Annotated in this window: 115 protein-coding genes, 4 tRNA genes, 1 pseudogene and 1 riboswitch (1 of these 121 cut by a window edge); of the genes and pseudogenes, 61 read left to right on the forward strand and 59 right to left on the reverse strand. The window is 53.5% G+C overall.

Annotated elements, in window-relative coordinates:
* Positions 1-114: 114 nt before the first annotated feature.
* Both HGO41_RS08440 and HGO41_RS08445 read right to left on the reverse strand, forming a co-directional pair.
* Positions 115-1149 carry an HlyD family secretion protein gene (locus HGO41_RS08440; protein WP_217244025.1) on the reverse strand — a complete coding sequence of 345 codons (1035 nt, stop codon included), beginning with the start codon at positions 1147-1149 and terminating at the stop codon, positions 115-117.
* Between the two features lie 58 nt (positions 1150-1207).
* Positions 1208-2809, reverse strand: a complete 1602-nt coding sequence (locus HGO41_RS08445) for an MFS transporter (RefSeq protein ID WP_013576280.1) — start codon at positions 2807-2809, stop codon at positions 1208-1210.
* A gap of 248 nt (positions 2810-3057) precedes the next feature.
* Between HGO41_RS08445 and HGO41_RS08450 the strand changes: the two genes are divergently transcribed.
* Both HGO41_RS08450 and HGO41_RS08455 read left to right on the forward strand, forming a co-directional pair.
* Complete coding sequence (locus tag HGO41_RS08450) at positions 3058-3852, forward strand: IclR family transcriptional regulator (protein WP_250980959.1); 795 nt, start codon at positions 3058-3060, stop codon at positions 3850-3852.
* 17 nt (positions 3853-3869) lie between these two features.
* A complete protein-coding gene (locus HGO41_RS08455) occupies positions 3870-4316 on the forward strand; it encodes a universal stress protein (RefSeq protein ID WP_013576282.1) in 447 nt (148 codons plus the stop codon).
* Positions 4317-4393: 77 nt separating this feature from the next.
* Here the strand turns inward: HGO41_RS08455 and HGO41_RS08460 are convergent, their stop codons facing one another.
* The 3 genes from HGO41_RS08460 to HGO41_RS25750 form a co-directional block, all read right to left on the reverse strand.
* Positions 4394-4678, reverse strand: coding sequence for a hypothetical protein (locus HGO41_RS08460; protein WP_015690197.1), 285 nt, complete (start codon positions 4676-4678; stop codon positions 4394-4396).
* A 375-nt stretch (positions 4679-5053) separates the two neighbouring features.
* Positions 5054-5416 carry a DUF2502 domain-containing protein gene (locus HGO41_RS08465; RefSeq protein ID WP_013576284.1) on the reverse strand — a complete coding sequence of 121 codons (363 nt, stop codon included), beginning with the start codon at positions 5414-5416 and terminating at the stop codon, positions 5054-5056.
* A 251-nt stretch (positions 5417-5667) separates the two neighbouring features.
* Positions 5668-5799, reverse strand: coding sequence for a hypothetical protein (locus HGO41_RS25750; protein WP_013576285.1), 132 nt, complete (start codon positions 5797-5799; stop codon positions 5668-5670).
* Positions 5800-5984: 185 nt separating this feature from the next.
* Between HGO41_RS25750 and HGO41_RS08470 the strand changes: the two genes are divergently transcribed.
* The gene (locus tag HGO41_RS08470) at positions 5985-6197 is read left to right on the forward strand and encodes a YccJ family protein (RefSeq protein ID WP_013576286.1); all 213 of its coding nucleotides are present in this window, start codon (positions 5985-5987) and stop codon (positions 6195-6197) included.
* A 76-nt stretch (positions 6198-6273) separates the two neighbouring features.
* On the opposite strand, the gene HGO41_RS08475 is transcribed toward HGO41_RS08470, so the two are convergent.
* From HGO41_RS08475 to HGO41_RS08485, 3 genes are all read right to left on the reverse strand, one after another.
* On the reverse strand, positions 6274-6537 hold the full coding sequence (locus HGO41_RS08475) for a hypothetical protein (RefSeq protein WP_015690199.1): 264 nt from the start codon (positions 6535-6537) through the stop codon (positions 6274-6276).
* 48 nt (positions 6538-6585) lie between these two features.
* Positions 6586-6861 carry a hypothetical protein gene (locus HGO41_RS08480; RefSeq protein WP_013576288.1) on the reverse strand — a complete coding sequence of 92 codons (276 nt, stop codon included), beginning with the start codon at positions 6859-6861 and terminating at the stop codon, positions 6586-6588.
* A gap of 124 nt (positions 6862-6985) precedes the next feature.
* Entirely contained in the window at positions 6986-7495 is a 510-nt protein-coding gene (locus tag HGO41_RS08485) for a YlaC family protein (RefSeq protein WP_013576289.1), read from the reverse strand.
* Positions 7496-7672: 177 nt separating this feature from the next.
* Here HGO41_RS08485 and HGO41_RS08490 point away from each other — a divergent pair, with 177 nt between their 5' ends.
* Complete coding sequence (locus tag HGO41_RS08490; RefSeq protein WP_112198567.1) at positions 7673-8149, forward strand: GyrI-like domain-containing protein; 477 nt, start codon at positions 7673-7675, stop codon at positions 8147-8149.
* 4 nt (positions 8150-8153) lie between these two features.
* On the opposite strand, the gene deoR is transcribed toward HGO41_RS08490, so the two are convergent.
* Both deoR and HGO41_RS08500 read right to left on the reverse strand, forming a co-directional pair.
* Positions 8154-8918, reverse strand: coding sequence for a DNA-binding transcriptional repressor DeoR (gene deoR / locus HGO41_RS08495; RefSeq protein WP_112198566.1), 765 nt, complete (start codon positions 8916-8918; stop codon positions 8154-8156).
* A gap of 84 nt (positions 8919-9002) precedes the next feature.
* Positions 9003-9662 (reverse strand): metallophosphoesterase, encoded by a 660-nt coding sequence (locus HGO41_RS08500; RefSeq protein WP_217216980.1) that lies wholly within the window; start codon positions 9660-9662, stop codon positions 9003-9005.
* A gap of 223 nt (positions 9663-9885) precedes the next feature.
* Between HGO41_RS08500 and HGO41_RS08505 the strand changes: the two genes are divergently transcribed.
* The gene (locus tag HGO41_RS08505) at positions 9886-10152 is read left to right on the forward strand and encodes a hypothetical protein (RefSeq protein WP_013576293.1); all 267 of its coding nucleotides are present in this window, start codon (positions 9886-9888) and stop codon (positions 10150-10152) included.
* A gap of 267 nt (positions 10153-10419) precedes the next feature.
* Here the strand turns inward: HGO41_RS08505 and HGO41_RS08510 are convergent.
* From HGO41_RS08510 to uvrY, 6 genes are all read right to left on the reverse strand, one after another.
* A tRNA-Leu gene (locus HGO41_RS08510) sits at positions 10420-10505 on the reverse strand.
* Between the two features lie 11 nt (positions 10506-10516).
* Positions 10517-10590: transfer RNA gene (locus tag HGO41_RS08515), tRNA-Cys, on the reverse strand.
* A 58-nt stretch (positions 10591-10648) separates the two neighbouring features.
* Positions 10649-10724, reverse strand: a tRNA-Gly gene (locus HGO41_RS08520).
* 148 nt (positions 10725-10872) lie between these two features.
* On the reverse strand, positions 10873-11421 hold the full coding sequence (gene pgsA / locus HGO41_RS08525) for a CDP-diacylglycerol--glycerol-3-phosphate 3-phosphatidyltransferase (RefSeq protein WP_013576294.1): 549 nt from the start codon (positions 11419-11421) through the stop codon (positions 10873-10875).
* 56 nt (positions 11422-11477) lie between these two features.
* Positions 11478-13313, reverse strand: coding sequence for an excinuclease ABC subunit UvrC (gene uvrC / locus HGO41_RS08530; RefSeq protein WP_013576295.1), 1836 nt, complete (start codon positions 13311-13313; stop codon positions 11478-11480).
* Positions 13306-13962: a UvrY/SirA/GacA family response regulator transcription factor gene (uvrY, locus tag HGO41_RS08535; protein ID WP_013576296.1), complete on the reverse strand. Its 657-nt coding sequence runs from the start codon at positions 13960-13962 to the stop codon at positions 13306-13308. Before uvrY ends, uvrC begins: the two co-directional genes overlap by 8 nt.
* A 739-nt stretch (positions 13963-14701) precedes the next feature.
* Between uvrY and HGO41_RS08540 the strand changes: the two genes are divergently transcribed.
* The 3 genes from HGO41_RS08540 (at position 14702) to HGO41_RS08550 (ending at position 15971) form a co-directional block, all read left to right on the forward strand.
* Entirely contained in the window at positions 14702-14926 is a 225-nt protein-coding gene (locus HGO41_RS08540; protein ID WP_013576297.1) for a DUF2594 family protein, read from the forward strand.
* A 109-nt stretch (positions 14927-15035) separates the two neighbouring features.
* Positions 15036-15209, forward strand: coding sequence for a hypothetical protein (locus tag HGO41_RS08545; RefSeq protein ID WP_162906065.1), 174 nt, complete (start codon positions 15036-15038; stop codon positions 15207-15209).
* A 3-nt stretch (positions 15210-15212) separates the two neighbouring features.
* On the forward strand, positions 15213-15971 hold the full coding sequence (locus tag HGO41_RS08550) for an AraC family transcriptional regulator (RefSeq protein ID WP_013576299.1): 759 nt from the start codon (positions 15213-15215) through the stop codon (positions 15969-15971).
* On the opposite strand, the gene leuA is transcribed toward HGO41_RS08550, so the two are convergent.
* Together leuA and HGO41_RS08560 are read right to left on the reverse strand one after the other, a co-directional pair.
* On the reverse strand, positions 15958-17628 hold the full coding sequence (leuA, locus tag HGO41_RS08555; RefSeq protein WP_131638066.1) for a 2-isopropylmalate synthase: 1671 nt from the start codon (positions 17626-17628) through the stop codon (positions 15958-15960). The two genes, HGO41_RS08550 and leuA, sit on opposite strands and share 14 nt — an antisense overlap.
* Positions 17629-17789: 161 nt before the next feature.
* Entirely contained in the window at positions 17790-18209 is a 420-nt protein-coding gene (locus HGO41_RS08560) for a hypothetical protein (protein ID WP_013576301.1), read from the reverse strand.
* Positions 18210-18436: 227 nt separating this feature from the next.
* Between HGO41_RS08560 and HGO41_RS08565 the strand changes: the two genes are divergently transcribed.
* Complete coding sequence (locus HGO41_RS08565) at positions 18437-18685, forward strand: hypothetical protein (protein WP_166860509.1); 249 nt, start codon at positions 18437-18439, stop codon at positions 18683-18685.
* Between the two features lie 255 nt (positions 18686-18940).
* Here HGO41_RS08565 and HGO41_RS08570 read toward each other — a convergent pair.
* Positions 18941-19016: transfer RNA gene (locus tag HGO41_RS08570), tRNA-Lys, on the reverse strand.
* Between the two features lie 371 nt (positions 19017-19387).
* On the opposite strand from HGO41_RS08570, the gene cycA reads away from it, so the two are divergent.
* Both cycA and HGO41_RS08580 read left to right on the forward strand, forming a co-directional pair.
* On the forward strand, positions 19388-20782 hold the full coding sequence (gene cycA, locus HGO41_RS08575; RefSeq protein ID WP_015690203.1) for a D-serine/D-alanine/glycine transporter: 1395 nt from the start codon (positions 19388-19390) through the stop codon (positions 20780-20782).
* Positions 20783-21186: 404 nt separating this feature from the next.
* Complete coding sequence (locus HGO41_RS08580) at positions 21187-25917, forward strand: glucoamylase family protein (RefSeq protein ID WP_250980960.1); 4731 nt, start codon at positions 21187-21189, stop codon at positions 25915-25917.
* Between the two features lie 130 nt (positions 25918-26047).
* On the opposite strand, the gene HGO41_RS08585 is transcribed toward HGO41_RS08580, so the two are convergent.
* Complete coding sequence (locus tag HGO41_RS08585; protein WP_013576305.1) at positions 26048-27037, reverse strand: metal-dependent hydrolase; 990 nt, start codon at positions 27035-27037, stop codon at positions 26048-26050.
* Positions 27038-27046: 9 nt separating this feature from the next.
* Positions 27047-27736, reverse strand: a complete 690-nt coding sequence (rutR, locus tag HGO41_RS08590) for an HTH-type transcriptional regulator RutR (protein ID WP_013576306.1) — start codon at positions 27734-27736, stop codon at positions 27047-27049.
* Between the two features lie 411 nt (positions 27737-28147).
* Between rutR and rutA the strand changes: the two genes are divergently transcribed.
* The 16 genes from rutA to HGO41_RS08670 all read left to right on the forward strand — a co-directional run bounded on the left by rutA (position 28148) and on the right by HGO41_RS08670 (position 45061).
* Positions 28148-29239 (forward strand): pyrimidine utilization protein A, encoded by a 1092-nt coding sequence (rutA, locus tag HGO41_RS08595; protein WP_015690205.1) that lies wholly within the window; start codon positions 28148-28150, stop codon positions 29237-29239.
* A complete protein-coding gene (gene rutB / locus HGO41_RS08600) occupies positions 29236-29988 on the forward strand; it encodes a pyrimidine utilization protein B (RefSeq protein WP_015690206.1) in 753 nt (250 codons plus the stop codon). Before rutA ends, rutB begins: the two co-directional genes overlap by 4 nt.
* A gap of 26 nt (positions 29989-30014) precedes the next feature.
* Positions 30015-30401: a pyrimidine utilization protein C gene (gene rutC / locus HGO41_RS08605; protein ID WP_013576309.1), complete on the forward strand. Its 387-nt coding sequence runs from the start codon at positions 30015-30017 to the stop codon at positions 30399-30401.
* 42 nt (positions 30402-30443) lie between these two features.
* On the forward strand, positions 30444-31283 hold the full coding sequence (gene rutD, locus HGO41_RS08610; RefSeq protein ID WP_013576310.1) for a pyrimidine utilization protein D: 840 nt from the start codon (positions 30444-30446) through the stop codon (positions 31281-31283).
* On the forward strand, positions 31268-31858 hold the full coding sequence (locus tag HGO41_RS08615) for a malonic semialdehyde reductase (protein ID WP_119261824.1): 591 nt from the start codon (positions 31268-31270) through the stop codon (positions 31856-31858). The genes rutD and HGO41_RS08615 overlap by 16 nt, the downstream gene beginning before the upstream one ends.
* A gap of 30 nt (positions 31859-31888) precedes the next feature.
* The gene (gene rutF, locus HGO41_RS08620) at positions 31889-32476 is read left to right on the forward strand and encodes an NADH-dependent FMN reductase RutF (protein ID WP_250980961.1); all 588 of its coding nucleotides are present in this window, start codon (positions 31889-31891) and stop codon (positions 32474-32476) included.
* A gap of 32 nt (positions 32477-32508) precedes the next feature.
* Positions 32509-33855: a pyrimidine utilization transport protein G gene (gene rutG / locus HGO41_RS08625; RefSeq protein WP_250980962.1), complete on the forward strand. Its 1347-nt coding sequence runs from the start codon at positions 32509-32511 to the stop codon at positions 33853-33855.
* A 254-nt stretch (positions 33856-34109) separates the two neighbouring features.
* On the forward strand, positions 34110-35750 hold the full coding sequence (locus HGO41_RS08630; RefSeq protein WP_250980963.1) for a TIGR04028 family ABC transporter substrate-binding protein: 1641 nt from the start codon (positions 34110-34112) through the stop codon (positions 35748-35750).
* 16 nt (positions 35751-35766) lie between these two features.
* Positions 35767-36726, forward strand: coding sequence for an ABC transporter permease (locus HGO41_RS08635; RefSeq protein WP_119261827.1), 960 nt, complete (start codon positions 35767-35769; stop codon positions 36724-36726).
* Complete coding sequence (locus tag HGO41_RS08640) at positions 36723-37586, forward strand: ABC transporter permease (protein ID WP_013576316.1); 864 nt, start codon at positions 36723-36725, stop codon at positions 37584-37586. The genes HGO41_RS08635 and HGO41_RS08640 overlap by 4 nt, the downstream gene beginning before the upstream one ends.
* Positions 37583-39202, forward strand: coding sequence for a dipeptide ABC transporter ATP-binding protein (locus HGO41_RS08645; protein ID WP_250980964.1), 1620 nt, complete (start codon positions 37583-37585; stop codon positions 39200-39202). Before HGO41_RS08640 ends, HGO41_RS08645 begins: the two co-directional genes overlap by 4 nt.
* Positions 39203-39229: 27 nt before the next feature.
* Positions 39230-40291 carry a putative FMN-dependent luciferase-like monooxygenase gene (locus HGO41_RS08650; protein ID WP_250980965.1) on the forward strand — a complete coding sequence of 354 codons (1062 nt, stop codon included), beginning with the start codon at positions 39230-39232 and terminating at the stop codon, positions 40289-40291.
* Complete coding sequence (locus tag HGO41_RS08655; protein ID WP_250980966.1) at positions 40288-41397, forward strand: alkylhydroperoxidase domain protein; 1110 nt, start codon at positions 40288-40290, stop codon at positions 41395-41397. The genes HGO41_RS08650 and HGO41_RS08655 overlap by 4 nt, the downstream gene beginning before the upstream one ends.
* Positions 41390-42250, forward strand: coding sequence for a VOC family protein (locus HGO41_RS08660; RefSeq protein ID WP_131638082.1), 861 nt, complete (start codon positions 41390-41392; stop codon positions 42248-42250). The genes HGO41_RS08655 and HGO41_RS08660 overlap by 8 nt, the downstream gene beginning before the upstream one ends.
* Positions 42251-42572: 322 nt before the next feature.
* Positions 42573-44054, forward strand: coding sequence for a sugar ABC transporter ATP-binding protein (locus HGO41_RS08665; protein WP_112198698.1), 1482 nt, complete (start codon positions 42573-42575; stop codon positions 44052-44054).
* A gap of 11 nt (positions 44055-44065) precedes the next feature.
* Complete coding sequence (locus HGO41_RS08670) at positions 44066-45061, forward strand: ABC transporter permease (RefSeq protein WP_015690214.1); 996 nt, start codon at positions 44066-44068, stop codon at positions 45059-45061.
* 603 nt (positions 45062-45664) lie between these two features.
* On the opposite strand, the gene HGO41_RS08675 is transcribed toward HGO41_RS08670, so the two are convergent.
* Both HGO41_RS08675 and HGO41_RS08680 read right to left on the reverse strand, forming a co-directional pair.
* A complete protein-coding gene (locus HGO41_RS08675) occupies positions 45665-46201 on the reverse strand; it encodes a GNAT family N-acetyltransferase (protein WP_112198505.1) in 537 nt (178 codons plus the stop codon).
* 27 nt (positions 46202-46228) lie between these two features.
* A complete protein-coding gene (locus HGO41_RS08680) occupies positions 46229-46798 on the reverse strand; it encodes a helix-turn-helix domain-containing protein (protein ID WP_250980967.1) in 570 nt (189 codons plus the stop codon).
* A 179-nt stretch (positions 46799-46977) separates the two neighbouring features.
* Here HGO41_RS08680 and HGO41_RS08685 point away from each other — a divergent pair, with 179 nt between their 5' ends.
* From HGO41_RS08685 to HGO41_RS08725, 9 genes are read left to right on the forward strand one after another with little or no spacing between them, the layout of a single operon-like run.
* Positions 46978-47838, forward strand: a complete 861-nt coding sequence (locus tag HGO41_RS08685) for a MerR family transcriptional regulator (RefSeq protein WP_153374671.1) — start codon at positions 46978-46980, stop codon at positions 47836-47838.
* Positions 47828-48283, forward strand: coding sequence for a nuclear transport factor 2 family protein (locus HGO41_RS08690; RefSeq protein ID WP_225444895.1), 456 nt, complete (start codon positions 47828-47830; stop codon positions 48281-48283). The genes HGO41_RS08685 and HGO41_RS08690 overlap by 11 nt, the downstream gene beginning before the upstream one ends.
* Entirely contained in the window at positions 48283-48999 is a 717-nt protein-coding gene (locus tag HGO41_RS08695; RefSeq protein WP_131638084.1) for an SDR family NAD(P)-dependent oxidoreductase, read from the forward strand. Before HGO41_RS08690 ends, HGO41_RS08695 begins: the two co-directional genes overlap by 1 nt.
* A gap of 1 nt (position 49000) precedes the next feature.
* Entirely contained in the window at positions 49001-50359 is a 1359-nt protein-coding gene (locus HGO41_RS08700) for an NAD(P)/FAD-dependent oxidoreductase (RefSeq protein WP_223509284.1), read from the forward strand.
* Entirely contained in the window at positions 50356-51072 is a 717-nt protein-coding gene (locus tag HGO41_RS08705; RefSeq protein WP_121020052.1) for a DUF1365 domain-containing protein, read from the forward strand. Before HGO41_RS08700 ends, HGO41_RS08705 begins: the two co-directional genes overlap by 4 nt.
* A 2-nt stretch (positions 51073-51074) precedes the next feature.
* Positions 51075-52307, forward strand: a complete 1233-nt coding sequence (locus tag HGO41_RS08710) for an SAM-dependent methyltransferase (protein ID WP_013576330.1) — start codon at positions 51075-51077, stop codon at positions 52305-52307.
* Complete coding sequence (locus tag HGO41_RS08715) at positions 52304-52804, forward strand: DUF2878 domain-containing protein (protein ID WP_013576331.1); 501 nt, start codon at positions 52304-52306, stop codon at positions 52802-52804. The genes HGO41_RS08710 and HGO41_RS08715 overlap by 4 nt, the downstream gene beginning before the upstream one ends.
* On the forward strand, positions 52804-53331 hold the full coding sequence (locus HGO41_RS08720) for a hypothetical protein (RefSeq protein WP_250980968.1): 528 nt from the start codon (positions 52804-52806) through the stop codon (positions 53329-53331). The genes HGO41_RS08715 and HGO41_RS08720 overlap by 1 nt, the downstream gene beginning before the upstream one ends.
* Positions 53332-53351: 20 nt before the next feature.
* Complete coding sequence (locus HGO41_RS08725; protein ID WP_223509283.1) at positions 53352-53888, forward strand: DUF3833 domain-containing protein; 537 nt, start codon at positions 53352-53354, stop codon at positions 53886-53888.
* 81 nt (positions 53889-53969) lie between these two features.
* On the opposite strand, the gene yedA is transcribed toward HGO41_RS08725, so the two are convergent.
* The gene (gene yedA, locus HGO41_RS08730) at positions 53970-54887 is read right to left on the reverse strand and encodes a drug/metabolite exporter YedA (RefSeq protein WP_013576334.1); all 918 of its coding nucleotides are present in this window, start codon (positions 54885-54887) and stop codon (positions 53970-53972) included.
* A gap of 225 nt (positions 54888-55112) precedes the next feature.
* On the opposite strand from yedA, the pseudogene HGO41_RS25820 reads away from it, so the two are divergent.
* Positions 55113-55214, forward strand: a pseudogene (locus HGO41_RS25820) (YohO family small membrane protein); the annotation flags it as partial.
* A gap of 63 nt (positions 55215-55277) precedes the next feature.
* Here the strand turns inward: HGO41_RS25820 and HGO41_RS08740 are convergent.
* From HGO41_RS08740 to osmF, 4 genes are all read right to left on the reverse strand, one after another.
* Positions 55278-56036, reverse strand: a complete 759-nt coding sequence (locus tag HGO41_RS08740; RefSeq protein ID WP_037037199.1) for an ABC transporter permease — start codon at positions 56034-56036, stop codon at positions 55278-55280.
* Complete coding sequence (locus tag HGO41_RS08745; RefSeq protein ID WP_126125046.1) at positions 56033-56977, reverse strand: ABC transporter ATP-binding protein; 945 nt, start codon at positions 56975-56977, stop codon at positions 56033-56035. The genes HGO41_RS08740 and HGO41_RS08745 overlap by 4 nt, the downstream gene beginning before the upstream one ends.
* Positions 56974-58143, reverse strand: coding sequence for an ABC transporter permease (locus HGO41_RS08750; protein ID WP_112151643.1), 1170 nt, complete (start codon positions 58141-58143; stop codon positions 56974-56976). The genes HGO41_RS08745 and HGO41_RS08750 overlap by 4 nt, the downstream gene beginning before the upstream one ends.
* 61 nt (positions 58144-58204) lie before the next feature.
* Positions 58205-59143: a glycine betaine ABC transporter substrate-binding protein OsmF gene (osmF, locus tag HGO41_RS08755; RefSeq protein WP_250980969.1), complete on the reverse strand. Its 939-nt coding sequence runs from the start codon at positions 59141-59143 to the stop codon at positions 58205-58207.
* A 362-nt stretch (positions 59144-59505) separates the two neighbouring features.
* Between osmF and HGO41_RS08760 the strand changes: the two genes are divergently transcribed.
* Entirely contained in the window at positions 59506-61002 is a 1497-nt protein-coding gene (locus HGO41_RS08760; protein ID WP_223509282.1) for an MFS transporter, read from the forward strand.
* 187 nt (positions 61003-61189) lie between these two features.
* Here the strand turns inward: HGO41_RS08760 and HGO41_RS08765 are convergent, their stop codons facing one another.
* A complete protein-coding gene (locus HGO41_RS08765; RefSeq protein ID WP_013576341.1) occupies positions 61190-62296 on the reverse strand; it encodes a suppressor of fused domain protein in 1107 nt (368 codons plus the stop codon).
* Positions 62297-62437: 141 nt separating this feature from the next.
* Positions 62438-63334, reverse strand: coding sequence for a LysR family transcriptional regulator (locus HGO41_RS08770; protein ID WP_013576342.1), 897 nt, complete (start codon positions 63332-63334; stop codon positions 62438-62440).
* Positions 63335-63535: 201 nt separating this feature from the next.
* Between HGO41_RS08770 and HGO41_RS08775 the strand changes: the two genes are divergently transcribed.
* The 3 genes from HGO41_RS08775 (at position 63536) to abgT (ending at position 67947) form a co-directional block, all read left to right on the forward strand.
* Complete coding sequence (locus tag HGO41_RS08775) at positions 63536-64852, forward strand: M20 family metallo-hydrolase (RefSeq protein ID WP_013576343.1); 1317 nt, start codon at positions 63536-63538, stop codon at positions 64850-64852.
* The gene (locus HGO41_RS08780) at positions 64852-66318 is read left to right on the forward strand and encodes a M20 family metallopeptidase (RefSeq protein WP_013576344.1); all 1467 of its coding nucleotides are present in this window, start codon (positions 64852-64854) and stop codon (positions 66316-66318) included. Before HGO41_RS08775 ends, HGO41_RS08780 begins: the two co-directional genes overlap by 1 nt.
* Positions 66319-66423: 105 nt before the next feature.
* Entirely contained in the window at positions 66424-67947 is a 1524-nt protein-coding gene (gene abgT / locus HGO41_RS08785; RefSeq protein WP_013576345.1) for a p-aminobenzoyl-glutamate transporter, read from the forward strand.
* A 3-nt stretch (positions 67948-67950) separates the two neighbouring features.
* Here abgT and HGO41_RS08790 read toward each other — a convergent pair whose 3' ends face one another.
* Both HGO41_RS08790 and HGO41_RS08795 read right to left on the reverse strand, forming a co-directional pair.
* Positions 67951-68817: an oxygenase MpaB family protein gene (locus HGO41_RS08790; protein ID WP_250980970.1), complete on the reverse strand. Its 867-nt coding sequence runs from the start codon at positions 68815-68817 to the stop codon at positions 67951-67953.
* Positions 68818-68834: 17 nt separating this feature from the next.
* Positions 68835-69494 carry a TetR/AcrR family transcriptional regulator gene (locus HGO41_RS08795; protein WP_013576347.1) on the reverse strand — a complete coding sequence of 220 codons (660 nt, stop codon included), beginning with the start codon at positions 69492-69494 and terminating at the stop codon, positions 68835-68837.
* Positions 69495-69704: 210 nt separating this feature from the next.
* Between HGO41_RS08795 and HGO41_RS08800 the strand changes: the two genes are divergently transcribed.
* From HGO41_RS08800 to HGO41_RS08830, 7 genes are all read left to right on the forward strand, one after another.
* Positions 69705-69962, forward strand: a complete 258-nt coding sequence (locus HGO41_RS08800; RefSeq protein ID WP_013576348.1) for a hypothetical protein — start codon at positions 69705-69707, stop codon at positions 69960-69962.
* A 416-nt stretch (positions 69963-70378) separates the two neighbouring features.
* Positions 70379-70636, forward strand: coding sequence for a multiple stress resistance protein BhsA (gene bhsA, locus HGO41_RS08805; protein WP_037037181.1), 258 nt, complete (start codon positions 70379-70381; stop codon positions 70634-70636).
* A gap of 169 nt (positions 70637-70805) precedes the next feature.
* Positions 70806-71063, forward strand: coding sequence for a multiple stress resistance protein BhsA (gene bhsA, locus HGO41_RS08810; RefSeq protein WP_013576350.1), 258 nt, complete (start codon positions 70806-70808; stop codon positions 71061-71063).
* A gap of 151 nt (positions 71064-71214) precedes the next feature.
* A complete protein-coding gene (gene bhsA / locus HGO41_RS08815; RefSeq protein WP_013576351.1) occupies positions 71215-71472 on the forward strand; it encodes a multiple stress resistance protein BhsA in 258 nt (85 codons plus the stop codon).
* A 247-nt stretch (positions 71473-71719) separates the two neighbouring features.
* Complete coding sequence (locus HGO41_RS08820; protein WP_153374656.1) at positions 71720-72934, forward strand: MFS transporter; 1215 nt, start codon at positions 71720-71722, stop codon at positions 72932-72934.
* 173 nt (positions 72935-73107) lie between these two features.
* Positions 73108-73467, forward strand: a complete 360-nt coding sequence (locus tag HGO41_RS08825) for a type II toxin-antitoxin system RelE/ParE family toxin (protein WP_013576353.1) — start codon at positions 73108-73110, stop codon at positions 73465-73467.
* Complete coding sequence (locus tag HGO41_RS08830) at positions 73448-73789, forward strand: helix-turn-helix domain-containing protein (protein WP_013576354.1); 342 nt, start codon at positions 73448-73450, stop codon at positions 73787-73789. Before HGO41_RS08825 ends, HGO41_RS08830 begins: the two co-directional genes overlap by 20 nt.
* A 68-nt stretch (positions 73790-73857) precedes the next feature.
* On the opposite strand, the gene ddlA is transcribed toward HGO41_RS08830, so the two are convergent.
* Positions 73858-74955, reverse strand: coding sequence for a D-alanine--D-alanine ligase (gene ddlA / locus HGO41_RS08835; protein ID WP_013576355.1), 1098 nt, complete (start codon positions 74953-74955; stop codon positions 73858-73860).
* Positions 74956-75013: 58 nt separating this feature from the next.
* On the reverse strand, positions 75014-75343 hold the full coding sequence (locus HGO41_RS08840) for a DHCW motif cupin fold protein (protein WP_013576356.1): 330 nt from the start codon (positions 75341-75343) through the stop codon (positions 75014-75016).
* A 335-nt stretch (positions 75344-75678) separates the two neighbouring features.
* On the opposite strand from HGO41_RS08840, the gene HGO41_RS08845 reads away from it, so the two are divergent.
* Together HGO41_RS08845 and HGO41_RS08850 are read left to right on the forward strand one after the other, a co-directional pair.
* On the forward strand, positions 75679-77058 hold the full coding sequence (locus tag HGO41_RS08845) for an NAD-dependent succinate-semialdehyde dehydrogenase (RefSeq protein WP_013576357.1): 1380 nt from the start codon (positions 75679-75681) through the stop codon (positions 77056-77058).
* A gap of 283 nt (positions 77059-77341) precedes the next feature.
* Positions 77342-78463: a ribosomal protein uL16 3-hydroxylase gene (locus HGO41_RS08850; protein WP_250980971.1), complete on the forward strand. Its 1122-nt coding sequence runs from the start codon at positions 77342-77344 to the stop codon at positions 78461-78463.
* An 80-nt stretch (positions 78464-78543) separates the two neighbouring features.
* On the opposite strand, the gene phnE (HGO41_RS08855) is transcribed toward HGO41_RS08850, so the two are convergent.
* The 4 genes from phnE (HGO41_RS08855) to phnC all read right to left on the reverse strand — a co-directional run bounded on the left by phnE (HGO41_RS08855) (position 78544) and on the right by phnC (position 82327).
* The gene (gene phnE / locus HGO41_RS08855) at positions 78544-79467 is read right to left on the reverse strand and encodes a phosphonate ABC transporter, permease protein PhnE (protein ID WP_013576359.1); all 924 of its coding nucleotides are present in this window, start codon (positions 79465-79467) and stop codon (positions 78544-78546) included.
* Entirely contained in the window at positions 79467-80330 is an 864-nt protein-coding gene (phnE, locus tag HGO41_RS08860; RefSeq protein ID WP_013576360.1) for a phosphonate ABC transporter, permease protein PhnE, read from the reverse strand. Before phnE (HGO41_RS08860) ends, phnE (HGO41_RS08855) begins: the two co-directional genes overlap by 1 nt.
* A 159-nt stretch (positions 80331-80489) precedes the next feature.
* Positions 80490-81422, reverse strand: coding sequence for a phosphonate ABC transporter substrate-binding protein (gene phnD / locus HGO41_RS08865; RefSeq protein WP_013576361.1), 933 nt, complete (start codon positions 81420-81422; stop codon positions 80490-80492).
* A 68-nt stretch (positions 81423-81490) separates the two neighbouring features.
* On the reverse strand, positions 81491-82327 hold the full coding sequence (phnC, locus tag HGO41_RS08870) for a phosphonate ABC transporter ATP-binding protein (RefSeq protein ID WP_015690220.1): 837 nt from the start codon (positions 82325-82327) through the stop codon (positions 81491-81493).
* Positions 82328-82533: 206 nt separating this feature from the next.
* On the opposite strand from phnC, the gene dld reads away from it, so the two are divergent.
* A complete protein-coding gene (gene dld, locus HGO41_RS08875; protein ID WP_015690221.1) occupies positions 82534-84225 on the forward strand; it encodes a D-lactate dehydrogenase in 1692 nt (563 codons plus the stop codon).
* 139 nt (positions 84226-84364) lie between these two features.
* Here the strand turns inward: dld and HGO41_RS08880 are convergent, their stop codons facing one another.
* Both HGO41_RS08880 and HGO41_RS08885 read right to left on the reverse strand, forming a co-directional pair.
* Positions 84365-84955 carry a Yip1 family protein gene (locus tag HGO41_RS08880; protein ID WP_013576364.1) on the reverse strand — a complete coding sequence of 197 codons (591 nt, stop codon included), beginning with the start codon at positions 84953-84955 and terminating at the stop codon, positions 84365-84367.
* A 177-nt stretch (positions 84956-85132) separates the two neighbouring features.
* Entirely contained in the window at positions 85133-85792 is a 660-nt protein-coding gene (locus tag HGO41_RS08885; RefSeq protein ID WP_013576365.1) for a hypothetical protein, read from the reverse strand.
* A gap of 369 nt (positions 85793-86161) precedes the next feature.
* Between HGO41_RS08885 and HGO41_RS08890 the strand changes: the two genes are divergently transcribed.
* The gene (locus HGO41_RS08890) at positions 86162-86791 is read left to right on the forward strand and encodes a hypothetical protein (RefSeq protein WP_013576366.1); all 630 of its coding nucleotides are present in this window, start codon (positions 86162-86164) and stop codon (positions 86789-86791) included.
* Between the two features lie 108 nt (positions 86792-86899).
* The gene (locus HGO41_RS25910) at positions 86900-86983 is read left to right on the forward strand and encodes a small membrane protein YohP (protein WP_019105993.1); all 84 of its coding nucleotides are present in this window, start codon (positions 86900-86902) and stop codon (positions 86981-86983) included.
* Between the two features lie 69 nt (positions 86984-87052).
* On the opposite strand, the gene pbpG is transcribed toward HGO41_RS25910, so the two are convergent.
* From pbpG to HGO41_RS08905, 3 genes are all read right to left on the reverse strand, one after another.
* Positions 87053-87991 carry a D-alanyl-D-alanine endopeptidase gene (pbpG, locus tag HGO41_RS08895; RefSeq protein WP_015690223.1) on the reverse strand — a complete coding sequence of 313 codons (939 nt, stop codon included), beginning with the start codon at positions 87989-87991 and terminating at the stop codon, positions 87053-87055.
* Between the two features lie 227 nt (positions 87992-88218).
* Entirely contained in the window at positions 88219-89151 is a 933-nt protein-coding gene (dusC, locus tag HGO41_RS08900) for a tRNA dihydrouridine(16) synthase DusC (RefSeq protein WP_015690224.1), read from the reverse strand.
* Between the two features lie 58 nt (positions 89152-89209).
* Positions 89210-90655, reverse strand: a complete 1446-nt coding sequence (locus tag HGO41_RS08905; RefSeq protein ID WP_250980972.1) for an MFS transporter — start codon at positions 90653-90655, stop codon at positions 89210-89212.
* A gap of 121 nt (positions 90656-90776) precedes the next feature.
* On the opposite strand from HGO41_RS08905, the gene HGO41_RS08910 reads away from it, so the two are divergent.
* A complete protein-coding gene (locus tag HGO41_RS08910; RefSeq protein WP_013576370.1) occupies positions 90777-91424 on the forward strand; it encodes a helix-turn-helix transcriptional regulator in 648 nt (215 codons plus the stop codon).
* A gap of 66 nt (positions 91425-91490) precedes the next feature.
* On the opposite strand, the gene rhlE is transcribed toward HGO41_RS08910, so the two are convergent.
* Positions 91491-92903, reverse strand: a complete 1413-nt coding sequence (rhlE, locus tag HGO41_RS08915) for an ATP-dependent RNA helicase RhlE (RefSeq protein ID WP_250980973.1) — start codon at positions 92901-92903, stop codon at positions 91491-91493.
* 377 nt (positions 92904-93280) lie between these two features.
* Here rhlE and HGO41_RS08920 point away from each other — a divergent pair, with 377 nt between their 5' ends.
* A complete protein-coding gene (locus HGO41_RS08920) occupies positions 93281-94483 on the forward strand; it encodes a multidrug efflux MFS transporter (RefSeq protein WP_013576372.1) in 1203 nt (400 codons plus the stop codon).
* A gap of 210 nt (positions 94484-94693) precedes the next feature.
* On the opposite strand, the gene HGO41_RS08925 is transcribed toward HGO41_RS08920, so the two are convergent.
* The 6 genes from HGO41_RS08925 to moaA all read right to left on the reverse strand — a co-directional run bounded on the left by HGO41_RS08925 (position 94694) and on the right by moaA (position 98243).
* Positions 94694-95404, reverse strand: a complete 711-nt coding sequence (locus HGO41_RS08925; RefSeq protein WP_013576373.1) for a Bax inhibitor-1/YccA family protein — start codon at positions 95402-95404, stop codon at positions 94694-94696.
* A 118-nt stretch (positions 95405-95522) separates the two neighbouring features.
* Complete coding sequence (gene moaE / locus HGO41_RS08930; RefSeq protein WP_112151652.1) at positions 95523-95975, reverse strand: molybdopterin synthase catalytic subunit MoaE; 453 nt, start codon at positions 95973-95975, stop codon at positions 95523-95525.
* A gap of 1 nt (position 95976) precedes the next feature.
* Complete coding sequence (gene moaD, locus HGO41_RS08935) at positions 95977-96222, reverse strand: molybdopterin synthase sulfur carrier subunit (RefSeq protein WP_013576375.1); 246 nt, start codon at positions 96220-96222, stop codon at positions 95977-95979.
* Positions 96219-96710 (reverse strand): cyclic pyranopterin monophosphate synthase MoaC, encoded by a 492-nt coding sequence (moaC, locus tag HGO41_RS08940; protein ID WP_013576376.1) that lies wholly within the window; start codon positions 96708-96710, stop codon positions 96219-96221. Before moaC ends, moaD begins: the two co-directional genes overlap by 4 nt.
* A 2-nt stretch (positions 96711-96712) precedes the next feature.
* Positions 96713-97225 (reverse strand): molybdenum cofactor biosynthesis protein B, encoded by a 513-nt coding sequence (moaB, locus tag HGO41_RS08945; protein WP_013576377.1) that lies wholly within the window; start codon positions 97223-97225, stop codon positions 96713-96715.
* Positions 97226-97256: 31 nt separating this feature from the next.
* Positions 97257-98243 carry a GTP 3',8-cyclase MoaA gene (gene moaA, locus HGO41_RS08950; RefSeq protein ID WP_015690228.1) on the reverse strand — a complete coding sequence of 329 codons (987 nt, stop codon included), beginning with the start codon at positions 98241-98243 and terminating at the stop codon, positions 97257-97259.
* Positions 98233-98389: riboswitch (molybdenum cofactor riboswitch) on the reverse strand. It overlaps the preceding gene by 11 nt.
* Positions 98390-98652: 263 nt before the next feature.
* Here moaA and HGO41_RS08955 point away from each other — a divergent pair.
* Positions 98653-99561 carry a gluconeogenesis factor YvcK family protein gene (locus HGO41_RS08955; protein ID WP_250980974.1) on the forward strand — a complete coding sequence of 303 codons (909 nt, stop codon included), beginning with the start codon at positions 98653-98655 and terminating at the stop codon, positions 99559-99561.
* Positions 99562-99625: 64 nt separating this feature from the next.
* Here HGO41_RS08955 and HGO41_RS08960 read toward each other — a convergent pair whose 3' ends face one another.
* The 3 genes from HGO41_RS08960 to uvrB form a co-directional block, all read right to left on the reverse strand.
* Positions 99626-100150, reverse strand: coding sequence for an isochorismatase family protein (locus HGO41_RS08960; RefSeq protein WP_015690230.1), 525 nt, complete (start codon positions 100148-100150; stop codon positions 99626-99628).
* A 40-nt stretch (positions 100151-100190) separates the two neighbouring features.
* The gene (locus tag HGO41_RS08965) at positions 100191-100559 is read right to left on the reverse strand and encodes a VF530 family protein (protein ID WP_013576381.1); all 369 of its coding nucleotides are present in this window, start codon (positions 100557-100559) and stop codon (positions 100191-100193) included.
* Positions 100560-100625: 66 nt separating this feature from the next.
* Positions 100626-102632, reverse strand: a complete 2007-nt coding sequence (gene uvrB / locus HGO41_RS08970; protein WP_013576382.1) for an excinuclease ABC subunit UvrB — start codon at positions 102630-102632, stop codon at positions 100626-100628.
* 1156 nt (positions 102633-103788) lie between these two features.
* On the opposite strand from uvrB, the gene HGO41_RS08975 reads away from it, so the two are divergent.
* On the forward strand, positions 103789-104499 hold the full coding sequence (locus HGO41_RS08975) for an ABC transporter ATP-binding protein (protein WP_013576383.1): 711 nt from the start codon (positions 103789-103791) through the stop codon (positions 104497-104499).
* Between the two features lie 4 nt (positions 104500-104503).
* Here the strand turns inward: HGO41_RS08975 and bioD are convergent, their stop codons facing one another.
* The 4 genes from bioD to bioB all read right to left on the reverse strand — a co-directional run bounded on the left by bioD (position 104504) and on the right by bioB (position 108293).
* Complete coding sequence (gene bioD, locus HGO41_RS08980; protein ID WP_013576384.1) at positions 104504-105184, reverse strand: dethiobiotin synthase; 681 nt, start codon at positions 105182-105184, stop codon at positions 104504-104506.
* A 141-nt stretch (positions 105185-105325) separates the two neighbouring features.
* Positions 105326-106117: a malonyl-ACP O-methyltransferase BioC gene (gene bioC, locus HGO41_RS08985; protein ID WP_015690232.1), complete on the reverse strand. Its 792-nt coding sequence runs from the start codon at positions 106115-106117 to the stop codon at positions 105326-105328.
* Entirely contained in the window at positions 106101-107252 is a 1152-nt protein-coding gene (gene bioF / locus HGO41_RS08990) for an 8-amino-7-oxononanoate synthase (RefSeq protein WP_126125052.1), read from the reverse strand. Before bioF ends, bioC begins: the two co-directional genes overlap by 17 nt.
* A gap of 3 nt (positions 107253-107255) precedes the next feature.
* Positions 107256-108293 carry a biotin synthase BioB gene (bioB, locus tag HGO41_RS08995; protein WP_223509266.1) on the reverse strand — a complete coding sequence of 346 codons (1038 nt, stop codon included), beginning with the start codon at positions 108291-108293 and terminating at the stop codon, positions 107256-107258.
* Positions 108294-108424: 131 nt separating this feature from the next.
* Here bioB and bioA point away from each other — a divergent pair, with 131 nt between their 5' ends.
* On the forward strand, positions 108425-109702 hold the full coding sequence (gene bioA / locus HGO41_RS09000) for an adenosylmethionine--8-amino-7-oxononanoate transaminase (RefSeq protein ID WP_250980975.1): 1278 nt from the start codon (positions 108425-108427) through the stop codon (positions 109700-109702).
* Here the strand turns inward: bioA and HGO41_RS09005 are convergent, their stop codons facing one another.
* Complete coding sequence (locus HGO41_RS09005; protein WP_013576389.1) at positions 109703-110656, reverse strand: LysR substrate-binding domain-containing protein; 954 nt, start codon at positions 110654-110656, stop codon at positions 109703-109705.
* A 154-nt stretch (positions 110657-110810) separates the two neighbouring features.
* On the opposite strand from HGO41_RS09005, the gene HGO41_RS09010 reads away from it, so the two are divergent.
* Positions 110811-111965: a methionine aminotransferase gene (locus tag HGO41_RS09010; RefSeq protein WP_013576390.1), complete on the forward strand. Its 1155-nt coding sequence runs from the start codon at positions 110811-110813 to the stop codon at positions 111963-111965.
* Between the two features lie 41 nt (positions 111966-112006).
* Positions 112007-112786 (forward strand): ABC transporter substrate-binding protein, encoded by a 780-nt coding sequence (locus HGO41_RS09015; protein ID WP_037037147.1) that lies wholly within the window; start codon positions 112007-112009, stop codon positions 112784-112786.
* Positions 112787-112946: 160 nt separating this feature from the next.
* Here HGO41_RS09015 and aphA read toward each other — a convergent pair whose 3' ends face one another.
* Positions 112947-113660: an acid phosphatase AphA gene (gene aphA, locus HGO41_RS09020; RefSeq protein ID WP_112151654.1), complete on the reverse strand. Its 714-nt coding sequence runs from the start codon at positions 113658-113660 to the stop codon at positions 112947-112949.
* Between the two features lie 271 nt (positions 113661-113931).
* On the opposite strand from aphA, the gene curA reads away from it, so the two are divergent.
* A protein-coding gene (gene curA, locus HGO41_RS09025; protein ID WP_013576393.1) for an NADPH-dependent curcumin/dihydrocurcumin reductase crosses the window boundary here: on the forward strand, positions 113932-114835 show its 5' portion. The gene runs 134 nt beyond the window's last position; only the first 904 of its 1038 coding nucleotides appear in the window; the start codon lies at positions 113932-113934; the stop codon falls past the right edge of the window.

The raw sequence follows: 114835 nt of genomic DNA on the forward strand, positions 1-114835 counted from the left end.
AAGGGTCCATGATGAGCATGAACCCTTTTTACACGAGCCACCGGATCGGTCAACTGATCCTTAAACGATCGGCATTAACCTCCGGAGTCGCCTTTTTGTTTCAAAATTTGTTATTCAGCGCGATGTGATATCAATTGTCGGGATCACAGACATCCCGACTTTCAGACGCTTCGCATCGGGCTGATTACTGTCGAGCACAATTTTAACCGCCAGACGCTGTACAACTTTAGTGTAATTGCCGGTCGCATTGTCCGGCGAAATAGGCGAAAACGTCACGCCGGTGGCAGGCGAAATGCTGTCCACCTTCCCTTTGAGGGTCACACCCGGCAACGCATCCACCTTAATCTCAACCGGTTGATGCGGCTGCACATCACCCAGTTGTGTCTCAAGGTAGTTCGCCACAATGTAAGCGTTTTTCAGCGGCACCACGGCCAGAACGCGTGCTCCTGCAGCCACATATCCGCCGATACGCAACGAGCGCTGCCCGACCACGCCATCCACCGGCGCCGTAATTTCGGTATAAGAAAGATTCAGCTTCGCCTGTGCCAGCGCCGTTGCGGCTGAATCGATTGCAGCTTTCGCTTCTGCCTGTTCCGCTTTCAGTACATCAACCTGCTTTTCAGCGCCCAGAGCTGCGGCCATATCACTCTGCTGCGCAGCCAGTTTTGAACGTAAATTGGCATCAGACTCATCACGTGCATCGGCCGTGCCGGAGCCATTTTGCAGCAGGCGTTTATAACGGTCAGCACTCTGACGCGCATAAGCAATACTGGCCGCATCAGCATTAACCAGTGCCCGGGCCTGCAAGATAGTCTGTTGTTGTTTCGCCAGTTGCGCGGTCAGGCTGAGTATCTGCGCATTAGCGGTTTCCAGATTTGCTTCTGCCGTCAGTACCGCATTGCGGTAATCACGATCGTCGATTCGGGCAAGTACATCACCGGCTTTCACCATCTGGTTATCCTGCACGTAAACATCCGCAATCGTGCCGGAAATCCGCGGCGCGACCAGCGTGGAATCTGCAGAAACAAAGGCATCGTCAGTAACGGGTAGAGTGCTCTTGCCGAGTATCCACAAGGCGATGACAACCAGAAATATCACTACCACAGCGGCACACAGCCAGCTCAGGCGGACAGGTGAGGTTTTTATCATGATGTTGTTCTCTCGTACTTTTCAGAGTGGAATACTACGGTTAATAGTGATGCGATACTCAGGGACGTTTAACCAGAGACTGAGGCGGATATGTGCGTTTAGGTAAAATGGCGACCAGCAATATCAGGGAGAGTGCCAGCCCGATGATCACCATGTAAGCGTCCGATATTCCCAGCACCAGCGCCTGCTGTCTCACCCCTTGAGAAAACCGGGTGAGTATTTCTGTCGAAATCGCTGCGCCGCCGCTGTTCAGCGGGGCCAGAAAGCTGCTGTCGCCACCATATGGCTGTGAGAGCAGATAGCTCACGCTACCGGCGTGATTGAGCAAAACATTGGAATGGAATTGCTCGCGGTGGCTGACAAAAACAGCCAGCAAAGAACCGCCCATCACGCTGCCCAAACCGCGGGTGGTGTTAAACATCGCGGAGGCAAAAGGCCCTTCCAGTGGCTGTACAACACTGGTTGCACTCATCAGGATCGGCAGGACCGCCATCGGTTGTCCGAAAGCCTGCATAATCTGGATCAGATAGAAATTATCGCGCGCCCAGGCACCGGTAAGATGTGTTCCCCAGTAACAGGAAAAGCCCACCAACCCTAATCCGCAGACAAGCACCCAGCGGCTGTCTATCCAGCGCATGGTCAGCACAAAAGCGATCAACGGGGCGAGTAATAGCTGCGGTAAACCGATAGTCAGCGCCAGCGGTCCGACCTGTATGGCACGAAATCCGCCAACCTGCTCCATATAACTGGCGGGTAACGCGGAGCCCGATAAGAAGAGAAACATCAGAGCGAACAACGTGATTAAGCCGTGCGTCAGATTATGTCTTCTCAGCATTTGTAATTTGAACAATGGCAACGGGTGATACCATTCGTTGACCAGGAAAACCGTCAGCAAGCCAAGCGCCGTGAAAAACATCAGCGTAATCAGCGGCGAACTGAACCAGTCGAGGCGTTCTCCCTGCTGCAAGGCCAGCACCAGCAGCGTTACTCCGCCCGTGCCAGTCAGCATGCCGACGACATCCATTTGCCGGAAACGCTCAAAACGCGGCGGATCCTGCGGCAGCCCATGGGCGATCATCGCTACCGCCAGCAGACACGGTGGGATCACCTGCCAGAACACCCACTCCCAGCCGACATAATCGGTCCAGATGGCCGCCAGTGAAGTCGCCATATTGGGCCCGAAAGTCGCCGTCAGCGCATAAGCACTCAGACCGTATAACTTGTATTGCGGCGGCATAAAACGCAGGGCGGACGTCATCAGTAACGGCGGCAAAGCACCACCGAAAACGCCCTGAACTGCGCGCAGTGCAATGAATACCGGCAGATTTGGGGTGTACGGCAAAACAGCGGCAATAAGAACAAAACCCAGCGTGACAAACACGGTGAAACGACGCAGTGAAAAGGTCATGGCAAACCACGGCGCCAGCATCATTGCGGAGACTTCCGCCGCCTGATAGGCACCAATCAGCCATGAGCCCTCATCTGTGCTGATGCTGAGTGCACCTCGAACATCGGCAAGCGCAATGTCAGTAACACGGTCGTTAAGGCCAGAACACAATGAGGCGATTAAAACCCCCAGTAACCCGATAACCAGCCTTAACGTAAAAGGGGGCGGCACGGGCAGTGCAGCAACAGGCGCCATTGTGATTGTCTGATTCATCGTTAACTCCACCGCTTTATCATGGCGGCGATAGGAAGAAGGCAGGTTTTGTGTCGCAGAAGTGCAAAATAAGCGACCTGCATCACAAATATTTCGATGCATTGCACCACATTGTGATACACGCAGAAATACTATAATACGGTGCACTGTATTGCAATGTGATTAAAAATTGTTTTTCACCCGTTGAGCCATTACATTGACCACTCAGGTTTATGGACAGGATCACGCACGGAGATAAAGGAGAAATCATGGCTCAGGACAATCCGGCAGACGAAGAACGCAGCGGTGGGATTCAGGTGATCTCGCGGGCGGCCACCATACTCAATTCGCTGGGAAAACATCCGCAGGGAATGAGTCTCGGTGCCATTGCCAATGAAGTGGATTTACCACGTTCGACTGTGCAGCGCATCGTCGCCGCACTGGCCGAAGAAGGGCTGGTTCGCTCAGAAGGTAGCGGAGGCGTACGGCTTGGCCCGACGCTTCTGAAACTCGTTTCAACGGTCCATACCGATGTCATCGCCATCGCCTCCCCATTTCTGCGTCTGCTTTGCGACAACACACAGGAAACGGTGTCGCTCGGGCGGGCAAGTGGTCGGCAGATCGCCAATATTCACAGCATTGTGGCCGAACGGGAACTGCGCGTGGTGCCGCGCGTCGGCCTGAATCTGCCCATTTACAGCACATCGAGCGGCCGTGCCCTGCTGTCGCTAAAAACCGATGAAGAGATCCGCATTATTGTCGGGGATGTGCTGGAGCCCGCCACGGAAAATACCGTGCGTACCCTTGACTCACTGCTGGAAAAAATCGCCAGTGTGCGGGAAAGCGGAATTGCGATGGAAGAGGGAGAAACGGTAAACGGCGTTACCACGCTGGCTATCGCAATAGATACAATTTTAGGCCGTTACTCGGTATCGGTACTTTTCCCTACCGCCCGGCGGGCGGCCAAAGAGTCGCAAATCCGTGAAGCGTTGCTGGAATGCAAACATGCCCTGATTGGCGAAATTGGTAAATTGGATGAAACCCAGGTATCCGGTGGAAAATAATAAAGAAAGGAATTGCCGTGTTTGATGTCATTTTGTTAGCCGTAGACGGCTCAAAGCAATCCCTTCTCGTGATTGATCTCGCCCGCCAGCTGGCAAAGGGACGAGCTTCAACGGTTTTCGTCACCTGCTGCATTGACGAGTCTTACGCACTGGAAAATAACGGCGATGTTCCCGGTGAAATTGTCAGCTACCCGCCGGCAGAAGAAGAGCAAAACACCGCACGCGCCGTGGTCGGGCATGCGCTGGAAATTTTGTCGCAAGCAGGGATCAATGCGAAAGGCAATCTGATCGTCGGTCCGGCCGGAGAAGCGCTGGTGGCTGAAGCTGAAAGAATCAATGCCTCGGTGATTGTCATCGGCCACCGTCAGCTTTCAGCGTTTGGACGGATGATGAAAGGCTCGGTCAGTGCGGAAGTGATCGCGGCCGCCCCCTGCCCGGTTATGGTTGAAGTTCGCGGTAATTAATATTACTGATGCCAGACGACAAAAAGCGCCCTCAGGCGCTTTTTCAGACGGGTAAAGAACAGTAATAACGAAGCGGATTATTTAATGTTTATCAGCCCCATGGATTTTGCCCAATCTGAGATGTGATCCCGATAAAAGAAAGTGATGTCCAGTTCCAGTGAACATTCCTTTGATGGCGTCACACTGCCTAAACACGGATATTCCAGCGGACGATATTCAAAAAGGAAATCATCCATTTCCTCATCAGTCATCAACTTATCGCCTTCTATTTTATCCTGATAGAAATAGGCATCCAGCATCCAGGCGCGGTATTCAAAATCATTTTTAATCAATTGCATAGGAATAATCTCGCTAAATGACATGTTACATATCTGACAGGGCTTTCCCCTGTATGACGGCCTGTTTCATCAGATATGTGTCGTATTCGAGCCATCCATTGCCGATTTCATAACAAGAAATTAACATATTAATGACCGTTAGCAAGCTGCAATTACTCTTAAAAAAGTTTTTTCCAAACTCACCTGCGCTCAATAGAATGAAAAAACATCTTTATATAATTCAAATAAATGAATCACATTATTTGCATTCATAAAGTAATTAATTAGGAGAGAATTATTAATAGCGGGGGGAGAGAATGTGGAAGGAACAGAACTGACATTGGGGATGCTTTTGCATCGCCACTGCCAACCCTGTTCCCAAAATCTTTAACGTCTGCCCTTCAACTCATCAAACTTTCGTTACCAGCGGCCCGGAGGCGGACCTTCGCGCCAGTGTCCAGGAGGGCCATCACGCCAGTGCCCAGGAGGGCCATCGCGCCAGTAGCCGGGTGGCGGGCCTTCATGCCAGTGCTCATGATGCCAGTAGCGTGGCGGCGGCGGGGCCGGTTCGTAATAAACCCAGTGCCCGCGGCCTTCATCACGATAATGCTGGTCCCACCAACCCGGTGGACGCCAGTCACCACCATCCCAATAGTATCCGCGGTCGTCACGGTCTCCGATATGCAGTGACAACCCTGGCATATTAACGCCAAGCTCGACGTTCGCCTGTGCGACAGCTGGCAAAGTTAGCAAAACGGCGAGAACTAAAATTAGTTTTTTCATTGTGAACCTCACGACCTGCTTATCAGGTGGTGACAAAGTACCCCCAGCTATCTTCCTGTTCTATAGGAATTTATCCCAAAAAAAAGCCCTTAACGTAACCCTTACATTTGCGTCAATCCACCACCTCGTCCAACCAGGCGCAACGCTATGGCTGCAAAGGAAATTCAGTTCAACATTGCAAAGCCGTTATAAATGACAGATACAAAAAAACCGCCGAAGCGGTTTTCTGTTTGCTGCTTTGTTGTGCAAAATCAGATTTTGCAGCCTTCGCAGTCACTTTCGTCCTGAACGGCTTCAGGCACTTCTGCTGCTTTTTCAGCTGCTTTCACTTCGGCAGTTTCCAGTGCAGCATCAATGTCAAAATCAAAAATATCGTCGCTCATTATCATCACCTTAAATGTTCAAAATCGCGTTCAGTATAAACGACAGCCCCTGCCAGGCGCCGGTTTTTTTGTGCCCTGCTGCTGCCGCATTTGCATAAAGCGCATCGGGAAACCATAGTTATAGTGAATGCAACGATGTAACAGAGACACCTTTATGAATATGAAATAAACACGAGGAGAACCGGATGACGACGTCAAACATCAAAGCGTGGGCAAATACCCGTGAAACCTCTCACGAAATCGCCGAGGCCATTTTCGAACTGGCGAATAACGACGAGACGCTGGCACAGAAAATCTGGGAAGAAGGTAACGACGAAGTATTGCCTATCGCGTTCGCCAAGACCAAAGAAGACCATTTGTTCTGGGGCGAAGAGAAAATTGATCGGCAAAATGTCTGATAGCCACAGCGTGAACGGCTGACGCTCAGCCCTGAGTCAGACTTAGGGCTGAATCTGCATTAAACCGGCCTGGCAGTTAGCTGTCGAAGCCAAATCCCATTTTATGCGCCCACTCAAAGATTTGCTCTTTGTAGAAAAAACGCGGCTCACACACCCCCGGTTCGCCTGGTGTCTGGATCATCACAGCCACGCACGGATAAGCCACCGGACGGGCATCAAAGATAAAGTCATCCACTTCCTGATCGGCAAACTCAGAGGTTTCGCCTACCGCACTCGCCTGGAATATTTCATCCATTATCCACTGACGGTATTCAAATTCGTTGCTGATAAATTTCATCATTTACCTCTGCCTGGCTTTTACTCTGCTTGCGGTCATTGCCGGGTTAAATCAATGGTGTAAGGCGTCGCCGCCACAGCAAGGGCACACTTCGGCGCGCGTTACGGACATTTGCGCACTGCCGTCGCAGTCCCATTCTACTCTCAACGGTTTGCCGTTATCGTGTACGACTTTGATGAAACGATCAAAATGTGCAGCCTGCCCGGTCATCGTTTCGGTGACTAACAGTTCATCGCCAGCATAAATACGTGCAGTAGCTTGCGTGTCCTGCTTTTCGCCCGAAATGATTTTGTGCAGATGGTGAATGGTAAGTTTGATTCGTTCCACTGTCGCTCCTGTCACGGCTCAACATCATTTTCTCGTTTAAACACATTCACGAAAATGATGCCCAGCCGCTATTTTATCAGAGCATGCAGGGTAACGTCATGGCCTGATGCCATGTTTAGAGGGGTTAAGAGTGAGCTAACTGTGCTGTTCCGGTGCTATCTGGCAAATGGCGTTCCAGCCGGGCCAGATCGTAAACATCATAGAAATCCACAAAACCTTTATGTCGGACAATGGATTCAATGCGGTTTTTGATGTGCTCGCTGACATCAGGGGCGCTGAGTATTTGCTTCACGGCATCAGCAGAAAGCTCGCGGCTGAAATACCATTCGCCGTTATAACAAACGCGTAAATCAAGCACCCCGATATCTTCGTAGCGATAAACTGGCTTAATTTCCAGCAACAGCATCGCGGACATAAAGATCAGGAAAGCCGTAAATCCGATAAACCAGCCGAGCCCCATATAAGGTGAAACGTACATGACGATGCCCACGGCGATATACCCGACCAGCATAGCCAGACATAACCAGGGATGGTTTATAAAGAACTCAGCATTGATCCGCGCTTTACCATCGCGCCCTTCCTGACGATTGATGCGATCAATTTCACTGTTTAATACGTTTTTGATTACGTCCATCTCATACCTCATTGCGTCACGACTATAATGCAATCTGATTACATAATTTTATCACGACAACTGTTATAGCGCGTAGAGCAGTTCACCGGTGTTAATGGGTAAACTGTTATAGTTTGGCATTTGCACCTTACTCAACATGGAACCCGTTCAATGCATGTCAGATAAAAGGAGATCATCGTGGCATTATTAATTGTAGAGAGACCGGCCAAAAAGCTGGTGAGCTACCGGGTGGTTGGCCCCTATCAGGAGTCAATCCATAGTGGTTTTCAGCAACTGATGAAATGGGCTGTACGGCATCATCAGCCGCAAAACGAATGGCTGACGTGGTTTCATGATAATCCTGACACCACACCGGCAGAAGCTTTACGTGCTGATCCGTCGGTGTGTGTAGCCGATAATTTTATTCTCGATGATGCAGAAGGACTGGCGTTGCAAACGCTGCCGGGAGGCACGTATGCGGCGTATCACACCACGATCACAGACGGCAATTTTGAAAAGGCCTGGCGGGAATTCTACAGCCAGCTGCTGGCCAGTACGAGCTATCGCCCGGACGGAAAAGCGTGCTTTGAGCACTATCTCAGCGACGGCTCCAAAAATGGCATCTGGGAAGTGGTTTTTTATCAGTCGGTCGAAAAAATCCCGGCAATCCGCTGAAGTGTTAAACCAGCAGCGGAATGTCGGAGAGCTCGCAGAAATCGACATAAGCCTGTGGTGGTTCAGCGTCGCTGACCACCACATTAAAACGCGCAAGCGGCGCGATGGCTGCGGGCCTGACCTGATCAAATTTGCTGCTGTCAGCGACGAGAATGCTCTGCGCTGAGCGTTCTATGGCCTGATGTTTCATCAGTAATTCATCAAAATTAAAGCAGGTCACACCGTGTTCAATACTGACGCCCGCAGCGGAAATAAAGGCTTTCGCCGGGCGGATAAAGTCGAGTTCACTGCTGCGCCCGATAGGCGTAAAAATACTGTTACTGGATTTAAACGCACCGCCGCACAAGATGACTTCACAGTGAGGTTTATCCTGCAGCGCCAGAAACGTATTGAGCGAGTAACAAATGGCCGTAAATACCCGGTTATCGGCAATGCTTTCAATCACATAAGGCATTGTCGTGCCACAGTCAAAAAATACCGTATCGTTATCCTGAATAAGACTGGCTGCGCGGGCAGCGAGACGTTGTTTCTCTGCAACATGGCGGGTTTTCTGTTCACTGATAAAGTAGTGCGTCGCCGGATTATTCTTCGGATCAATCACAATATAACCGCCGAGTAAAATTACCGGTGCGGGTGCTGCGCTGAGATCACGGCGGACAGTCATTTCCGAAACATTGAGCAGTAAAGACGCTTCTTTAAGGTGAATTTTGTCGGTCTTTTTTAATGCCAGCAACAGACGCTGAATCCTGTCTTCACGCTTATTTTCCATGATGTTATCCCGTGCCTTCCCGGTTCGCAGCCGCTCACTATACCGTTGCCCGTCAGTCACCGCAAACCCCGGTAACGCCTGACATTACTGCAGCTGAATAAGCGTCAGATAACCGCCAAATACAGCGCCCGTATCAATATAAAACTGATTGGCAAACTGCATTGCATGTTCAACCGGCGTGTGACCGAAATAAAATTCATCAGCGCCAGCTATCGGTTGAAAGCGACCCGCCAGCGCAGAATTCACACGATCACGATCCCAGATAACCTCATCACCATCCAGTAGCTTATCGAACACATATTCATTGGAAAGGTAATCAGCATGGGCCACCACGATACGCCTGCCCTCACGGTTCGTCAGTTCGAGAATATGTGGCAGCGTGTCAGCCTGTAAAATCAGCGCTTTCGCCTCTTCTTGTTTGTCGTGTTCAAGAGCATAAAACCAGTCGCCGCCATTACGTAACCAGCGCGGGATATTCTCTTCGTTTATGGCATCAATCGCCATCTGCTCGTGATTTCCGCGTACACAAGCAAACCAGGATTCATTGAGCAGTTGCAAACAACCGACACTGTCAGGCCCGCGATCGGCAAGATCCCCCACAGATAACAGCAGATCGCGGTGGGGATCGAAAGACACTTTCGCCAGCTTTTCCCCAAGCAAACTCAGGCAACCATGCAAATCGCCAACAATATAAATGTGTCTGTATATTGAACAATCAATACGCTGGTACAGAGCAGGAGTCATACTTCGCCAAAATCCATAATCAGGATGAATACCTTAAGTGTAATGCAAGATGATAATGAGGAAAGCGGAGAAAATCGGGAGAAGACTTTACTCTCTCATCAGCGGCTTATGCGCTCTCTACACTGAGTTGACGCTGAAATCCACTGATAATTAAATTATCGTTAAGTAACTGACGCCTTTTTGTGCTAGACTACTGCCCGCTCTAAGTAAAACCGGAGGTTTTATGAGTTCCACAGTTTTAAGCGCTCAAGACGAGTGTCCGTTATGTCAAAGCAGGAATAAGACGTCGGTTAATATGTCGGCGAAAATTGTTACTGTGACCTGCACTTCGTGTGGCCGCTACAGTATCTTCCGCAAAACCATGGAAGAGATTTCAATCGACAGGAAGAAACGCGTTGCCCTGCAGGCGTTTTTCACCAGCCAGCCTAACTACCATTTGCCGCTATCAATCAGGGCATTGAGCAACACTGATTCATCGGGTGAATTCTGACCCTAAAAACGCCCCTCGGGGCTGTTTTAATTCCTGATTTTCTTCATCCCTTTTACTCAACAACCGACATTGTGTTCAGAGCACCTCATTCTGGCTGAGGTCGCGTGCGCGAAGGATGTTATTGAAGAAACACTTAAGGCCCCTGTTGCAGGTGGCCTTTTTTATCGCATCTGGATTACGCGAATTTCAGGCATAAAAAAACCACCCGAAGGTGGCTATAACGACATTACTACTTTATTGCTTTTGATTATTCAGCTAATTTTCCCATGGTACCCGGGACGAGACTTGAACTCGTACAGCCATAAGCCGAGGGATTTTAAATCCCTTGTGTCTACCGATTCCACCACCCGGGCTCCGGGAAAATTGGAGGCGCGTTCCGGAGTCGAACCGGACTAGGCGGATTTGCAATCCGCTACATAACCGCTTTGTTAACGCGCCTTAAATCTTACTACTTGTCTTGCACTTAAACCAATTCACGAACCAGTTTAAGAAAATTTGGAGCGGGAAACGAGACTCGAACTCGCGACCCCGACCTTGGCAAGGTCGTGCTCTACCAACTGAGCTATTCCCGCTTTAATCAGAACGTACTGATTTTTTTAACTAATCTTCTGGCACAAGACTGGCTGCCTTCCGATGCGTTGCATTCTACTGACCTGACGGATTGAGTCAATAAAATTATCTGCTTCATGCGTTCGTTTGACGTTTTTTACGGCAGTTTGATCAGGGTTCCAGCAAATCATGGCGCGCAGCGTTGAGATATTGGAACATTGACCAGAAAGTCAGCACTGCAGCAATATAAAGTGCAACCACGCCAACCCAGACCACAATAGCATCAGGACGCCACAACAGCGCGACCAGCGACAGCATCTGCGCCGTGGTTTTCACTTTCCCGATCCATGAAACCGCCACACTGCTGCGTTTTCCAATCTCAGCCATCCACTCACGTAGCGCGGAAATAATGATCTCGCGGGCAATCATGGTCGCAGCCGGTAACGTAATCCACCAGGAGTGAAAATATTCAGCCACCAGCACCAGCGCGATCGCCACCATCACTTTATCGGCTACCGGATCAAGGAATGCACCGAAACGCGTCGTCTGCTTCCAGCGGCGTGCCAGATAGCCATCAAACCAGTCGGTCACGGCAGCAAAAACGAAAATCAACGCACAGACCATTGATGCCCATGGATAAGGCAGATAAAAGGCCAGCACGAAGAACGGTATCAGTACAACGCGGAACAGGGTGAGGCACGTAGGTATATTAAATTGCATAGCGAAGGTAACTGTTTGTCCGGTGTGGATATTATGAGTATGTTGCTACATTGCCCTTAGTGTTTCAACGCATTATGAATCTTTTCTGCCAATGCGATAGAAATACCCGGTACCTGTGCAATTTCCTCTACGCTGGCATTCAGTAATGGCTGAATGCCTCCCATGTATTTCAGTAAAACCTGACGCCGCTTCGGCCCGACGCCTTCAATTTCTTCCAGCGCACTGGTCGTACGGACTTTCGCACGTCTCTGCCGGTGGCCGGTAATCGCATGGTTATGCGAGTCATCACGAATATGCTGGATGACATGCAACGCTGGCGAATCAGCGGGTAACGCAATCCCCTCACCTTCCGGCACAAAGAACAGCGTTTCGAGCCCGGCCTTACGATCCGCACCTTTCGCGATACCAATCAGTAAAGGTTTGGATTTGTCCCACTCCACATTCAGCGAATGAAACACATCCAGCGCCATGCCGAGTTGCCCTTTGCCGCCATCAATAAAGATAACGTCAGGAATTTTATTGTCATCGAGCGTCTTACCATAGCGACGCTGCAATACCTGCGCCATCGCCGCGTAATCATCGCCGGGCGTAATGCCGGTAATGTTGTAGCGTCGGTATTCAGAACGCACCGGGCCATTGCCGTCAAAAACCACGCACGAAGCGACTGTCTGCTCGCCCATAGTATGGCTGATGTCGAAGCATTCCATACGGTTAATTTCCGCAAGATTCAGTGTTTTTGCCAGTTCAGACAGCCGCTGATGGATTGTCGACTGCTGAGCCAGTTTGGTCGTCAGTGCAGCAGAGGCATTGGTGCGCGCCAGTTTCAGATAACGGGCACGGTCGCCCCGCGGCTTACTCTGGATTTGCACTTTGCGCCCGGCCAGTTCGCTGAGCGAATCGGCCAGCAGATCTTTTTCCGCCAGACTGAAATCCAGCAAAATTTCGCCGGGCAGTGTCCGTTGCTGACTGCCCTGCAAATAGAATTGTCCAACGAAGGTCTGCACCACTTCGCCCAGATCGGTGCCGCCTGGTACTTTCGGGAAATAACTGCGGCTGCCCAGCACTTTGCCCTGACGGATAAACAGAACGTGCAGACATGCCATACCTGACTCGAAGCCCACGCCGATCACATCCAGATCTTCGCTGTTACCCGACACGAACTGACGCTCTGTCACGCGGCGTACAGCCTGAATTTGATCTCTTATCCGCCCGGCATCTTCGAAGCGCAGCGCTTTACTGGCTTCTTCCATGCGGTTTACGAGCTGTGTGACGACCTGCTGGTCTTTACCGGACAGGAAAAGGCGAACGTATTCCACCTGATCTTTATAATCTTCCTCACTCACCAGCCCTTTGACACACGGCCCCAGACAGCGACCAATCTGATATTGCAGACAAGGGCGCGAACGGTTGCTGTATACGCTGTTTTCACACTGACGGATCGGGAAAAGTTTTTGCAGCAGCGCCAGTGTTTCGCGCACGGCATAGGAATTAGGAAAAGGCCCGAAATACTCGCCTTTGGCGTGCTTAGCACCGCGGTGAACTGAAAGTCTTGGATGATTATCCGCGCTGAGGAAGATCAGCGGATACGACTTATCATCGCGTAACAATACGTTATAACGCGGCTGATAAAGTTTGATGTAATTATGTTCGAGGAGCAGCGCTTCGGTTTCCGTGTGGGTCACCGTCACATCGATTTGCGCGATGTTTTTGACCAGCGTTTCGGTTTTGCGGCTGGAAACCTGGACACGAAAATAACTCGAAAGACGTTTTTTGAGGTCTTTGGCTTTACCTACGTAGATTACGGTGCCGCTGGCGTCATACATTCTGTAGACGCCAGGCTGGCTGGTGACCGTTTTCAAAAAGGCTTTTGGGTCGAAACGCTCATCACTCACTGCCGGATAAAGTCTCCGTATTGAACAAACCGTGCCGGATTGCCAGATGTGTTAACTCAACATCACCGCTGATATTTAATTTACTAAACATCCGATAACGATAACTGTTAACTGTCTTCGGGCTCAAGTTCAGCTGTTCAGAAATTTCATTGACCTTTTGTCCCTTAGTGATCATCAGCATGATCTGCAGTTCACGCTCGGATAAGGAATCAAAAGGCGTTTCAGATTGTGGTTCAATCTGGCTCAGTGCCATTTGCTGAGCAATGTCGGAGGCAATATAACGCTGACCCGAATCAACCAGACGGATAGCATTGACCACTTCCTGTGGAGCTGCGCCTTTGCTCAGGTAACCGGAAGCCCCCGCCTGCATCACTTTGGCCGGTAGCGGGTTTTCAGTATAGATCGTTAACATGATGATCTTGATATCTGGCGAAAAGCGGACAATTTTCTTGGTCGCTTCAAGCCCGCCAATACCTGGCATGTTCATATCCATCAGGACAATATCAACGTCATTGGTCCGACACCATTTGACGGCATCTTCACCGCATTGCGCCTCACCAACAACTTTGATGCCTTTGATATCTTCAAGAATGCGTCGGATCCCTGCGCGCACCAGTTCGTGGTCATCAACAAGAAGAACGCTTATCAAAGAGAATTCTCCAAAAAATAAGGGCAACACACCGTCAGGGACTTCACGCTTGTCTTACGTAAACCTACGTATCGAACATTAAAAATTTGCTCTCAGACAGCTTATAAATGAAGAGAAGGTGGCAAATAAGAGGCCAATATCAACTAACTCGCCCCACTACCGCTCATCGGTAGTATTTTTAAAGCAGAAAGACACAGTTATTTATTATAGCCCGCGTATTTTACTCTATCAGACGTTCCTGACCAAGGAATGTCTGCAAAAAACTACTTTGCTGAATGTAAATGAGAAGTACCACCAACTGTATTAATAAATTATTAAAAATACGTGTCTAATCAAAGATCAAGCAGAAAAATCTGCGGTCTCTTTTAAGCGGTAAGTAAATAACTCCAGGCCCTTACTCATATCTGAAACTCTCTTTACGCCATGCTGGCTATTTAAGCGTCAGCACTGTCACTTCATATATCTATGATATATCCAATTATTATTTGCGATCGCACGAATTGATGATGGCTTATATGAATAAGTCTGCACATAAAGATGAAAAATTCTCAATCCCCCATTATGTTTAGTATTCTTTACTCATTGTCCGGAAACACTATATGCAGACGCTTAACCTCCCGTTTTAAGCGGCCATTCTGGCCCTGCCCTAAAACGTGCCAACTATGCTAAAATGCGGCCACTTTTCACCTGTTCAGAATTCGGTGCGCTGCCTGACAGCTTGCCTGAGGGGATACAAATAATGAGTAATTGCGATTTTACGACTGAAGCAAACGTTGAAACACTGGCAGCAGAAGTTGCCTGCCTGAAAGCCACCCTGACCCTGATCCTCAAAGCGATTGGCCAGGCTGATGCAGGTAAAGTGATGCTGAACATGGAGCGTTTTGTCGCGCAGATGGAAGACGAACAACAGGCTGCCGTGTTCAAAAATTCCCTGCAGCAAATCAAGTTTGCTTACCGTCAGTAATGCTATTTCAGAGTCTGTCACCCTGACAGGCTCTGCCTCTCTCCGCCCGGTTATTCCCCGCAATGTCTGCTATAATCATGCCCTGCATTCATTCAATGAGAACATAAGCATGAGCGACGAAAAGAATAAAGAAAACAAAAGCAAAGCCGACGAAGTCCATGTCAGTGACGGGCTGGGAGAACTGTTTGAAGTTTCTGAACAACTGACGGAAGAAGAAATTGAAAAAGCGGCAGAAGAAGCCAAACAAGCCGTAGAAGATGCCAAAAAACAGAAAAATCATTGATCAATGCATCACAACTTCCTTGCTCCGCATCAGGTGCTTGCGCCTCTGGCTATTGATTATCAACATGGTGACAGCGAGCCAGCCCACAGTCACAACTGCTCACAACTGATTCATACGCTATCCGGTATTGTAGAAGTGCATACGTCGCTCGGCACCTGGATGGTGCCGCCCGGGCGCGGGGTCTGGCTGCCTGCAGAGGTTGAACACAGTCTGCGTTTTATCGGCGGTGTAAAGGCCCGCACGCTGTTTGTCGATCCCCTCGCCCGTGCTGACTTACCTGCGCAATGTCAGGTAGTGCAGATTTCTCCGCTGCTGCGTGAACTGATTTTGGCCTCGCTGACTATTCCGGCCGATTATCTGCCCGGCGGGCGCGATGAACGCATCATGGAATTATTGCTTGATGAACTGCGTCTGTTGCCGACACTGCCTCTTTATCTGCCGGAACCCAGTGAGCCGGAGCTGAGCGGGCTTTGCCAGCAAATTCGTGCAGATCTTTGTTCAACGTGGGAACTGGAAGATGTCGCGCAACGTCTGAATATCAGCAGCCGAACGCTCTCACGCCGTTTCCAGCGTGAAACGGGATTACGTTTCAGTGACTGGGTTCGCCAGGCAAAATTGCTCGAAGCACTGAACCAGCTTGCCGTTGGCGTTTCAGTTATTGATGTGGCGCTGGCACTCGGCTACGACAGCCCGAGTGCCTTCAGTGCGATGTTTCGCCGGTCGCTTGGCGTCTCACCCAGCGAATATTTTAATCAGTCATAATGGCGCTGGCTGCATTGAACAGTGCCTGCAATGAAGCACTGGACACATCGCTGTCAATCCCCACGCCATAACACGTTTCGCCCAACCGCCCCCGACAGCTCAGATACGCCACCGCGCGACTGTGGCTCTGATGTCCCAGCGTATGTTCATGATAATCGCCGATTTCCAGGAGCACATCGTAACTGCGACGCAATGCATCCGCTGCACCGGACAGCAAACCGTTACCGCTACCCGTAATATGTTGTTCTTCATTACGATAGCGGATCCGCGCACTGAAATGGCAGACGTTTTGCTCATCGCTGCGGATGTCATAACTGAGCAATTTCACCACGGGCAGATCGGTTAACCCGTAACGCTGCCGGAACAGTCGCCAGATATCGCTGGTGCTCATTTCCTTGCCATGCGTATCGGTTTCACGCTGCACCGCTTTACTGAAATCAATTTGCAAACCGCGCGGCAATTTCAGCCCGTGATTCTGTTCCAGCAACCAGGCCGCCCCGCTTTTCCCGGACTGGCTGTTCACGCGGATCACCGCTTCATAACTGCAACCGACATCCGCAGGATCTAACGGCAGATACGGCACGCGCCAGACCGTGCTCTCTGATGTTTTCTGTGCAGCAAACCCTTTTTTGATGGCGTCCTGATGCGAGCCCGAAAATGCCGTAAACACCAGTTCACCGGCATACGGATGGCGCGGATGCACCGGTAACTGGTTACATTCCTCCACCGCCTCGACAATCGTCTGCAAATTGCTGAAATCCAGCTGCGGCGAGATGCCCTGCGTGTAAAGGTTCAGCGCCAGCGTCACAATATCCACGTTGCCGGTGCGTTCACCGTTACCAAAAAGACATCCTTCCACACGGTCGGCACCGGCCAGCATCGCCAGCTCAGCACAGGCCACACCGGTTCCGCGGTCATTGTGCGGATGAACGCTGATGGAAACCTGTTCGCGGTGGCTGAAATGACGGCAGAACCATTCAATCTGGTCGGCATAAACATTCGGTGTGCTGACTTCTACTGTTGCCGGTAAATTAATGATCATCGGCCTTTCATTGCCCGGTTTCCAGACATCCGCCACGGCTTCACACACTTCCAGCGCAAACTCCAGTTCAGTGAAGCAGAAGGTTTCCGGTGAATACTCAAATGTCCATTCAGTTTGCGAATATTGCCCGCACAACTGACGAATTTGCTGAGCGCCGCGAACCGCCAGCTCGCGCGTTGCGGCCTGATCCTGATTAAATACCACTTCACGGAACACAGGCGCAGTGGCGTTATATAAATGCACAATGGCACGCGGCACATCTTTGAGTGCCTCAAAGGTTCGGGCAATCAGATCCGGCCGCGAAGGCGTCAGCACCTGAATCACCACATCATCCGGGATGAGCCTCTCTTCAATCAGGCTGCGGACAAAATCGAAATCGGTTTGTGAAGCCGAGGGAAACGCCACCTCAATCTGCTTAAAACCACACTTCACCAGCAAATCAAAAAACTGACGCTTACGGGCATTATCCATGGGTTCTGCAAGCGCCTGATTGCCGTCACGCAAATCACTTGAACACCATTGCGGCGCTTTACAGAGCACATTTCCTGGCCACTGGCGATCGGGTAAATTCACCTGCGGGAAGGGGCGATATTTTTGCGACGGGTCGTTTAACATACGATTCTCCTTTTATCATTGGGCAGCGGTTATGTTCCGTTAAATCCATAGTACGCAAACGATAACTTCCTGCGCCTGACTAACTGACAGTCACCCTCGCAAAACGGACAAAAAGAAAATGATCATAAAAAAACCCGCATTCTGCGGGTTTATTCATTTTGTTATTTATTGCCGCTGCCTTCCGGCCGGATATTGTAGGTTCCGAAGAAGCTGCGATCCGTTTCCAGACTGATACTTTTACCATTCGCATCAACGGTAATCGAACCTGATGTCTTAGTCAGCGCGCAGGCAATGCGAACATCAATAGTGCGCATCCCGTTCGGCACATTCAAATCCACGTACTGATTAAAATGCAGGGAAGCCACGGTTTGTCCGTCTAAAAACACTATCAGCGGACAGGTTTTCTCAAACGGCACGACTGACCACTGATCTAAACGGTGTAAACGGATGTGGGTCTGCCCTGCCGGCGCTGCCGAGCTGGCGTTAGCGAAAGATGACTTGACCTGCAGCGTCGGTTCATAAGGATTGGCCGCACACCCGGCTAAAAATAAAGCAGCCAAGGCCACCAGTGTTTTTTTCATCGTTATCTCCCTGAGTTTATGCACGAATGATAGCAGTGTGCGCGCAGCGGGCAACAAAAAACCGGTGGGAGCGGGTACGGAGTGTCCGCAAGCGTAAAAAAGTCATCTAAATCTGTGACGTTAGTACAAAAAAACATCACCCGAATTGCTAATAGTCCTCCACTGGTATTTGATATTCTTGTTAGGATTTATCCGATCAGTCGTTCAACTCAGTTTCAGGAATCACTATGTACAGCTACACATTAATCGCCCCCGCAGGGATCGTTAAAGCCTACGAAGACGAATTCCGCGACAAAGGGATTGAGTTACTGGTTGCCAAACAGAATCGTTCGGAGACGGTCGTCTTGCGCAGTGACCGGTTCACCGAAGAAAGCACATTTATCACGCACGTTCATCTGCTGATCTTCAGCCTGTGCATGCGTGTACAAAAACAACTCAAAAATGGCAATACACCCAATACCACCATTATGTATTGATGCATTCCTGCACTTAACACTGTTTTGGCCTCAAACCGGGGCCTGACAGCTATTCCCTGTATTTCTTCCTTCTGCTCATCTTTATATGCCATAAAAATATTCCTGCCAGATTGCGTAAATAAACGACAAACCGTTGAGGTTTATTTCCCGACAGGCGATGACTTTATTAGCAGTGCATAAAACAGAGGAACTGACGGATTAAAGAAGAAGGGAAATAAAAGCAGAAGGAGCTTAATGCATTGATTAATCATTTGTTGGTGGGTCGTGGCGGGTTCGAACCGCCGACCAATTGATTAAGAGTCAACTGCTCTACCGACTGAGCTAACGACCCAACGGGACGGATTATTCTCCTCTGCAAGGATGATGTCAAACGCTTACCCTCACTTTTTTGCCGTTATTTTCATTAATATTTGTGAAGCTCATCACTCTTAAAAACGCTATTATTCCCACCGTCTCTGAAGAGACTTGATTAATTAACACTCAGTTATCCGCGATGTAAAAATTACGATACATTTTTTCCGTTGGCATTTTTCATGCCAGTTATAATAAATGCGCACTTAACATTACTATTACAACGTTCACGCACGCTGTCGTTCCGGTCGTGGTGACCAAAGGGCCACTCAGAGCTCAAAAAATTGACGTAAATGAATGCGATATGGCGGAGTTCATACGCAAAAAGCAAAAAACAGGAATCAATACAACATGCAAGAAGAGTCAAAAATCCTCGTCCAGCCTGGGGAAGAGAACGCTGAAGGTTTGCGGCGAAATCTTTCCAACCGTCATATCCAGCTCATTGCCATTGGCGGCGCGATCGGTACCGGCCTGTTTATGGGCTCAGGCAAAACCATCAGCCTCGCCGGTCCGTCCATCATCTTCGTCTACATGATCATCGGCTTTATGCTGTTTTTCGTCATGCGCGCGATGGGCGAACTGTTACTGTCCAACCTCGAATACAAATCTTTCAGTGACTTTGCCGCCGACCTGCTGGGCCCGTGGGCCGGGTATTTCACCGGCTGGACCTACTGGTTCTGCTGGGTGGTCACCGGCATCGCCGACGTCGTCGCTATCACCGCTTACGCACAGTTCTGGTTCCCCGGACTGTCGCAATGGGTCGCATCCCTGCTCTGCGTGCTGGTGCTGCTGAGCCTCAATCTCGCTACTGTGAAAATGTTCGGTGAGATGGAATTCTGGTTCGCGATGATCAAAATCGTCGCCATCGTCGGGCTGATTATCGCCGGGCTGGTGATGGTGCTGACGCACTTCCAGACGCCGACCGGCACCGTCGCGTCCTTCAGCAATCTGTGGAATGACGGCGGGTTCTTCCCGAAAGGCGTGAGCGGTTTCTTTGCCGGTTTCCAGATAGCGGTGTTCGCGTTTGTCGGTATCGAACTGGTGGGCACCACCGCCGCCGAAACTAAAGATCCGCAGAAATCCCTGCCGCGCGCCATCAACGCCATTCCGCTGCGCATCATCATGTTTTATGTGTTCTCACTGATCATGATTATGTCGGTGACACCCTGGAGCCATGTGGTGGCGGATAAAAGCCCGTTCGTTGAACTGTTCGTACTTGCCGGTCTTCCGGCTGCGGCGAGCATTATCAACTTTGTAGTGCTGACTTCGGCGGCGTCTTCCGCCAACAGTGGCGTATTCTCCACCAGTCGCATGTTGTTCGGTCTGGCACAGGAAGGCAATGCGCCGAAAGCGTTCGGCAAGCTCTCTTCCCGCGCTGTACCGTCGAACGGCCTGACATTTTCCTGCATCTGCCTGCTCGGCGGTGTGGTGCTGATTTACCTGATCCCGAATGTGGTGACGGTCTTCACGCTGGTCACGACCGTTTCGGCGATTCTGTTTATGTTCGTCTGGACCATCATCCTCTGCTCTTATCTGGTCTACCGCCGTCAACGTCCGCAACTGCACGAAGCTTCAATCTACAAAATGCCGCTCGGCAAACTGATGTGCTGGGTCTGTATGGCATTCTTTGCTTTTGTTCTGGTACTGCTGACCTTGCAGGATGATACCCGTCAGGCGTTACTCGTCACGCCGCTGTGGTTTGTGATTCTGGCGATTGGCTACGGGTTGCGCAGACGCCAGTCCTGATTGCACGAATATACTGCCAAAGGTATTTGGTAATCACAGTGTCCTGAATTACTGAGGAGCATAAAAATCCTCCTCAGTAATTCTCTCTCATTAATTATTAATCTCTTTTTTATTATAAAGGCGCTGCAAATCCTTGGCGGTACTTTCATTTAAATATTTAAATCATAAACATTCACTAAAAAATATAATTTCCTCTGCGTGATTATTTATGATACACGCCCGCCTCATACCTTAGTTAGCATTAAATTGAATTTAATGTCGATTAGCGTGAGGTCTATATTATGTGTTCTGCAAAGCAAGATGTACAACCAGAAATTATCATTCAGGATAATGACCCCTCTATTATTTATACCGGAAACTGGACCCGATATACCGGACGAGCATACAGCGATGATGGTGCAAGTATGGCGCTGTATGATAACGGTAAGTATTTTGAATACACATTTACCGGTTCAGGCATTGGGTATTACAGCGAAGGAAATACCGATCAGGGCGAAATAGATTTTTATCTTGATGGCGTGTTACACGGTACGGCAACAACCAAAACTTCAACGCGCCAGTACAGCGATCTTATTTATTATATTACCGACATATCGCCCGGAGAACATACTTTTAAAGGGGTGAAAAAAAACGGATCCTGGATGCTGCTTGATCAGCTTAAAGTGTATAACGATGCCGCGCTTACCGCTGAAGTAGAGCAATTTTTAGGCGCAGGCAGTGAAGGGACAGCACGGCTTCAGTTCAATCAATCGCTGGATAGCCAAAGCGGAACTGAACCGGGAAATTATCAGTTGAACAACGGAGCAAGCGTTATCTCCGTCACTTTAAGCAATGACCGAAAGACTGCTGACCTCACCATTACCGGGCTGACCACGCAAACGGATTACACACTCACGTTGAGCCAAATCAGCAACCAGATTCTGACCACTACCGTTCAAAATCAGACCTTTACGCTAAACTACACTGCACTTCCTGCGGAACAGGTTTATGACGACCCGGTCGCCGACATTGTATATGCCGGTAAGTGGACGCACAGCACGAACCGTACACAAAGTATCTTTTATCACACCACCTCGTATACCCAGAGTAATAACTCTGCGACCTTTACACTAAACTTTATTGGTACCGGTATTTCTTATATTGCCGAAAGCAGTAGCGATCAGGGTGATGTTGAAATTTATATTGATGGTGTGTCTCAGGGCAGAATAAGCACCTGGTCTTCCACCCATCTGGACAGCCATATTCTGTATCAAAAGGTGGATTTACCGTTTGGTTCACACACGATTCAGGGAATTAAACGTTCGGGGTCTTATGCACATCTGGATGCATTAAAAGTCTACAATGCCGGTGATCTTGAAATTGTTGAAACCACTACCGACAGTAATAACAATATTCTGGTGACGTTTAACCAGGCTCTGGATTCAACGAGTGCGTTAACTCTCACTAACTCTGTGCTGGATAATAGTGGCGTTATTCAAAGTGTCGCGCTGAATGATTTAAAAACCACACTGACACTTAATGTGCCTGACTTACAAACTGGAATTCCCTATACCCTGACTTTCCACGGATTTAAAAATGAGATCCTGACGAAAGATTTTGCCGATATTCAGGCCACGTTTACTTACAACCAGGGCATGAAGTATTACTACACCTTTGATGATGAAACTGACGGGGCTTTCTTAGAGACCATTAATAACCAACGTAGTGCAATAAGCCAGGGGCAAGCCCCCTCGCTGGTGACGGCAAAGCTCAACAATGGTATCGATTTTGCCAGCGGGCAGCCGGGTTATATTGATTTAGGCGTGCTGGATTGTTTGCAATATTCCGCCTTTACCGTGGAAGCCTGGATTTATCCGCGGTCGACGGCGATGAGTATGATCGTCAGCCAGGATACGCGCAATAACAACAACCAGCGCTGGCAGCTTTATACCCAGGACAATCAGCTGGTTTGCACGATGTCGAATGATACCAACAGCACCTCATTTACTTTAAAAACCAAGTCTTTTATTCCGCTGAATGCCTGGACCCACGTCGCCATTTTGCGCCAGGGTGATGAATATGCCCTGGCCGTTAACGGCAATATGGCGATGACAGGCGGCAGTAACGTGGTGCAAACGAACGTCACCACTTCGGTGAAAGTGGGCGGACGGCTGGATACCAACGGCGCGGTGACGGATGCTTTCGACGGTATCATTGATGAAGTTAAATTCTTTGATTCACAGATAAGCCCGCAAACGTTGAGCGGGCATTATCGTCAACTGGCCGACACGAACTTCAACCTTCAGGCGAGTAACGGCACGCTGAAAGCTGCGTTTGTTCACCCGCAATCTGTCGAGCCTGTGCTGAGTGATTTCCGGACACACCTCAAAGTGAACAGTGAAATGCGCGTGGGTTTGCCAATAACTGGTTTTGTGTGGGATGCGGCAAGCAATACGGCAACACTCTCTTTCACGCCACTCGAACTTGCGGCGGTTGAACAAAATATCATCTTCACCGTGCGTTATCGGGAGTTGCCTGTCGATGCGGATTTCTCGCTGGAACCGACCACGATAGCCGCGCCTTCCCTCTCGTCACTGGTATTAAACGGTTCGTTACTGACGCGCGAAATTTTACGCCCGGATTATCTTTTTACTGACCCCGGCGGTTTTGCAGAAAATGGCAGTGAATACCTGTGGGAAGTGGCGGGCAGTACGACTGGCCCATTCAGTACCATCAACGGGTTGCATACCCGCACAATGATGCTGTTGCCTGAGCACAACGGGAAATACATTCGTGTCACGGTTACACCGCGCAATGAACGCCTGTGCTTTGGTGAGTCACAATCTGTGATTGTCGGGCCTGTCGTTGCGCGAAGTGGCAACCCGCGAACCGACTGGTTCCGCAATGCGCACTACGGCGTATCGCACCATTTCCTGCCTAACTATCTCAATCTCTCATCGGATATTCCGCAAGATGAGAAATGGCAGCCGGGCGAAAGCTGGGACGATTTCCTCAGTACTTTTGACGTGCAGGCTTATGCCAAAGCCGTCAGCGAAACGGGGGCGGGATTTGTTCTGCTGACGATGGATCAACATGCCGGATATAACCTTGGCCCGAATAAAACTCATGACGCCATTCTGGATATTGAACCTGGCGTGCGCAGCGCCATTCGTGATTTGCCGCTGGAAATGGCTCAGGAACTGGCGAAATACGATATCAAACTGATGTTGTACATGATGGGTTACGCGCCTGCTAAAGCCAGCCTGGTCTATTACGATGATGACGCGAATCAGCACTCGCCGGATCGCTGGGGTGACATGCTGGTCCCGCATCTGTACGAATGCTCCCCGTTTGACAACGTTATCACGTCAGAAACCACGCGCATGAATTACGCGGTGGTAAGAGAGTTTGGTGAACGCTACGGTGATTTGTTAGCAGGCTGGTGGTTCGATGGCATGTGGAATAACTACACCGACATGAGCCAGCCCTACAATATCAATGACGTGGTGGACGGCTCGCGGGCGGGGAATCCGGACCGAATTGTCACCGGGATTGGTGTTCATACCCTGACTTACACGGATTACTCAGCGGGTGAATCCTACGGCTCGAAAAATGCCGAAGGCAACTATGTGATGACTGACCTGCCGGACACACGCTGGGACAGCAACGACGGCTATCATCAGTGGTTCCGCTGGATAGCACTCGGTAACCAGGCGGTGAATGCGGGCTGGGGCGCGATGGGTTCAAGCGATACCGGTAAACATTACGACACCGACGCGCTCGCCCAATGGGTGAAAGACGTAGCTGCCCGTGATGGCGTGGCCTGTATGGATATTCGCATCAACCGTTTCGGAGAACTGGACCCGATTGTTTCTCAACAACTTGCGGCCGTCAACGCGGCAGTTTATCCGTCCCTCGATGACGAGCAGTTGCTTGATAAAGTACAGCAAACCACGCTGCGCTATTTCTGGGACTACGCACACCCGACCAGCGGTCTGGCTTTTGAGCGGTTATATCGCAACAGCGATGCCGGGCCTGATGAACCCATTGCGATTGGGGGGAGCGGCTTTGGCATCATGGGGATTTTAGTGGCGATTGAGCGCGGTTTCGTCAGTCGTGAGGATGGGTACGACCGCATTAACAAAATGGTCGATTTCCTTGGCGGGCCGACCACGCGCTACAAAGGGGCCTGGCCGCACTGGATTAACGGCAGCACGGGCGCGACCATTCCGTTTGGTTCCGATGATAACGGTGCCGATCTGGTGGAAACGTCGTATATGGTGCAGGGCTTGTTAACAGCGCGTCAGTATTTTAACGACACTGCGCTGACGGACAAAATCAACGCCCTCTGGCATGACATTGACTGGAACTACTTCACCAATAACAGCAACAGCCTGTACTGGCATATCGATAAAGATTTGCAGTTCACCATGGGGATGAAAATCACCGGCTGGAATGAGGCGATGATAACCTATCTTTTGGCTATCGCTTCTCCGACGCATGCCATCGACCCGGCACTCTGGAAAAGTGGCTGGTCACAGGGAAGTTATAACAACAAAAACAAAGTCTATTACGACATCACGTTGCCGATCGGCCCGACGATGGGCGGCCCGATGTTCTTTATGCACTACTCGTTCCTCGGTTTTGACCCGCGTAACCTGCGGGACAGTGCCAATAACGTGAATTATTTCCAGCAGGGTGAAGCGCAAAGCCAGATCCAGCAGGCTTACAGTATCGATAATCCTGGCGGATTTAACGGCTATGCAGAAAATTACTGGGGACTGACATCGGGTTACGGGCCTGCAGGTTATGCAAGTCATGATCCAACGTCTGATGACGGCACGATTACTCTTACCGCTGCACTATGTGACTTACCTTATTTACCTGAAGCGTCGATGGCAGCGCTGCGCCATTTTTATGACGACCTGGGAAATGCGCTGTGGACAGAGAAATGCGGGTTTATTGATGGTGTTAATCTTTCCAAAAACTGGTATTCCGATGGATATCTGGCCATCGACCAGGGGCCAATCATTGGCATGATTGAAAACCATCGTAGTGGATTGTTATGGCGCTATTTTATGACCTGCCCTGAAATTCAGCAGGCCTTATCTCTTATCGGTTTTGTCGATGATGACATTCCGCCACGTGAGAGTTAATTAACGGTCGGATCTCCGGTGTTTGTCTGCGAGAGTCAATGCAGGCAAACACTTCCCACCGTTATGACAACACTTTGATGCTAACACCTCAGTCCGGGGAGCCCACGGGCTCCTTTTGCTTTATTGCAGATTACTCCACTTCCAGCGCCTGTCTGAACTGATCCCACATTTTCACCGCCGACGGTCTGGCGGATGCCACTTTCACCGGCAGTTCTGGCGGTGCACCGGCTTTCATCTCGCCGAGATCGAACACAAAGGTGTAATCCGGTTCCTGCCCCATACGTAAATCGCTGACCAGAATATGTCCGCCCTGCTCTTTTACGCTGAAAAAGCCGTGGCTGAACCAGGCGACACGCGCCAGAAAGGCATTATCTTTGTGTGCTTCATACAACGCTTCACCACGCGGATAGAAGCGGAAACGGATCGGCGAATCCGGATGCAGCAGCGAGGTAAACCCTTCGCCGTAACTGTCTTTACTCATCACCACCACACGCCACACCAGCGAATTGAGCGGGGTCGGCGTGACCAGAATCTGTGTGCTTTCGATGTTCTGGCGTTGTAATTCCTCGCCCACATGCCGCGTCACCTGATGTTGCTCGAAGGCGGTACAGGCCAGATATAAACAACTCACGCCCAGCAGCACGTTATTCCACATGATCCCACGCTGTTGCTCGCGGTACAGCGCCAGCCCGACGCCGATGATCAGCGGTAAGGTATAAAGCGGATCGACGATGAAAATGCTGCCGACCGCAAACGGATAGTTTGTGAATGGCAATCCAAGCTGCGTGCCGTACACCGTCATCAGATCCAGCAACGGATGAGTGATCAGTGCCAGCCAGACCGCGCCCCACCAGCGTTTGAAATGCTGCCCGCCGCTGAGCAATTTTGCCATCAGCCAGGCAATCAGCGGCGAAACCAGCGTCAGATAAAACAGCGCATGGCTTTCGGTGCGATGCAGGGTCATATTGCTGATGGCGTCACCGTGATCGTAAAACACATCCAGATCGGGCAAGGTTCCGCATACCGCGCCAGCCAGTGCAGATTTCCACACCGGCACCCGTTTGCCCATCACCGCAATGCCGACCGCAGCGCCAAGAACTAATTGTGAAACCGAATCCATTCTGCCCTCTCAGACCCGAAGCTGAATGCCTTCGGTAATAATGCGCTGCACGTTACTCACCGTTTGTTCAAAGAACTCAGGATCACTGAGCGTTTTGCCGGTGATGGCTTCGACCTGCACGCCGAAATCGGCGTAATGCTGCGTGGTCGCCCACAGCATAAATATCAGTTGCATCGGATCAACAGGTGCGATCAGTTCTGCTTTAATCCAGCCGCGTATCACATCCGATTTATCTTCCACCAGCGTTTTCAGGCTACCGCCCAGTTCCTGTTTCAGCAGCGGCGCGCCCTGCACCATCTCCAGACAAAACAGCTTTGATGCCTGCGGGTGATCGCGCGAAACGCACAGCTTCAGGCGGATATATTCCCGGATAGCTTCCAGCGGATGTTGATCCGACTGCAACGCTTTCAGCGGCGCCAGCCAGATATCCAGCAACCCTTTGAGCACCGCGATATACAAATCTTCTTTCGACGGGAAGTAATACAGCAGATTGGTTTTGGACACGTCGGCGCGCTCGGCAACCTGATCCAGACTGGTGCCATGCATGCCGTACAACGAAAAGAACTCCAGCGCCGCCGCCATGATATTGCTGCGTTTGGCGGCGACGGCCCGCGAGCGTCGCGTCGGCGCTTTCGCCGCCGTCTGGCGGGATTTTTTCTCTCCGGCGTGAGGCAACGGAGGTTCAACCAATGGCTTCACAATGTCTCCCTGAGACAAACAGCAAGACGGAAATCATAACAAATGGAGGTACAAGCGACTATCGCTAAGCCTGTCGATGATGAAAGTAACACCAAAGACAATAAACATTAACCACAAAGAGTTATCCGTTTAACAAATTTGCACCATTTTTGTTCAATCCTGCCTGATAGATGTGCAGTTATTTTTGACCAGATGGTCTGAAACAGACCATTTGCTCCACCTGAAAACGAAAAACATTTTTAACTCATTGATAACACTGCGCATTCTAAAAGTGGCATCACGTTTGCAATAGCTTTCCCGTCAGGAGATTTCAGCACGGTGCAATTCGGAACCCGCAGGACGCACTCAAGCCGCGCAGAGATTTTCGCAAGCCCTTGTTTTGGTAATTTTTATTTTCAACCGAGGTGAGCTATGAAAATCGGTGTATTCATTCCTATCGGCAACAACGGCTGGTTAATTTCAGAAACTGCGCCGCAGTACAAACCGACCTTCGAACTGAACAAAACCATCGTGCAGAAAGCGGAGCATTATCATTTTGATTTCGCGCTGTCGATGATCAAACTGCGCGGCTTCGGTGGCAAAACCGAATTCTGGGAACACAATATGGAGTCGTTCACGCTGATGGCCGGTCTGGCCGCCGTGACCTCCCGCATCCAGCTTTATGCCACCGCCGCCACGCTGGTGATGCCTCCGGCGATTGTGGCGCGCATGGCCGCCACCATTGATTCCATTTCCAACGGCCGTTTCGGCGTGAACGTCGTCACCGGCTGGCAGAAACCGGAATACGAGCAAATGGGTATGTGGCCGGGCGATGACTATTTCAGCCGCCGCTATGATTACCTGACCGAATACGTCAGCGTGCTGCGCGACCTGTGGGGCACCGGTCACTGCACACTCGACGGCGAATTCTTCAAAATGGACGACTGCCGCGTCAGTCCGCGCCCGCAGAGCGAAATGAAAGTGATCTGCGCCGGACAAAGCGATGCGGGTATGGCGTTCTCCGCCAAACATGCCGATTTCAACTTCTGCTTCGGCAAAGGCGTTAACACACCGACCGCCTTTGCACCGACCGCCGCACGCATGAAAACGGCGGCCGAAGCCGAAGGGCGCGACGTTTCTTCTTATGTCCTGTTTATGGTGATTGCCGACGAAACCGACGCTGCTGCCCGCGCCAAATGGGATTTGTATAAATCCGGTGCTGACGCCGAGGCGCTCGCGTGGCTCACCGACCAGAGCAGCAAAGACACCAAATCCGGCGCTGATACCAACGTCCGCCAGATGGCTGACCCGACTTCGGCGGTCAATATCAACATGGGCACGCTGGTCGGTTCTTACGCCAGCGTTGCCAGAATGCTTGACGAAATCGACACCGTGCCCGGCGCAGGCGGCGTACTGCTGACCTTTGACGATTTTGTCGAAGGCATCGAAAACTTTGGCCGTTATATCCAGCCACTCATGAAAACCCGCCAGCACATCGGCACTGAGCAGAAAGAGGTCGCATGATGAACGTTGTTGAGAATCAAACTGTGGTCCGCCGCGAGCCCCACAACACCGGCGAGGAAACGATCCTCACAGCACGTCCTGAAGCCATTGCGTTTACGCCGCAGCAAACGGCGCTGATTGTGGTGGATATGCAAAACGCCTACGCCTCACAGGGCGGTTATCTGGATCTCGCGGGGTTTGATGTCTCCGCCACCGCGCCGGTGATTGCCAATATCAAAGTGGCGATTGCCGCTGCCCGCGCCGCCGGAATCAAAGTGATTTTCTTCCAGAACGGCTGGGACAACCAGTACGTCGAAGCTGGCGGTGCCGGTTCGCCTAACTTTCATAAATCCAATGCGCTGAAAACCATGCGTAAACGCCCGGAACTGATGGGCAAACTGCTGGCGAAAGGTGACTGGGATTATGACCTGGTGGATGAACTGCAGCCGCAGCCGGGCGACATTGTCCTGCCCAAACCACGCTACAGCGGCTTCTTCAATACTCAGCTCGACAGCCTGCTGCGCAGCTACGGTATTCACCATCTGGTGTTCACCGGTATCGCCACTAACGTCTGCGTGGAATCTACGCTGCGTGACGGCTTCTTCCTCGAATATTTCGGTGTGGTACTGGAAGACGCCACCCATCAGGCCGGGCCGGAATTCGCGCAAAAAGCGGCGATTTATAATATCGAAACCTTCTTTGGCTGGGTCTCCAGCGTACGTAATTTCTGCGACGCCGTGGGTTACAAAACTGAACAAAACGCGGCCTGACCGCTTTCTGAAAAGGACAATTAACCATGCCTAAAAGCGCCATTATTCCGGCTGGCAGCGGCGTTCCGCTGGCACCTTTTGTTCCGGGCACCCTCGCCGATGGCGTGGTGTATGTTTCCGGCACGTTGCCGTTTGATAAAGACAACAATGTCGTGCATGTCGGCGATGCCGCGGCGCAAACCCGCCACGTACTGGAGATCATCAAAAAGGTGATCGAAACCGCGGGCGGCACAATGGATGACGTCACCATGAATTCAATTTTCATCACCGACTGGGCGAACTACGGTGCGGTAAATCAGGTTTACGCCGAATACTTCCCGGGCGAAAAACCGGCACGGTTCTGCATTCAGTGCGGGCTGGTGAAACCGGATGCGCTGATTGAAATCGCCTCGATTGCCCATATCGGCAAATAATCCGTGCGATGGAACCTGTCCTGAACTCCCTGAGGTAACAGCATGTATTACAAGGTACTGGGTAAGAAAAATGCTGATGCAGAAACCGTCGTGCTTTCCTCCGGCCTCGGCGGTTCCGGTGGTTTCTGGCAGCCGCAACTGACCATGCTCGCGGAGCATTTCCGCGTGGTGGTCTATGACCAGCACGGTACCGGCGTCAGTCAGGGCACGGTGCCCGCCGGTTACCGGATGGAAGACATGGCCGATGAACTGGCGGGCATGCTCAACGGGCTGGATATCAGCCGCTGTCATCTGGTCGGTCACGCGCTCGGCGGCATTATCGGCCTGCATCTTGCCCTGCGTTATCCGGCGTTGTTGCAAAGTCTGGTGGTGATTAACGGCTGGACGAAGCTCGACAGCCAGACGCGGCGCTGCTTTGAAGTGCGGCAGAATTTACTGCTCAACAGCGGGGTCGATGCCTACGTGCAGGCGCAGCCGCTGTTTCTGTATCCGGGTGACTGGCTTTCTGAACATGACGCGTTATTGCAGGAAGAGCGCCAGCATCAGGTGGCGCATTTTCAGGGGATGGAAAACCTGCTGCACCGTTTGCAGGCGCTGATGAATTCAGACCTGACGGCGTCGCTTGGACAAGTGATCACCCCGACGCTGGCTTTCAGTTGTAAAGACGATTTGCTGGTGCCGTGGTCGCGTTCGGTCGATCTCGCTTCCCGTCTGCCTAACGGCGAACACACGCAAATGCTGTACGGCGGCCACGCCATGAGCGTAACCGACCCGGAAACCTTTAACCCGATTTTACTGGACTGGCTGCTGCGGCACTCATCGCAAGCGTCCGCTACGCCGTCCGGTCACCTGCCCACGGAGACATCATGGCCGAAGCATTAACCGCCACCGCGCTGGCAACCTTATTCACCGAAGCCCGCACGCACAACGGCTGGCTGGATAAACCGGTCACCAGCGAACAACTGAAAACGATTTACCAACTGGCGCGCATGGGGCCGACCTCGGCCAACTGCAGCCCGCTGCGCATCGTGTTTATTCAGAGTCCGGAGGCGAAAGAAAAACTGGCTCCGGCGCTTTCGGGCGGCAATCTGAAAAAAACCATGACTGCGCCGGTGACGGCGATCATTGCCTGGGATCCGGAATTTTACGAACTGCTGCCGGAACTGTATCCCTCCGGCGATGCCCGTTCGTGGTTCACCTCCAGCCCGCAACTGGCGCACGACACGGCATTTCGCAACAGCAGCTTGCAGGCCGCGTACCTGATCATGGCCTGCCGCTCCCTCGGGCTGGATACCGGGCCGATGTCCGGTTTTGACAACGCCAGAGTCGATGAAACATTTCTGGCGCAGGAAGGCTGGAAATCTAATTTCCTGATCAACATCGGTTACGGCGATCACAGCAAAGTGTATCCGCGTGCACCGCGCCTTGATTTCGACCGCGCCTGCCGCGTGCTGTAAGCATCAATGAAAAAATTTGAGGACACGACCATGCCATCAATCCTGAACGCCACACTGCCTGTTCCCGATATGCCAGTCGTCGAGAAACACGCTGCCGTTGAGAAACACGCTGCCGTTGAGAAACAAGCCGCCGTTGAAAAACAAGAGTATCGCGATGCGATGGCGCGCCTCGGCTCAGCCGTCAACATCATCACCACCGACGGCCCCGGCGGACGTGCAGGTTTCACCGCCTCCGCCGTATGCAGCGTCACCGATTCGCCGCCGACATTGCTGGTCTGCCTGAACCGCTCAGCGTCGGTGTATCCGGTTTTCAAAGAGAATCAGGTGCTGTGCGTTAACACGCTGGCTGATTGCCATGAGTCACTGTCCAATTTATTCGGTGGAAAAACGCCGACGGAGCAACGCTTTGAAGCCGCTGAGTGGGAACGCCTCGCCACCGGCTCGCCGATCCTCACCGACGCGCTGGTGTCGTTTGACTGCAAAGTCACGCAAATCACCAGCGTCGGCACCCACGACATTTTGTTTTGTGAAGCCGTTGCGTTACGACGCAACGACGACAGCCACGGACTGGTGTATTTCGACCGGCGCTATCACCCGCTGATGCGTCAGATAGCCTGATAACTCAATCCTCAACTTAGTAAGGGTCGTGCATGGCAAATACCTGGTTTCCACAATGGCGTAAAAGAGAAGGCAATCTGGATGGCGCAGTGATCGCGCCGGATGAACGGCTGCCGTTCGGATCGACAGTAATCATGGGGCTGCAACATACGGTGGCGATGTTTGGTGCCACCGTGTTAATGCCATTGCTGATGGGTTTTGATGCCAACATGGCGATTTTGATGTCGGGCATCGGCACCCTGCTGTTCTTCCTGGTGGTCGGCGGACGCGTACCCAGTTATCTCGGTTCCAGCGCCGCGTTTGTCGGGCTGGTGATCGCTGTGACCGGCTACAGCGGCCACGGCGCGAACCCGAATATCGGCGTGGCGCTGGGGGGCATTATTGCCTGCGGCGTGATTTATACATTGATCGGTTTTGTGGTGATGGCAGCCGGTACGCGCTGGATTGAACGTCTGATGCCGCCGGTCGTCACCGGTGCGGTGGTGATGGCAATTGGTCTGAACCTCGCGCCGATTGCCATTAACAGCGTGTCGGCCTCGTCATTTGACAGCTGGATGGCGGTAATGACCGTGCTGTGTATCGGCTCGGTGGCGGTGTTCACCCGCGGCCTGGTGCAGCGCCTGTTATTGTTGCTCGGTCTGGTGGCGGCGTACCTGATTTACATGGTCATTACCAACGGCCTCGGGCTGGGCGCACCGGTAGATTTCAGCGCCGTGGCACAGGCGCCGTGGTTTGGCATCCCGGCCATCACCACGCCGGTGTTCAGTTCTCACGCCATGCTGATGATTGCGCCAGTGGCGGTGATTCTGGTGGCGGAAAACCTGGGCCACATTAAAGCCGTGGCCGGTATGACCGGCAAAAATCTCGACCCGTACATGGGCCGCGCGTTTGTCGGTGACGGTCTGGCAACCTTACTTTCCGCCTCGGCGGGCGGCACCGGTGTCACGACTTATGCCGAAAACATCGGCGTGATGGCGGTCACCAAGATTTACTCCACGCTGATTTTTGTTGCTGCGGCGATTGTTGCCATTGTGTTGGGCTTCTCGCCCAAGTTTGGTGCACTGATCCACACCATTCCGGGGCCGGTGCTCGGCGGCGCATCGATTGTGGTGTTCGGACTGATTGCTGTGGCAGGTGCCCGCATCTGGGTACAAAACCAGGTGGATCTGGGACTTAACGGAAATTTGATCATGGTGGCGGTCACGCTGGTACTGGGCGCAGGCAACTTTACCCTGAGCCTGGGCGGCTTCAGCATGGGCGGCATCGGCACAGCCACGTTTGGTGCCATTTTACTCAATGCCTTCCTGAGTCGCAGCAAACAGGCAAAAATTCAGCCTGAAATAAAAGCTGGCACAGAAGATGCATTAAAAGATCACTGACGACCTCAGTTTCTCCTTAGCTCATCATTTTTGATGATCGCCAGCGGTTAGCCGGTCCACCCGTCCGGATTAGCCGCTGGTTTTTTTCTTTCTGCCTCCCGCACATTTTCCCTAATGCCGTTTCCAGCTAACGATTGCAAAATTCCTTCGTTCACCTCCCCCTTAAATTGGTTTGTTATGGGTTCAGCACTTTGGTTCTAAGCACGCCAAAGTCATCACCTGTCACCATGACCAATAAGAAAAAGGGTTTAACGATGAAGAACATTCGCCGGATTAACGCGGTGACCCGCGCACTGGCTTTAGGGGCACTTCTCACCAGCACGTTTTCTGCCATCGCCGCCGACGGCACACCGGTTCAGGGCGGCACGCTGATTTATCTTGAACAGCAGGCGCACACCAACCTGTATCCGCCCGCAGGTGGCTTCTACCCGAACGGCGGCATACTCAATCAGATCACCGACAAACTGACTTACCAGAATCCGAAGACGCTGGAGATTGAACCCTGGATTGCTGAATCCTGGTCATTCAACGCAGATAAAACCGAATACACCTTTAAACTGCGTCCGGGCGTGACCTTCTCCGACGGCACGCCGCTCGATGCCAACGCGGTCGCCAAAAACTTTGATACTTACGGTCTGGGCAACAAAGAGCATCACCTGCCGGTTTCCGAAGTCATCAACAATTATGACCACAGCGAAGTGGTTGATCCGCTGACCGTGAAGTTCTATTTCAAAAAATCCTCGCCGGGATTCCTGCAGGGCACGGCAACCATTGGCTCCGGTCTGGTGTCGCTGAGCACGCTGGATCGTAATTTTGATGCGCTGGGCGACGCCACGCACATCATCGGTTCCGGCCCGTTTGTGGTCAGCAAAGAAACGCTGGGGCGTGAAGTCGATCTGACTGCCCGCAAGGATTACAACTGGGGGCCGAAAAACCTTAAACAGCAGGGTCGCGCGAATCTTGACGGCATCAAAGTGATCGTGACCGGTGAAGACAGCGTGCGTATCGGCGCACTGCTGGCGGGTCAGGCTGATTTCATCCGTCAGGTTCAGGCGTATGACGAGAAACAGGCCAAAGACCAGAACTTCCCGCTTTATGCCGCGCCGACCAAAGGCGTTAACGACAGCATTTCGTTCCGTCCGGACAACGCGCTGGTGTCGGATCTGAAAGTGCGTCAGGCGCTGCTGCACGCCACCAACAGCAAACAGGTGGTCGATACGCTGTTCTCACCAAACTATCCGCAGGCCACTTCGGTGATTGCCAAAACGGCGGCCGGTTATGTCGATCTGAGCCACAAACTGACCTACGACCCGACGCTGTCCAAAAAGCTGCTCGATGAGGCGGGCTGGAAACCAGGCCCGGACGGCATCCGCCAGAAAGACGGCAAAACGCTGTCACTGACTATTTATGAATCGCTGCCACAGCCGCAGAACAAAGAGGTGTTGCAGCTGGTTTCCCAGCAATGGAGCCAGGTCGGCGCGAAGCTGAATATTCTGGCGGGCGACGCGGGCAGCCGTGTGGCGGATAACCTCGATCCGGAGAAAACCCCGGCTAACGTGGTGGAAGTCGGACGCGCCGATCCGGACGTCATCAAAAGCTCCTTCTACCCGACCAACCGCGATGCGCTGCTGCAAAAAGGCGGCCTGAGCAGCAAGGTGAAAAGCTTCCGTGACGACAAACTTAACGATCTGCTGACCGCGATTTCTGCCGAAGTCGATCCGAAAAAACGGCTTGAACTGACCGGTGACGTGCAGAACTACCTGCTCGATCAGGCGTATGTCATTCCGATTTTCGAAGAGCCGCAGGTGTTTGCCGGTGCGCCGTATTTCAAAGGCGTAAGCTTTGAAGCGGTCGGGCGTCCGGGCTTCTACGGCGCATGGCTGGAAAAGCATTAACAGACGGGAGTCAATCATGAGCCGATACGTTAGCGGTCGATTCGGGCAGGCTTTGCTGGTGTTGTGGGCGGCGTTTACCGTCTCCTTCATCCTGTTGCAGGTGCTGCCCGGCGACGCGATTCTGATTAAATTCCAGAACCCGGACATGGGATTAAGCCCGGCACAAATCGCCGATATGCGTGCCGCTTACGGCGCGGATGTGCCGGTCTGGCAACAATATCTGCATACGCTGGGCAATTTCCTGCGCGGGGATCTGGGTTACTCGATTCAGGCTGGCGTACCGGTCACCGAATTACTCAGCAGCAACTTTCCGCCGACACTGCGTCTGGCACTGATGGGTTTTGCTCTGGCCGCCGTGGTGGCTTTTGCGCTGGCATTTCTCTCCAGCCTGCTGCATTTCGGCTGGCTGAAAAATGCTTTGCAGGCGCTGCCGTCGCTGTTTATTTCCATCCCGACCTTCTGGCTGGGCATCGCGCTGATTCAGTTTTTCTCGTTCCATCTGCGCTGGATCCCGGTGATTAATCCGGGTGAATGGGTCGGGCTGATTCTGCCGGTTATCACCCTGGCGGTACCGATTTCCGCGCCGCTGGCGCAGATCCTCATCCGCAGTATTGATCAGGTGCAAACCCAGCCGTTTGTCGCCGTCGCCCGCGCCAAAGGTGCCAGCCGCAGCGGCGTGTTGTGGCGTCATGTGGCGCGCAACGCCCTGCTTCCGGCGCTGACCATTGCCGGTTTGCTGTTTGGCGAACTGATTGCCGGAGCGCTGATCACCGAAACCGTCTTCGGTCTTAACGGCCTCGGGCAACTGACCCAGCAGGCAGTGAATAATCAGGATGTCGCGGTATTGCAGGCGATTGTGGTGATTTCCGCCGCCGCCTTTGTTGGCATCAATTTACTGGTCGATTTGCTGTATCCGCTGCTCGACCCGCGCCTTAAAACCTCTGCCTCTAAACATTCAGGAGGAGCCACCGCATGAGCAGTTTACCGCTTGGCAAAAGCATTCTGTCGTTGCCGGTGACACAGCGCCGCCGCTGGAAACCCGCCCGCCTGCAGCCGGGCTTAATTCTCGCCTGGCTGGTGATGGCGACCGTCATTTTGTGGGCGATTGCCCCCGGCTTATTTACGGATTACAGCGGTACCGAAGGGATTGCCGGGGCGCAGCGTCTGGCGCCGCAGGCCGGACACTGGCTGGGCACGGATCAGCTCGGCCGCGATGTGTACGCACGCATTGTGTATGGCGCATCGCATTCCCTTTCCGGTGCACTGGTCGCGGTGGCGCTCGGGCTGGTGTTCGGCACCGCGCTAGGGCTGGCGGCGGGTGCCAGCGGCGGTCTGGTGGATGCCATTGTCATGCGCATCAATGACGTATTGCTGTCAATTCCCGGCCTGCTGTTGTCACTGAGCGTGATTATTCTGCTCGGCTTCGGCACGGTTCATGCGGCGATTGCCGTCGGTGTGACGTCGGTTGCCAACTTCGCCCGCCTGGCACGCGCCGAAGTGGTGCTGGTACGTCACAGCGATTACGTCGAAGCCGCGTACGGCAGCGGCGGATCCTTCTTCGCTGTTTTGTGGCGACACATTTTGCCCAACTCGCTGACCTCAGTGATCGCCTTCTCGGCGTTGCAGTTTGGCAGCGCGATTCTGGCGATTTCCACCCTGAGTTTTCTCGGTTATGGCACGCCACCGCCGACACCGGAATGGGGGTTACTGATTGCCGAAGGCCGCAATTACATTTCCACCGCCTGGTGGCTGACCACCTTCCCCGGCGTGGTGGTGGTTTTAGTGGTGCTTTCCGCCAACCGCATCAGCCAGTCATTACGCAGGAGAACGCGATGAACGCACAGGCCACTTTTACGCATGACGCTCCGCCGGTTCTCGAACTGGAAAACGTATCGATTGCCTACGACGGCAAACCGGTGGTGCATAACGTATCGTTTTCCATTAACGCCGGGGAGGTGCTGGCGCTGGTCGGCGAATCCGGCTCAGGGAAAACCACCACCGCACAGGCGATTATTGGCCTGCTGGCAGAGAACGGCCATATCGAACAGGGCGAAATCCGTCTGAACGGTTCCGACATCAGCCAGTGGTCGCAGCGCCGTCTTGATGCCCTGCGCGGTGCGCGCATCAGCCTCATTCCGCAGGATCCGACCAGTTCGCTGGATCCGGTGAAAACCATCGGTTCGCAGGTGGCGGAAATTCTCGATATCCATCAGCGCCTGCCGCGTGTGCAGCGCGACGCCCGCGTGGTGGAACTGCTGTCACGCGTCGGTCTTTCGCATCCTGAGCAACGGGCGAAACAGTATCCGCACGAGCTTTCCGGCGGCATGAAACAGCGCGTTTTAATCGCCATTGCCATTGCGCTGCAACCGGCGCTGATCATCGCCGATGAGCCGACCAGCGCGCTGGACGTCACAGTGCAAAAACGCATTCTGGATTTGATCGACGAACTGCGCCGCGAATCCGGCACCGCCGTGTTACTGGTGACACATGACCTGGCGATCGCTGCCGAACGCGCCGACCGGTTGCTGGTGTTCCGTCACGGCAAAGTGCAGGAACAGGGCATCACACGCGAGGTGCTGGATGCACCGAAAAGTGATTACACCCGCCAGCTTTTCGCCGATGCCCCGGCCCTTTCCGGCCGTCACCGTGCACAACTTCGCGCGGCGGAAGATCCGGTGCTGGTGGTCGAAAACATCACCCATGATTTCACGCTGGGTGGCAAACATCAGGCGGCGTTCCGCGCGGTGGATCACGTGTCATTCAGCATTCCGCGCGGCACCACCCATTCGCTGGTCGGCGAATCCGGCTCCGGCAAAACCACGCTGGCGCGCATTCTGCTCGGTTTTCAGAAACCGGACAGCGGACGCGTACTGATCGACGGCGAAGACATCACACGGCTAAAAGGTGAAGCCCTGCGGCAGTTACGCAAGAAAATCCAGCTGGTATATCAGAACCCGTTCGCCTCGCTGGATCCGTCGCAAACGCTGTTTCGCGTGATCGAAGAACCGCTGCTGAATTTCGAAAAAATCCCGGCTGCCGTGCGCCGTGAACGGGTGCTGGATATCGCCCGCCGCGTGGCGCTGCCGGAAGAATTACTCAGCCGTAAACCTCGCGAACTGTCCGGCGGTCAGCGCCAGCGTGTGGCGATTGCGCGCGCACTGATTTTAGAGCCGAAAGTGCTGATCCTTGATGAAGCCACGTCGGCGCTCGACGTCACCGTGCAGGTGCAAATCCTGACGTTACTTCAGCAGTTACAGGACTCACTCGGCCTGACCTATTTGTTTATTTCGCACGATCTGGCCACCGTCCGGCAAATCTCACACAGCGTCTCGGTGTTAAACCGCGGGCAGCAGGTGGATTCCGGCAAGGTGGAAGACGTTTTCGCCCTGCCTTCCAGCGATTACACCCGCCAGCTAATCGATGCTATTCCCGGTCGCCACCGCGCCGCATAAACCAGACCATGAAACAAGAGGGACATTATGAGCAGTAAACGTCTTGGATTTTTCACCCGCCTGCTGGACAACACCAGTGCGCAGGAACGTTACCGGCTGGCGACCGAGCAAATCATTCATGCCGAACAGTTAGGTTTTGATTCCGCGTGGGTCGCGCAGCACCATTTTCATGAAGCCGAGGGCGGCCTGCCTGCGCCACTGGTTTTTCTTGCGCAGGTCGCGGCGCATACCCGCTTTATCCGTCTCGGCACCGGCGTAATCACGCTGCCGATGGAAAACGCATTGCGCGTTGCCGAAGACACCGCCGTGCTGGATTTACTCTCCGGCGGACGGCTTGAGGTCGGTTTAGGCTCAGGCGGCACACCGTCATCCTTCCCGCCGTTCGGGCTGGAAAGTCACGAACGCGGTACGGCATTTGGCAATAATCTGCAAACCCTGCTCACCGCCTGGCGTGGCGAACCGCTGGCGGGCACCGATAACCGCTTATATCCGGCGGCGCCGCAACTGGCGAACCGCGTCTGGCAGGCGACTTTCTCGGTGGACGGCGGCGCACGTGCCGGTAAATCCGGCGACGGGCTGATGCTCTCGCGCACCCAGCCACGTCCGGCGGACGCGCCGGATTTGCGTCTCGATGAGCTGCAAAACCCGATCATTGATGCCTATCTGGATACGCTGCCCGACGGCGTAGCGCCGCGCATCATGGGTTCGCGTACCGCATTCGTGACCGAAAACGGCGACGAAGCGCGTGAGCTGGCGCAAAAAGGCTTACGCCGTCAGGCCGAAAATCACCGTGCCAACGGACAGACGGTGCAAGGCGACACGCTGGATGATTACATCCGCGCCTTCGACGTGCATCTCGGCACGCCAGCGCAGGTGACCGCAACGTTGCAGGCCGATACCGCGCTGGCCCGCGTCACCGATCTGGCGTTTCAGGTGCATTCCATCGATCCGCCGCATCCGTATATTTTACGCTCCATCGAACTGATTGCCCGTCACGTTGCGCCCGCGCTCGGCTGGGTTCGCCGCACGCCGCAGCGCAGTGTTTCCACCTCTTCTGCCGATTCCTCATTCTCAAGGGAAGCCCTATGACTACCTGTTCGACCGACCTGCTGGAAAAACTGGCCGATATTGCCCCGGATTCCGCATTGAAACAGGCTCGCGATACCCGCGACGCCGCCACCCGTCACGCACAGGGCAGCTATGACGCGCTGTTTACCGAACAGGATGGCGTGGATTTCTCACTGGCTGAGCGCCTGCGGCTGGCGCAAAACGTCGCGCGCTGGCACGGCGATTCGCAGCTGACCAATCACTATTCCGAGCGTTTGCAGGATTTGCCGGATATCGACGAAACCGCGCGCCTCGACGCGGCACTGACCCACGGCGAACGCCTGAGCTTCAAACCTGCCAGCGCGACGCCGGCGCATTTGCAGGCACTGAAAAAAGCCGGCTGGTCGGTGGATGCCATTGTGACGCTGTCGCAACTGATCGCCTTCGTCAGTTTCCAGAGCCGCGTGCTGCGCAGCTACCGTCTGATCGGTGGCAAGCCGGTGGAGAACGGCAGCAATAAGCCGGTCGGTGCCGCGTTCTGGCGCACCGAACCCAATACCCACAGCGGCCGCGATGCACCACAGGCCTTTACCCAGGAAGAACTGGGCTGGGAGCCGTGGATCCCGGCGAAAAAACTGGAAGAATTTGATGAAGCCCAGCAGGCTATTCTGGCGAAATTCGGCCATACCGATTCTGACTATTTCCGCCTGTTAGGCCGCAATTTACCGGTACTCGAACAGCGCACGCTGACCGACAAAGGAATTTTCTACACCGCAGGCGGGTTGCCGCGCAAAGAGCGCGAACTGGCGGCGACGGTTGCCAGCAAAATTAACGGCTGTATTTACTGCGCCTCGGTGCATTCACGCAAAGCCAGCCAGCTTTCCAAACAGACGGAAGATGTCCAGCGTCTGATCGACACCCCGCCGGGAGGCATTCTCAGCAAAGAACAATCTCCGCGCTGGCAGGCTGAAATTGATTTCGCCGCCGCGCTTTCCGCTACCCCACCGGTCGCCACTGAGCAGCACATTGCGGCGCTGCGCGAGCAAGGTTTAAGTGAGCTGGAGATTGTCGATCTGGCGCAGTCTGCGGCGTTCTTCGCCTGGGCAAACCGTCTGATGTTAACGCTGGGAGAACCGTTTAATGACTGAAGCACAACATTCGCAGCCCCTTCGCCCGCAGCTTGATCACGTGGTGATCAACGTCGCCGAACAACTGGATCAGGCCGGGCAGCAGTTCCGCCGTCTGGGGTTTCATCTCACGCCGCGCGGGCATCACTCGCTGGGATCCAGCAATCATCTGGCGATTTTCGGCGAAAACTATCTTGAACTGCTCGGCTATGAGCCGGGCAACGCTCACACCCGCAAAGACCTGTGGCAGGCACCGCTTGGCCTGACCGGTCTGGTGTGGAAAACGCAGAATTCATCGGCGGTATACGAACATCTGCAACAGCAAGATATTGCCGGTTCCGCACCGGCGGAGTTCTTCCGCCCCGTCGGGCTCAACGACGGCACTTCACCGAATGCGCGATTCCGCACCGTACCGCTGGCCGCCAGCCGCGTACCGAATGGCCGCAGTTTCTTTTGTCATCATCTGACGCCGGAACTGGTGTGGCGCAACGAATGGCAACACCACCCGAACGGTGTTGCCGATATCACCGGTTTCGTGATTTCTGCGGCAAATCCGCAGGAAGCCGCTCAGGTGTATGGCGAATTGTTTGGTGTCAGTGCGCTGGAGTTCAAACCGCAGGAAGTCGTGCTGCGCGCAGGCCGCGCCACCGTCCGGTTTATCACACCGGAGCAAGCCACCGCCGAATTCGGCATTGTGCCGGAAGGCGAGAACGGCAGCGCCCGCATGGTCGGACTGGAATTCGCCACGCGGTCGCTGGAGGCAGTACGGAATAGTTTGCGGGTCGGGGAAATACCTTTCAGGGATGACGTTAACCGTGTGTCTGTCCGGGCAGCGGACGGGCTTGGGGTGGCGCTTGGATTCAGCGAGGAATGATCTGCTTTTAGCTCCTCCCCTTGCGAAGGGGGAGGCCGGGAGGGGGTTTTAAGTATTAACGCAAATGCCTGCGCAGTGACTTAACCCGCTGATTTGTCTTTAATACCCCACCCCAACCCTCCCCTTCGCAGGGGAGGGAGTCGATCGAGTTTCCGCTGAAGACTTTAGATCTTTTCGCTCTTAGTTATCACTTTTATTTTGTTGCTTAAATTCCCTGATATGTTAAAACTCTGCTACTGCGAGTCTTAGACGGCTAAACGTCTAAATCCCCAACCGTCTATTTAATAAGGCCCAACGCCCAGTGACTTCCTCCCTCCTTGAGATGCGTAATATCTCGATTTCATTTGCCGGTTTTCCTGCCCTGCGCCAGGTGGATTTCACGCTGGAAGGCGGATCCGTCCATGCATTAGTCGGCGCAAACGGCGCGGGGAAATCGACGCTGATGGCGGTGCTTTCCGGCACGCATGACCATTACACCGGGCAGATCACTATCGACGGCGAAGCGGTAAATATCCGCCTGCCGCATCATGCCCGCGAGCACGGTATTCATCTGGTGCAGCAGGAAGTGGACGTCGCGCTGGTGCCGACGCTGAACGTTGCGGAAAACATCATGCTCGACCGCCTTTCCGAACCGGGCCATCTGCATAACTGGCCGCAACTTTATCGTCAGGCGCAACTGCTGACTGAGCAACTCGGGCTGAACATCAGCCTGCGGGCGCGGATCGAAAGCTGCACGCTGGCCGAGAAACAACTGATTTTGCTGGCGCGGGCGTTATCGCATAAATGCCGTTTTCTGATCCTTGATGAACCGACCGCCCCGCTGGATCAGGCGGAAAGTGCACGCCTGTTCGCGCTGGTCCGCAAGCTGAAAGCCGCCGGAATGGCGATCGTATTTATCTCGCATCGCATTCATGAACTGCGCGATATCTGCGACCGTATGACGGTGCTGCGTGACGGGCGTCTGGTCAGCGATGACAGCATGGACGGTCTGAGCAATGAACACATTATCGAGAAAATGATCGGCCATCAGCTCGACGATATCTATCCGCCGCGCCGTCCGCCGCACAGCGGTGAAACGCTGCTAAGCATTCACGGGATGCACGATAAAGACAAACTGCGCGATATCTCGCTGCGACTGCATCGTGGCGAAATTCTCGGCATTGCCGGGCTGGCGGGAGCCGGAAAAACGGAACTGTGCAAAGCGTTGTTTGGCGCAACGCCGAGTCAGGTAGAAAGCGGTGAGCTGAATGGCAAACCGTGGAAGCCGAAGGAGCCGCACCTTTCTGTCGAACAGGGGCTGGCGTTAGTACCGGAAGAACGGCGCAAGGAAGGGATTTTCATTGACGAAAATATCCCGATGAACCTGAGTGTGACCGCTGATGACACCTTTTCGCGCTGGAGTATTTTCAACGCGCGCCAGTCGCTGTCATGGGCAAAAGACATTATCAGCCGCTTAGGCATTCGCGCTTCCGGGCCGATGCAGAAGCTGGCCCGGCTTTCCGGCGGCAACCAGCAAAAGGTCGCCATCGGGAAATGGCTGCGCAGTGAGAGTCAGGTGTTGATCTTCGACGAACCGACCAAAGGCGTGGACATCAAGGCCAAAACGGACGTGTTCAGGCTGATCGACGGCCTGGCGCAACAGGGAAAAGGCATTATTTATGCTTCCGGTGAGTTCGCCGAACTGGTCGGTTTATGCGACCGCATTCTGGTGTTATGGGACGGCCGTATCGTCGCCGAACTGAACGCCGCAGACGTCGACGAAGAAACCTTATTAGTCTATTCAACCGGAGGAATACCCGCGTGAACAAAGCCGTGGTGAGTAAAGAAAACGTGCCCGATGCCCGCCAGCCGTGGCGTCATCAGCTGTTCGAATTTTTATATAAATGGGGCATGTTGCTGACCGTGGTGTTGCTGATCGCCGCTTTTGGTCTGGCGTCAGATAACTTCCTCGAACCGTCGAACATCATCAATATCTTGCGTTCGATTGCCATCGTGACGGTGATTGCCATCGGCGTGTCGATTTCCCTGGCGGTCGGCGGCTTCGATTTATCGGTCGGCTCCACGGCATCGCTTGCCAATGCGCTGGTGATTTCGATGTTCGTCTGGCACGGTTTCGGCACGACCGAAGCGATACTTATCACGCTGGCGTTGTGCACGCTGGTCGGCCTGTTCAACGCCTTTCTGATCGTCATCCTGAAAATTCCTGACATGCTGGCAACGCTCGCCAGTCTGTTTGTGATTCAGGGCGCAGCGATGACTTACAGCTACGGCGGTTCCATCACTGAAAACATGTTATTGCCGAGCGGCGACATGGCCGAAGGCACGGTACCTGCGGTGTTCAGCCTGCTCGGTCAGGTGCCGGTGATTGTGATCGTGATGGCCGTCGTGACCATTGCGGTGCAACTGTTTATGTCGCTGACCAAACATGGCCGCCGCATGTACGCCATCGGCGGAAATCCGCTGGCCGCACGTCTGGCGGGGATCCGTACCGCGCGCTACCGCGTGATTGCGTATGTGATGTCATCTGTTCTGGCCGGTGCAGGCGGGATTTTGCTGGCTTCACGCATCGGGTCTTCACAGGTGAATGCCGGTGGCGGCTATCTGATGGATGCCGTTGCCGCCGCTTATATCGGTTTCTCGCTGGCCGGTTCCGGTAAGCCTAATGCGCTCGGCACACTGCTTGGCGCGGTGATTTTAGGCGTGCTGTCGAACGGCCTGGTGATGTTGTCGGTGCCGTATTATGCGATGGATATCATCAAAGGGTTAGTGCTGGCAGTGGCGTTAGCGCTGACGTATATCCAGAAGAGATAGCGGAGGCCGCTGCTATATTTCGGCCTCTTTAAGGTCAACACCGTGGGCTCGCCGCCCACACTGGCCCAAAGGGTTTTAAACGAAACCCTTTGGAATCCTGCGTTTTTTTAACTGCGCGCTTCGCTCGCTGGCTATGTTTCAGAAACCACAGCGACAGGCTGGAAATCTTGCCGCTGCGCGGTACCTTCTCTCGGTCTTCGAGCCATAGGTCTCGAAGCCGCTCCGTTCAGCAAGATTTCTGAATCGCCCGCGGGATCTTAAATTCAAGGGCAGACAGTTTAAGATTTCAAAATCAGTCAGGTTGTGAATTAAGAGCCTGAGGCCGGTTCCAAAATACCGCCGGACGAGAGGTGGAAAACCGCGCATGTTTTTGCGCGGGTTGTAACCCGATGGGAGGGAACCGCGCAGCGGCGGGATTTTGCGGCTATCACTGCGGCTGATGAAACATAGTCAGCGAGCGGAGCTCGCAGTGAAAGAGCCCGGGGGGTCTTGGGGGGCGGCGGCGATAAGCCGTCCCCCAAGTCGGTGTGGGCCGACGCCCACGACCTTGAATTTGAAGTTGAAGTTGAAGTTAAAACCGCCCCTGATTCGGTCAAAATCAGATCACACCAGCACCTTATACATCACACTCGTCGACTCCAGCATTCCCCCCGTCGACATCGCATAATGCGGAATCGTCCCGCTCAGGGTGAAACCCTGATTTTCATACAATGTCTGTGCCGGACTGCCGGTGACGGTATCCAGCACCAGCAAGGTTTTGCCCTCTTCCCGCGCCAGCGCTTCAACCGCCGTCATCAGTTTACGCGCGATACCCTTGCGGCGGCCATCGGGGTGAACCATCAGTTTAACCACGTCACCGCGGTGCGCACCGTTGGCGGGCTGATCGACCACCAGTTGCACCGTGCCGATGATTTTGCCTGCCATGCGCGCCACCAGCAGGCGTTTTTCGCCACGCTCAAAAGCCGGTAACAGCTTTTGCCAGAACGCCTGCGCCTGCACAAAACCGAAAGGCAAAATAAAACCGATGCTGGCACCCAACGCCACGGACTGCATCAGGGTTTCGGCCAGCGCATCCAGATCGATTTGCGACAATACGCCGCCCTGCACTTCACTGATCACCACTTCATTGCTGTTTTGCATCATGTTAAACCTTACTCAGTCAGACATTTAAGGACGTGAAATGACGATGGCGTAGCGGGCATCTGCCGGGCCGGGTACGTAGAAAGAAGTCCTGCCGTGAAGATGAAAACGCAGGCAGTCGCCCGGTTCCAGCCGGTAACTGCGGCCATCGAGCACAAATTCCAGTACACCTTCAAGCATCCAGATATGCTGTTCGAGTCCCTCTACCGGCGGTGCGTCGTAAGTAATGCAGGCGCCAGCTTTCAGCACACCTGAAATCAACTCAGCACGAAAACCCGGTGCCGGTGCAGAAACGGAACGACGCTCGAAGCCGGTTTCCCGGTCATGCCACACCGGTTGTTGCGATGCGCGGATAAGCTCCGGGGGGTTATCTTCCAGCGCCATCAGCAAACGGGAAGTGGTCAGCCCGTAAGCCGCACTCAGTTTGCCCAGCAACGAGGCCGTCGGGCTGGTCTCTGCCCGCTCCACGCGTGAAAGTGTCGCGCGGCTTATGCCGGTCATCTGCGCCAGTTGTTCAAGTGACCAGCCCTGGCTGACGCGTAATTCAGCCAGCCGTTCCGCCAGACGGAGATCGTGATTGTCCTGCCCTTCTCCCATTTTCTTACCCTGTCGTAAAATCTCAATACAGGGAAAATATCTCTTATATGAGAATTTCGCAAGTTAAAAAAGTGTAACCAAAAGGATTTTCCAAGTTGTACAGAAATAATAAAGTTGTACAACTTTACGATGTGGCGCTAGAGTTAGCTTATAAGTGGTATGAATATTTGGATGGAAATATGTCTCTGTACAGCATCGGTGAAGTCGCCCGAATTTGTGGTATCAACCCGGTCACGTTGCGTGCCTGGCAGCGGCGTTATGGCCTGCTGAAGCCACAGCGCACAGAGGGTGGCCATCGTCTGTTTAATGATGATGATCTCGACACCATCCGCACCATTCTGGGCTGGATCAATCGCGGTATTCCGGTTGGTCAGGTGAAATCTTTGCTGGAAGGTAAAGTGGACGTGCTACCCGGTGGCTGGTCGCAGTCAGAACATCAGCTGCTGACCGCCTTACAGGATGGCCGCCCGCAAAAAGTTCGTCAGTTGATGCTGGAGTTCGGTCGTGAATACCCGGCGGTAACATTTGTGAATAACGTGCTTCGCCCCCTGCGTGAGCGCCTGAGTTCCGGCGATTCACGACTGCTGATGCTGCGCAGCCAGCTTGACGGTCTGATCATTGAACACGCGGTGATGTGCATGAACGCCGCCCGGAAGCGTCCCGGACCGGCTGCCACGCTGATCGGCTGGGGGAACACAGACAGCACCGAGTTGTGGCTTGAGGCCATTGTACGGTGCGAAGAAGGTTTGCAGGTCGAAATATTGCCGGTTCCTCTCAGCGAGCCGTATCTGGAAAACCTGAGCGGCTCGCAAATTCTGTTGTGGTCCGAAGGCAAGCTGACGCAGGTTCAGCGCCAGCGGCTGCAGCACTGGATGGCGCAGGGTTTGTCGATCATCCTGCTGGGCAGCTCTGCTATCCTGCTCGGCGCAGAAGAAACAGACGCTAAGGAAGATGAGCTCAGCGCCTCCCCCGATGACGATGATCATCGCGCCAGTCTTCGTATTGAGCCTGCTCGTCGGGAGGGGAAAAATGATGCTTAAACATGCTTCTGAACACGCAACCCCGGCCGACGTTCTGACACGGCTGTGCGAATTTTACCGTCACCTTGATATCAGCCGCCTGCCGCAGCTTTCCCTTATTTATCATCCGAATGTGGTGTTTATCGATCCGGTTTCACATTACGACGGCGTGGATGCGCTGGAACACTATTTTGCGCAGCTGCTTGAGAAAACGAATTACTGCCGCTTTGAGATCCAGCCTCCACTTATTCAGGGTGACGAAGTGTCGCTGTTCTGGCGGATGGAATTCTCACACCCGGCGTTGAAAAAAGGTCAGGCAATGTTTCTTGATGGCACAAGCCATCTGCGCCTGAATGAAAACCTTATTATCTATCAGCGCGATTATTACGATCTCGGTGCCATGTTGTACGAGCACATTCCGGTGCTCGGCGGTGTCGTGCGCGCCGTCAAAGCCAGGTTGAAATAATGGGGCGCGTACTGATTACCGGTGCCAGTTCTGGCATTGGCAAACAACTGGCACTGGATTATGCCAGCGGAGGCTGGGAGGTCATTGCCTGCGGGCGAGATGGCGCAAAGCTGACGGCCGTCGCCGCCACCAGCCCGCTGATCATCCCGCTGTGTTTTGATATCACCGATTTACAGGCTACCCGTGAAGCATTGCAGGGCAGGCAGGCCGATTTAGTGATTCTTTGCGCGGGCACCTGCGAATATCTCGACAACGGCGTCGTCGATGCCGAAAAAGTCATGCGGGTGATGCACACCAATTTTTCCGGTCCGGTCAATTGCCTCGACGCCCTGCTCCCCGGCTTAGCGCCCGGCAGCCGGATAGCGCTGGTGGGTTCCGTCGCCTGGCTGCTGCCGTTTTCACGCAGTGAAGCCTATGGGGCATCCAAAGCCGCGCTGGCATTTTTTGCCCGCTCTCTGGCGGTTGATCTGGCGAAACGTCAGATTCACATTTCGCTGATTCAGCCGGGTTTTGTCGAAACACCACTGACATCGCGCAATGACTTCCCGATGCCGATGATGGTGAGCGTCGCCCAGGCGTCGAAGCACATCCGAAAAAAACTGGCGCGCGGTGCGAGTGAAATCGCCTTCCCTCCGCTTTTTGCCCGTTTACTCAAGGTGCTCTCCTTGCTGCCCGTCAGTTTGCAACAATGGTTATGCCGGAAAATGGTGAAATAAAATGACAACAAAAGTGGCGATTGTAGGCAGCGGAATTTCAGGGCTGAGCTGTGCCTGGCTGCTGACAAAAAGTCAGCCCGGCTGTGAGATTACCGTCTTTGAAGCGTCTGAAACCTTAGGCGGACATACTGCCACGCAGGATGTAATTTCCGACGGAAAAGAATACGCCATCGATACCGGTTTTATTGTCTATAACTCCCGGACATACCCGCATTTTATTGCCCTGCTCAAAGAACTGGGCATTGAAGGACAGCCGACGGAAATGAGTTTTTCCGTACGCAATCCGGTTAATAAACTCGAATACAACGGCCACTCGCTGAACAGCCTGTTTGCCCAGCGCCGCAACCTGCTCAAACCGCAATTCTGGCGCTTTATTCTCGAGATCCTGCGGTTTAACAAACTGTGCAAGGCGCGCCTGCTGAATCCGCACAATGACGAAGATACGCTGGCTGACTTGCTCGATCAAAACGGTTTCACCCCGTTTTTCGCCCTGCATTATGTGCTGCCGATGGGGGCGGCCATCTGGTCTTCTTCGCTGAGCGATATGGCGAATTTCCCCCTGTCGATGTTCCTGCGCTTTTTCGATAATCACGGATTACTGGACGTCAGCAACCGCCCGCAATGGATGGTGGTCCCCGGCGGTTCACGGGAATATATCCGCCGGATGCAGGAAAAACTGCCGGCCCGCGTCAGGCTGCTGACCAGCGCACCGGTCAGTAAAGTCGTCCGCACACCCTGCGGTGTGACGCTGCATTCCCCGCATGGCGAGGCGCATTTTGATCAGATTATTTTCGCCTGCCATTCCGATCAGGTGCTGACCATTCTGGGTGACAACGCCACTGCTGATGAGCAAAGCATTCTCACTGCCCTGCCTTATCAGAGCAACGACGTCATTTTGCATACCGATACCCACCTGCTGCCTCGCGAAAAACGCGCCTGGGCGAGCTGGAATTATCAGTTGCCGAACGCGCTGAATCTGGCGGACCACGCGGATATACGCGACAGCAATCCTTCGCAACGCCGCCGCGCCAGCGTGACCTATAACATGAATATTTTGCAGGGGCTGAATACGCCGCAGACATTTTGCGTGTCACTCAATCCGCTGACGCCGATTGATGAAAACAAAGTCCTGTTCCGCACCACGTATATGCACCCGGTTCTCAATCTGGCCAGCCGCCACGCACAGCAGGAACGCCACCGGATCAACGGCCACAACCGCACCTGGTTCTGCGGTGCGTACTGGTACAACGGCTTTCACGAAGACGGTGTCAACAGTGCGCGTGACGTGGTGGAACAACTCAATCTGCAACTTTTCAGTGCGCAGCAACAGAATGAGCAGGAAAAACGGGAGGCGTCATGAACAGCCAGTTGTATGTCGGCACGGTGCGCCATCGGCGGTTTACGCCGGTTGAACACCGATTCGACTACGATATTTTCATGCCGCTGATTGACCTTGATGAACTGGACCAGTTACCTGCACAAGGTATCCAGCTCGACCGGTTTTCCGCCGCCAGTTTTCGCCGCAAAGATTATCTCGGCGGCGGTGATATCAAAACCAAAGCGCAGGCGAGAATCGAAGCGCTGACCGGCGAACGCCCGGACGGGCGGGTGATGTTGTTATGTCAGTTGTGTTATTTCGGCTGTTATTTCAATCCGGTGAATTTTTACTATCTTTATGATCAGCATGGTGTTTTGCGCTGGATGCTGGCCGAGGTGCGCAATACCCCCTGGAACGAACGTCACACCTACGCCGTTCTGCCTGACGGTTCACAACCGGTGCCGAAAGCCTTTCATGTGTCGCCCTTTAATCCGATGGACATGGTCTATCACTGGCGGCTGACACCCCCTGGAAAGCAGTTACACATCACTATCGAAAATTACCGTAAAGAACGGGAATTCGATGCCGCCCTTTCACTGACAGCCCGTCCGCTGACCCGCGCGGCGCTGCGTCAGCAATTGTGGCGGCTGCCTGTCATGACCGCTAAAACCGCACTGACTATCTACTGGCAGGCACTGAAACTGTGGCTGAAACGGGCGCCCATTTATTCTCATCCTCCCGTTGATAAGGACTGACCATGAGCCAACCTGAAATGCAACTCGCCCGTGAAGGGACGAATAACAGGCGCAGCAAAGCGGCGCGCGCGCTCATCCTTAGCGTCCTGAAGCAGCTCAAAGGCGCGGGCCTGACGCTGCGTGAACCCGGTGAGCAGGCGATATTTTTTGGCGATCCGACGGCTATCTTGCAGGGTGAAATTGACATTCTGCATCAGCGCGCTTACCGGCGTGTCTTACTGGGCGGCAGCGTCGCAGCGGGTGAGAGTTTTATTGATGGCGACTGGACCACGCCTAATCTGACCGTCGTGCTGCAACTGCTGGCCGAGAACCTGAAGCTGGTCGATAAAATCGAGGCACGCCTCAGCTGGCTCAGCACACCGGCCAAAAAAGTCATTCATTTTTTCCGCCGCAACAGTCCGTCGCAGGCGCGTAAAAATATCTCGGCGCATTACGATCTGGGCAACGATTTTTATCAGGGTTTTCTCGATGAGAAGATGCTGTATTCCTCGGCCTGGTATCAGGAGCCGCAGATGACGCTGGAACAGGCGCAGGAAGCCAAAATGCGCCGCCTGTGTGAACAGCTGCAATTAAAAGCGGGCGATCATCTGCTGGAAATCGGCACCGGCTGGGGCGCGATGGCCGAATTTGCCGCGCGCGAATACGGCTGTCAGGTCACCACCACCACCATTTCCCGCGAGCAATATCGCTTTGCCTGTGAGCGGATTGAAAAAGCCGGGCTGAGTGACCGCGTGACGGTGCTGTTCGAAGACTATCGTTCGCTGCAGGGGCAGTTCGACAAACTGGTGTCGATAGAGATGATCGAAGCAGTCGGCAAACGCTATCTCTCCACCTTTTTCAAACGCTGCAATGCGCTGCTCAAACCGCACGGGCGTATGGCAATTCAGGCAATCACCATCGCCGACCAGCGTTATGCCGCCTACAGCCGTAACGTCGATTTTATTCAGTGCTACGTTTTTCCCGGCGGTTTTCTGCCCTCAATTACCGCCATGAATGACACCATGACCCGCTGCACCAGTCTGGTGGTGCGTGATCTGTTCGATATCGGTTCCGATTACGCCCGCACCCTTCATGAATGGCGTGAGCGGGTGCAGCGCTACTGGAATGCACAGACTGACGGCGTGCAGGACGAATATTTCCGCCGTCTGTGGCTGTTTTATCTGTGCTACTGCGAGGCAGGTTTTCGTGCACGCACCATCAGCACCGTGCAGTTGGTCGCCGAGCGACGCGGATGAAAACCTTGCGCTTCTGGCTGCTGACACTGGGTTTTGATGCCTGGTGGACGCTGGCCGTCTGGGGGCGCGGACGGTTTATCCTCTTCCTGCTTTTAAGCAGTTTTCTGATGCTGGCGTTTACACCATCAAAACGCCGGTTGTGGGTCGCCACTGCCTGTACGCTGGGCATCATGATGGACTCGCTGTGGTGCATTTTGGGTCTGTTTGAATTTAGCGATTCTTCCGCCGTACCGCCGTGGATGATGGCGTTATGGCTGGGCTTCAGCGCCTGGTGGCTGTGGTTACTCGGCTATTTACGGCTGACATGGTACTGGCTGATGCCTGTCGGCGCGGTCAGCGGCCCGCTGGCCTATTACCTCGGCATGCAGCTCGGTGCCATGCAACTTCTCGCCGCACCGGTTTATGTCTGGCTTCTGCTGGCGGCGGGCTGGGCGATATTCTTACCACTGATCAGCCTGCCGGTGCTGCTCAGCCATGACACAGAGCGGAAAACCTGATGATACGCGCATTTCTGGCCGTACTTTCGCTGATGATTTCTTTCTCTGCCTTTGCCGCCACGCCGTGGAACCAATGGCAACAGGTCGGGCGTGCCACGCTGAGCTGGGGGCCTTTTGAGGTTTATCATTCGCAACTGCTGACGCCCGACGGTAAGTATCAGGCCGGAAAATGGCCGCAGGCGCTGAAGATTGAGTATCTGCGCAGTATTGATCATCAGGAGCTGACCAGAGCAACAGAAGAACAATGGCAGGCACTGGGATTGCTGGCACAGGCACAGAAAAATGGCTGGCTGGAGGCGGTACAAAACACCTGGCCGGATGTCAGCAACGGCAGCGAAATCATGTTTGTCGCCACTGAAAATGGCGGCCAGTTTTACAGCCAGCCCGCAAACAGCGTGCTGAGCACACCGGTCGGTCAGCCTTTCAGCCCGGCATTCCGCGATGCCTTTCTGGCGATCTGGCTCTCGCCCGCCACGCAATATCCTGATTTACGCAGCAAGCTGACCGGCGCATCCGCGTCCGATTAATGGCATCTTATGGAGGTTTTATGACTGTTCTGCGCAAGATTTTTGTCACGCTGATCGTCGGCGGAATGCTGTTACTCACCGGCTGTAAAGCCAATATTCAGGATTACGCACAAGCGCAACCGAAGCTGGATATTTTCACCTGGTTTGCCGGTGACAGCGTGGCCTACGGCATGGTGCAGGATTACAGCAACAAACAGACCCGGCGCTTCACCGTGAAAATCCGCGGTGATGTGGCGGGCGATACGCTGACGTTGCATGAAGACTTTGTGTATGACGACGGCGAGAAACAGACCCGCGTCTGGCGGATCCGCAAACTGGCAGACGGCAGCTATACCGGCACGGCGGGCGACATTATCGGCACCGCCACCGGGCAATCCGCAGGCAATGCCTTTAACTGGAAATACGTGATGGACGTAAAATCAGGCGGCAGCACCTACCGGCTGACGTTCGATGACTGGATTTATCAGCAGGACGCACAGCACTTGTTTAACGTCACCGCGCTGAAAAAATTCGGCGTGGAAGTGGCGCGGGTGACGATTTTCTTTGAGAAAAAATAGGCTTAACCCGGTCTGATCCCTCCCCTGCGAAGGGGAGGAGCAAAACAAAATCAGCTGTCACATTTGCGAAAAGGAAGCGGTTTAAACCTTCACTTCTTTAATCACCGTCTTCTTACGCCCGAACACCAATTTCCCCAGCGTCACCAGCAGCACCGCGCAGAGGATCACGCCCAACGCCACCCATTCGACCGGAGACAAGGATTCACCGGCGAAGCCGATGCCGAGCAACACCGCCACAATCGGGTTCACATAGGCATAACTGGTGGCCACGGCGGGACGCACAGTTTTCAGCAGAAACATATAGGCGCTGATGGCAATCATCGAGCCAAATACCACCAGATAACCGAGCGCCAGAAAACCGCTCAGCGAAGGCGTCGCGGTCATGTGTTCCCCGGTGACACGACTTGCCACCAGCAACACCACACCGGCGATAATCATTTCCGCCGCACCCGCCATCAGGCCGGTTGGCAGCGGCAAGCGAGAACTCCACACCGAACCGAATGCCCAGCTTAGTGAGGCGAGCAGGATCAGCGCCGCGCCCCACGGGTTCCCTTCCAGATTACTGCCGGTATTAAGCAGCACAATCCCGAACAGGCCGATGGCGACACCGGTCCATTCCAGGCGGCTGTTGGGCATTCCCCACAGGCGGCTGAAACACAGGGTAAACAGCGGCACGGTGGCGACCATTACGGCGGCAATGCCCGACGGCACCTGCATATGTTCCGCCACCGTCACCAGCCCGTTACCGACAGAGAGCAGCAAAATACCTACGGCACCGGCGGCCATCCACTGCTTCAACGTCGGGACTTTATGCCCGCGCAGCAATAAAAACGTGAACAAAATACATCCGGCGACGAAGAAACGCAGCCCGGCCATCATCAGCGGCGGCCAGCTTTCCACGCCCACGCGGATCACGAAATAGGTCGAACCCCAGATAAAATACAGCGCAAACAGTGCAGCAATTAATGGCAGCAGGGAACGGGTGGCGGAACCAGTCATAGGAATAACTTATTAGCGTGATAATGAAGGCAAACAGTTAACGCTATTGCCCTGATTTCCGGCAAGGGAATCCGTGCGATCGCGTCAAAACGTTGCTAAAAAGTTTCTGTATATGACAAAAAATGCGCTGGCATCACCGTTAAAAGTAATCACAGCATGAATAGTCTGTTGCAGGGGTGAGGAAACGATTTATAATTCGCCGTTCAAAATCCTGAGGTACTGCACATGAATTCGCTAGGCAAAAAATTATTTATCGCGCTGTTTGGTCTGATGGCGATTGGCGCAATTGGTGGCGTGATGGTTGCCGGTTATGCGGTGGTGATTCAGGACGACGCGAAACCGGTCAGCGATAACGACGCCCCTTCCGTGGTGCCTGCGCCGCCGTCTGCGTCAACGAACTGATTCGTCCACTGACCGCTGCTGCCAGCGTTGTAACCCGTGGCTCCAGCGTTCAAACAGCATATCTACGCAAATCGCCAGCAACGCGACAATCACCGCACCCTGCAATACGTAGGCGGTATTAAAACCGCTCAGGCCGATGATAATCGGCGAGCCGAGGCTTAACGTGCCGACCGACGAGGCAATCGCCGCCGTCCCGATATTGATAATCACTGACGTGCGGATGCCGGAAATAATCACCGGTGCGGCCAGCGGAATTTCCACTTTCCGCAGCATCTGCCAGCGGCTCATCCCCACGCCCTGCGCAATCTCCCGCGCCGACGCCGGTACCGATTCAATCCCGGCAATCGTCCCCTGCAGGATCGGCAACAACCCGTAAAGCACCAGCGCAATAATCGCCGGTTTTTCACTGAATCCCATCACCGGCACCGCGACTGCCAGTACCGCAACCGGCGGAAACGTCTGTCCCATCGCCACCAGCGTTTCCACCAGTGAACGGAATTCTTTGCCCGCCGGACGTGTTACGCCCACCCCCGCCGCTACGCCGATAATCACCGCAATCAGGCTGGAAATGCCGACCAGCAACAGATGGGCTTCCACCAGCGCGGCAAAGCTTTCCTGCTGATACACCGGCCTGCTGAGTTCAGGGAACATCCAGTGGAACAGCCCGCCGAGCGAGGTCATACCGAAAATCAGCGCCAGCAATAAAGCGAATAACCAAATCAGAGGATCTGCAAATACCCGTTTCATGCGCTGCCCTCCGGTGCGGTCAGATCCGCAAAATGCAGCACGCCGAGCGGTTGCCCTTGTTCATCCACCACCGGTAACTGCTGAGCCTGCTGCGCGACAAATTTTGACAGCGCCTGACTGAGGCTCATGGTATCGGTCAGCGGTAACTGGTTGCCGGAATACGACTCGCCGCGCCGCATCAGCGAACCCACTTCGCGCAGCGACAACAAGCGGATCCCCATCTCGCTGCCACCGAAGAAATCACGCACAAACGGCGTTGCCGGTCGGGTCAGCAATTCCAGCGGCGTCCCCTGCTGCACCACTTGTCCGTCATTGAGCAGTACGATGCGGTCGGCCAGCGCCAGCGCTTCGTCGATGTCATGCGTCACCAGTACGATGGTGCGGTGAGTGATTTTATGGATGCGCGCCACTTCTTCCTGCAACGTCGCGCGGGTCACCGGATCGAGCGCGCCGAAAGGTTCATCCATCAGCAATACTTCCGGGTCAGAAGCCAGCGCCCGTGCCACACCGACGCGCTGCTGTTGTCCGCCGGAAAGCTGATGCGGATAACGATGACGGAACTGTTTCGGATCGAGATTGAGGAGTTCGAGCAGTTCAGTCACGCGGTCACGGATTTTCGCCTTCGGCCATTTCAGTAATTGCGGCACGGTGGCGATATTCTCCTCCACCGTCCAGTGCGGGAACAGGCCAATGGACTGGATCGCATAACCCATCCGGCGGCGCAGATCCTGCGCACGGAATTTTTCTATGGGTTCACCGGCAAATAAAATCTCCCCGCGATCGTGCTCCACCAGCCGGTTGATCATTTTGAGCGTGGTGGATTTCCCCGAACCGGAGGTGCCGATCAGCACCGTGAATTCGCCTTTGGCCATTTCCAGCGTGAGATCGCGCACGACCGCTTTTCCGGCAAAGTGTTTGCTAACCTGCTTGAAATGAATCATCTGCGTGTGGTTTCCAGAATTGAGACTGCAAATTTAAAGACGCTGTCGACAACAACGGCCATCAGCACCGCCGGGATCACCCCGAGCAAGACCAGATCCAGCGCACTGCTGAGCAGACCCTGGAACATGATGGCGCCCAGTCCGCCCGCGCCAATCAGCGCCGCAACCATCGCCATACCGACCGTTTGCACCGCAACAATGCGCACACCTGTCAGGATAACCGGCAAGGCAATCGGCATCTGCACGCGGAAAAACACCTGCGCACGGTTCATGCCCATGCCGCGGGCAGATTCGATCACCGATTCCGGCACCGACTCCAGCCCGGCAATCACCCCGCGCACCAGCGGCAACAGCGAATACAGCACCAGCGCGATAATCGCCGGTGCCAGCCCGATGCCACTGATGCCGTGTTCGGCCAGCCACGGCAGCGCTTTTGCCAGCCCCGCCAGCGGTGCGAGCAGCAGGCCAAACAACGCAATCGACGGCACGGTCTGAATAATATTCAGCACCGACAATACCGGCCCGCGCCAGCGGGGTTTACGGTGACACAGCAACCCGACCGGCAGACCGATCAGCACCGCAGGCACCAGCGTGCCAAACAAAATGCCAAGATGCTGCCACAGCGCATCGTTGAACACGTCGGAACGGTTGTCATATTCCTTAAGCAGCGAAAGTTCGGCAAGCTGACCGTACGCCAGCAGCAAAACCACCGGCACGACCATCTGCACGTTGAGCAAAATACGCAGGCTGTGATTACGGGTAAAACGGGAAATGGCGTCGGAGGCGATCAGCAGACAAAGCGCCGCACCTGCCCAGAAACCGCCGCCGAGCGAGGTGCGCGCGATACTGTCTTCATCGCCCCCCGCAAGTTGCACCGCGCTGTGACCGGCCAGCCAGACCAGCACGGCCAGCAGGATTTCCGCCAGCAGCATCACCAGCAAATGATGGCGGCCATAAAGGGTCAGAAAGGCACAGGCCAGCAGCAAAACGGCAGGCAACAGGAGTAATGCAGAATAGCCATGCAGCAGGCTCGCCAGTGAAATACCTTTACCGGATACCAGCCGGTTGGGCGCATGGCTGACAAAAGCCAGCCCGAAACCGGCCAGCAACAGCAGCAAAACCAGCGTCAGCAGGACGCGGTTTTTAACGGGTGAGTGATAAGTCAAAACATTACCTGATATCAGAGAGCACGACCCGAAGATCGTGCTCAGGGCGGTCACTGCCCGGTTATTTTTTAACGAAACCTTTTTCCTGCAAGTACTTCGCCGCCACCTTCTTCGCATCCTGACCATCAACCGCGATTTTCGCGTTCAGCCCCTGCAGCGTTTTGGTATCAAGCGAAGCAAACACCGGTTTGAGCAATTCAGGAATGTTCGGATGCGCTTTCAGCGCGGCCTCGCGGATGACAGGCGCAGGCGCGTAAATCGGCTGTACGCCTTTCGGATCTTCCAGCGTTTGCAGGCCGAGCGCCGCTACCGGGCCGTCAGTGCCGTAAGCCATTGCCGCATTGACGCCGGAAGTCTGCTCAGCGGCCGCTTTGATAGTCACCGCCGTATCACCGCCCGCCAGAGACAACAGTTGCGCCTGATTAAGCTTGAAGCCATAGGCATTCTCAAACGCCGGTAAGGCATCCGGACGCTCGATAAACTCGGCTGACGCCGCCAGATTGAAATCGCCGCCGCTGCTGATGTATTTGCCCAAATCACCCAGCGATTTCAGGTTGTGCGCACTCGCGACGTCCTGACGTACCGCGATAGTCCAGGTGTTATTGGCCGGAGACGGATTCAGCCAGACAATTTTGTTCTGGTCGTAATCCAGCTTTTTGACTTTATCGAAACCGGCCTGCGCATTTTTCCACGCCGGGTCTTTATCGTCGGAGAAGAAGAACGCGCCGTTGCCGGTGTATTCCGGATAGATATCGATTTCACCGGAGGTGATTGCGCCACGCACCACTTTCGTCGTTCCCAGCTGCAATTTATTGGTAGTGTGAATACCGTTGGCTTCCAGCACCTGAATAATAATGTTACCGAGCAGCGACCCTTCGGTATCAATTTTTGAGCCGACACGCACGGCATCATCAGCGGCCTGTGCGCTGAAACTTAACACGGAAGCCAGCGCCAGTGCTGCCACTGAAAATCCCCGTACTCGCCCAGTTGTTACAGTCATGTTCTATCCTCTTATCGGGTTATGTTGGTTTTTGTCGCCCGGCGACTGCTCTGTCTTTCGGCTTTCATCTGAATAAACAAGCTGCTAACAAGAATAGTCCAATTTCGCGCAGGGAAACGGAGAGTGAGCCATAAAAGCAGGCGGCGGAAGCGGAGTAAAATGCATAAATGTTCGAAGCTTATCCGCTAAATCACTGAGACAAGACAGGCTGTTTCCCCCGAAGAAGATGTTCACCGCTGCCTTTTAGATCACTTTGTTTTAACTTATAGCCATTTGTTTTCACGCAACGTCTAATCAGGACTTGTGACCGGCATCACCTCGCCTCTATGCTGGTTTTTTTGTCAAAAAGCGTAAACACAACAATGTCTGATTCAATTGCGGCCTCTCAGACCGCCTCTTCAGGGGATTACAGCGCAGATTCTGCGCCTGACCAGCCGGTGGTGATTCGTTCCGCTGCCGATATTACTCAGTTAGTGAACCGCGGCGCAGCGAAAATCAGCGACGCACGCATCGTGATTGCTATCGCACTCGGCGGCGTTTTCCTCGACGCTTATGACCTCGGTGCGCTGGCTTTCGGAATGAAAGATATCACCCGCCAGTTTGGGCTGACGCCTTCCGGCGCGGGCTTTGTGGCCTCGGCGATTACCTTCGGGGCGATTGTCGGCGCATTGTTCGGCGGCTATCTGACCGACAAAATCGGCCGTTACCGCGTCTTTATGGCTGATATGTTCTTCTTCGTGATTGCCGCGCTGGCCTGCGCCTTTGCACCGAATGAATGGGTGCTCGGCGGGTCGCGCTTCGTGATGGGATTAGGCGTCGGCATCGATTTACCGGTGGCGATGGCGTTTCTTGCGGAGTTCTCAAAACTTCAGGGGCGCGGCAATAAAGCCTCGCGCGTGGCGATGTGGTGCCCGACGTGGTACGCGGCGATCAGCGTCTCGTATCTGCTGGTTCTGCTGCTTTACGCAGTACTGCCTGCCACGCACACCGACTGGTTGTGGCGTCTGATCCTCGGCTTCGGCGCGGTGCCTGCGATTCTGATTATCGCTATCCGTCACCGTTATATGAATGAATCGCCGGTCTGGGCGGCCAATCAGGGCGACCTGCAAAGCGCGGCGGCGATCCTGAGAAAGTCTTACAACATCAATGCGGTAGTGGCTGAAGATGCGGACAAAACACCGCAGGTGAAAGTGCGCAAAGCCGCATGGCGTAACTACGGCACGCTGTTGCAGGGCATTTATCTGCGGCGCACCGTGCTGGCGACCGTGACGGCGGTGGCCTCGTCATTTGCCTATAATGCGGTGGCATTCGGGTTACCGGTGATTTTATCCAGCTTCCTGCAACAATCGATGATCAGCACCATTCTGTTCTCGCTCGGCCTGAACCTGTGCTTCGCTTTTGTCGGTGGTCTGATTGCGGTACGGTATGTGTCGAAATTTGGTGCATGGAAAATGACCTACGCCGGTTACGCCTGCCAGCTGGTGGCGATGATCGGTCTGGCACTGGTCGGCCGCCCGGCAGACGGTGGCGAAGCGGCGATTTCCATCGCCATGCTGGCGTTATTCCTGTTCGGTCAGGGGTTCGGGCCGGGATCGCACACCATGACATTTGCGTCACTGAGCTACCCGACATCACTGCGCGGCATGGGTGTCGGCTTCAACCAGACGCTGATGCGCGCCAGCTCCACCCTTTCACTGTTCCTGTTTCCGGTGCTTTCCGCCGCACTCGGCACCGGCGTGTTCTGGGTGATCGCGTTAGCGCCACTGGCGGGCTTAATCGTACTGACAGCGGTACGCTGGGAACCGTCGGGATATGATGTTGATGCTGAGGATTTTCAGCAGGAAATTAAACCGGTTTAGGTTTTTGCCTTGCTCCTCCCCCTGCGAAGGGGGAGGCTGGGAGGGGGTTTTAAAGACAACACAATAGGTACTGCACTCTTCAACTCTTTGATTCTTCTTTAATACCCCACCCCAACCCTCCCCTTCGCAGGGGAGGGAGCAGATCGGTATTCTTACTCATCTCTGTGAGAAAACTGAGAGAGTGACATCAGACCACCGCACTTCTCGGCGCAAACACATACCCGATATCGTTCTTGATCATCGCGGCGACCAGTTCAAATCCGCCATTCGGTCTGGCCTGCGCAAACTCCAGTTCGCTGGTAAACACCGGACTGACCCAAAACAGATTCACCGGATCCCCGTAAATTTTTGGCAGACGCATTTTGTCTGCCGGACCGCATAATGCGGAGGAAATCACGTGTCCTTCAAAGCCGAGCGGTGCCATCGGCGACATCAGCGTGTGGCCTTCACCCAACCAGCTGAGAGTCGTCCAGGGAATCTGTGCATAACCGGATAACGCGCTGGCCATCTGCACGGCATTTTCTTCCGTCACATATTCTTTGCCGACCGAAAAGGCGAGTTCGATGCGACGATGCTTTTCTGCTTCATCGTTGAAAACAATATCAATTTGCGGCATCGGACGGATACTCATGCCGACCGTGAAGAAGTAATAGTTCTCTTCATCTTCATGCTGAGAAATCGCCATCGGCGGCCAGTTGCCCTGATTGATCAGATAATATTTCAGTGATGAGCCAAAGCGATCTTCGTAGGATTCCAGCAGCTTGCGCTGGATTTTCGGCCACGGATTGCTGAATTCATTTTGCCAGTCACGCCAGAACAGGCGGGTCTTTTCTGCCAGTTCACATTGCGTGTTGGTCGAGGCAGAACCCAGCGGGAAGGTCAGCGGATTCTGTTTAATGCAGCCGGCGGAATAACACACCGAATGGTCGATATACAAACTCCAGCCGGGGATCACCGCCAGCAATAATCCCTGATACCACAACGCCGCGCCGTCATCGCTTTCATTCCAGAGGATCTGAATTTGTGCAGGCTCCAGCGGCGCTTCGCCCTCCAGATTGCGGCAGTATTGCGCCGCCAGCATCGGGGCAATCCCCTGCTCCATTGCCTCTGTGTCATCGTTCAGCGGTGCGGGCACCAGATTACGTACCCAGCAGGCGCGCATTTTCGGAAAGCGGTCGCGCAAATCTTCGCGGGCGAAAATATAGAAATACACCACGCGGTTATCCTGCTCGACCAGCGCGGTCAGGGTTTGTTTGTCGTTACTGACTTCAGCAACAATGTCGGACTGGCGCATATGACCTCAACAATATCAGGAAGCTTATTATTCCCTGTGATGGTCAGTGTAGAACGGATAAGCCAGGCCGATAACGGGCAATATTCCCAAAAATCCCCGATAAATCATTAAAACAGGTGCTTTTTTGTCAAAATATCAACATCAGCGGCAATACATCCGAAACAGCTGCGCCAGATGCGCGGCCATCGGCGTCAGCGTGGTATCACGTCGCTGAATGAGATAGAACGTGGCTTTCGGTAGCGGCAGATCAAGATCCAGCGCGACCAGACTCTGGCCGATCACCGGATCGTTAATGACATCGACGGACAACACGCTGAGAAAATCGGTTTTGGCGATCAGGCTGGTGCAGGACATAAAAGTTTCGCAAATCACGCTGATATTCGGCTCGGCATCCATTTCGCTGAACACTTCGCTGAGCAGTTTGTAATAGCTGCCGCGTGGCGTCGGCATCGTCCAGTCGCAATGCAAAAGCTCCTGCATCGAACGGGCATGCTGCATCGGATGACCACGCCTTGCCACCACGCGATACTCTTTATCCATAAGCTTTTCATATAACAGTTCGTTATCAAAGGGTCCCTGATAATAGGTATTCACGGTGAAATCCAGCTCGCCCTGACGCAGCTCCGGGATCATCGATACCAGTTGTCCCTCGGCAATCCGCACCTTCACATGGGGGAATTCACGGTGAAAACGGTCAATGACTTCCGGCATGATGGTGCGGGCAATACTGGCACCGACGCCGATATTGACCCTGCCGCTGGTCCCGCCGAGGCGCTGAGCGATGTCTTCCTGCGCCACCCGCAGCTCTTCCAGAATCAGGCTTGCGCGCTTAAAAAACGCGTCACCACAATCAGTTAGCGTCACGCCCTGACGGCGACGGACAAATAACCTCGCCCCCAGATTTTCTTCCAGTTCTTTAATTGATTTGGTCAGCGCGGGCTGTGAAAGATTCTGCATCCGGCTGGCGGCACGAATACTGCCCTGACGTGCGACCGAAACAAACGCCCGCAACTGATGCATTTTTATTTGTGATGGCATGAGATTCTTTGATAACCCCTGATTATCACTAAGAAGATTTTGGCATCTTATATGCCCTGAACGCTTTATGTACATTGAAAATCATATCAGGCCGCCTTTCGCCGCTTTCTGCGTGCGGGTCTGCACTTCCCGAAGCTTTGATTTCCTCCTTTCTGCCGCTGTGCGGAAAGCCTGCATGTCTGTGTAAAAAGAGAGTCCGTGATGGTTAATGAGATTTCTGAACGTGTAGAAAAGCTGTTCCCTTCCCTGCAAAAGCAACGTCGTGATCTGCATAAATACGCCGAATCCGGCTGGCTGGAGTTTCGTACCTCCACGCTGGTGGCCGATCGTCTGGAAAAACTGGGCTATTCACTGCAACTCGGCAAAGAAGTTATCGACGCGGATTCGCGTATGGGGCTGCCTTCCGCAGCCGTGCTGGCCGAACAGGAGCAGCGCGCACTGGAACAAGGCGCGATTGCCCGCTGGATGCCGCATTTCTCCGGCGGTTTCACCGGGATTGTCGCCACGCTGGAAACCGGTCGCCCCGGCCCGGTAATGGGTTTTCGGGTGGATATGGACGCGCTGGATTTAAACGAAGTACTGGAAGACCAGCATCGCCCGTTCCGCGACGGGTTTGCTTCGGCCAATAACGGCATGATGCATGCCTGTGGTCACGACGGTCACACCACCATTGGCCTCGGGCTGGCAGACGTGCTGATGCAGGTGCGCGACCAGCTCTGCGGCACCATCAAGCTGATTTTCCAGCCTGCCGAGGAAGGCACGCGCGGCGCGAAATCCATGGTTGAAGCGGGCGTGGTGGACGACGTGCAATATTTCACCGCCGTGCATATCGGCACCGGCGTACCGGCTAATCACATCGTGTGCGGTAACGATACTTTTATGGCAACGACCAAGCTCGACGTGCACTTCACCGGCGTGGCCTCACATGCGGGCGGTAAGCCGGAGGATGGCCGCAATGCCCTGCTGGCAGCGGCTCAGGCTACGCTCGGTTTACACGCGATCCCGCGTCACAGCGGCGGTGATTCACGCATTAATGTCGGCGTTTTACAGGCTGGTACCGGGCGCAATGTGGTGCCTTCCAGCGCCACGATGAAAGTAGAAACGCGTGGCACCACCAATGAGGTGAACGAATTTATTTATCAGCAGGCGCTGAAAGTGATTTCCGGCGCAGCCGAAATGCATCAGGTGAAATTCGACATCAAACTGATGGGCGCGGCGCAAAGCAGCACGCCGACGCCCGCCTGGGTGAATTACATCCACCGTCAGGCGGAAAAACTCGGCGAGTTTGAGCAGATTATCGACCGTCAGGAAGGCGCAGCGGGTTCGGAAGATGCCACCTATATGATGGAGCGCGTAAAAGCCCGCGGTGGCGAAGCCTCTTATGTCATTTTCGGCACTGATCTGAGCGCGGGTCATCACAATGAACTGTTTGATTTCGATGAAAAAGTGATGTCTCAGGGCATTAAAACCCTGGCGGCACTGGCGCTGAATATCGCTGAATTCAAAGGGGAACGCTGATGACGTCGCACGTGCCACATCAACAGAACGTCGTGAATTTCATCAATGATTTCATCGATAACCAGCAACCCGCGCTGGCAGAAATCAGCGATGCCATCTGGGATCATCCTGAAACCCGCTTTGTCGAATCCTTCTCTTCTGCATTACTGGCCGACAAACTCGACGCCAGCGGATTTGCCGTTGAGCGCGGCGTGGGTGGCATGGAAACGGCGTTTATCGCCAGCTTCGGCAGCGGAAAACCAGTGATTGCCCTGCTCGGCGAATTCGACGCGCTGGCCGGTTTAAGCCAGAAAGCCGGTTGCGATGTAGCGCAGCCACTGGTGGAAAACGGCAACGGCCACGGTTGCGGCCATAATCTGCTGGGAACGGCGGCACTCGGCGGCGCGCTGGCCGTAAAAGCCTGGATGGAACGTGAAAACATTCAGGGCACGGTGCGTTTTTACGGCTGCCCGGGTGAAGAAGGCGGCTCCGGCAAAACCTTTATGGCGCGCGAAGGGTTGTTCGATGACGTCGATGCCGCGCTGACCTGGCATCCGGAAACCTACAGCGGCATGTTCAGCAACCAGACGCTGGCCAATATTCAGGCGTCGTTCAGCTTTAAAGGCGTGTCCTCACACGCCGCCGCCGCGCCACATCTGGGTCGCAGCGCGCTGGATGCCCTGACGCTGATGAATACCGGCGCGAACTTCCTCCGTGAGCACATCATTCAGGAAGCGCGCCTGCATTACGCGATCACCAATGCGGGCGGAATTTCGCCCAACGTGGTGCAGGCAGACGCCGAAGTGCTGTATCTGGTACGCGCGCCGCAAATGGATCAGGCGCAGGCGATTTTCGACCGCGTAGTGGATATCGCCAAAGGCGCAGCGCTGATGACCGGCACACAGATGTCGATGCGCTTTGACAAGGCCTGTTCCAACTACGTGCCCAACCGCACACTGGAAAGCGCGATGTATCAGTATGTGCAGGCTTTCGGCACTCCGCATTACACCGCCGAAGAGCGGGCGTTTGCGGCGTCGATTCATGCCACGCTGAGCGAACAGGATATCGATAACAATCTGCTGAATATCTCCCGTACCAGCGGCGCGGAAGGCGTGGAATTCGCCGAAACCTTGCGCCATTCCCCGCTGACAGACTCCGTTGCTCCGTATGCCCCGAACGGCAATATCCTCTACGGCTCAACGGACGTCGGTGATGTGAGCTGGCTGGTGCCGACGGCGCAGTGTTTCAGCCCGTGTTTTGCGGTCGGTTCGCCGCTGCATACCTGGCAGATTGTGTCGCAGGGGCGGACCTCCATCGCCCATAAAGGCATGTGTCTGGCAGCGAAAATCATGTCATCGACCGCGATAGACCTGTTCACCCGGCCGGATTTACTGACGGCCTGTCAGAAAGAGCGCGATGCACAACGTGCACGACGCCCGTATCAGTGCCCGATCCCGGCAGGCGTAAAACCTTCGCCATTGAAATAAATCACGGGTGTCAGTTAATGATGTAAACCGCTCATTCGCGTCCCGTTCCGGCACGGATGAGCGGCATAAATATAAAAAAAGACAAACACGACAGAGGGTTAACAGATGAGTATTCAGGCGCAAGATTCCGGCCAGAGTCCGGGGGGATTTCTTCAGTGGGTTGAACGTGTGGGGAATAAAATTCCCAACCCGTTTTTGTTATTTGTTTACCTGATCGCCGTGCTGATGGTCGCCAGTGCGGTGATTTCATGGCTGAATATTACGGCAGTAAACCCAACCAACGGTGAGGTAATCCATGTAAAAAACCTGCTGAGCGTGGAAGGTATTCAGTGGATTTTGCCGAACGTCATTAAAAATTTCAGCGGATTTACCCCGCTCGGCTCGATTCTGGCGCTGGTGATTGGTGCCGGACTGGCGGAGCGCGTCGGGCTGCTGCAAAGCCTGATGTACAAAATGGCGTCCAAAGTAAACGCCCGTTACGCCAGCTATATGGTGATTTTTATCGCCTTCTTCAGCCACATTTCGTCGGATGCCGCACTGGTGGTGATGCCGCCGCTGGGCGCACTGATTTTCCTCGCAGTCGGACGTCATCCCGTGGCTGGTTTACTGGCGGCTATCGCCGGTGTTGGCTGCGGTTTCACGGCTAACCTGCTGATTGTGACCACCGATGTGTTGTTATCCGGTCTGAGTACCGAGGCGGCAAAGGCGATTAATCCGGCGGTTCAGGTCAGTGTGATCGACAACTGGTACTTTATGGCAGCCTCGGTGATTTTGCTGACCATCGTGGGTGCCATTCTGACCGATAAATTCGTTGAACCGCGCCTGCCGGTGTATCACGGCGAGCGTAACGAAGAGATGAAAAAGCTGACGCCGGAACAGAACCGCGGCCTGATGGCGAGCGGCATTGCGGCGCTGGTGTTTATCGCCCTGGTCGCCTTGCTGGTGGTGCCGGAAGCCGCGCCGCTGCGCAATCCGAAAACCGGCGGCATCATCCCTTCGCCATTTATTCAGGGCATCGTACCGCTGATTATTCTGTTCTTTTTCGTGATTTCAGTGCCTTACGGCATGGTGACGAAGCAGATCCGCAGCGCCAGTGACGTGCCGGATTTGCTGGTGGATCCGATGAAATCCATGGCGGGTTTTATTGTGATGGTGTTCCCGCTGTCCCAGTTTGTGGCGTTTTTCAACTGGAGTAATATGGGGAAATTCATGGCGATCGGGCTGACGGATGTGCTGGAAAACTTAGGCATGACCGGCATCCCGGCGTTTCTCGGCCTGATTTTCCTGTCGGCATTGCTGTGTATGTTTATCGCCAGCGGCTCGGCAATCTGGTCGATTCTGGCACCGATATTTGTGCCGATGTTTATGCTGCTCGGTTTCCATCCGGCGTTCGCGCAAATCGTGTTCCGCGTCGCGGATTCTTCGGTGATCCCGCTCGCGCCGATGTCGCCGTTTGTGCCGCTGTTCCTCGGGTTCCTGCAGCGCTACAACAAAGAAGCGAAACTCGGCACCTATTATTCGCTGGTGCTGCCGTATCCGATTGTGTTTTTCGTGGTGTGGCTGCTGATGCTGGTGGGCTGGTATCTGCTGGGTCTGCCCATCGGTCCGGGCGTTTATCCGCATCTTTAACGGTCAGTGCAGACGCCCCATACGGCGCATGGCCCGGTGCCATGAGCCGTTTCTCACCGCCCAGCGCAATACCCCTGCAATGCAACGGGTGGCGAAACGAATCCTCCGGCGCTTCGGCGGGGAAAGGGAAATCCCCAGTTGGATTGCTGCCCACTCAGGCAATAATTCAATGCCAGCCTGAATCATCAGGCTGCCCACCGGCCTGGCCAGACGGCTCGGCGCGGGTGCATTCTGCAATAATCTTACCACTTCAAGCGTCCGTTCATCGCAGCGCAACTGCGGACGCATCGTCTGCAAATAAGCTTCTACCGCATCGACACTCTCCGGCACATTTGCCGCCCCCAGGCTTTTCGCCACACGGGAAAACTCCTGATAATAAAGGTTCTGATCGCTCAGGCTGAGCGCAGGATTGCGATAACGCAGATGCGATTGCAGGAAGCTGTACGCTTCGGCTACGTGCACCCAGACCAGTAAATCCGGATCGCTGGCCGCATAAGGCGTGCCGTAAGCATCGGTACCGGTCACCCGCAAATGAATGGATTTTACTTTTTCGATTAACGCGTTGGCGTCATTAACAGGCGCAAAAGTCGTCCCGGAAATGAACTGACTGGTGCGACGAAGTCGCCCGAGCATATCTTCACGAAATGAGGAATGATCCCAGACACCGGCAAGCGCCAGCGGATGAAGCATTTGCAGCAATAAGGCACTGACACCGCCACAAAGCATGGATGAGAAGTCTCCGTGAATTCGCCAGGTGATGCTTTGCGGACCAAACAGTCCCGGGTCACCCGGCGGATTCTCAAAGTCTATACCGCCTAACGCCAGGCCCGAAAGACTCAGCACCTGACGTTCTATTCTCTTTCTTAACAATTATCTTAACTCAGTGATTAATGTGCGGCTTTGCTGACAACCGTGGCTTTGGTCAGCTCCGGCCACAGGTTCATGACCACGTCAATCAGCCGGTTGAGTTCATCAGAACTTGCGCCGTCACGGGCCTGTACGGAGAAGCCCTGAATGGTGCAGGCCAGGTATTTCGCCAGCAGCGCGCTGTCAGTTACCGCAGTCAAATCACCGCTCTGTTTTTTCTTCTCGAAATATTCAAACAGAGTGCGTTCCTGCGAAAGGTGGCGCGCACGCAGCATTTCGGCAATATCCGCAGAAGATGAAGACATCCCGGATGATGCGCTGATCATAAAGCAGCCACTTGGCGTGTCGCAGTCGGTAAACAGCTCAACGATGGCACGCAGATAGCGCCCAACCGTATCCTCAACGGACAAATCTGTTCTGCTCAGTAAACATGAGCTCTTTTCGTAAAAGTTTTTCAGATAATGTTCAACGGCTGCGCGGAAAAGCCCTTCTTTGTTACCAAATTCGGCATACAAAGTTGGCGCTTTTGCACCGGTTGCTTCGACCAAATCGGCTAATGAAGTGGCCTCGTAACCATGGCGCCAGAATAAATTCAAGGCCTTGCTCAGAGCAGTTCCACGATCGAACTGTTTTGGGCGACCGCGACTTTTCCGGACCAAAGCCGTCTGTTCAGTGCTCATACACCCTCCTTCCATCACCATTGTGATTATGGTTATTAAAATAGTTATAGAAATAACTTAACGATCATTATTAAAAATAGTTGCGCACAAGTCCAGCGGAGTTTATCATTTAATTATCGAGCGATAAGAAAATCACTCAAACCCGCAAAGCTGCACAACTAAAACGCTTTTATAAGCCTTTTGCAGACAACACATTCAGGACGTAACATCATGAGTAACTTTAAAATCCTTCTTGCAGTTCTGGCATTAACCGCTGTACCGGTTGCCAATGTTGCCGCACAGCAGGTTATCATGATGCCTTTGCAGAGTCAGGAAGTGCGGATGGTCAATGTGACCGGTGACAGTAACTTCTGTAACCCGGCCACCTGTACGAACAAAAAAATCGAACAGGGCCGTATTCCTACTTCTCCCACTCAACCACCTGCGCCTTCAACCTCTGGTCATCAGCCCGCTTCTGTTTATTACTAATGACCACGGAGCCTGATGACAGACCGTCAGGGCAGGAATCACGATAAGGCGGCTTATGTCGCCTTATCTTTTTCCTGGCCGCCCCATGTTTTATCACCCTCGCTGGCCAGAACCAACCATTAACTTAGCGATCATTAAAGATTCATTCAGCAAAATTATGCATAAAGGATTTTCAATTCTTATCGCGAATCATTTTAAAAACATTCATTTAACAAAATGAAAACAAAAACCGCGTTTAGTGTGACATTCATCACAGCACGATTAGTTAACGTTCATTAAAAAAACATCTTGCACAAACTCTCAACACTCCCTATCATTTACTTATCGAACGTTAACTAATAACTAACGTTGACCCGAAACTGAGGTTCCTGAATAAGGCACCCCGAATAAAAAATTGACGAACAGGAATTAACATCATGAAAACTATCGCAATGACAATCGCAGCACTCACACTTGCTACCGCTTCTTTCTCTGCCCTGGCGGCGACTGAGGTTCAGTCTGTACCTGCGGGTGAACAAACTATCGGTACTGTCAGCGCCTCTTCAAACGGTGACCTGAGTACACTGCAGTCAAAACTGAACGCGAAAGCCACTGAAGCCGGTGCAAGCTCATACCGCATCATCGGTGCTTCTGGTGAAAACCATCTGTACGGTACTGCTGAGCTGTATAAATAAGGCCTGAAGATTTCGTTAGCAGATTGTTCCGCACAATAAGTTAACGATTAATAAATAAATGAGTTGCACAGAATGTGATCCAGGTCTAACATTTACTTATCAACTGTTAAGAAATAACAGTCGGACCTAATGATCACCTGCTGATAAACAGATAAAAAGGAAGACCATCATGAAAAATATCACTATGACTTTAGCTGCAATTGCGCTTGCTACCGCCTCATTCTCTACCCTGGCAGCGACTGAAGTTCAGTCTGCACCAGAAGGTCAACAAGCAATTGGTGTGGTAAGTGCTTCTTCAAGCAATGATTTATCAAGCCTGCAGAACAAACTGAATGCAAAAGCCAACGAAGCGGGTGCAAGCTCATACCGTATCATCGGCGCTTCAGGTGAAAACCATCTGTACGGTACTGCTGAGCTGTATAAATAAGCACAAGAATAAGCAATTTAAGGGTACAACAGCATTTAGTTAACGATTAATAAGCTAGATGTTGTATCGGACAGAAGACAGCTTTGCACATTAAATGAACGTTGATGACAACGCCTGGCAAAGCTCAAAAATACGAAATGAGGAAAATAACATGAAAAACGTAACAATGACTCTTGCTGCAATCGCACTGGCTACCGCTTCATTCTCGACTCTGGCAGCGACTGAAGTTCAGTCCGCACCGGCAGGTCAGCAGGCAATTGGTGTGGTCAGCGCAACATCAGGTAACAGCCTGAGCAGCCTGCAGGACAAACTGAATGCTAAAGCCAGCGAAGCCGGTGCAAGCTCTTACCGTATCATCGGTGCTTCAGGTGATAACCATCTGTATGGCACAGCTGAACTGTATAAATAAGCTGAAGTAAGCAGTAAAAAAGCAGTAAGCAGAAGAGGCGGCATTTGCCGCCTTTTTCGTGTCTGTGTTTTATGAAAAATTTCTCTGAATGCTCCCTGCCCGCCTGACCTTGTGCTACATTTTTCTCTTCTATTTCCTTAAGGCCCTCTTTCCCAATGTAACGAACTCTCATCACTGACAGTTTTTCTTCTCCCTGTTGCCTGCGGGCAATTCGGGGTTTCTGTTATTTCTGATGAGAATCTCTTTCATGAATTCGTTATTAATTGCGCTCATACGCGCACTGCGCAGCCATCGCTGGCTGCGGCTGCTGGGCTTTGCCTTTATTTTATCATCTCTGGGTAATGGCCTGACACAGGTGGTGGTTTTTGGTCAACTGCTGCGCTGGAACGCCTCCCCTGCTACGCTGACTTTCGCTTATATGCTGGCAACATTGCCCGGCTTTATCGGAAGTCTGTGGGGCGAACGCCTGTGCAGAAAAATGTCGCCGCTGCAGATTTTGATCCTGACCGAAATTCTCGGCATGGTGGCATTGATATTTCCGCTGTACGGCTTGCTGTCACACAATATTTCCGCGTTGCTGGCTGTTCAGTCTGCCGAGGCGTTGCTCAGCGGGATGAGTTATCCGGCGCTCACATTGTTATTCAAACGCGGGCTGAGTGTTGATGAGTTACCGGCAGCGACGGCAATGGAAACGCTGATCTTCGCGGCGCAGGTCATGCTCGGCACCGGCGCAGGGGTTTTGTTGTTCAATGTTGTTTCGCCACTCAGCATTCTGCTGCTTGATGCCCTGAGTTTTGCCGCATCTGCCATTTTGCTTCTGATCACCCGGAAAATATTTCAGGCCAGATGCGCCGACACAACGCCCGCTGATTCCGCCGTACCCGCGTCACTGCGCTGGAAAAATTACTCACCGCTACAGAAACGAAGCGTCTTGCTGCTACCGGCGCTCGCCGCCGTCGGTTCACCCGCGATGGCATTATTGCCCGCACTGGCGCAACAAATCCGCCCTGAAGAAGCCACAGGTCTGGCGCTCCCTTTGTTGTTCTCCCGTAGCCTGGGACAACTTTGCGGGCCGTTATTGCTCAATGCCGACAAACTCCGCCGTTACAGCGCCAGCAACGGACGGTTATTGCTATGCCTGATGTTGTTTCTGGGCGGATATTTTCTGCTTTCTCCCCTCTCCGCCTGGCCGGTGGCCAGTCTGATGCTGATTTTCGGTGCTCATCTGGCCTCGAATGTGGTGTTTGCATTAGGGACTTTCGGCGTGCTGCAAAATTTTGCGGGCAGGCAGGTCGCCACAGCCAGCGCTCTGGCCTGGCGCGGACAAGTTATGGTGAGCGCTTTTGCCACCGGAGCCGCCGGTTTACTGGCTGATAGCATCGGGGCAACCGGCGCGCTTTATAGTGTGTCACTCGCCAGCCTGACCGGGGTTGTTATCTTACTCTGGCACTACAGAGCGTAATCAGAAAACGATAAAGGCAGGGATTTCTCCCTGCCTTTTAACCCCATGGAAGTGCTTTTCTTCGGCATATCTCGCAAGAATTCTCCTTACTTATCTCGTCAGGCGTTGGCTGTCGTATAAAGACGTTGGCGTGAGGCATATTTAGGTATAAAATTTTATACACAAGGAAAGTGATGGTGATTAAAGATATCGACTGGCGTGGAAGTTCGTTGAAGGATTTACGTGATTTCCCCACAGACGCCAGAAAAAGAGCAGGCTATGAACTTGAACAAATTCAGCATGGGCTTCCCCCAACACAATGGAAGTCAGTCAGCGACTGGGGAGCTGGCGTGGTTGAAATCAAACTTGATGTGTTTGCCGGTACTTTTCGGGTTATCTATCTCGCTAAATTCGACGAGGCCATTTACATCCTGCACTGCTTTGCGAAAAAGAAGCAGCAAACCAGCCCGAAAGATATTTCCATTATAAAAAGCCGCTATGCCCAAATTGTCCGGGAGCGCCACAGGAGAGAAAATGAAAAAGGATGTTATTGATGTCGCATCACGACATATCACACCAGCAGGCGGAAATGTTTTCGCCGATTTGGGATTCAGCGCTGTCGAAGCACAGGCTTTACATGCCGATTCACAGCGTAAAATTGCCCATACTCTGGCGCTCAAAGAACAACTGATGACTGAAATTGGCCTCTGGATCGCCCATCAGAATTTGCTTCAGAGCGATGCTGCAAAAATTTTGCAAGTTTCCCGCCCGCGCGTTTCTGACGTAGTGAACAAAAAGACGGATAAATTTACGCTCGATGCCCTGATTCTGATGCTGAGTCTGGCCGGAAAACAGGTAAAGCTGGTGGTTGAATAATCAGCAAAGAAAACGACAAAGGCAGGGATTTCTCCCTGCCTTTTCATCTCAATGCAAAATTTGAATAATCAGTTGGCAGAACTCTTCAGTTGGTTATCCTGCTGATGTTGCTCGAGCGCCAGCTCAATCAGGCGGGTGATCAGCTCACTGTAACTTAACCCGCTGGCTGCCCAGAGTTTCGGATACATACTGATGTTGGTGAAGCCCGGCAATGTATTGATTTCATTGATGACGACATCGCCCTGTTCTGTCAGGAAAACGTCCACACGCGCCATGCCGCGACATTCCAGCACCTGAAATGCCTGCAAGGCAATGGCGCGGATACGGTCGTGGGTCTCACGGGGTAAATCAGCCGGAACCGCAATGGAAGCACCGGATTCGTTGATGTATTTGGTATCGTAGGAATAAAACTCGTCGTGCAGGATCACTTCGCCACACACACTGGCCTGCGGGTGATCATTACCCAACACAGCGCATTCAATTTCACGACCTTTAATGGCCGATTCCACCAGCACTTTGTGGTCGAAGCTGAAGGCTTTATCCAGCGCACGCTGATAGCCATCTTCATCACTGACTTTACTGACGCCCACCGATGAGCCCTGATTCGCCGGTTTGATAAAAAGCGGCAGACCGAGTTGTTGCGAAACACTGGCAAAGGTATTTTTCTGACGGTTCGCACGCGTCAGGCACACAAACGGGGCAACCGCCAGACCGGCATCGCGCAGCAAACGCTTGGTGACATCTTTATCCATGCTCACGGCGGAACCCAGCACGCCAGACCCTACGAAGGCAATATTTGCCATGCGCAGCAGCCCCTGCAAGGAACCGTCTTCCCCCAGCGTTCCGTGCACTATCGGGAAGATCACATCCACTTGCGACAACGCGCTGGCGCTGTGAGTCTCAATTAACTGATTCTCAGTCTGACCGGGGATCAGTGCAACCTGGTTATTCGAGCGGTTCAGGGCAATCAGCGACGGATTTTCAGCATTGATCAGGTAGTTACTGGCATCATTAATATGCCATTCCCCTTTCTTATCAATGCCCAGCAATGTCACATCAAAGCGTTGTTTATCAATCGCATCCACAATGTTTTTTGCCGACTGCAGTGACACTTCATGCTCTGCCGATTTACCACCGAAAATAATACCAACCCGTAATTTACTCACCTGCTGCTCCTTGTCGCCAGCCTCAGCGGACGGCGAACGTTTCTATAAACAACCACGACTAATCAACAACAAACAGTTTCGCGCCAATTGGTGTGGATGAACGGTGTGCTTCAGCATTGTCCGCCACCTGATAACTCATGCCCGGCGATAAGGTGAAATTCCGTCCGTCTTCAAGACGCGTATGAAGCTCCCCCTCCAGGCAGAACAAAACATGGCCTTTACTACACCAGTGATCAGCCTCATAGCCAGGTGAATATTCAACGATACGCACACGGATATCGCCAAATTTTTGTGTACGCCACAGCGCCATGCCGGTATCACCCGGATGCTGCGTCGGCGTGACATCACTCCAGTCAGTCGTGCAAAACGGAATCGCATCAAGCTTCATGAGTTTCTCAATGTCGGGAAAAGGAAGGAAAGCCAGCATAAAAGTGGGCGGTAAATTTATCAATCGCTTGCTGAAAACAATTCATTAACAGCCGCTCGCAAAGTTGCGTAAAGCCGATTGTTCTTAGAGACAGGCTGCAGCGCACGTATGGCAGGGCCAGGGGAGAATGCGGGCAGCACACGCCATACCGTTGTGTTGCATGAGATGTCTGTGGGACAGCGGTCACGTTTTTTCGACTATGCTTAATGTTCTGTTGAGAACGCAGAAAGGCGCACGCACCTCAATTCCAACGTGCCGTTGTTTTCGACGACACGCCACAAAACAAGGAGCAACATATGCCATATCAAACGATAAATCCGTTCAACAATAAGCTCATCAAAGAATATCAAACACATAACGATCAGCAGGTTGAAGAGGCACTCTCTGCCGCCCATGCTTTATACAAATCTGACTGGGGTCAGGGCGATATTAAGCAACGCGTTAACGTGCTGCATAAATTGTCAGAACTGATGGCTTCCCGTGTCGATGAACTGGCGGAAGTGGTCAGTGTAGAAATGGGGAAACTCATCGGCCAGAGCCGTGGCGAAGTGCAGATTTGCGCGGATATTGCGAAATTCTATGCCGAAAACGCCGAGGAATTTCTCAAACCTGTGCCGTATAAATCCGATCTCGGCGAAGCCTGGGTCGAGCATCATCCGATTGGGGTGATCATGGCCGTCGAGCCCTGGAATTTCCCGTTCTACCAGTTAATGCGTGTACTGGCACCGAATCTTGCCTCAGGTAACAGCGTGGTCGTCAAACACGCCAGTATCGTTCCCCATTGTGCGGAAACCTTTGAGAAACTGGTTACCGAAGCGGGTGCCCCAAAGGGCGCTTATACCAACCTGTTTATTTCTCAGGATCAGGTCAGTGCCATCATTGATGATGACCGCGTTCAGGGTGTCGCGCTGACCGGTTCGGAGAAAGCCGGTGCGGTCGTGGCTTCACGGGCGGCATCTAAGCTGAAGAAATCGACGCTGGAACTCGGCGGGAATGACGTGTTTGCCGTACTCGATGATGCGGATATCGATAAAGCTGCCAAAGCCGGTGCGCAGGCCCGTGTCTCTAATGCCGGACAGGTGTGTACGGCGGCCAAGCGCTTCATTATTCATGAAAAAGTCGCCGATGAATTCCTTAAAAAATTCACCGAACACTTCAAGGCACTGAAGATCGGCGATCCGCTGGATAAATCCACCACACTGGGACCGTTGTCCTCTGCCGAAGCGGTGAAAACGCTGAGCAAACAAGTGGATGATGCCGTGAAACACGGGGCGAAACTGCACTTTGGCGGTAAAAAAGTGGCAGACAATCCGGGCAACTTCTTTGAGCCAACGATTCTGACGCACATTACCCGCGATAATCCGGCCTATTTCGAAGAGTTCTTTGGCCCGGTCGCACAGGTGTACGTGGTGAAAAATGATGAGGAACTGGTGAAACTTGCCAACGACTCACATTACGGCCTCGGCGGTTCGCTGTTTACCACCGATCTGACCCGCGCCCGTAAGCTGGCGAGCCAGATTGAAACCGGTATGGTATACGTCAATTCACCGACGGATACCGCTGCTGAACTGCCTTTCGGTGGTGTGAAACGCTCGGGCTTCGGCCGCGAACTCTCTGATCTCGGTATCAAAGAATTTGTGAACCAGAAACTGGTGGTGCTGGCCGCGAAATCATAAATATTTCAACCAGAGTTCTATACCCAAAATAATTCGGGCTGCAGGACAAAAGCTTCAGCTTTTGAACAGCGCTTGCGCTGGCCCTAATAGGGCGAGGCTTGCCGAGTAACGCGGAAAGTGAAGGGATCCCGATGAGCTTACTCAGGTAAGTGATTCGGGTCACTGAACGCAGCCAACGCATCTGCGGTTCGAATTATGATGGGTAGCCTTGATGCATGACAAAGCGCTGTCCTTATTCCCCTCTCTATAATCAGACCCGTTTGTCTTCCCACTGGTAAATCACATGGCTTATGAACTCAATCTGGACTGGCCGGAATTTTTAGAAAAATACTGGCAAAAAAAACCTGTTGTTATCAAAAAAGCGTTCTCAAATTTTGTTGATCCAATCTCTCCAGACGAATTAGCCGGTCTGGCGATGGAGCCGGAAGTGGACAGCCGTCTGGTGAGCCATAAAGATGGTGAATGGCAGGCAAGTAACGGTCCTTTTGAAGATTTCGACGGGCTGGGTGAAACCGGCTGGTCACTGCTGGCACAGGCCGTAATCCACTGGCATTTGCCTGCGGCAGAACTGGTGAAACCTTTTCGCGTATTGCCGGACTGGCGTTTAGACGACCTGATGATTTCGTATTCCGTGCCCGGCGGCGGTGTCGGCCCGCACATCGATCAGTATGACGTGTTTATCATCCAGGGCATGGGCAGCCGCCGCTGGCGCGTGGGCGATGCTCTGCCGATGCGTCAGTTCTGCCCGCACCCGGCGTTACTGCATGTGGATCCGTTCACGCCAATCATTGATGAAGATCTTGAACCCGGCGACATTCTGTATATTCCGCCGGGCTTCCCGCACGACGGCTTTACCCATGAAACCGCCCTCAACTATTCCGTCGGTTTCCGTGGCCCTAACAGCCGCGATTTCATCAGCAGTTTTGCTGACTACGCGCTGGAAAACGATCTGGGCGGCAGCCATTACAGCGATCCGGATCTCACGCTGCGCGACCACGTCGGTAAAGTAGAAGATTACGAGCTGGAACGTGTGCGCCAGATGATGGTTGAGCTGATCAGCCAGCCGGAAGATTTCAAACAATGGTTTGGCCGTTTCGCCACTACGCCGCGCCATGAACTGGATATCGCGCCAGCCGAACCGCCATACGAATCACATGAAATTGCCGATGCACTGATGGAGGGCGAAAGCCTGGTGCGCCTGAGCGGTCTGCGGGTTCTCAACGTCGGCGAACGTTTCTTTGTTAACAGCGAGACGCTGGAAACATCGCAACATGCCGCCGCCGATGCGCTGTGCCGCTATACGCTGATCAGTAAAACAGAGCTGGGTGCTGCGTTGCAGGATCCTGAATTTGTCGCTCTGTTAACGGATCTGGTGAATCAGGGTTACTGGTATTTCGACGAGTAAACTCCCGGCGATTCAATAACAGCAAAGGCGGCATCCATCCCGGATGCCGCCTTCTTTTATTCTGTTTCGACCGTTAACATTTACGAGCGATAAAGCTCAACCGGCGGCTTCATTTTCCGTTCTTCCGGTGCGAATAAACTAATCTCTTCGCCCAGGATATATTTGGCGCGCAGCATCGCGGAAATCTTGTCCATAATCATCACGATAGCCACTAAAATCAATGTGATAAACATCACCACATCCCAGTTCCACAGACGCATATTTTCCGCATACACCAGACCGATCCCGCCCGCGCCAACAAAACCAAGAACAGCGGCTGAACGGGTATTGGATTCAATCTGATACAGCGACAACGCAAGGAATGTCGGGAAGGATTGAGTGAAAATCCCGAAGCGGTGCGTTTGTAGCGGGGAAGCCCCCAGCGCCCGCAGGCCGCGGCTCGGCGAACGATCTACCGCCTCATGCCCTTCCGCATAAAGCTTGCCAAGCAAGCCTAAATCCTGCATCACGATCGCCAGCACACCGGCCAGCGGCCCCATGCCGACAGCACGAACGAAAATCAGCCCCCAGATCGCCATATCCAGCCCGCGTAAAACATCCAGAAGACGGCGGATGACCATGGAAACGGGTCTGAGAACCGGCGTCGACATCACATTACGCGCCGCAAGGAATGAAAGAGGCAATGCGAGGAAAGACGCGGTGATGGTTCCGGAAAACACAATCGCCAGCGTGATAGCTATTTGCGAAAAATAATACATAAACGGCCATTCGGAAACGTTATGCCAGACAAACATCCGCAGGAAATAACGTCCTACTTCGCGGGTGCCGCGCACCACTTCGCTCCATGGAATACCGAAATAACTGAAGAAATAGACGTAGTACAGCGTAATCACGACAGCCAGTATCGCGAGGTAGCGCAGATAGCGGCGCTGCGCGGCAAACAGATGCCCGTGCTTCTGCTTCAGGCTGCTGACCACATGAGGTTCGAGCGCATCAGTTAACATCAGAAAGTGCCCTCCACAACGCGTTTGCGCAATTTACCGGAAAGAAAATCCATCGCCGACACAACCAGAATAATCAGCAGTAAGGTCATGCTGACCTGGTCATATCGGTCTAGTTTGATTGAGGTCATCAGCTCCTGCCCGATACCACCGGCCCCGACCAGCCCGAGGATAGTCGACTGGCGGAAGTTAATTTCGAGGCGCATAAAGCTGTAGGATAAGAAGATCGGTTTCACCTGCGGCCACATGGCGAAACGCATGCGCTGCAAACGCCCCGCGCCGCAGGCTCTGAGTCCGCGCACCGGTTTATCCGATGCGGTTTCAATGGATTCGTAGAACAATTTGGTCAGACTGCCGGCAGTGTGTAACGTCAGTGCGATAAAGCCCGGAATGGCACCGACGCCAAACGCCATCACACACATTACCGCCCAGGCCAGTTCCGGCATGGTGCGCAGGAAAGCGACAAAGGTACGGATGCTGAATTTCACCCATTTAGGCGAATCCGTATTGCTGGCGGCGAGAAAAGCCAGCACGACTGCCAGCGCCGTCGACAATATCGTTGAGGACAACGCCAGCTGAATAGTTTCCCAAATCAGCGGCAGCTGAATATTGAGACGATATCCCCAATACGCCAGTGAACCTTCGGTATGACCGTCAGCAAATAACAATGACCAGTGTAATACCGGCACCGTCTGACCAATATAATCAAAGAAGCTCGGCGCGGAGACAATAATCGTTTTTAAATTAAGTTCGGAAACATTGCCTGACCACAGATATAACAACAACATCAGCCCTGACCAGATCAGCGCTTCCCGCTTTTGTTTACCGCGTATCTGCTGGTAATAACGATTGAAGTCTTTGTTCAAAATAATATTTCCGATTTGCGATAATCATTATTCCTCCCCCTGCGAAGGGGGAGGTCAGGAGGGGGTATTAAAAAAACAATAATGGTAAAAGCTTTCGCTTCCTGAGTTGCCATTAATACCCCACCCCAACCCTCCCCTTCGCAGGGGGGGAGTTACGGGTTAGCGACCGCCTTTAGTCAGCTCACGCTTCATATCAATAATCTGCTGATATTCAGCCAGGGACGTTTCGCCGATATGCTGTTTGCCGCCCACCGCTTTTACGAAACAAGCGTGGTCATCTTTATCCAGTTTCTTAATGGCAGAAACCAGCTTAGCTTTAAATGCCGGTGGCAAATCGCTGCGCACTAAAATCGGACCATTAGGAATTAATGGCGATTCCCAGATAATGCGGATTTTCTTCATCAGATCCGGATGGTCCATGCGGATCATGCGGTTGAATGCACCGGAGGTATAACCGGTTTCGCGGTCGCCGATCATTGAAGTCCAGGTGACTGCGCCTTCGAACTGGCCGTTCAGCACGCCAAGAATATCCTGCTCATGGCCGCCGGAGAAGGTTACGCTGGAGAAGAAGTTGTTGTATTTGTTATCCGTCGTGCCGCCAAATTCTTTCTTGAATGTCTGGTTTGGGATCAGGTAACCCGAAGTAGAATCCGGGTCAGCGAAACCGAATGATTTGCCTTTCAGGTCAGATAATTTCTGGTACGGGCTGTCGGCTTTCACGACAACCACGGAGTGATAACCCCGGGATTTATCCGTATCGTCAATGACAATGCCGACCAGATCCACCGCTTTCGGATTATTAATATAAACCGAAGCAAAAGATGACGGGGACATGCTTAATACCATATCCACTTTCTTACCTAATAACCCCTGAATAACACCTGAATAATCGGATGAATTACGCAGTTTGGTATCCACATTTAATTCTTTATCGAAGAAATCTTTTACACACTGATTATCGCCGATTTGCTGGGTGGCATTCTGGCCACCCAGAATACCTAAGTTTAATTCTTTAGGAGCATCTTCTGCCATGCTGTGCATTGCAGTAAAAGAACCTGCTACGAAGACTGCCAGACGTAATAACTTCTTCATGTAATGATGACCTTGTGTAGATTGAGAGAAAGTAGAAATAAGCACTGCAAAATAAATAACGTTATTGTTTAACTGTTTATCGCTTCGTGTTCTTCACCGTATAACTGATGCAAAATGCCTTCAGTTAACTGGTCCGGATGGCCGTCGAAAATAATCTGCCCTTTCGCGATGCCGATAACGCGGGTGCAATAATCTTTCACCAACTCGACAGAGTGCAGGTTGACCATCACGGCGATATTCTCTTCGCTGACTTTTTTCAGCGCATTCATGATGCGCAGGGTATTTTTCGGATCCAGTGACGCCACCGGTTCATCGGCCAGCAGAATTTTCGGGTTCTGCATCAGCGCGCGACAAATCGCCACACGCTGCATCTGGCCGCCGGAAAGGTTTTCGGCACGCTGCAATGCATGCGGCAGCATGTGCAACCATTCAAGCAAAGAGATGGCGCGGGCGCGGTCTTCGTCATCGAACTGGTTAAAGAATGATTTGAACGTTGAGGTGTGGCTGAGACGCCCCAGTAACACATTTGTCAGGACATCCAGACGAGGCACCAGGCAGAAATCCTGAAAAATCATGCCACAGCCTGAACGCCAGCGACGCAATGCTTTGCCGGTAAGCCCGGCCAGCTCCTGCTGTTCACCATTTTCGTAATGACATACCACACTGCCATCCGTGAGCGGGATCGTACCGTTGAGCACATGCAGCAGGGTGGATTTACCCGCGCCAGAACGGCCAATTACCGCCACGAACTCACCGGCGTGGAGATCAAAATTGATGTCATTCAGGACACGCTGACCCGATTTATAGGATTTCACCAGGCCTTTGACGTCCAGAACTTTGTTCAGATGCTGTGGCCCGGTCTGAGGATATTCAGCCTGTGCCAGCTTAAGTTGAGCTTGCGCCATGATGCTGTCTCTCGGTTGCTTTCGTTATCTGGCGTTCATTAAGCGCGAGTTTTATGACACATCAATGACGATTTAATGGACAGCGCATGACAAAAATGCAACAGATTAAGTGAAATTACCTAACCCATATCCCGAATGACGTTTAACTTAACAAGTATCATTTAAGTCTATGATTAGATGGCATCCCATCAAAAAAGGAAGATGAAATGGATAATCAGTCACTCATCGCCACGCTGAAAGAGATTGCCGGCAGCCGCCACGTTTTAACCGGCGACAGCAACACCGAACGCTACCGCAAAGGGTTTCGCTCCGGTGGCGGCAAAGCGCTGGCGGTCGTATTTCCACAAACGCTGCTGCAACAGTGGCAACTGCTCAAAACCTGCATCGCCGCCGACAAGATTGTCATTATGCAGGCCGCCAATACCGGGCTGACCGAAGGTTCGACGCCCAGCGGCGACGACTATGACCGCGACATTGTTATTTTCAGCACCCTGAAACTGGACACGATCCAGTTACTCGACGGCGGTCATCAGGTGATCGGTTTTCCCGGCAGCACCCTGTATAAGCTGGAAAAAATCCTCAAGCCCTACAACCGCGAACCGCATTCAGTGATTGGCTCGTCCTGCATCGGCGCATCGGTGGTCGGCGGGATCTGTAATAATTCTGGCGGATCGCTGGTGAAACGCGGCCCGGCGTATACCGAAATGGCGCTCTATGCACAAATCGATGCACAAGGCGAATTGCGGCTGATTAACCATCTGGGCATTAATCTTGGTGAAACGCCGGAAGAAATCCTGACACGTCTGGAAAAAGGCGATTATCTGGAAACCGATATCCAGCATGATCAGCGTCTGGCGTCGGATCACGATTATGCCTCACGTGTCCGCGAAGTGGATGCGGATACGCCGTCGCGTTTCAACGCGGATGAGCGACGTTTATTTGAAGCTTCAGGTTGTGCGGGCAAGCTGGCGGTTTTCGCCGTGCGGCTCGATACGTTTCCGGCAGAAACGCAGCAGCAGGTTTTCTATATCGGCACCAATGACACGGCGGTGCTGACAGAATTACGCCGTCAGATCCTGCGTGACTTCGCTAACCTTCCGGTGGCAGGGGAATACATGCACCGGGATATTTTCGATATCACCGAAGTCTATGGCAAAGACACTTTCCTGATGATCGACAAACTTGGCACCGACAAAATGCCGGACATGTTTACTGCCAAAGGAAAGTTCGATGCACACGCCAGTAAGGTCCCTTTCCTGCCCAAACATTTCAGCGACCGCGTGATGCAGTGTCTGAGCAAAGCCCTGCCGAATCATCTGCCACCGCGTATGAAGCAGTATCGTGACCGGTTTGAACATCACTTACTGCTGAAAATGTCCGGCCCCGGTATTGACGAAGCCCGAACCTTTTTGACACGTTTCTTTAGTGAGGGTCAGGGTGATTTCTTTATCTGTTCCGCCGACGAAGGCAAGAAAGCCTTCCTGCATCGCTTTGCCGCCGCCGGTGCCGCCGTGCGGTATCACGCGGTACATGAAAAAGAAGTGGAAGATATTCTGGCGCTGGATATCGCACTGCGCCGCAATGACCGCGACTGGTTCGAGACATTGCCGGAAGATATCGACAATCAACTGGTGGCAAAACTGTATTACGGCCATTTCATGTGCCACGTTTTCCATCAGGATTACATCGTCAAAAAAGGCGCAAACAGCAAGGCGCTGAAACACAGGATGTTAGAACTGCTCGACGCCAAAGGCGCGGAATATCCCGCTGAACATAACGTCGGCCATTTGTATCTGGCAAAACCACATTTGAAAGAATTCTACCGGCAGGCAGACCCGACCAACACCTTCAATCCGGGTATCGGGAAAACCAGTAAGATGAAGAACTGGCAGGAATAATGTCCTTCAAAAGAGGAATGGCGTAGTCGGCGCAGGCAGTTTGTTCCCAGACAGCGCGGAGGACCCGGAGCGTACATAAAGTACGTGAGGAGTCCGAGCACTGCCCGGGGGCAAAATGGCAAGTAAGATAGCCATTAAGTTAAAATAACTGTGTTCCGTAACCCCACATAATTACCGTCAGAGCCAGAAGCAGCTCTAATACCAGAACGCCCATTGCCAGTGTTGAACTGGAGAACAGGAACCCTTCGCGACGGTCGATATTGAGGAAGTTAGGAATGCCGAGATACAACAGGTATCCGCTGTAACACAGGCCGATCAGCCCGACAAACAGGCATAACCAGACCATCGGATACAGGGCTACGACCCCGCTGAGGAACATGGGTGTGGCCACGTAGCCGGCAAAGACGATACAGTTGTTGAGTGTCGGGCGGCTGTCATAACGACGCGCCATCCCGTAGATAATCCGCCCCATCAGTGCGACAGCAGCGAGCATCAGAACATAGAAAATGACGGCGATATAAGACGCGGTAAACATGGAAACCATCAGCTTCTCGCCATCACCGAAGTTCCAGCCAAGTTGCGTTGTTCCGATGAAAGAACAGACAACCGGGATGAGCGCCATTAAAAGAACATGGTGGGAATACACATGTGAAACGGTTTCCCGCTCACGCTGGATTTGTTGCAATTCGGGACCCGGATTGGATATCAGTCCCCAGACATGATTAGCCATGAAACACCCCCTTGTACGCCGAAAGCCGCCAGCAGCGCGCAGTGATAAACCTTCGGGATTGCCCGTCAGACAAGGGCATAAAGAAGGTGGCGACCTGTCTATATTATAGTCGCTCTTGCCAGCTTTGCTGATACGGCCAATTCAGCGTAATGGGAGATCAACCGTATCAGATCGCCGTTAGTGAATATAGCGTGCAGCCGTAAACGTCACGCCAACCAGTACCAGCATCATGCTGACAATCCATCGGGTCTGTTTAATCATGAGATCGTAAAACATTGCCTGCATTGCACTCAGTGAAGCTTCAATCTTCACAAAGCGTTCATCTACTTTTTCAAAGCGCCGGTCGATCTTCTCAAATCGTTGTTCTATTTTGTCAAAGCGCTCATCTACACGATCGAACTGTTTATCGACCTGTTGAAACTGTTTATCTACCTGTTCAAACTGTTTATCTATCCTCACCAGATGATCGTCAATTCTCAGCAGGTGCCCGTCGATGCGCGCGATGCTCTGTTCGGTTTTCCCGACACGACCCCCGATATCTGTCACCGCTTCAGTGAGCGTGACCATCTGGTGCTCCAGTTTGCCGACACGGAGATTCGTCTCCGTGATCACTACCGTTAGCTGACTGACCTGCTGTTCCACCTTCCCTACCCGCAGATTCAGCCCGGCAATTTCCTCACCATTTTTGATTCCCTGCTTTTCAATATTGTTGATCTGGTTTTGCATGAGCTTTTCCATGAGCGATTTTCCTTTGTAATCTTCCGGCCAGGCAGGCGCGCCTGGAAAATAGAGCATCCTGTTGATCGGCGATAGATCCCGTCTGCTGAGCTGAAACATAGTTGTTGTCCCTCACATGAGCTTTCCCTGTTTAGAAATCCTTAATCTGGCCACAGTTTGCACTGGATAAATAACCACCTCAAATCAATTTCCTTCTCGACAAATACGCGATTGCTTATGTATCTATATATGATTGAGTTGCATTGCTTTAATGAATAAATATCAATGAAAATAACCTGTTACGGGGATCGTTAACAGGTCAAACTTAAGGAATTACGGACGGGCGCGGGTTATGGAAATCATAGCGTGCACCGGGGAAACCGGGCATTTTCCAGCCCGCATTAACTCATCAGTTTTTACAGGTAAAAAAGTCTGCGGTACGGTTAAAAAATCATTAACGTAGAGGCAGACACTTATCAGGAGAATTACATGCGCATTACCTGCTTACATACGGCCGACAGCAATATTGCGGTTTTCGAAAATACAGCTCACGAACTTGGGCTGGATCAGCATAAGTTTGTGCATGTTTCGCGGCCCGATTTACTGGCTGCAGCCGAAAAGGCGGGCGGGCTGACTGCAGAAATTCGTCAGCAAACAGCGGATGTGCTGCTGGCATTGAGTGAAAATGCCGATCGCGTTTTACTGACCTGCTCGACGCTGGGTTCTGCCGCGACGCTTGCCAGCGAAAGTGCCGCGGTGCCGGTGTTGCGTGTCGATCAGACGCTGGCGGAACAGGCCATGAAAACAGCGGGCAGTGTGGTTGCACTCTGTGCGGTCGAAACGACCCTGGAGCCGACGCGGCAGTTGTTCGCGCAGGTGGAAAAACATCCGCAGGCGCAGTTTGAAATCCATCTGGTGGCAGGCGCATGGGAAAAGTTTAAGCAGGGGGATCTGGCCGGATATTTACAGGCTATCGCAGCGGCGGCTGATGTGGAATACAGGCGAGGCGCGGCCTGCGTGGTGCTGGCTCAGGCTTCGATGACCGGTGCGGCACAACTGACCCAAATGGGCAAACCGCTTACCAGCCCGGAATGTGGTCTGCGCGCGGCACTGGCCTGAAATTAGCAAGCACACAGCAAAAATGCAGGCAGAAGCTATACTGATAAGGAATATCATTGGCTTAGCCGGATGGCCGATGACGACTGAAGGTTATGTTAAGGAGAAAACATGAAAATTATTCTGTGGATCATCGCCATCATCTTTATCGTCGGCTTACTGACCCTGACAGGGGTGTTTAAACTGATTTTCTGACCACGTTGTCTGTCCCTGCAAAACAAAAAGTCCGGCATCTGGCCGGACTTTTTCATTTCAATCATCTGCTCAATCATCTGCCTCTTCGACGGAAGGCTGCGTTTTCTGCTGCTCTTTCTGCTTACGGTAGTTTTTGGCAATCTGTGGAACAGGCACTGCTTTGCCGGTTTCCATCCAGGTGCGCAGGCGGTTGGCATCGGCAAAGGCCGTAAATTTCCCGAAGGCATCCATCACGACCAGCGTAACGGGCTTGCCGTTAATGGTGGTACGCATCGCCAGGCAATGGCCGGCTTCATCGGTGTAACCGGTTTTGGTCAGCTGGATATTCCACGACGGATTCATGATCAGATGGTTGGTATTACGGAACGGCAATGCATACGCCGGATGGCTGAAGACAGCCGTTTTTTCAGCAGTCGTACTTAGCTGACCGATCAGCGGATAGCGCTGTGAAGCCAGCAGCAGCCGTGTTAAATCACGCGCGGTGGAGACGTTGCGCGGCGACAAACCGGTCGGTTCAGCATAATGCGTATGGGTCATGCCCAGCGATTTCGCCTTCGCATTCATAGCATTGATAAATGCAGAATAACCGCCCGGATAATGTGCCGCGAGACTGGCCGCAGCCCGGTTTTCTGAGGACATCAGCGCCAGTTGGATCATCTGACGACGGGTAATTTCACTGTTCAGTTTCACGCGGGAGAACACGCCACGCATTTCAGGTGTATTACTGATATCGATATTGATCACTTCGTCGAGTGGCAGATTCGCATCAAGCGTCACCATCGCGGTCATCAGTTTGGTCAGGGAGGCAATCGGCCTCACCTCATCCGGATTTCGGGAATAAATCACTTCGTGGCTTTTCAGATCCACCACCATGGCACTGCCGGAAGCAATTTGAACGATCGGGGCGACGGCCGGCTCATGCTTTGCAGCGGTGGCGGCAGGGGCAGACAACATGCCTGTATTTAAGGCTAATAAGCTCAGAACCAAAAGACGGATTTTCACATGCATTGCTCTGTATTTAGAAAGTTGTCATTAAGATATGTCGTAACAGCGGGCGGAATTATAAGTGAGGCGAAAAGTCTTAGCACCCGCAATTTTCAATTCTATTTGTCACAAAGTCTGTCACCACCACCCACAGACCGTGGAACGACGAGTAAGTGAACACTTGCGTAAGAATGCACTGAAAAAATAAAGGGACGCTCAGAAAGCGTCCCTTCGAAATACACAGGTGAATATTATTGATTGTCGATCAGATAACCAATCTCCTTCGACGTCTTCAGCACGCGCACTTCAGTAAATAACTCTGTCGCCTCTTCGTACTCTTTACGCAAATAACTCAGCCACTGTTTAATGCGCGCAACGTGATACAAACCGGTATCGCCCTGCTTTTCCAGACGGGTGTATTTCTGCAACAACGTTATTACCTCCGGCCACGGCATACGCGGTTCGTTGTACTTCACCACACGGCTGAGATTCGGAATATTCAGCGCACCACGCCCGAGCATCACGGCATCACAACCGGTGGTGTGCAGACACGCCTGGCCGCTTTCGTAATCCCAGATTTCACCATTGGCGATCACCGGAATACTCAGGCGTTGACGGATTTCGCCAATCGCAGCCCAGTTAATACGTTCCGGCTTGTAGCCGTCTTCTTTGGTACGCCCGTGCACCGTCAGTTCCGTTGCACCCGCCTGCTGCACGGCATCTGCAATTTCAAAACTGTGTTCCAGCGAATCCCAGCCGAGACGCACTTTGACAGTCACCGGTAAGTGAGCGGGCACCGCTTCACGCATGGCTTTGGCGCCCTGATAAATCAGCTCAGGATCTTTGAGTAACGTTGCGCCACCGCCACTGCCGTTAACCAGTTTGGACGGGCAACCGCAGTTGAGATCGACACCGTAAGAGCCCAGTTCCACCGCACGGGCGGCGTTTTCGGCCAGCCATTGCGGATACTGACCGAGTAGCTGAACGCGCACTAACGTGCCCGAAGACGTGCGGCTGGCATGATGTAATTCAGGACACAAGCGATAGAAGGATTTAGCGGGAAGCAGCTGATCCACCACGCGCAAAAACTCGGTGATGCACAAATCGTAGTCGTTTACTTCTGTGAGAAGTTCACGAACCAGAGGATCAAGCACACCTTCCATCGGAGCCAGTAATACGCGCATCGCAGTTCAACCCTTAAAAATGACGCGCAAGATTACCGCAAGGCCCGCCGCCGGGCAATTACCCCTGAGACAAATCGCCGCTTAATGAGGTTTTCGCCCTGCCCTGCAAGCGTCTGACTCTGACGGAGCGCCAGGCAATCCACACCGCCAGAAGCGCAGGCACAGCAAACAGCAGGAACATCCAGAATGCCGCGCTGGCTGCACCGCTATCCCCCTTATCAACGCCTGCAAAGTTAGCCACCGTTCCGGCTAACGCCGCGCCAAGCGCCGCCGCAAAAGATTGCACCACGGTTATCGACGCACCGGCTTTTTCGCGATCCTCTTCCGGTGCCTGTTGCAGAACGCGGGTCAGCAAATGCGGCCAGCCGAGGCCAATCCCAAAACCGGCCAGCGTCAGCCCGAGCACCACGCCACTGATATTCAGCCACGGCAGACCGAAAGCGACCGGCACGGTGAACAACAGTAAAAGCAAACCGGCAGCCAGGATCAGTGGCCCGCAGATAATCGCGCCATCCGCGCGACGGCCTGTCCAGCCGGAACTGGCCACTTCACTTAATGTCCAGCCCGCGGCCGCCGCGGCAGTGATGTATCCGGCGGCCAGCGGGGTCTGACCGTGTAAATGTTGCAGCAGATACGGCACAAACAGTTCGCAACCGAGGCCGATAATCAGCAACGTCATCACCAGATACAGGCCATAGAGCGGTGAGGAACGGCGTAAAGCGTTGCGCGGCAGCAGTCTGACATCCGCCGTAAATTCGCGGTGGCGCAAGATTAAAATCATCGCCACCGCGACCACGAAACCGAGCAAGTTAATCAGCCCTGATGAAGACAGACTGCCCGCCGATACCACTAACACTGCGCCGGTCAGCAAGGCCAGTTGCATCAGCGGCAGCGGTTCGTCCGGCTGCCGGGCGTGCCGGGATTTTGGCAAAATCCGCCAGACCCACACCCCGAACAGCGACGTCACCGGCAACAGCAAACCAAACGCCCAGCGCCATGCATGCAGTTCGGCGAAGATACCCCCTACCGCCGGGCCGCCCAGCGTCGCAATGCCCCACATCGCCGAAATCAGCGCCATGGCGCGCGGCCAGAGAGATTCTTTAAACAGGAGGTTGATCATCGCGTAGGAGAGTGCGAACAGGAATCCGCCCCCCAGCCCCTGCAGCGCCCGTCCGAGCAGCAGCACCGGCATATTCGGCGCGGCGGTACAAATGGCGGCACCGGCAATAAAAATAGCGGTCGCCATCAGATAGCTGCCACGCGGCCCGGCGGTGCGCATCAATCGTGCAGAAAGTGCTGAGCCGAGAATGGAACACACAACGTACAGCGTAGTGTTCCAGGCATACCACGCCAGCCCGCCGATATCCTGCACAACGGAGGGTAAAATCGTGATGACGATGTAGCTGTTAGTCGCATAAAGCGCGACACCTGCGCTCAGGGTAATGGCACTGCCCCGGTTTTCGGCGCTGAATAAATCCGCCCATCCGTTATGACTTCCCGACATTTTCTCTGCATCCCTTTGGTTTGTACTGTCCACGCATTGAAGCGTGCTGTGGTTATGATATGATTAAAACAAGAAATAACTTGGAATATTTTTTACGTAATCTAGAACCCGTCGAGGCAATATGTCAAGCAATGACCTGGAAAATAAAAATGACGTACGGCAAAGCGTCGCAGAGCGTTTACTGATGCTGCTGAAAACCCACGGGCAACTTCAGGCCAGCGATGCCGGCCATCTGCTGGGTACCACAGGTGAAGCCGCGCGCCAGCAGTTTGTGAAGCTGGCGAAGGAAGGACTGGTGGAAGCCAAATCTGTCTCACAGGGTGTCGGACGTCCGGCGCAGTTCTGGCAACTGACCGCCGCCGGTCATGCGCGATTTCCCGATGCCCACGCTGACCTCACCGTACAACTTTTGCAACTGATCCGCACCTCTCTGGGGGATTCGGCGCTGGATCAGCTCATCACCTCGCGGGAAAAAATCACGCAGGAACACTACCGCCAGGCGATGCTCGGGGCGGTGTCGATGGAAGACAAATTGCAAAGGCTGACGGATATCCGTACCCGTGAAGGCTATATGGCGGACTGGAAAATGCAGGAGGATGGCAGTTATCTGTTTGTCGAAAATCACTGCCCGATTTGCGCTGCCGCAGCTACCTGTCAGGGATTTTGCCGTGCGGAACGCGATGTGTTCAGCGATGTGCTGAACGCCAGTGTCGAACGCACCGAACATATTTTGCAGGGTGCACGCCGTTGTGCGTACGTGATTCGTTAGATTACCCGCGAAAAAAAACCGCCTTCAGTGAAGGCGGTTTGATTGCATTACAGGGGATCCGGAAACTTATTTGTTGCCGCTGCCTGCATTGCCGGTGCGACGCTGGCCTGCATGGGCAGGACGCGAACGTGCCGGACGGTTCTCAGCTGAACCACGGTTTTCTGAACCCCGGTTTTCAGACGTACCGCTGCGCTGACCGTTACCGCCCTGACGCGGAGCGCCTGAACGTGGAGCACCCGTACGCGGTGCGCCAGGACGCTGGCCCTGACGTGGCGCGCCACGCCCACCACCACCGCCGCTGCCCTGACGACCATTGATGATCGGCTCAGCTTTGATGCTCGGATCGGGCTCGTAACCTTCCAGTGCGATGCGAGGATTTTCACGTTTCAGCAGACGCTCGATATCACGCAGCAGTTTGTGTTCGTCCACACACACCAGAGAAATCGCTTCACCGGTGGCTTCCGCACGACCGGTACGGCCGATACGGTGAACGTAATCTTCCGGTACGTTTGGCAGCTCATAGTTGACCACGTGCGGCAACATATCGATATCCAGGCCACGCGCAGCGATGTCTGTTGCCACCAGAACACGGACAGAACCGGCTTTAAAATCAGCCAGTGCACGGGTACGTGCGCCCTGACTTTTGTTGCCGTGAATAGCAGCAGCCGTGATGCCATCTTTATTGAGTTGTTCGGCTAAATGGTTTGCACCATGTTTTGTCCGGTTGAACACCAGCACCTGTTTCCAGTCGCCTTCACCGATCATCTGCGACAGCAATTCTCTTTTGCGTTTCTTATCAACAAAATGAACGCTTTGTTCAATTTGCGCAGAAGCGGTGTTACGACGCGCGACTTCGACAGAGGCCGGGTTGGTCAGCAACTTACTCGCCAGACCTTTGATCTCATCAGAGAACGTCGCGGAGAACAGCAGGTTCTGACGCTTGGCAGGCAGTTTTGCCAGCAGGCGACGGATATCGTGAATGAAGCCCATGTCCAGCATGCGGTCGGCTTCGTCCAGCACCAGAATTTCAACCTGAGATAAATCAACAGCACGCTGATGTTCCAGATCCAGCAAACGACCCGGCGTTGCGATCAGCACATCCACACCACCGCGCAGTTTCATCATCTGCGGGTTGATGCTCACACCACCAAATACCACCAGAGAACGCAGGGTGAGGTATTTGCTGTAGGCCTGTACGTTTTCACCAATCTGCGCCGCCAGCTCACGGGTTGGGGTCAGGATCAGCGCACGAACCGGGCGACGTCCTTTGAATTGCGCGTTGGTATGGCTGAGCATATTGAGCAGCGGCAAGGTAAAACCAGCGGTTTTACCGGTACCGGTCTGCGCACTCGCCATCAGGTCACGGCCTTCCAGCACGACAGGAATAGCCTGACGCTGAATAGGCGTAGGTTCGCGATAGCCCTGTTCTTCAACAGCACGCAAAATTTCGGCACTTAAGCCGAGGGAATCAAATGACATATAAGGAAAAGCTCCAGTCCACTCTAACCCGAACGGGGTTCGGTGCAGTTTCAAGAGTGGATGATCAGACGAGGCAAATGAGGCATTACCACGAGGATTCGGCACAAACTGCAGTGCGCCAGTTGGGGCGATAGTAGCACAAAACGCCGCTCTGCGTGAAGTTATCTCCTTCTGGCCTGTAACTGATGGTTACAGCCGCAGATTCTGGTAACAGTTTCAGGCCGCATAATCTGCCGCGATAATCCGAAACTTTGACACAGGATAATCAATTATAAACCTGATGAATGGGTTCCCACTTTTTGCGTCCCACTTCACAGATTTGATTGCTATGCTTCTTTTCTCTCACTCCTCTGTCCATAAGGCTACATCGCTGCAACATGGAAACCTGGAAAGTAAATTTAATCTCCGTCTGGCTGGGCTGTTTTTTTACCGGCATGGCGATGAGTCAGATCCTGCCTTTTTTACCCCTTTATATCGAACAACTTGGCGTAACGTCTCACGAATCCCTGAGCCTGTGGTCAGGGCTGGTATTCAGCGGCACGTTCCTGGTTTCCGCCATCGTTGCGCCGTTGTGGGGCAGTCTGGCTGACCGCAAAGGCCGCAAACTGATGTTGCTGCGCGCCGCGCTGGGGATGGCGATTGTCATGATGTTGCAGGGGTTCGCCACCAACGTCTGGCAGCTTTTCATTCTGCGCACACTAATGGGCCTGACGTCCGGGTATATTCCCAACGCGATGGCGCTGGTCGCCTCGCAGGTACCGCGCGATAAAAGTGGCTGGGCGCTCGGCACGCTGTCTACCGGTCAGGTATCCGGCGTGATTATCGGCCCGCTGCTCGGCGGCTTTATGGCTGACCATCTCGGCCTGCGCACGGTGTTTTTCGTCACCAGCGGCATGCTGTTTATCAGCTTTCTGATCACATTATTTTTGATTAAAGAACGCGTGGTGCCGGTCACCAAAGCCAACCGTCTGAGCGGCAAAGCCGTATTTACTACGCTGCCCTACCCGTGGCTGATTGTCAGCCTGTTCGTCACCACCATGATGATTCAGCTCGCCAACGGTTCCATCAGCCCGATCCTGACACTATTTATCCGCGAACTGTCATCGGATACCAGCAATATCGCCTTTATCAGTGGCGTGATTGCCGCCGTGCCGGGCGTTTCCGCGCTGATGGCCGCCCCGAAACTTGGCAAGCTCGGCGACCGCATTGGCGCGCATCGCATTCTGATTGCCGCGCTGGTTTTTTGCTTCATTCTGTTTTGCCTGATGGCACTGATCAATACGCCGACCCAGCTCGGGATCCTGCGTTTCATGCTCGGTTTCGGCGATGGCGCGCTGATGCCTGCGGTACAGGCGTTGCTGGTGAAATACAGCAGTGATCAGGTCACCGGCCGGATATTCGGTTACAACCAGTCTTTTATGTATCTCGGGAATGTGGTCGGGCCGCTGATTGGCTCAAGTGCCTCGGCACTGCTTGGCTTCCGCTGGGTGTTTATCGTCACGGCGATACTGGTGCTGTTCAATACGGTGCAGGTTTGGTGGAGTTTTCGGCAGGTGCCGACGGGGCGGGTCAGGTTTTGATTTGCTCCTCCCCCTGCGAAGGGGGAGGCCGGGAGGGGGTTTTAAGGGCTGACACCATTATCCCTGCACACTTCAGCTTTCATTTTTTGATCTTAATACCCCACCCCAACCCTCCCCTTCGCAAGGGAGGGAGCTAATAAACCTAACCTGTCAGCATAAAAAAAGGGACACTTCTCAGTGCCCCTTTCTAATATTTGAAATCAAAAAACCTTACCGGCGGTTGCCGAAAATCCGCAACAACATCAGGAACAGGTTGATGAAATCGAGATACAAGGTCAGTGCGCCAACAATCGAGTATTTACGAAAGTTATCGCGGTCATCCGCTGACAACTGCGCACCCATATTTTTCAGCTTCTGCGTGTCATACGCCGTCAGACCGACGAAGATCAGCACACCGGCGTACGAAATGATGTTCGCGAGGCCGGAGCTTTTCAGCCACATGTTCACCAGTGATGCCAGCACCAGACCAATCAGAGCCATGAACAACATGCTGCCGATCCCGGTCAGGTCGCGCTTGGTCACGTAACCGTAGACACTCATTGCGCCGAACATACCGGCAGCGACGATGAACGTTCCAAAGATTGAATCACCGGTGTAGACCAGAAAAATGCTGGAAAGCGTCAGACCGGTCAGTGCGGAATACAGCATAAACAGGCCGGTGGCGACCGTGCCGCTCAGGCGATTCACCATGCCGGAAATCACGAACACCAGCGCCAGTTGCGCGATGATCAAGCCGAAGAAAGTAATCTGGCTGGAGAAAACAAAGCTCATGATTTTTTCAGAGCCGGAAGCGTACCAGGCCACAAATGCGGTCAGCAGCAAGCCACAGAACATCCAGCCATACACTTGCGCCATGTACGCCTGAATGCCGGTATTCGCGCGTTCAACAATTGAACCGTTACTGCGTGGATATCGATCCATGATGATTACCCTTTTGCATGGAGGATGAAAAATGAGGCCAAAACAGCCTCCCGATTTGTAAAGCGTATCACAGATAGAGAGAAAAGCATGGGAGGTCTGCGTATGGTTGAGGCGCTATTTACCAGCGCGCCGCCGCCTCTTTATCACTGTCGCGGGCATCGACCCAGCGATCACCCTCTTCTGTGGCTTCACGCTTCCAGAACGGCGCGCGGGTTTTCAGATGATCCATAATGAATTCATTGGCTTCAAAAGCCATACCGCGATGCGCGCTGGTCACGCCGACAAACACAATTTCATCGCCCGGATACATCGGTCCGACGCGGTGATAAACAGACACACTTTGCAGCGGCCAGCGGGTACGGGCTTCAGCAACAATCTCTGCCAGCGCTTTTTCGGTCATGCCCGGATAATGTTCCAGCGTTAAGGCGCTGACATGATTACCCAGATTATGATTACGCACTTTGCCTGTAAACGTGACCACAGCACCGTCGGCGTCCGATTGCGCCAGCCAGTTGTACTCATCACCCACGCTGAACGGCGCGGCATCAACAACAATTTTCGTCTGATCCATCTCAGCCCCCGGTGACCGGCGGGAAGAACGCCACTTCATCGCCCGCACGCAGCGGATGCGCCATCGTGGTCAGCGTCTGGTTAACCGCCACCAGTAATTTCCCGGATTCCAGCGCCAGTGCCCAGCGGTCGCCGCGTCCGGTGAGCGAAGCGCGCAGCTCTTCCACCGTGGCGAAATCAGCAGGGAGTTGCAGACCGGAGGTGCCGGTCAGTTCGCGTACCTGCGCGAAGAACAGAATGTCGATCATACTTCCACCTTACCTTCCGCCTTAAAATCTCCTGATTTACCGCCGCTTTTCTCCAGCAGGCGGATCGGGCCAATCACCATATCTTTTTGCACGGCTTTGCACATGTCGTAGATAGTGAGTGCCGCCACAGAAGCCGCCGTCAGCGCTTCCATTTCCACGCCGGTTTTACCGCTCAGACGGCAGCGGGATTCGATGCGCACACGGTTATGTTCCGGCTGTGCTTGCAGATTCACTTCCACTTTGGTCAGCAGCAGCGGATGACACAGTGGGATCAGATCCCAGGTTTTCTTCGCCGCCTGAATGCCAGCGATACGCGCCGTAGCAAACACATCACCTTTATGGTGATTGCCGTTGATGATCATCGCCAGCGTGTCAGCGGCCATTTCAACAAAAGCTTCGGCGCGGGCCTCGCGGACCGTTTCGGCTTTACCGGAAACATCCACCATGTGAGCGTCGCCGGACGCATTAATATGGGTCAGTTCAGACATACTTATTTCTTCAAATGTGGAGTGAAATTGCACGGCCCCTGACGGGCATCGAGCTGCGCTTCAATAATGTTGTCCCAGGCGGTCTGGCAGGCGCGGGTTGAACCGGGCATAGCGAAAATCACCGTCTGGTTGGCGATGCCGCCGATGGCGCGCGACTGAATCGTCGAGGTGCCGATATCTTCAAACGACACCATGCGAAACAGCTCGCCAAAACCTTCGATTTCACGGTCAAACAAAGGCTTCAGCGCTTCCGGCGTATTGTTGCCCGCGTTAAAACCCGTGCCACCGTTGACCAAAATCGCCTGAATCTTTTCATCCGCAATCCACGCAGATACAACAGCGCGGATGCTGTAAATGTTCTCTTTGACAATTTGCTGCGCGACGACATGATGGCCGCCTTCGGTCACCGCTTCTTTCAGGTAATGCCCGGACGTGTCTTCAGCGTCGGTTCGGCGGTCAGAAACCGTCATGATCGCGACAGATAAAGGCAAGAACTCTTTACTGGCTTTGCTCATCAGTTTGCTCCTTAAACGATCAGTACCGGGTTTAGCCGCCGATAAACGACAGGTTCTGAGTAATTCCGGTATTGCCTTCATGCAGGAAGTGGGTTTGTTTTTTACGGCTGAGGCCGCCCTGAATGCGGTCCATCAAATCGTCCTGTTGCATGTCGTCGGCTAATAAATCGCGTAACGGAATGCCTTGCTCGCCGAACAGACACAAATGCAGATTGCCAAGGGCAGACACACGCAGCCGGTTGCAACTGGCGCAGAAGTCTTTTTCGTACGGCATGATCAGACCGATTTCACCCAGATAATCCGGATGACTGAAGACTTGCGCGGGGCCATCGCTGCGTGAGCGAAGTTGTAACTGCCAGCCCTGACGCACCAGTTGTTCGCGCAGCACCTCACCGGAAACGTGGTGTTTGCGGAACAAGTCGCCGCCGTCGCCGGTTTCCATCAGTTCAATGAAACGCAGCTGGATCGGACGGGTTTTTATCCAGTCGAGGAAGGTATTCAGGCTGGCGTGATTGACATCGCGCATCAGCACGGTATTGACTTTCACCTTGCTGAAACCGGCGTCAAAGGCCGCATCTATACCCGCCATAACGTCGCGGAATTTATCCTGACCGGTGATGGCGTGAAACTGGCGGGCGTCGAGACTGTCGACGCTGACGTTGATGTTGGTCAGACCGGCATCGCGCCATTTATCGATATCACGCGCCATGCGATAACCGTTAGTGGTCACCGCGAGGGTTTTGATGGAAGGATTTTCGCGCACTGCGGCAATGATCTCGCAGAAATCGCGGCGCAGCGACGGCTCTCCACCGGTCAGGCGCACTTTTTCCGTTCCCAGACTGGCGAACGCGCGGCTGACCCGACGGATTTCATCGAGCGAGAGAAAGCTTTTATTGCTGTGTCCGTGCGGCTTGTAGCCATCCGGCAGACAATAGGTGCAACGAAAATTGCACACATCTGTGATCGACAGCCGCAAGTAATAAAACTTGCGGGCAAAAGCATCAGTAAGTTGAAGCACCTTAACACCTTTCCAGATACGGGAGATGCGGGCATTTCTGCCATGCACCCTGGTGACTTTCGTCACGGCCAGGGCTCCATATTGTTTCTGTGGGAACGACGTCAGAAAGGCAACTTAGGAACCAGGGCTAGGAGTTGATTCATACCGTCCGTAGCGGATCGAGAATGAATACGGGGGTAACGGGGGATATTCTAACGCCGCAAAGTCCTGAACGCCAAGATGGTTTTTCGTTATGTATTTTGATACATAACGATTTTTTACGACAAAAGGCTGCATTTTCAACGCTGAAACTGCCCGGTTTTTAATGTCCTGAGAGTGGCGTGAAGGGATAACATCTTGTTGCAAAATTAGGTAAAATCCGCCGCAGAAAACGATGTAAACCCGCCGCTCCCCATTTGAAAGGAAAACCATGCGCAACCGAACATTAGCAGACCTCGACCGGGTGGTGGCATTAGGCGGAGGTCACGGGCTGGGCCGTGTGATGTCTTCACTCTCGCTGCTGGGTCCGCGCCTGACCGGCATTGTGACGACTACCGATAACGGCGGTTCGACTGGCCGTATCCGCCGTTCCGTTGGCGGCATTGCCTGGGGTGATATGCGCAATTGCCTGAATCAGCTGATCACCGAACCGAGTCTGGCGTCGGCGATGTTCGAATACCGTTTCAGCGGCCAGGGCGAGCTGGATGGCCATAATCTTGGCAATCTGATGCTGCGCGCGCTGGATCATCTCACCGTGCGCCCGCTCGAAGCGATCAATCTGGTACGAAGCCTGCTGAAAGTCGACGCAGAACTGATCCCGATGTCAGAACAGCCGGTCGATCTGGCGGCCATTGATGCCAATGGTGAAACGGTTCACGGCGAAGTCAACGTCGATAAACTGGCACAAATTCCGCGCGAACTGCGGCTGGAACCCCAGGTGTCCACCACCCGTGAAGCGTTACAGGCCATTGCTGAGGCAAATCTGATCCTGATCGGGCCGGGGAGTTTCTTTACCAGCCTGATGCCGTTGTTACTGATGAATGATCTGACAACCGCGCTGCGCCGCAGCCGGGCGCATATCGTGTATATCGGAAATCTGGGGAAGGAACTGAGTGTCGCCGCCGCGTCGCTGACGCTGGACGACAAACTGGATATGATCGAGAAACGCATCGGCCGCCGCGCCGATGCCGCGATTGTCGGGCCGAAAGTCAAAATCGGCGGAAGCGCCACTGAACATCTGATTATTCAAAGCCCGCTCGAAGCCAGTGATGTGCCCTATCGTCATGACCGCGACATGTTACGCATGGCGATTGAAGAGGCGCTGCAAAAAATGATCTGATTGGTAAACATCAGATATAAGAAAGGCCGCGCGATGCGGCCTTTTTTGCGTCCGAAAACTGAATTTACTGCCAGTCAGCCAGGATTTCCGCAGTGGTTTTTACCGTTACCGGATTTCCCGGCACAGATAACTCACGCCACACTTCATTATGCTGCCCGATCAGTTGCTGCGCCGTCGCGTGTGTGCGATCGCCGGTAGTGTGCGCATCTGACGCAACCGTCACGGCATAGCCTTTGCTGGCAGCGATTTTGATGGTGGTGTCTACGCAATAATCCGTTGCACAACCGCAAAGGGTAAAACGGGTCGCATTCAGTTCCTGCAGAACGTTATCGAGTGAAGTGCGGTAGAAGGAATCACAGGCGGTTTTAGTCACAGAAATCGCGCCTTCCGGCTGATGTAATTCCGGTAATATCTGCCAGAATTCGCTGCCTTCGGTCATTTCACCTTCAGCGTGCTGAATGAAAATAACCCGCCCTGCCCGGTCAATCAGCTGATTAATGCGCTCAGCCCGTCCGCTGCGGTCATAACGCGGGGAAGCGAACACCCCGTTTTGCATATCCACCACGATAAGAACATGTTGCTCTGACACGATCCTTCCCCTCAAATGAACAGAATGAAATGCGCCTAAATTACTTTTTCACCAGCGGATGGTTATTCCACGGGCTGTCGGCAGCCGGTTTGGCGGTGCTGACTTTTGGCTTTTGCGGAGCCTGTGCTGAGAGCGGTGTGCGGCGCTTGCTGCGGGTCATATCCGGGCGCAGATGACCTTCAATGAAATCCAGATACAGCGTTTCCACTTCCTTACGCGCCCACGGCGTGCGGCGCAGAAATTTCAGGCTGGATTTCACACTCGGGTCGCTTTTGAAGCAGTTGATATTCACCTGCGAGGCCAGCGCCGGCCAGCCAAAGTTATCCACCAGCGTTGTCAGCAGTTTTTCCAGCGTGACGCCGTGCAGCGGATCTTTCGCTGCGCCAGGGTTTTGTGGTGTATCAGTCATTGGCTCGCTCTTCGTTAAAATGTCTGGGTCATGATTTTTAAGCCGCGCAGTCTACCACCCTTCTCGTTATGAAATCGCAATAAACTGCTCACGCAAGGCATGCAACTCGTCGCGCGTGTTGGCCGCCTCTTCGAATTCCAGATTTTGCGCGTGCGCATACATCTTGCTTTCCAGCTCTTTGATGCGTTGCTCCAGCGCTTTCGGCGTAAGCGATTTGAAGGTTTGCGCCGCTTCGGCATCGCGTTTGTCTTTGTTCTTTTTGGTTTTCGGCTGACCGAGTTGCAGGATGTCGGAGATCTTCTTGTTCAGCCCCATCGGCGTGATGCCGTTTTCGAGGTTGTACGCTTCCTGTTTGGCGCGACGTCGTTCGGTTTCTTCAATGGCGCGGGCCATTGAATTGGTAATTTTATCACCGTACAGAATCGCTTTACCGTTGAGGTTACGCGCCGCACGGCCGATGGTCTGGATAAGCGAACGTTCAGAACGCAGGAAGCCTTCCTTGTCCGCATCGAGAATCGCCACCAGCGACACTTCCGGCATGTCCAGCCCTTCGCGCAGTAAGTTGATGCCGACCAGCACGTCAAATTCCCCCAGACGCAAATCGCGGATAATCTCGACGCGCTCGACGGTATCGATATCAGAGTGCAGGTAACGCACCTTCTCGCCGTGTTCCTCCAGATACTCAGTCAGATCCTCGGCCATACGCTTGGTGAGCGTGGTGACCAGCACACGCTCGTTAATCGCCACACGCTTGCGGATTTCAGACAGCAGGTCATCAACCTGCGTGGTTACCGGTCGCACTTCGATGATCGGATCCAGCAAACCGGTCGGACGCACGACCTGATCGACCACATCGTCACCGGATTTCTCCAGCTCGTATTTGCCCGGCGTGGCCGAGACATAAATACTTTGCGGCGCCAGGGCTTCGAATTCCTCAAAGCGCATCGGGCGGTTATCCAACGCTGAAGGCAGGCGGAAACCGTATTCCACCAGCGTTTCTTTACGCGAGCGGTCGCCTTTGTACATACCGCCGATTTGCGGAATGGTGACGTGCGATTCATCGACAATCAGCAGGCCGTCAGCCGGCAAATAATCAAACAGCGTCGGCGGCGGCTCGCCCGGCCCGCGGCCAGACAGATAACGTGAGTAGTTTTCGATACCGGAGCAATAACCCAGCTCGTTCATCATTTCGAGATCAAACTGCGTACGCTGGCTGATGCGCTGTTCTTCCAGCAATTTGTTGTTGGCCAGCAACACTTTGCGGCGATCCGCCAGTTCGACTTTAATTTCTTCCATCGCCTGCACAATACGTTCGCGTGGCGTGACGTAGTGCGTTTTCGGGTAGATGGTGAAACGCGGCACTTCATGCTGCACCTGGCCTGTCAGCGGATCAAACAGCGAAAGGCGTTCAACTTCCTGATCAAATAACTCAATGCGCAGCGCCAGATCGTCCGATTCCGCCGGGAACACATCAATCACTTCGCCACGCACGCGGAAAGTACTGCGCTGGAAAGCCTGATCGTTGCGTGCATATTGCAGTTCCGCCAGACGGCGCAGGATCGAACGCTGATCGATAATCATCCCTTTGGTCAGGTGAAGCATCATTTTCAGGTATAAGTCCGGGTCGCCCAGACCGTAAATCGCAGAAACAGAGGCCACCACAATGACATCGCGCCGTTCGAGCAGCGCTTTGGTGGCAGAAAGACGCATCTGCTCGATGTGTTCGTTCACCGAGGCGTCTTTTTCGATAAAGGTATCGGAGCTCGGAACATACGCTTCAGGCTGATAATAGTCATAGTAAGAGACGAAATATTCGACGGCGTTTTCCGGGAAGAACTCTTTCATCTCGCCGTATAACTGTGCGGCCAGCGTTTTGTTGGGGGCAAGCACCATCGTCGGACGGTTCAGATCCGCAATCACATTCGCCACGGTAAAGGTTTTTCCTGAACCGGTTACCCCGAGCAATGTCTGGTGCGCCAGTCCGTTCTCCAGCCCTTCTTCCAGACGGCGTATCGCCTCTGGCTGGTCACCTGACGGTTTAAATTCGGAATGCAGTTTGAACTCTTTACTCATGACGGGCTACCTGACTGAAATGGGAATGCATAGGGCCATGCGCGCTGAACGGGTGAACAGTTTGCGGAAAAATAGTATGAAAGACTTCGCGATTTTTGCCAGCCCTGATTTTACCTTCGCTATAATACTGTATATAAAACCAGCTTCCAATCGATAAAAAGTGTTGGCGTTTTAACGTGCTGTCGATGCTGCACTTTTTTAGGATATGACGAATGAGAATTCTCACCATCAGATGACATTTTTTCCCAAAATCCGCATTCCCTCCATTTTCTGACCACAGGTTGACGAAGATTGACACAACTATGACGAACGAATTACGGCTGTATTGCTTTTAACTAACTCGTTGATTAAAAACAGTATCATTAAAAAGCTGCGAATACGGGCAAACTAAGCGGAACCCGCATGCTGACTCGTCTGTAGCAACTTTTCTCACTCTCATGCACAAGGTTATCCACAGGAATAGTGGATAAGTCCCAGCACGCCCCGCGCTGCGGGAGTTGGTAAAAAACTGAATTTTGCCTTCCGTGAGTCTGAAAGGTCTTTTTTAGTTATTTTTTATCTTTTTTATCTCCTTATTTATGCCTATTTTGCCTAAATTTCTGGGCTGATGTTTCTTGCAAAAACCAAAAGTACATCTCACCAGAATTTTTTGCTCACGTTTGTCCATGTGTTTGCACCAAAAACAGTGAAGACGGCACTGGCAAAGTGCAGTTCACCGTGGACTACTCCTTATGGGGTAATCTCAAAAACCTCAGAAATGCTAATGAATAATCCGAAATCATCAGCGGCGCGCCTGTTAACACCCCTGTAACTTCTCTTTCCCTGGCCGTTTTTACAAACTTGGCCTGAGAGTTGCAACGTCTCTGCATGTGGAGGTTGCGACAGCCGGAACTGCTTTTTTCGCCCCGCCATAAAAAATGAGAATTCCCCTGCTTTCAGGCAGGAAAAATCATTTTTAGCGCAAGGAAATGCCCCTTAACCCCATTTATCACTGATTAAGGGGGATTTATCTGTAATTGATGCTGTCAGGTTAGCCGTCAACAAACGGAATTAAATTCTGCGTTGGGGCATTAACAGCGGAACATAAATGTCAGAAATATGACAGTGGCCGTCAAAATGAAGTTCAGCGGAAGGCTCCGTGCGGGAGGGAGGTCTGATGTTAAGTGTAAAATCAGTTAATCAGTATTATGGGCAAAAACATATTCTGTGGGATATCAATCTCGAACTGTACCGCGGTCAATGTACCTGCCTGATCGGGCGAAATGGCGTGGGAAAAACCACGCTGGTGAACTGCATCATGGGGCATCTTCCGGTGAAAAGCGGCGCCATCTCCTGGCAGTCGCGTGACGAAGAGCCGCAAAGTCTGCTGAATTTGCCGGTCGAAAGCCGCGCGCAAATGGGGATTGGTTATGTGCCACAGGGACGGCAGATTTTTTCGCAGATGAGCGTCGATGAAAACCTGCAAATCGCCATGATGGCCAGCCGGAATAAGACCCGTCGCGTGCCGGAAGAGGTGTATGACCTGTTTCCGACATTAAAGGAGATGGGGGCGCGCAAAGCCGGTGAGCTCGATGAAAGCCAGCAGCAACAACTGGCAATCAGTCGTGCGCTGGTTCAGGAACCTGAATTACTGATTCTGGATGAACCGACCGAGCACACCAGCGCATCGATGGCGGCAAACATGGGCAATATCATTCACCGCCTGAACCGTGATCTCGGCCTGACATTGTTGCTGGTCGGTCATAAACTGCCGTTCATCCGCAGCGTTGCCGACCGGTTCTGCCTGGTCGACGGCGGACGCAACATCGCGCAAGGCACACTGGCGCAGCTTGACGATACATTAGTCAAAAATTATCTGACCGTCTGACGTCTCATGCCGTGAGACGGTTAAGATGAAGATACTGTCCCAAATTAACGTCAGTTCCGGCACTCAGGTAAGGGATCTCGCCCAGCAAAGGCGCAGGCAGCATACGCGTGAGCGTATCCATGTATGCCTGATGATGCTTCCCCGTTTCCTGTACGTCGTTAGCTATCCAGCCCGCCAGATGCAACCCGCTTTGTGTGATGGCCTGCGCCGTCAGCACGGCGTGGTTAATGCAACCCAGCCGCATGCCTACCACTAACACTACCGGCAACTGCTCGGCGATAACCCAGTCAGCAAAGGTATAATCTGCCGTCAGCGGTGTGTACCAGCCGCCTGCGCCTTCCACCACCACCCAGTCCGCCAGCGGTTCGAGATGACGTAATCCGTCTGATAGCACCCGCGGATCAATCGGCCGTTTTTCCAGTTCGCTGACGATATGTGGCGAAGTCGGTTCGATAAAGGTGCAGGGGTTCACTTCGTCATAACGCAGCCCGACGGTGCTGTAAGCCTGTAACGCCAGCGCATCACTGTTGCGCGGGCCTTCGCCGGTCATTTCACTGCCGGATGCCACCGGTTTGTATCCGGCTGTTTTGTGTCCTGCCTGCGCGGCAGCCTGCAAAAAAGCGGTGGTCGCGACGGTTTTACCGACTTCAGTGTCGGTGCCGGTAATAAAGTATTTTTGTTTCATGAAAAGCCTGGTGTTGGTTTTAGCTCCCTCCCCTGCGAAGGGGAGGGTTGGGGTGGGGTGGGGTATTAATGGCAACTCTGACTTTCAAGTTGCCTGCAAAACCCCCCTCCCAACCTCCCCCTTCGCAGGGGGAGGAGTTATTTATCGGGGGATCAGTTCTTCGACCTGCAAAATGCCGTAGACCAGCCGGTAGTTGAGCGGCAGGATGCCGTCGCGGCGGGCATAGTGTTTGTCCAGCAATTGCAGACGTTCACGCCCGCCCAGACCGCCGAGGCGGCCATTTTTGATGTGCGTCGCACCGATGCCTTTCAGCGAGCGCAGCAGCGACATCACATCGGGGAATTGAGCAACATGATCGCTGAAGGTCACATCATGGCGATACGGCGCGCAGGCTTCGGCGATTTTGTCCGGCGTCAGGAACTGATTCACGTGACGTCGGCCATCGACCTTCATCCATGCCGCGGCCAGCTCATTGAGCGAACCTTCTGCCAGCGTGGAAAACAGCACCAGCCCGCCGTTGCGGGTGACGCGGTGCATTTCTTCCAGTGCGCGTGGCAGCGCGTTACACCACTGCACCGCCAGATTGCTGAAGCAGATATCGACAGAGTTGTCGGCAAACGGCAAACGTTCGATGTCGCCCGGCACGTACTCATCAGCAGAATCCAGCTCACGGGCGCGATTTAACATGCCCTCAGAGAGATCCAGCGCAATGACATTTTTACCCTGCGCACGCCAGTAACGGCTGAAGTGGCCGGTGCCACAGCCCGCATCGACGACAATCTTACCGGCGTCTTGCAGATACGGCGCTGCCAGCGCCAGTAATTCCTCACCCACATCACGCTGCAACTGCGCGGCGTTTTCGTAACTGATAGCGGCACGACTGAACGCATCGGCCACCGCTTGTTTGTTCACTAATTCAGTGACTGCACCCATGAAGGGACTCCAGCAAAAAATCGATATCTTCCGGCTCATGCGCCGCTGTCAGGGTAATGCGCAGCCGCGCACTGCCCGGTGGCACCGTCGGTGGACGGATGGCGCTGACCCACAATCCGCGATCGCGCAAGGTGGATGCCAGATCCAGCGCGGGCTGGTTTTCACCCACAATCACCGGCTGGATCGCCGTCTGTGAACCGGTCAGCGGATACGGCAAACCGGCGGCACCCGCGCGAAAACGGGCAATATTGGCGGCCAGTTTATCACGCAGACCGTCATCCTGCCGGACTCGTGCCAGTGCAGCCTGTAACGCGCACACCTGCGCGGCGGGCATCGACGTGCTGTAAATCAGATGGCGGGCAAACTGCAACAGGTAATCGGCGGTAGCATCATCACACAACACCGCCGCGCCGCTGCAACCGAAAGCTTTTCCGAATGTGACCACCAGCAGTTCCGGCCGGATGCCCTGTTGCCAGCAACTGCCGCGCCCTTCTTCACCGGTAACGCCCACACCGTGCGCGTCATCAACCATCAGCCAGCTACCGTGCGCTTTGGACAAGCTATGCAGATCAGCCAGCGGCGCGGCGTCGCCGTCCATACTGAATACACCTTCGGTCACCACCAGCGTTTCACCGGCTACGGGTTTTTCCAGCAGGCGCTGCAGGGAATCCGGCTGATTGTGGTGAAAACGCCGCAACTGCGAAGGTGCATGGGCTGCGGCTTCCAGTAAAGACGCGTGACTGAGTTTGTCAGCCAGCACGCGATCCTCAGCCTGCATCAGCGCCGCGAGAATCGCCTGATTCGCCGCAAAACCGGAGATAAACAGCAAAGCCCGCGGATATCCCTGCCACTGCGCCAGTTGTTGCTCAAACGCGGCATGCACCTCGCTGTAACCGGTGACGTGTCCTGAACCGCCGCTGCCGACACCGTATTTAGCCGCACCCTGCTGCCACGCGGCGATCACCTCAGCGTCCTGACTCAGGCCGAGATAATCGTTACCGGAAAAATTCAGATAACGCCGCCCGCCCTGCGTCAGAAAACGCGCACTGCCGCCCTCATTCGGCTGCCGTACACGAAATGCCGCCGCCTGTTTGCGCGCCGCCACCGCGTCGTTGATCCGCGTTTGCCAGCTCACCGGTTATACCGCAGCGTTGTAGAACTGATCGGTATCGGCGTGGACCAGCTGCTCGGCAAGCGCGGCCTGCTGCTGGTTATCGCCCATTTCTGTTTCAAATGACTGCGGGTTAAGCCCCAGCTTGCCGAACAGAATCAGGTCTTTATCTTCTGCCGGGTTTGGCGTGGTCAGCAGTTTGCAGCCGTAGAAGATGGAGTTGGCACCGGCCATAAAGCACATCGCCTGGGTCTGCTCACTCATCTGTTCGCGACCTGCGGAAAGGCGCACATAAGATTGCGGCATCATGATGCGCGCGACCGCGATCGTGCGGATGAAATCAAACGGATCCACATCGTCATTATCCGCCAGCGGCGTACCTTTCACTTTCACCAGCATGTTGATCGGCACACTTTCCGGCGGCACCGGCAGGTTCGCCAGTTGCATCAGCAAACCGGCGCGGTCTTTGACGGTTTCACCTAAACCCACAATACCGCCGGAACAGACTTTGATGCCTGCGCCGCGCACTTCCGCCAGCGTATCCAGGCGTTCCTGATAGCTGCGGGTCGTTATGATGCTGCCGTAAAATTCCGGCGAGGTATCAAGGTTATGGTTGTAGAAATCCAGCCCGGCGTGCGCCAGACGCTGTGCCTGCGTAGTGTTCAGCGTGCCGAGGGTCATGCAGGTTTCCATGCCCATTTCTTTCACGCCCTGCACCATCTGCTCGAGGTACGGCATGTCACGATCGTGCGGGTTTTTCCACGCCGCGCCCATACAGAAACGGGTTGAACCGGCGGCTTTCGCCTGTCGGGCAGATTCGAGCACCTGCTCGACTTGCATCAGACGTTCAGATTCCAGCCCGGTTTTGTAACGGGAACTTTGAGGGCAATATTTACAGTCTTCGGGACAGGCACCGGTTTTGATCGACAGCAAGGTGCTGACCTGAACCTGTCGCGGGTCAAAATGCTGACGGTGAATTTGCTGCGCTTCGAACATCAGCTCCAGGAATGGCTTATCGAACAGAGCCTGCGTTTTTTCCAGCGTCCAGTGGGTGCGGGTAGTCATTGATGACTTCTCCAAAATAGAGGGAATAATTTTTAAGGGTTATAATCCGTAAACTATTTTTAATTTGTTTTGGTTTACCGTCAACGTTAAAATTATTTTTTAGTTTACAACTTACGCCTCAGGATTCGTTTATGACTCCCGCCGATATTGAATTCGACCAGCGCCACATCTGGCATCCGTATACCTCCATGACCAAACCGCTGCCCGCCTATCCGGTGGAATCCGCGTCCGGCGTGATGTTGCAACTGGCTGATGGCCGCAAACTGGTTGACGGCATGTCGTCCTGGTGGGCGGCAATCCACGGTTACAACCATCCGCAGTTGAACCAGGCGGCCATCGAACAAATCGGAAAAATGTCACATGTGATGTTTGGCGGGATCACCCATCCGCCGGCGGTTGCGTTGTGCGGCCGTCTGGTAGAAATGACCCCCGCCGGGCTGGAATGCGTGTTTCTGGCGGATTCTGGTTCGGTGGCCGTTGAAGTAGCACTGAAAATGGCGATGCAATACTGGCAGGCGCGCGGTGAAAAACGCCAGACGTTGCTGACCCTGCGCAACGGCTATCACGGCGACACCTTTGGCGCGATGTCAGTCTGTGACCCGCAAAACTCGATGCACAGTTTGTATCAGGGTTATCTGCCACAGCATCTGTTCGCCGATGCGCCGCAGAGCCGTTTTGACGGGAAATGGGATGAGGCGGATATCGCGCCATTTGCCAAAATGCTGGACGAAAATCACCGCAAAATCGCCGCAGTCATTGTAGAACCCATCGTTCAGGGGGCGGGCGGGATGCGGATTTATCACCCGTTGTATCTCAAACGCGTGCGTAAGTTATGCGATGAATATGGCGTGTTGCTGATTGCCGATGAAATTGCCACCGGATTTGGCCGCACCGGCAAGCTGTTTGCCTGTGATCACGCCGGGATTTCGCCGGATATCCTCTGCCTCGGCAAAGCCCTGACCGGCGGCTACATGACACTTTCCGCCACGCTCACCACCCGCCATGTGGCACAGGTGATCAGTGACGGCGAGGCGGGATGTTTCATGCACGGCCCGACATTTATGGGCAATCCGCTGGCCTGCGCGGTCGCCAGCGCCAGCCTGCATTTACTTGCGGAAAACCGCTGGCAGGCGCAGGTATTGAGCATTGAGAAACAGCTGAATGCCGGTTTACAGCCGCTGGCAGCACATCCGGCGGTCGCCGATGTGCGGGTGCTCGGGGCGATTGGTGTGGTGGAAATGCGCCAGCCGGTAGACATGGCGCAATTGCAGAAGCATTTCGTCGGTCAGGGCGTGTGGATCCGCCCGTTCGGCAAGCTGATTTACCTGATGCCGCCGTACATCATTTCACCTGAAGAACTGAGCAAACTGACCGGCGCAATCGCCAGCGCACTGGCTGCGCTTTACTGATTAGCCTGTGGTGACTAACCGGTGCGAGGTAGATAACAGCGCGCTCAGTTTTTCCCGGCTGAGCCGCGCTTCTTCATTAAGAAAATCAATTGCCACTTTCAGCGCAGGGGTCGGATTTTCCGGATACAGCAACGTATAAGACGCGCCGCTTGCCACGCACAGCGGGAACGGCGCAATCACCCTTCCCGCCTGCAAATCATCTTCAATTAATGTCAGATCGCCTATCGCCACACCGTAGCCCTGCAACGCCGAATTGATCGCCAGATCCAGCGTATCGAAATGCTGTGATTTGGCTGACGGCAATCCCTGTACGCCCTCCTCCCGCAGCCACAACAACCAGTCGCGACGGTCACGCGTCGGGTGAAGCAGCGTTTTATCGGCCAGATCCGCCACTTTCGTTTTCCCTTTATGACGCGGCAGAAACTCCGGCGTACACACCGGCGTCAGCACTTCATCAAACAGATGATGCGCCCGGCGCTGTGATTCCGGCGGACGACCAAACACTACGGCAGCATCAAAATGTTCGTTGCTGAAATCCACGCCGTGGGCGATGGAAGCTGTCAGCTCGATCTGCAAATCCGGCCTGTCGTTTTGTAGCTGGATAACACGCGGCAGCAGCCAGCGCATGGAACAGGTCGGGCATTTAATGCGTAAGGTATCCGGATGCGAACCCACACGTTGCAGGGCTTCTCCCATCAGCGCCAGCGCCTGTTGTACCGGCGGCAACAACTGCGCCCCGCGCGGGGTCAGCGTCAGCCCGCGGGCCTGACGTAAAAACAACGGATAACCCAGCGTGGCCTCAAGTCCGGTGATCTGGCGACTGACCGCGCCCTGGGTGATGTGCAGCAACGCCGCCGCGTGTGTCAGATTCAAGGTTTGCGCAACCACGGCAAAGGTTTTCAGCACGTTGAGCGAGGGTAAATTCAGATACGGCAGTTCAGGAGAAAAACTCACAGTTACCTCGTCAGAAACGTTATAAAGCCATGACTTCAGATCATAACGAGTATGACAAACTTTCCATTGTCGGCACAGGGGAACTGTTGCTTAATCATTCAACACCCGTTTTACCTTCTCATGGCCACCCGGCCTGCTTTTTGGGGAAAATGCTATGAAGAGCGCCATGTCGCCCCTGTCAAAATTACCTGACGTCGGCACCACCATTTTTACCGTTATCGGCCAGCTCAGCGCTGAACATAACGCCCTGAACCTGTCACAGGGGGCACCGAATTTCTCATGCCAGCCCGCGTTAATCGACAGCGTCGCAAAAGCCATGCGCGAGGGGCATAACCAGTACGCACCAATGAGTGGCGTGGCGGCATTACGCCATGCGTTGTCCGCCAAAGTCGAAGCGCTTTATGGCTGCAAATATGATGCCGACAGCGAAGTGACGGTGATTGCCAGCGCCAGCGAAGGCCTGTATTCCGCCATCAGCGCCCTGGTACATCCGGGCGATGAAGTCATTTATTTCGAGCCGTCATTTGACAGCTATGCACCGATCGTCCGTTTACAGGGCGCGAAGCCGGTGGCTATCGGCCTGTCGCTGGATGATTTCAGCATCGACTGGGATCAGGTCGCCAGCGCGATCAACAGCCGCACGCGAATGATCATCATCAACAGTCCGCATAACCCGACCGGTGCCATTTTCACTGAATTTGATATCGAACGACTGACCGCGCTGACCCAAAACACCGACATCGTGATTTTGTCCGATGAAGTGTATGAGCACGTGGTGTTCGACGGCGAGCGCCACGAAAGCATGGCCTGCTATCCGCAACTGGCTGAGCGCAGCGTGATTGTGTCGTCTTTCGGCAAAACCTATCACGTCACCGGCTGGCGTGTGGGTTATTGCCTGGCACCGGCAGAACTAATGGATGAAATCCGCAAAGTGCATCAGTTTATGGTGTTCTCTGCCGATACGCCGATGCAGGTCGCATTCGCCGAAGCGCTGGCTGACCCGCAAAGTTATCTGGGACTGGCCGATTTTTATCAGCAAAAACGCGACCTGCTGGCCGAAGCCCTCAGCGAATCCCGCTTTGAATTACTGCCAAGCCGTGGCAGTTTCTTTATGCTGGCGCGTTTTAGTCATTTCAGTCCACTGACCGACGACGAATTTGTGCTGAGCCTGATCCGCGATCATCAGATCGCGACCATTCCGCTGTCAGCCTTTTACAGCAATAACCAACCAACAGGGCTTATCCGTCTGAGCTTTGCCAAAGATAACGACACGTTGTACGAAGGCGCACGCCGGTTGTGTCGCGTCTGAACCTTTGTATTCATCTCAATAACGCCGGGGAATTGTGAATAATGAAAAAATTGAAAATCGCATTGCTGTTAGGTTGTGCCGTCGCGTCTTTCTCCGCACTGGCGGACGGTTCCACGCTCAAATTTGGTCTGGAAGCGCAATATCCACCGTTCGAATCGAAAAGTGCGACCGGTGAATTACAGGGTTTTGATATCGATCTGGGCAACGCCGTCTGCGCCGCCGCCAGTGTGAAATGCGACTGGTACGACACTTCTTTCGACGGCCTGATTGCGGCCCTGCAGGCGCGTAAATTTGATGCGATTAACTCGGCGATGAACGTGACGGATAAACGTCGTCAGGCGATTGATTTTACCAACGTGATTTACCGCGTCCCCACCAAACTGATTGCGAAGAAAGATTCCGGCCTGCTGCCGACCACGGAGTCGCTGAAAGGCAAGCATATCGGCGTGTTACAGGGGTCGATTCAGGAAAGTTATGCGCAGGCACACTGGGCACCGAAAGGCGTAGATATCGTCTCTTATCAGGATCAGAATCAGGTGTATCTGGATCTGTCATCCGGTCGTCTCGACGGCACATTAGTGCTGGCCCCGGCCGGTCAGACCGGTTTCCTGTCGCGTCCGGACGGTAAAGATTACGGCTTCGTCGGTGACGCCGTACGCGATGATAAAATTCTCGGCAGCGGCATCGCCTTCGGCCTGCGTAAAGGCGATACCCAGTTGAAAGAAAAGCTGGATACAGCGATCGCTAAAGTGCAAAAAGATGGCGTGGTGAAAGAGCTTTCGAAGAAATACTTTGGTGATATTGATGTGAGCGTGAAGTAAAGCCGCCAGGAAGACAGGTTTTACTTTTGCGCCTCCCTCTGCGAAGGGGGAGGCCGGGAGGGAGTTTTTAAGGGCTAACACCTTATCAAAAAAACCTCAACCCATTGATTTTGCTTTAATACCCCACCCCAGCCCTCCCCTTCGCAGGGGTGGGTGCCACTTAATACTCAGAATTCACAATGACTTCTTCTCCAAACGCACCGGCTTGTGGCAGCGGTTTATAGCTGGAGTTTGACGCACGCAGTACGCGGATCCCCCTCGCGCTCACGGCCTGAGCGGCAGTGATATCATTGTCAGAGTCGCCATAAAACACTTTAATTTGCTTATCTTTCAGCCACTGCGTTTTTGTGTTCTGACCGGCTTTGTCACCGGCGAAAATAACCGCATTCACTTTGTCCTGCGGGATTTGGAAATCGTTCTGCAGCGTCTTCGTCACGGTCTCAGTTTTGGTTTCGCTGCGGCCGGTCACGAAGTAAATGCTGTCGCCGCGTTTGAGGTGCATGGCAATCAGCGCCTTCGCTACGTCTTTTGGCATGCTGAAATCATCCCAGCCGTTGTTCATTTTCTCCCAGAATTTCGGGTTCTTCAGATAATCCTGTTTTCCGGGGGAAAACTCGACCTGCCCGCGGTAAAAGCCCGGCGAGGAAAACAACACCGTGTCATCGATATCAAAACCGACAGCTATTGGCGGGCGGCCGTTCAGGCTGTTTTCAATTTGCGCGACCGACACCCAGTGAACCGGCGATTGCTGCGCGAGTTGCGCCACATTGACGCCCGGCCAGAGCGGCGCGGGCGCGGGCTCTTTGGCGAAGGCAGACTGATTCAGGCTGAGCAACAGGAAAACGGCACTCAGTGCCAGAGGAGTTTTACGCATTAGGATCCCTTTTTTATGCTTATTAATCTTGCAGATAAAGTGGAGCAACGGGTCAAAAATCTTACCGACCATACCTGTGCAACCTGCAGATTTAAAGGAATTTTCCGGCAGATGTCATAGGAAAAGATGATGGTCACATTTCAGGGAAAAATCGCAGGGTTTATTCAAACATGGCATAAAGCGCTTGGTTCGAAAACTGTTTAGCGTCCTATACTTATTCCCAATTACGTTAGCTTTTAACTTTCTTATAAGAAAACGAAAAGGAATGACTATGCCCCAGTTACAGTCTGAAAACCGCCGCATCGTGCTGGCTTCACGCCCTCACGGCAAACCCGTCGATGACAATTTCCGTCTGGAAAAAGCGCCGTTACCGCAGGCCAGAGACGGTCAGTTATTACTGCGTACCGTGTGGCTTTCGCTCGACCCGTACATGCGCGGACGTATGAGCGATGCGCCTTCTTACGCTGCGCCGGTACAAATCGGTGAAGTAATGACCGGCGGCGCAGTTTCCCGCGTGGTGGAATCAAAAAGCCCGGATTTTAAAGCCGGGGATTTCGTGGTCGGCAGCACCGGATGGCAGGATTATTCCGTGGCCGACGCCAAAGCCGTGAAGAAACTCGAAGGCGCGGCACTCAAACAACCTTCCCTTGCACTCGGTGTTTTAGGCATGCCGGGCTTCACCGCTTTTATGGGGCTGCTGGATATTGGCGAACCCAAACCGGGGGAAACGCTGGTCGTTGCTGCAGCGACCGGGCCAGTCGGCTCGCTGGTCGGACAAATTGGTAAAATCAAAGGCTGTCGCGTGATCGGGATTGCCGGTGGTGAAGAGAAATGCCGCTATGCCGTTGAACATTTCGGTTTCGATGAGTGTCTCGATCACCGCGCCCCGGATCTGGATAAACGCCTGAAAGCGGCCTGCCCGGATGGCATTGATGTGTATTTTGAAAACGTCGGTGGCGCGGTGTTTGATGCCGTATTGCCGCTGCTCAATACCAAAGCGCGTATTCCGCTGTGCGGGCTGGTTTCCCAATATAACGCGACCGGTCTGAAAGAGGGACAAGATCGCCTTTCCCTGCTGACCGGCACCATTCTGAAGAAACGCATGCGTGTGCAGGGCTTTATTATTTTTGATGATTACGGCCATCGCTATCCGGAGTTTGCAAAACAGATGAGCG

It is taken from the genome of Rahnella sp. CG8 (assembly GCF_023701875.1).
Lineage (GTDB): Bacteria > Pseudomonadota > Gammaproteobacteria > Enterobacterales > Enterobacteriaceae > Rahnella > Rahnella aceris.

Coding starts and splice junctions, on each gene's coding strand:
- deoR (WP_112198566.1), bottom strand. CDS start 8,918: ATGGAAAATAAGCGTGAAGACAGGATTCAGCGTCTGTTGCTGGCATTA.
- HGO41_RS08760 (WP_223509282.1), top strand. CDS start 59,506: ATGTCTGATTCAATTGCGGCCTCTCAGACCGCCTCTTCAGGGGATTAC.
- HGO41_RS08545 (WP_162906065.1), top strand. CDS start 15,036: ATGAGCGACGAAAAGAATAAAGAAAACAAAAGCAAAGCCGACGAAGTC.
- dld (WP_015690221.1), top strand. CDS start 82,534: ATGGATAATCAGTCACTCATCGCCACGCTGAAAGAGATTGCCGGCAGC.
- HGO41_RS08715 (WP_013576331.1), top strand. CDS start 52,304: ATGAAAACCTTGCGCTTCTGGCTGCTGACACTGGGTTTTGATGCCTGG.
- HGO41_RS08695 (WP_131638084.1), top strand. CDS start 48,283: ATGGGGCGCGTACTGATTACCGGTGCCAGTTCTGGCATTGGCAAACAA.
- cycA (WP_015690203.1), top strand. CDS start 19,388: ATGCAAGAAGAGTCAAAAATCCTCGTCCAGCCTGGGGAAGAGAACGCT.
- phnD (WP_013576361.1), bottom strand. CDS start 81,422: ATGAAGAAGTTATTACGTCTGGCAGTCTTCGTAGCAGGTTCTTTTACT.
- HGO41_RS08700 (WP_223509284.1), top strand. CDS start 49,001: ATGACAACAAAAGTGGCGATTGTAGGCAGCGGAATTTCAGGGCTGAGC.
- moaC (WP_013576376.1), bottom strand. CDS start 96,710: ATGTCTGAACTGACCCATATTAATGCGTCCGGCGACGCTCACATGGTG.
- bioD (WP_013576384.1), bottom strand. CDS start 105,184: ATGAAACAAAAATACTTTATTACCGGCACCGACACTGAAGTCGGTAAA.
- pgsA (WP_013576294.1), bottom strand. CDS start 11,421: ATGCAATTTAATATACCTACGTGCCTCACCCTGTTCCGCGTTGTACTG.
- HGO41_RS08765 (WP_013576341.1), bottom strand. CDS start 62,296: ATGCGCCAGTCCGACATTGTTGCTGAAGTCAGTAACGACAAACAAACC.
- HGO41_RS08795 (WP_013576347.1), bottom strand. CDS start 69,494: ATGAGCACTGAACAGACGGCTTTGGTCCGGAAAAGTCGCGGTCGCCCA.
- rutD (WP_013576310.1), top strand. CDS start 30,444: ATGTATTACAAGGTACTGGGTAAGAAAAATGCTGATGCAGAAACCGTC.
- HGO41_RS08450 (WP_250980959.1), top strand. CDS start 3,058: ATGGCTCAGGACAATCCGGCAGACGAAGAACGCAGCGGTGGGATTCAG.
- HGO41_RS08880 (WP_013576364.1), bottom strand. CDS start 84,955: ATGGCTAATCATGTCTGGGGACTGATATCCAATCCGGGTCCCGAATTG.
- HGO41_RS08645 (WP_250980964.1), top strand. CDS start 37,583: ATGAACGCACAGGCCACTTTTACGCATGACGCTCCGCCGGTTCTCGAA.
- HGO41_RS08825 (WP_013576353.1), top strand. CDS start 73,108: ATGGTGATTAAAGATATCGACTGGCGTGGAAGTTCGTTGAAGGATTTA.
- HGO41_RS08690 (WP_225444895.1), top strand. CDS start 47,828: ATGATGCTTAAACATGCTTCTGAACACGCAACCCCGGCCGACGTTCTG.
- HGO41_RS08660 (WP_131638082.1), top strand. CDS start 41,390: ATGACTGAAGCACAACATTCGCAGCCCCTTCGCCCGCAGCTTGATCAC.
- HGO41_RS08920 (WP_013576372.1), top strand. CDS start 93,281: ATGGAAACCTGGAAAGTAAATTTAATCTCCGTCTGGCTGGGCTGTTTT.
- bhsA (WP_013576350.1), top strand. CDS start 70,806: ATGAAAAATATCACTATGACTTTAGCTGCAATTGCGCTTGCTACCGCC.
- HGO41_RS08800 (WP_013576348.1), top strand. CDS start 69,705: ATGAGTAACTTTAAAATCCTTCTTGCAGTTCTGGCATTAACCGCTGTA.
- HGO41_RS08885 (WP_013576365.1), bottom strand. CDS start 85,792: ATGTTTCAGCTCAGCAGACGGGATCTATCGCCGATCAACAGGATGCTC.
- rutA (WP_015690205.1), top strand. CDS start 28,148: ATGAAAATCGGTGTATTCATTCCTATCGGCAACAACGGCTGGTTAATT.
- HGO41_RS08500 (WP_217216980.1), bottom strand. CDS start 9,662: ATGACTCCTGCTCTGTACCAGCGTATTGATTGTTCAATATACAGACAC.
- pbpG (WP_015690223.1), bottom strand. CDS start 87,991: ATGCATGTGAAAATCCGTCTTTTGGTTCTGAGCTTATTAGCCTTAAAT.
- moaD (WP_013576375.1), bottom strand. CDS start 96,222: ATGATCGACATTCTGTTCTTCGCGCAGGTACGCGAACTGACCGGCACC.
- HGO41_RS08685 (WP_153374671.1), top strand. CDS start 46,978: ATGTCTCTGTACAGCATCGGTGAAGTCGCCCGAATTTGTGGTATCAAC.
- HGO41_RS25910 (WP_019105993.1), top strand. CDS start 86,900: ATGAAAATTATTCTGTGGATCATCGCCATCATCTTTATCGTCGGCTTA.
- HGO41_RS08540 (WP_013576297.1), top strand. CDS start 14,702: ATGAGTAATTGCGATTTTACGACTGAAGCAAACGTTGAAACACTGGCA.
- HGO41_RS08745 (WP_126125046.1), bottom strand. CDS start 56,977: ATGATTCATTTCAAGCAGGTTAGCAAACACTTTGCCGGAAAAGCGGTC.
- HGO41_RS08470 (WP_013576286.1), top strand. CDS start 5,985: ATGACGACGTCAAACATCAAAGCGTGGGCAAATACCCGTGAAACCTCT.
- HGO41_RS08505 (WP_013576293.1), top strand. CDS start 9,886: ATGAGTTCCACAGTTTTAAGCGCTCAAGACGAGTGTCCGTTATGTCAA.
- moaB (WP_013576377.1), bottom strand. CDS start 97,225: ATGAGCAAAGCCAGTAAAGAGTTCTTGCCTTTATCTGTCGCGATCATG.
- HGO41_RS08485 (WP_013576289.1), bottom strand. CDS start 7,495: ATGGACGTAATCAAAAACGTATTAAACAGTGAAATTGATCGCATCAAT.
- bhsA (WP_037037181.1), top strand. CDS start 70,379: ATGAAAACTATCGCAATGACAATCGCAGCACTCACACTTGCTACCGCT.
- HGO41_RS08665 (WP_112198698.1), top strand. CDS start 42,573: ATGCGTAATATCTCGATTTCATTTGCCGGTTTTCCTGCCCTGCGCCAG.
- HGO41_RS08440 (WP_217244025.1), bottom strand. CDS start 1,149: ATGATAAAAACCTCACCTGTCCGCCTGAGCTGGCTGTGTGCCGCTGTG.
- osmF (WP_250980969.1), bottom strand. CDS start 59,143: ATGACTGTAACAACTGGGCGAGTACGGGGATTTTCAGTGGCAGCACTG.
- rutB (WP_015690206.1), top strand. CDS start 29,236: ATGATGAACGTTGTTGAGAATCAAACTGTGGTCCGCCGCGAGCCCCAC.
- HGO41_RS08965 (WP_013576381.1), bottom strand. CDS start 100,559: ATGACTGATACACCACAAAACCCTGGCGCAGCGAAAGATCCGCTGCAC.
- rutC (WP_013576309.1), top strand. CDS start 30,015: ATGCCTAAAAGCGCCATTATTCCGGCTGGCAGCGGCGTTCCGCTGGCA.
- HGO41_RS08635 (WP_119261827.1), top strand. CDS start 35,767: ATGAGCCGATACGTTAGCGGTCGATTCGGGCAGGCTTTGCTGGTGTTG.
- yedA (WP_013576334.1), bottom strand. CDS start 54,887: ATGACTGGTTCCGCCACCCGTTCCCTGCTGCCATTAATTGCTGCACTG.
- HGO41_RS08475 (WP_015690199.1), bottom strand. CDS start 6,537: ATGATGAAATTTATCAGCAACGAATTTGAATACCGTCAGTGGATAATG.
- phnC (WP_015690220.1), bottom strand. CDS start 82,327: ATGGCGCAAGCTCAACTTAAGCTGGCACAGGCTGAATATCCTCAGACC.
- HGO41_RS08720 (WP_250980968.1), top strand. CDS start 52,804: ATGATACGCGCATTTCTGGCCGTACTTTCGCTGATGATTTCTTTCTCT.
- moaE (WP_112151652.1), bottom strand. CDS start 95,975: ATGGATCAGACGAAAATTGTTGTTGATGCCGCGCCGTTCAGCGTGGGT.
- HGO41_RS08630 (WP_250980963.1), top strand. CDS start 34,110: ATGAAGAACATTCGCCGGATTAACGCGGTGACCCGCGCACTGGCTTTA.
- HGO41_RS08680 (WP_250980967.1), bottom strand. CDS start 46,798: ATGGGAGAAGGGCAGGACAATCACGATCTCCGTCTGGCGGAACGGCTG.
- HGO41_RS08830 (WP_013576354.1), top strand. CDS start 73,448: ATGAAAAAGGATGTTATTGATGTCGCATCACGACATATCACACCAGCA.
- HGO41_RS08675 (WP_112198505.1), bottom strand. CDS start 46,201: ATGCAAAACAGCAATGAAGTGGTGATCAGTGAAGTGCAGGGCGGCGTA.
- HGO41_RS08850 (WP_250980971.1), top strand. CDS start 77,342: ATGGCTTATGAACTCAATCTGGACTGGCCGGAATTTTTAGAAAAATAC.
- HGO41_RS08925 (WP_013576373.1), bottom strand. CDS start 95,404: ATGGATCGATATCCACGCAGTAACGGTTCAATTGTTGAACGCGCGAAT.
- HGO41_RS09015 (WP_037037147.1), top strand. CDS start 112,007: ATGAAAAAATTGAAAATCGCATTGCTGTTAGGTTGTGCCGTCGCGTCT.
- HGO41_RS08585 (WP_013576305.1), bottom strand. CDS start 27,037: ATGGATTCGGTTTCACAATTAGTTCTTGGCGCTGCGGTCGGCATTGCG.
- HGO41_RS08905 (WP_250980972.1), bottom strand. CDS start 90,655: ATGTCGGGAAGTCATAACGGATGGGCGGATTTATTCAGCGCCGAAAAC.
- HGO41_RS08710 (WP_013576330.1), top strand. CDS start 51,075: ATGAGCCAACCTGAAATGCAACTCGCCCGTGAAGGGACGAATAACAGG.
- HGO41_RS08775 (WP_013576343.1), top strand. CDS start 63,536: ATGGTTAATGAGATTTCTGAACGTGTAGAAAAGCTGTTCCCTTCCCTG.
- bioA (WP_250980975.1), top strand. CDS start 108,425: ATGACTCCCGCCGATATTGAATTCGACCAGCGCCACATCTGGCATCCG.
- HGO41_RS08550 (WP_013576299.1), top strand. CDS start 15,213: ATGCATCACAACTTCCTTGCTCCGCATCAGGTGCTTGCGCCTCTGGCT.
- HGO41_RS08740 (WP_037037199.1), bottom strand. CDS start 56,036: ATGAAACGGGTATTTGCAGATCCTCTGATTTGGTTATTCGCTTTATTG.
- rutF (WP_250980961.1), top strand. CDS start 31,889: ATGCCATCAATCCTGAACGCCACACTGCCTGTTCCCGATATGCCAGTC.
- HGO41_RS08910 (WP_013576370.1), top strand. CDS start 90,777: ATGTCAAGCAATGACCTGGAAAATAAAAATGACGTACGGCAAAGCGTC.
- HGO41_RS08445 (WP_013576280.1), bottom strand. CDS start 2,809: ATGAATCAGACAATCACAATGGCGCCTGTTGCTGCACTGCCCGTGCCG.
- HGO41_RS08840 (WP_013576356.1), bottom strand. CDS start 75,343: ATGAAGCTTGATGCGATTCCGTTTTGCACGACTGACTGGAGTGATGTC.
- HGO41_RS08770 (WP_013576342.1), bottom strand. CDS start 63,334: ATGCCATCACAAATAAAAATGCATCAGTTGCGGGCGTTTGTTTCGGTC.
- phnE (WP_013576359.1), bottom strand. CDS start 79,467: ATGTTAACTGATGCGCTCGAACCTCATGTGGTCAGCAGCCTGAAGCAG.
- HGO41_RS08890 (WP_013576366.1), top strand. CDS start 86,162: ATGCGCATTACCTGCTTACATACGGCCGACAGCAATATTGCGGTTTTC.
- HGO41_RS08780 (WP_013576344.1), top strand. CDS start 64,852: ATGACGTCGCACGTGCCACATCAACAGAACGTCGTGAATTTCATCAAT.
- leuA (WP_131638066.1), bottom strand. CDS start 17,628: ATGTTAAACGACCCGTCGCAAAAATATCGCCCCTTCCCGCAGGTGAAT.
- HGO41_RS08565 (WP_166860509.1), top strand. CDS start 18,437: ATGTACAGCTACACATTAATCGCCCCCGCAGGGATCGTTAAAGCCTAC.
- abgT (WP_013576345.1), top strand. CDS start 66,424: ATGAGTATTCAGGCGCAAGATTCCGGCCAGAGTCCGGGGGGATTTCTT.
- HGO41_RS08975 (WP_013576383.1), top strand. CDS start 103,789: ATGTTAAGTGTAAAATCAGTTAATCAGTATTATGGGCAAAAACATATT.
- dusC (WP_015690224.1), bottom strand. CDS start 89,151: ATGCGCGTATTACTGGCTCCGATGGAAGGTGTGCTTGATCCTCTGGTT.
- HGO41_RS08615 (WP_119261824.1), top strand. CDS start 31,268: ATGGCCGAAGCATTAACCGCCACCGCGCTGGCAACCTTATTCACCGAA.
- bhsA (WP_013576351.1), top strand. CDS start 71,215: ATGAAAAACGTAACAATGACTCTTGCTGCAATCGCACTGGCTACCGCT.
- uvrB (WP_013576382.1), bottom strand. CDS start 102,632: ATGAGTAAAGAGTTCAAACTGCATTCCGAATTTAAACCGTCAGGTGAC.
- HGO41_RS09010 (WP_013576390.1), top strand. CDS start 110,811: ATGAAGAGCGCCATGTCGCCCCTGTCAAAATTACCTGACGTCGGCACC.
- HGO41_RS08955 (WP_250980974.1), top strand. CDS start 98,653: ATGCGCAACCGAACATTAGCAGACCTCGACCGGGTGGTGGCATTAGGC.
- HGO41_RS08465 (WP_013576284.1), bottom strand. CDS start 5,416: ATGAAAAAACTAATTTTAGTTCTCGCCGTTTTGCTAACTTTGCCAGCT.
- HGO41_RS25750 (WP_013576285.1), bottom strand. CDS start 5,799: ATGAGCGACGATATTTTTGATTTTGACATTGATGCTGCACTGGAAACT.
- aphA (WP_112151654.1), bottom strand. CDS start 113,660: ATGCGTAAAACTCCTCTGGCACTGAGTGCCGTTTTCCTGTTGCTCAGC.
- HGO41_RS08655 (WP_250980966.1), top strand. CDS start 40,288: ATGACTACCTGTTCGACCGACCTGCTGGAAAAACTGGCCGATATTGCC.
- HGO41_RS08580 (WP_250980960.1), top strand. CDS start 21,187: ATGGCGCTGTATGATAACGGTAAGTATTTTGAATACACATTTACCGGT.
- bioB (WP_223509266.1), bottom strand. CDS start 108,293: ATGACTACCCGCACCCACTGGACGCTGGAAAAAACGCAGGCTCTGTTC.
- HGO41_RS08640 (WP_013576316.1), top strand. CDS start 36,723: ATGAGCAGTTTACCGCTTGGCAAAAGCATTCTGTCGTTGCCGGTGACA.
- rutG (WP_250980962.1), top strand. CDS start 32,509: ATGGCAAATACCTGGTTTCCACAATGGCGTAAAAGAGAAGGCAATCTG.
- HGO41_RS08820 (WP_153374656.1), top strand. CDS start 71,720: ATGAATTCGTTATTAATTGCGCTCATACGCGCACTGCGCAGCCATCGC.
- HGO41_RS08650 (WP_250980965.1), top strand. CDS start 39,230: ATGAGCAGTAAACGTCTTGGATTTTTCACCCGCCTGCTGGACAACACC.
- HGO41_RS08460 (WP_015690197.1), bottom strand. CDS start 4,678: ATGTCATTTAGCGAGATTATTCCTATGCAATTGATTAAAAATGATTTT.
- bioC (WP_015690232.1), bottom strand. CDS start 106,117: ATGGGTGCAGTCACTGAATTAGTGAACAAACAAGCGGTGGCCGATGCG.
- HGO41_RS08560 (WP_013576301.1), bottom strand. CDS start 18,209: ATGAAAAAAACACTGGTGGCCTTGGCTGCTTTATTTTTAGCCGGGTGT.
- HGO41_RS08705 (WP_121020052.1), top strand. CDS start 50,356: ATGAACAGCCAGTTGTATGTCGGCACGGTGCGCCATCGGCGGTTTACG.
- HGO41_RS08845 (WP_013576357.1), top strand. CDS start 75,679: ATGCCATATCAAACGATAAATCCGTTCAACAATAAGCTCATCAAAGAA.
- rhlE (WP_250980973.1), bottom strand. CDS start 92,903: ATGTCATTTGATTCCCTCGGCTTAAGTGCCGAAATTTTGCGTGCTGTT.
- HGO41_RS08725 (WP_223509283.1), top strand. CDS start 53,352: ATGACTGTTCTGCGCAAGATTTTTGTCACGCTGATCGTCGGCGGAATG.